Source organism: Pantoea conspicua (assembly GCF_002095315.1).
GTDB classification, from domain to species: Bacteria; Pseudomonadota; Gammaproteobacteria; order Enterobacterales; family Enterobacteriaceae; genus Pantoea; species Pantoea conspicua.
Genome location: NZ_MLFN01000005.1, coordinates 1 through 113,441, shown reverse-complemented (window position 1 = coordinate 113,441; position 113,441 = coordinate 1). Strand labels below are relative to the sequence as shown.

Annotated in this window: 113 protein-coding genes, 7 tRNA genes and 6 pseudogenes (1 of these 126 running past the window's edge); 65 read left to right on the top strand and 61 right to left on the bottom strand. The window is 55.6% G+C overall.

What is annotated here, in order from left to right; translation table 11 throughout:
- The 3 genes in view from sdhA to sdhC are tightly spaced (each overlapping or abutting the next) and all read right to left on the bottom strand, a layout consistent with a single transcriptional unit that may run on beyond the window.
- A protein-coding gene (gene sdhA / locus HA41_RS03880; protein WP_094119671.1) for a succinate dehydrogenase flavoprotein subunit crosses the window boundary here: on the bottom strand, positions 1 to 1,195 show its 5' portion. Its footprint begins 572 nt before the window's first position; 1,195 of the gene's 1,767 nt are visible here — the first part of the coding sequence; the start codon lies at positions 1,193 to 1,195; its stop codon lies off the left edge, out of view.
- A complete protein-coding gene (gene sdhD / locus HA41_RS03875) occupies positions 1,196 to 1,543 on the bottom strand; it encodes a succinate dehydrogenase membrane anchor subunit (protein WP_009091417.1) in 348 nt (115 codons plus the stop codon).
- A complete protein-coding gene (gene sdhC, locus HA41_RS03870; RefSeq protein ID WP_046288454.1) occupies positions 1,537 to 1,926 on the bottom strand; it encodes a succinate dehydrogenase cytochrome b556 subunit in 390 nt (129 codons plus the stop codon). Before sdhC ends, sdhD begins: the two co-directional genes overlap by 7 nt.
- A 632-nt stretch (positions 1,927 to 2,558) precedes the next feature.
- On the opposite strand from sdhC, the gene HA41_RS03865 reads away from it, so the two are divergent.
- Positions 2,559 to 3,842: a citrate synthase gene (locus HA41_RS03865; protein ID WP_031374820.1), complete on the top strand. Its 1,284-nt coding sequence runs from the start codon at positions 2,559 to 2,561 to the stop codon at positions 3,840 to 3,842.
- A 60-nt stretch (positions 3,843 to 3,902) separates the two neighbouring features.
- On the opposite strand, the gene nei is transcribed toward HA41_RS03865, so the two are convergent.
- The 11 genes from nei to HA41_RS03810 form a co-directional block, all read right to left on the bottom strand.
- Positions 3,903 to 4,691 (bottom strand): endonuclease VIII, encoded by a 789-nt coding sequence (gene nei, locus HA41_RS03860; RefSeq protein ID WP_094119670.1) that lies wholly within the window; start codon positions 4,689 to 4,691, stop codon positions 3,903 to 3,905.
- An 11-nt stretch (positions 4,692 to 4,702) separates the two neighbouring features.
- Positions 4,703 to 5,350, bottom strand: coding sequence for a pyroglutamyl-peptidase I (pcp, locus tag HA41_RS03855; protein ID WP_094119669.1), 648 nt, complete (start codon positions 5,348 to 5,350; stop codon positions 4,703 to 4,705).
- Positions 5,351 to 5,356: 6 nt separating this feature from the next.
- The gene (locus HA41_RS03850; protein ID WP_094119668.1) at positions 5,357 to 6,373 is read right to left on the bottom strand and encodes a DUF979 domain-containing protein; all 1,017 of its coding nucleotides are present in this window, start codon (positions 6,371 to 6,373) and stop codon (positions 5,357 to 5,359) included.
- Positions 6,373 to 7,101 carry a DUF969 domain-containing protein gene (locus HA41_RS03845; protein ID WP_094119667.1) on the bottom strand — a complete coding sequence of 243 codons (729 nt, stop codon included), beginning with the start codon at positions 7,099 to 7,101 and terminating at the stop codon, positions 6,373 to 6,375. Before HA41_RS03845 ends, HA41_RS03850 begins: the two co-directional genes overlap by 1 nt.
- Positions 7,102 to 7,153: 52 nt before the next feature.
- Positions 7,154 to 7,891 carry a 5-oxoprolinase subunit PxpA gene (pxpA, locus tag HA41_RS03840; protein WP_094119666.1) on the bottom strand — a complete coding sequence of 246 codons (738 nt, stop codon included), beginning with the start codon at positions 7,889 to 7,891 and terminating at the stop codon, positions 7,154 to 7,156.
- Positions 7,881 to 8,813, bottom strand: coding sequence for a 5-oxoprolinase subunit PxpC (gene pxpC / locus HA41_RS03835; protein WP_094119665.1), 933 nt, complete (start codon positions 8,811 to 8,813; stop codon positions 7,881 to 7,883). Before pxpC ends, pxpA begins: the two co-directional genes overlap by 11 nt.
- Entirely contained in the window at positions 8,807 to 9,463 is a 657-nt protein-coding gene (pxpB, locus tag HA41_RS03830) for a 5-oxoprolinase subunit PxpB (RefSeq protein ID WP_094119664.1), read from the bottom strand. The genes pxpC and pxpB overlap by 7 nt, the downstream gene beginning before the upstream one ends.
- 160 nt (positions 9,464 to 9,623) lie before the next feature.
- Positions 9,624 to 10,367 carry a type 2 GTP cyclohydrolase I gene (locus HA41_RS03825; protein ID WP_094119663.1) on the bottom strand — a complete coding sequence of 248 codons (744 nt, stop codon included), beginning with the start codon at positions 10,365 to 10,367 and terminating at the stop codon, positions 9,624 to 9,626.
- 18 nt (positions 10,368 to 10,385) lie between these two features.
- A complete protein-coding gene (gene phrB / locus HA41_RS03820; protein WP_094119662.1) occupies positions 10,386 to 11,810 on the bottom strand; it encodes a deoxyribodipyrimidine photo-lyase in 1,425 nt (474 codons plus the stop codon).
- A 12-nt stretch (positions 11,811 to 11,822) separates the two neighbouring features.
- On the bottom strand, positions 11,823 to 12,779 hold the full coding sequence (locus HA41_RS03815; RefSeq protein ID WP_094119661.1) for a YbgA family protein: 957 nt from the start codon (positions 12,777 to 12,779) through the stop codon (positions 11,823 to 11,825).
- A 152-nt stretch (positions 12,780 to 12,931) separates the two neighbouring features.
- A complete protein-coding gene (locus HA41_RS03810; RefSeq protein WP_094119660.1) occupies positions 12,932 to 13,132 on the bottom strand; it encodes a DUF2517 family protein in 201 nt (66 codons plus the stop codon).
- A gap of 257 nt (positions 13,133 to 13,389) precedes the next feature.
- On the opposite strand from HA41_RS03810, the gene kdpE reads away from it, so the two are divergent.
- Positions 13,390 to 14,064, top strand: a complete 675-nt coding sequence (gene kdpE, locus HA41_RS03805; RefSeq protein ID WP_094119659.1) for a two-component system response regulator KdpE — start codon at positions 13,390 to 13,392, stop codon at positions 14,062 to 14,064.
- A 39-nt stretch (positions 14,065 to 14,103) separates the two neighbouring features.
- Here the strand turns inward: kdpE and pgm are convergent, their stop codons facing one another.
- Entirely contained in the window at positions 14,104 to 15,744 is a 1,641-nt protein-coding gene (pgm, locus tag HA41_RS03800) for a phosphoglucomutase (alpha-D-glucose-1,6-bisphosphate-dependent) (protein WP_094119658.1), read from the bottom strand.
- 25 nt (positions 15,745 to 15,769) lie between these two features.
- Positions 15,770 to 16,318, bottom strand: a complete 549-nt coding sequence (gene seqA, locus HA41_RS03795; protein ID WP_094119657.1) for a replication initiation negative regulator SeqA — start codon at positions 16,316 to 16,318, stop codon at positions 15,770 to 15,772.
- Positions 16,319 to 16,568: 250 nt separating this feature from the next.
- On the opposite strand from seqA, the gene ybfF reads away from it, so the two are divergent.
- The 4 genes from ybfF to fur all read left to right on the top strand — a co-directional run bounded on the left by ybfF (position 16,569) and on the right by fur (position 19,233).
- Positions 16,569 to 17,333, top strand: a complete 765-nt coding sequence (gene ybfF / locus HA41_RS03790; protein WP_094119656.1) for an esterase — start codon at positions 16,569 to 16,571, stop codon at positions 17,331 to 17,333.
- A 166-nt stretch (positions 17,334 to 17,499) separates the two neighbouring features.
- Positions 17,500 to 17,775 (top strand): LexA regulated protein, encoded by a 276-nt coding sequence (ybfE, locus tag HA41_RS03785; protein WP_069728027.1) that lies wholly within the window; start codon positions 17,500 to 17,502, stop codon positions 17,773 to 17,775.
- A gap of 131 nt (positions 17,776 to 17,906) precedes the next feature.
- On the top strand, positions 17,907 to 18,437 hold the full coding sequence (gene fldA, locus HA41_RS03780; RefSeq protein ID WP_094119655.1) for a flavodoxin FldA: 531 nt from the start codon (positions 17,907 to 17,909) through the stop codon (positions 18,435 to 18,437).
- A 352-nt stretch (positions 18,438 to 18,789) separates the two neighbouring features.
- Positions 18,790 to 19,233: a ferric iron uptake transcriptional regulator gene (fur, locus tag HA41_RS03775; protein ID WP_094119654.1), complete on the top strand. Its 444-nt coding sequence runs from the start codon at positions 18,790 to 18,792 to the stop codon at positions 19,231 to 19,233.
- Positions 19,234 to 19,305: 72 nt separating this feature from the next.
- Here fur and HA41_RS03770 read toward each other — a convergent pair whose 3' ends face one another.
- From HA41_RS03770 to nagE, 3 genes are all read right to left on the bottom strand, one after another.
- A complete protein-coding gene (locus HA41_RS03770) occupies positions 19,306 to 19,701 on the bottom strand; it encodes a hypothetical protein (RefSeq protein ID WP_094119653.1) in 396 nt (131 codons plus the stop codon).
- Positions 19,702 to 19,933: 232 nt separating this feature from the next.
- Positions 19,934 to 21,601, bottom strand: coding sequence for a glutamine--tRNA ligase (gene glnS, locus HA41_RS03765; RefSeq protein ID WP_094119652.1), 1,668 nt, complete (start codon positions 21,599 to 21,601; stop codon positions 19,934 to 19,936).
- Positions 21,602 to 21,758: 157 nt separating this feature from the next.
- Positions 21,759 to 23,792, bottom strand: a complete 2,034-nt coding sequence (gene nagE / locus HA41_RS03760; protein WP_094119651.1) for an N-acetylglucosamine-specific PTS transporter subunit IIBC — start codon at positions 23,790 to 23,792, stop codon at positions 21,759 to 21,761.
- A gap of 329 nt (positions 23,793 to 24,121) precedes the next feature.
- On the opposite strand from nagE, the gene nagB reads away from it, so the two are divergent.
- From nagB to HA41_RS03695, 12 genes and pseudogenes are all read left to right on the top strand, one after another.
- Positions 24,122 to 24,922 (top strand): glucosamine-6-phosphate deaminase, encoded by an 801-nt coding sequence (gene nagB, locus HA41_RS03755; RefSeq protein ID WP_094119650.1) that lies wholly within the window; start codon positions 24,122 to 24,124, stop codon positions 24,920 to 24,922.
- 63 nt (positions 24,923 to 24,985) lie between these two features.
- Positions 24,986 to 26,134, top strand: a complete 1,149-nt coding sequence (gene nagA, locus HA41_RS03750) for an N-acetylglucosamine-6-phosphate deacetylase (protein ID WP_094119649.1) — start codon at positions 24,986 to 24,988, stop codon at positions 26,132 to 26,134.
- 7 nt (positions 26,135 to 26,141) lie between these two features.
- Positions 26,142 to 27,362: a DNA-binding transcriptional regulator NagC gene (nagC, locus tag HA41_RS03745; protein WP_094119648.1), complete on the top strand. Its 1,221-nt coding sequence runs from the start codon at positions 26,142 to 26,144 to the stop codon at positions 27,360 to 27,362.
- A gap of 40 nt (positions 27,363 to 27,402) precedes the next feature.
- A pseudogene (locus HA41_RS03740) lies at positions 27,403 to 28,155 on the top strand (HAD-IIA family hydrolase).
- A gap of 308 nt (positions 28,156 to 28,463) precedes the next feature.
- The gene (asnB, locus tag HA41_RS03730; RefSeq protein WP_094119646.1) at positions 28,464 to 30,131 is read left to right on the top strand and encodes an asparagine synthase B; all 1,668 of its coding nucleotides are present in this window, start codon (positions 28,464 to 28,466) and stop codon (positions 30,129 to 30,131) included.
- A gap of 217 nt (positions 30,132 to 30,348) precedes the next feature.
- Positions 30,349 to 30,425, top strand: a tRNA-Met gene (locus HA41_RS03725).
- Between the two features lie 9 nt (positions 30,426 to 30,434).
- Positions 30,435 to 30,519 (top strand) — tRNA-Leu (locus HA41_RS03720).
- 22 nt (positions 30,520 to 30,541) lie between these two features.
- Positions 30,542 to 30,616: transfer RNA gene (locus HA41_RS03715), tRNA-Gln, on the top strand.
- 34 nt (positions 30,617 to 30,650) lie between these two features.
- Positions 30,651 to 30,725, top strand: a tRNA-Gln gene (locus tag HA41_RS03710).
- A 22-nt stretch (positions 30,726 to 30,747) separates the two neighbouring features.
- A tRNA-Met gene (locus HA41_RS03705) sits at positions 30,748 to 30,824 on the top strand.
- Between the two features lie 6 nt (positions 30,825 to 30,830).
- Positions 30,831 to 30,905: transfer RNA gene (locus HA41_RS03700), tRNA-Gln, on the top strand.
- Between the two features lie 29 nt (positions 30,906 to 30,934).
- Positions 30,935 to 31,009, top strand: a tRNA-Gln gene (locus HA41_RS03695).
- A 115-nt stretch (positions 31,010 to 31,124) separates the two neighbouring features.
- On the opposite strand, the gene ubiF is transcribed toward HA41_RS03695, so the two are convergent.
- Positions 31,125 to 32,297, bottom strand: a complete 1,173-nt coding sequence (gene ubiF / locus HA41_RS03690; RefSeq protein WP_094119645.1) for a 3-demethoxyubiquinol 3-hydroxylase — start codon at positions 32,295 to 32,297, stop codon at positions 31,125 to 31,127.
- A gap of 172 nt (positions 32,298 to 32,469) precedes the next feature.
- Here ubiF and miaB point away from each other — a divergent pair, with 172 nt between their 5' ends.
- The 9 genes from miaB (at position 32,470) to HA41_RS03645 (ending at position 41,883) form a co-directional block, all read left to right on the top strand.
- On the top strand, positions 32,470 to 33,894 hold the full coding sequence (miaB, locus tag HA41_RS03685) for a tRNA (N6-isopentenyl adenosine(37)-C2)-methylthiotransferase MiaB (RefSeq protein WP_094119644.1): 1,425 nt from the start codon (positions 32,470 to 32,472) through the stop codon (positions 33,892 to 33,894).
- A gap of 208 nt (positions 33,895 to 34,102) precedes the next feature.
- Positions 34,103 to 35,164: a PhoH family protein gene (locus HA41_RS03680; protein WP_094119643.1), complete on the top strand. Its 1,062-nt coding sequence runs from the start codon at positions 34,103 to 34,105 to the stop codon at positions 35,162 to 35,164.
- Complete coding sequence (gene ybeY, locus HA41_RS03675; protein ID WP_094119642.1) at positions 35,161 to 35,634, top strand: rRNA maturation RNase YbeY; 474 nt, start codon at positions 35,161 to 35,163, stop codon at positions 35,632 to 35,634. The genes HA41_RS03680 and ybeY overlap by 4 nt, the downstream gene beginning before the upstream one ends.
- Before the next feature lie 80 nt (positions 35,635 to 35,714).
- Entirely contained in the window at positions 35,715 to 36,596 is an 882-nt protein-coding gene (corC, locus tag HA41_RS03670; protein ID WP_094119641.1) for a CNNM family magnesium/cobalt transport protein CorC, read from the top strand.
- 4 nt (positions 36,597 to 36,600) lie between these two features.
- Positions 36,601 to 38,124, top strand: coding sequence for an apolipoprotein N-acyltransferase (lnt, locus tag HA41_RS03665; RefSeq protein ID WP_094119640.1), 1,524 nt, complete (start codon positions 36,601 to 36,603; stop codon positions 38,122 to 38,124).
- A 438-nt stretch (positions 38,125 to 38,562) separates the two neighbouring features.
- A complete protein-coding gene (locus tag HA41_RS03660) occupies positions 38,563 to 39,459 on the top strand; it encodes an amino acid ABC transporter substrate-binding protein (RefSeq protein WP_094119639.1) in 897 nt (298 codons plus the stop codon).
- Positions 39,460 to 39,739: 280 nt separating this feature from the next.
- On the top strand, positions 39,740 to 40,480 hold the full coding sequence (locus HA41_RS03655) for an amino acid ABC transporter permease (protein ID WP_094119638.1): 741 nt from the start codon (positions 39,740 to 39,742) through the stop codon (positions 40,478 to 40,480).
- On the top strand, positions 40,480 to 41,157 hold the full coding sequence (gene gltK, locus HA41_RS03650; RefSeq protein ID WP_094119637.1) for a glutamate/aspartate ABC transporter permease GltK: 678 nt from the start codon (positions 40,480 to 40,482) through the stop codon (positions 41,155 to 41,157). The genes HA41_RS03655 and gltK overlap by 1 nt, the downstream gene beginning before the upstream one ends.
- Positions 41,158 to 41,883: an amino acid ABC transporter ATP-binding protein gene (locus tag HA41_RS03645; protein WP_094119636.1), complete on the top strand. Its 726-nt coding sequence runs from the start codon at positions 41,158 to 41,160 to the stop codon at positions 41,881 to 41,883. It begins immediately after the preceding gene.
- A gap of 44 nt (positions 41,884 to 41,927) precedes the next feature.
- Here the strand turns inward: HA41_RS03645 and HA41_RS03640 are convergent, their stop codons facing one another.
- Entirely contained in the window at positions 41,928 to 42,410 is a 483-nt protein-coding gene (locus tag HA41_RS03640; RefSeq protein ID WP_094119635.1) for a zinc ribbon-containing protein, read from the bottom strand.
- Positions 42,411 to 42,632: 222 nt separating this feature from the next.
- Between HA41_RS03640 and leuS the strand changes: the two genes are divergently transcribed.
- The 13 genes and pseudogenes from leuS (at position 42,633) to lipA (ending at position 56,099) form a co-directional block, all read left to right on the top strand.
- Positions 42,633 to 45,215, top strand: a complete 2,583-nt coding sequence (leuS, locus tag HA41_RS03635; protein ID WP_094119634.1) for a leucine--tRNA ligase — start codon at positions 42,633 to 42,635, stop codon at positions 45,213 to 45,215.
- A gap of 14 nt (positions 45,216 to 45,229) precedes the next feature.
- A complete protein-coding gene (gene lptE, locus HA41_RS03630; protein WP_094119633.1) occupies positions 45,230 to 45,829 on the top strand; it encodes an LPS assembly lipoprotein LptE in 600 nt (199 codons plus the stop codon).
- On the top strand, positions 45,826 to 46,857 hold the full coding sequence (gene holA / locus HA41_RS03625; protein WP_094119632.1) for a DNA polymerase III subunit delta: 1,032 nt from the start codon (positions 45,826 to 45,828) through the stop codon (positions 46,855 to 46,857). The genes lptE and holA overlap by 4 nt, the downstream gene beginning before the upstream one ends.
- Positions 46,850 to 47,494 carry a nicotinate-nucleotide adenylyltransferase gene (gene nadD / locus HA41_RS03620; protein WP_094119631.1) on the top strand — a complete coding sequence of 215 codons (645 nt, stop codon included), beginning with the start codon at positions 46,850 to 46,852 and terminating at the stop codon, positions 47,492 to 47,494. Before holA ends, nadD begins: the two co-directional genes overlap by 8 nt.
- 92 nt (positions 47,495 to 47,586) lie before the next feature.
- Positions 47,587 to 47,904, top strand: a complete 318-nt coding sequence (gene rsfS, locus HA41_RS03615; RefSeq protein WP_010258968.1) for a ribosome silencing factor — start codon at positions 47,587 to 47,589, stop codon at positions 47,902 to 47,904.
- A gap of 3 nt (positions 47,905 to 47,907) precedes the next feature.
- On the top strand, positions 47,908 to 48,378 hold the full coding sequence (gene rlmH / locus HA41_RS03610) for a 23S rRNA (pseudouridine(1915)-N(3))-methyltransferase RlmH (RefSeq protein WP_031377197.1): 471 nt from the start codon (positions 47,908 to 47,910) through the stop codon (positions 48,376 to 48,378).
- A gap of 34 nt (positions 48,379 to 48,412) precedes the next feature.
- Positions 48,413 to 50,317 (top strand): peptidoglycan DD-transpeptidase MrdA, encoded by a 1,905-nt coding sequence (gene mrdA / locus HA41_RS03605; protein WP_094119630.1) that lies wholly within the window; start codon positions 48,413 to 48,415, stop codon positions 50,315 to 50,317.
- A gap of 8 nt (positions 50,318 to 50,325) precedes the next feature.
- Positions 50,326 to 51,437: pseudogene (gene mrdB, locus HA41_RS03600) on the top strand (peptidoglycan glycosyltransferase MrdB).
- Positions 51,438 to 51,447: 10 nt separating this feature from the next.
- A pseudogene (rlpA, locus tag HA41_RS03595) lies at positions 51,448 to 52,525 on the top strand (endolytic peptidoglycan transglycosylase RlpA).
- A 123-nt stretch (positions 52,526 to 52,648) separates the two neighbouring features.
- Positions 52,649 to 53,860, top strand: a complete 1,212-nt coding sequence (gene dacA / locus HA41_RS03590) for a D-alanyl-D-alanine carboxypeptidase DacA (protein ID WP_031377759.1) — start codon at positions 52,649 to 52,651, stop codon at positions 53,858 to 53,860.
- Positions 53,861 to 53,959: 99 nt separating this feature from the next.
- A complete protein-coding gene (gene ybeD / locus HA41_RS03585; protein ID WP_094119629.1) occupies positions 53,960 to 54,223 on the top strand; it encodes a DUF493 family protein YbeD in 264 nt (87 codons plus the stop codon).
- An 81-nt stretch (positions 54,224 to 54,304) separates the two neighbouring features.
- Positions 54,305 to 54,964: a lipoyl(octanoyl) transferase LipB gene (gene lipB, locus HA41_RS03580; RefSeq protein WP_094119628.1), complete on the top strand. Its 660-nt coding sequence runs from the start codon at positions 54,305 to 54,307 to the stop codon at positions 54,962 to 54,964.
- Between the two features lie 169 nt (positions 54,965 to 55,133).
- Positions 55,134 to 56,099: a lipoyl synthase gene (lipA, locus tag HA41_RS03575; protein WP_094119627.1), complete on the top strand. Its 966-nt coding sequence runs from the start codon at positions 55,134 to 55,136 to the stop codon at positions 56,097 to 56,099.
- 107 nt (positions 56,100 to 56,206) lie between these two features.
- Here the strand turns inward: lipA and tatE are convergent, their stop codons facing one another.
- The 6 genes from tatE to HA41_RS03545 form a co-directional block, all read right to left on the bottom strand.
- Positions 56,207 to 56,410, bottom strand: coding sequence for a twin-arginine translocase subunit TatE (gene tatE / locus HA41_RS03570; RefSeq protein ID WP_094119626.1), 204 nt, complete (start codon positions 56,408 to 56,410; stop codon positions 56,207 to 56,209).
- A 107-nt stretch (positions 56,411 to 56,517) separates the two neighbouring features.
- Entirely contained in the window at positions 56,518 to 57,288 is a 771-nt protein-coding gene (locus tag HA41_RS03565; RefSeq protein ID WP_094119625.1) for an amino acid ABC transporter ATP-binding protein, read from the bottom strand.
- On the bottom strand, positions 57,285 to 58,241 hold the full coding sequence (locus HA41_RS03560; RefSeq protein ID WP_094119624.1) for an amino acid ABC transporter permease: 957 nt from the start codon (positions 58,239 to 58,241) through the stop codon (positions 57,285 to 57,287). The genes HA41_RS03565 and HA41_RS03560 overlap by 4 nt, the downstream gene beginning before the upstream one ends.
- Positions 58,238 to 59,125 (bottom strand): ABC transporter substrate-binding protein, encoded by an 888-nt coding sequence (locus tag HA41_RS03555; RefSeq protein WP_094119623.1) that lies wholly within the window; start codon positions 59,123 to 59,125, stop codon positions 58,238 to 58,240. Before HA41_RS03555 ends, HA41_RS03560 begins: the two co-directional genes overlap by 4 nt.
- A gap of 24 nt (positions 59,126 to 59,149) precedes the next feature.
- On the bottom strand, positions 59,150 to 59,938 hold the full coding sequence (locus HA41_RS03550) for a deaminated glutathione amidase (protein WP_094119622.1): 789 nt from the start codon (positions 59,936 to 59,938) through the stop codon (positions 59,150 to 59,152).
- Positions 59,938 to 60,903 carry an ABC transporter substrate-binding protein gene (locus HA41_RS03545; protein ID WP_094119621.1) on the bottom strand — a complete coding sequence of 322 codons (966 nt, stop codon included), beginning with the start codon at positions 60,901 to 60,903 and terminating at the stop codon, positions 59,938 to 59,940. Before HA41_RS03545 ends, HA41_RS03550 begins: the two co-directional genes overlap by 1 nt.
- Positions 60,904 to 61,032: 129 nt before the next feature.
- Between HA41_RS03545 and HA41_RS03540 the strand changes: the two genes are divergently transcribed.
- On the top strand, positions 61,033 to 62,388 hold the full coding sequence (locus tag HA41_RS03540) for an aminotransferase-like domain-containing protein (RefSeq protein WP_094119620.1): 1,356 nt from the start codon (positions 61,033 to 61,035) through the stop codon (positions 62,386 to 62,388).
- Here HA41_RS03540 and HA41_RS03535 read toward each other — a convergent pair.
- The 3 genes from HA41_RS03535 to HA41_RS21760 form a co-directional block, all read right to left on the bottom strand.
- Entirely contained in the window at positions 62,366 to 62,797 is a 432-nt protein-coding gene (locus HA41_RS03535; protein ID WP_094119619.1) for a GNAT family N-acetyltransferase, read from the bottom strand. The two genes, HA41_RS03540 and HA41_RS03535, sit on opposite strands and share 23 nt — an antisense overlap.
- A gap of 225 nt (positions 62,798 to 63,022) precedes the next feature.
- Positions 63,023 to 63,232, bottom strand: a complete 210-nt coding sequence (gene cspE / locus HA41_RS03530) for a transcription antiterminator/RNA stability regulator CspE (RefSeq protein ID WP_006118399.1) — start codon at positions 63,230 to 63,232, stop codon at positions 63,023 to 63,025.
- A 961-nt stretch (positions 63,233 to 64,193) separates the two neighbouring features.
- Positions 64,194 to 64,277 (bottom strand): small membrane protein YohP, encoded by an 84-nt coding sequence (locus HA41_RS21760; RefSeq protein ID WP_019105993.1) that lies wholly within the window; start codon positions 64,275 to 64,277, stop codon positions 64,194 to 64,196.
- Positions 64,278 to 64,533: 256 nt separating this feature from the next.
- Between HA41_RS21760 and HA41_RS03520 the strand changes: the two genes are divergently transcribed.
- Both HA41_RS03520 and HA41_RS03515 read left to right on the top strand, forming a co-directional pair.
- Entirely contained in the window at positions 64,534 to 64,779 is a 246-nt protein-coding gene (locus HA41_RS03520) for a hypothetical protein (protein ID WP_094119617.1), read from the top strand.
- A gap of 130 nt (positions 64,780 to 64,909) precedes the next feature.
- Positions 64,910 to 65,992, top strand: coding sequence for a malate/lactate/ureidoglycolate dehydrogenase (locus HA41_RS03515; protein ID WP_094119685.1), 1,083 nt, complete (start codon positions 64,910 to 64,912; stop codon positions 65,990 to 65,992).
- Positions 65,993 to 66,047: 55 nt separating this feature from the next.
- Here HA41_RS03515 and gntT read toward each other — a convergent pair whose 3' ends face one another.
- Positions 66,048 to 67,364 carry a gluconate transporter gene (gntT, locus tag HA41_RS03510; protein ID WP_094119616.1) on the bottom strand — a complete coding sequence of 439 codons (1,317 nt, stop codon included), beginning with the start codon at positions 67,362 to 67,364 and terminating at the stop codon, positions 66,048 to 66,050.
- A 291-nt stretch (positions 67,365 to 67,655) separates the two neighbouring features.
- On the opposite strand from gntT, the gene HA41_RS03505 reads away from it, so the two are divergent.
- Positions 67,656 to 68,804 carry an iron-containing alcohol dehydrogenase gene (locus HA41_RS03505; protein WP_094119615.1) on the top strand — a complete coding sequence of 383 codons (1,149 nt, stop codon included), beginning with the start codon at positions 67,656 to 67,658 and terminating at the stop codon, positions 68,802 to 68,804.
- A 56-nt stretch (positions 68,805 to 68,860) separates the two neighbouring features.
- Here HA41_RS03505 and HA41_RS03500 read toward each other — a convergent pair whose 3' ends face one another.
- The 3 genes from HA41_RS03500 to HA41_RS03490 form a co-directional block, all read right to left on the bottom strand.
- Positions 68,861 to 69,697, bottom strand: a complete 837-nt coding sequence (locus tag HA41_RS03500; RefSeq protein WP_094119614.1) for a Cof-type HAD-IIB family hydrolase — start codon at positions 69,695 to 69,697, stop codon at positions 68,861 to 68,863.
- 141 nt (positions 69,698 to 69,838) lie between these two features.
- Positions 69,839 to 70,291 carry an RcnB family protein gene (locus HA41_RS03495; RefSeq protein WP_094119613.1) on the bottom strand — a complete coding sequence of 151 codons (453 nt, stop codon included), beginning with the start codon at positions 70,289 to 70,291 and terminating at the stop codon, positions 69,839 to 69,841.
- A 606-nt stretch (positions 70,292 to 70,897) separates the two neighbouring features.
- On the bottom strand, positions 70,898 to 71,995 hold the full coding sequence (locus HA41_RS03490; protein ID WP_094119612.1) for an ABC transporter substrate-binding protein: 1,098 nt from the start codon (positions 71,993 to 71,995) through the stop codon (positions 70,898 to 70,900).
- Positions 71,996 to 72,107: 112 nt separating this feature from the next.
- Between HA41_RS03490 and HA41_RS03485 the strand changes: the two genes are divergently transcribed.
- The gene (locus HA41_RS03485; protein ID WP_094119684.1) at positions 72,108 to 72,620 is read left to right on the top strand and encodes a 2-thiouracil desulfurase family protein; all 513 of its coding nucleotides are present in this window, start codon (positions 72,108 to 72,110) and stop codon (positions 72,618 to 72,620) included.
- Between the two features lie 21 nt (positions 72,621 to 72,641).
- On the opposite strand, the gene HA41_RS03480 is transcribed toward HA41_RS03485, so the two are convergent.
- Complete coding sequence (locus tag HA41_RS03480; protein WP_094119611.1) at positions 72,642 to 73,931, bottom strand: HAAAP family serine/threonine permease; 1,290 nt, start codon at positions 73,929 to 73,931, stop codon at positions 72,642 to 72,644.
- 374 nt (positions 73,932 to 74,305) lie between these two features.
- Here HA41_RS03480 and HA41_RS03475 point away from each other — a divergent pair, with 374 nt between their 5' ends.
- Entirely contained in the window at positions 74,306 to 74,830 is a 525-nt protein-coding gene (locus HA41_RS03475) for a hypothetical protein (RefSeq protein WP_094119610.1), read from the top strand.
- Positions 74,831 to 75,032: 202 nt separating this feature from the next.
- Entirely contained in the window at positions 75,033 to 76,226 is a 1,194-nt protein-coding gene (locus HA41_RS03470; protein WP_094119609.1) for a zinc-dependent alcohol dehydrogenase, read from the top strand.
- Between the two features lie 51 nt (positions 76,227 to 76,277).
- Here HA41_RS03470 and HA41_RS03465 read toward each other — a convergent pair whose 3' ends face one another.
- Positions 76,278 to 76,490, bottom strand: a complete 213-nt coding sequence (locus HA41_RS03465; RefSeq protein ID WP_094119608.1) for a hypothetical protein — start codon at positions 76,488 to 76,490, stop codon at positions 76,278 to 76,280.
- Positions 76,491 to 76,694: 204 nt separating this feature from the next.
- Between HA41_RS03465 and HA41_RS03460 the strand changes: the two genes are divergently transcribed.
- Positions 76,695 to 77,426: a GNAT family N-acetyltransferase gene (locus HA41_RS03460; RefSeq protein ID WP_094119607.1), complete on the top strand. Its 732-nt coding sequence runs from the start codon at positions 76,695 to 76,697 to the stop codon at positions 77,424 to 77,426.
- Here the strand turns inward: HA41_RS03460 and HA41_RS03455 are convergent.
- Entirely contained in the window at positions 77,390 to 77,824 is a 435-nt protein-coding gene (locus tag HA41_RS03455) for a DUF2938 family protein (RefSeq protein ID WP_143807246.1), read from the bottom strand. The genes HA41_RS03460 and HA41_RS03455 overlap by 37 nt on opposite strands.
- A gap of 249 nt (positions 77,825 to 78,073) precedes the next feature.
- Between HA41_RS03455 and HA41_RS03450 the strand changes: the two genes are divergently transcribed.
- Entirely contained in the window at positions 78,074 to 78,364 is a 291-nt protein-coding gene (locus HA41_RS03450) for a MerR family DNA-binding protein (protein WP_425270637.1), read from the top strand.
- A gap of 24 nt (positions 78,365 to 78,388) precedes the next feature.
- Here HA41_RS03450 and HA41_RS03445 read toward each other — a convergent pair whose 3' ends face one another.
- Positions 78,389 to 79,081: a DUF421 domain-containing protein gene (locus HA41_RS03445; RefSeq protein WP_094119605.1), complete on the bottom strand. Its 693-nt coding sequence runs from the start codon at positions 79,079 to 79,081 to the stop codon at positions 78,389 to 78,391.
- A 613-nt stretch (positions 79,082 to 79,694) separates the two neighbouring features.
- On the opposite strand from HA41_RS03445, the gene HA41_RS03440 reads away from it, so the two are divergent.
- Positions 79,695 to 83,459, top strand: a complete 3,765-nt coding sequence (locus HA41_RS03440) for an NAD(P)-binding protein (RefSeq protein ID WP_094119604.1) — start codon at positions 79,695 to 79,697, stop codon at positions 83,457 to 83,459.
- 14 nt (positions 83,460 to 83,473) lie between these two features.
- On the opposite strand, the gene HA41_RS03435 is transcribed toward HA41_RS03440, so the two are convergent.
- Positions 83,474 to 83,800: a hypothetical protein gene (locus HA41_RS03435; RefSeq protein WP_094119603.1), complete on the bottom strand. Its 327-nt coding sequence runs from the start codon at positions 83,798 to 83,800 to the stop codon at positions 83,474 to 83,476.
- Between the two features lie 353 nt (positions 83,801 to 84,153).
- Here HA41_RS03435 and HA41_RS03430 point away from each other — a divergent pair, with 353 nt between their 5' ends.
- Positions 84,154 to 85,383, top strand: a complete 1,230-nt coding sequence (locus tag HA41_RS03430; protein WP_094119602.1) for an AI-2E family transporter — start codon at positions 84,154 to 84,156, stop codon at positions 85,381 to 85,383.
- Between the two features lie 392 nt (positions 85,384 to 85,775).
- Here the strand turns inward: HA41_RS03430 and HA41_RS03420 are convergent, their stop codons facing one another.
- The 3 genes from HA41_RS03420 to HA41_RS03410 all read right to left on the bottom strand — a co-directional run bounded on the left by HA41_RS03420 (position 85,776) and on the right by HA41_RS03410 (position 86,951).
- Complete coding sequence (locus HA41_RS03420) at positions 85,776 to 86,093, bottom strand: hypothetical protein (protein ID WP_094119601.1); 318 nt, start codon at positions 86,091 to 86,093, stop codon at positions 85,776 to 85,778.
- 140 nt (positions 86,094 to 86,233) lie between these two features.
- On the bottom strand, positions 86,234 to 86,659 hold the full coding sequence (locus HA41_RS03415) for a DUF4186 domain-containing protein (RefSeq protein ID WP_094119600.1): 426 nt from the start codon (positions 86,657 to 86,659) through the stop codon (positions 86,234 to 86,236).
- 19 nt (positions 86,660 to 86,678) lie between these two features.
- Entirely contained in the window at positions 86,679 to 86,951 is a 273-nt protein-coding gene (locus HA41_RS03410; protein WP_094119599.1) for a cupin domain-containing protein, read from the bottom strand.
- Between the two features lie 168 nt (positions 86,952 to 87,119).
- Between HA41_RS03410 and HA41_RS03405 the strand changes: the two genes are divergently transcribed.
- Entirely contained in the window at positions 87,120 to 88,016 is an 897-nt protein-coding gene (locus tag HA41_RS03405; protein WP_094119598.1) for a lipid kinase, read from the top strand.
- A gap of 35 nt (positions 88,017 to 88,051) precedes the next feature.
- On the opposite strand, the gene HA41_RS03400 is transcribed toward HA41_RS03405, so the two are convergent.
- From HA41_RS03400 to HA41_RS03370, 7 genes are all read right to left on the bottom strand, one after another.
- Positions 88,052 to 88,285, bottom strand: a complete 234-nt coding sequence (locus HA41_RS03400) for a hypothetical protein (RefSeq protein WP_094119597.1) — start codon at positions 88,283 to 88,285, stop codon at positions 88,052 to 88,054.
- A gap of 224 nt (positions 88,286 to 88,509) precedes the next feature.
- Complete coding sequence (locus HA41_RS03395; RefSeq protein ID WP_094119596.1) at positions 88,510 to 88,959, bottom strand: DUF421 domain-containing protein; 450 nt, start codon at positions 88,957 to 88,959, stop codon at positions 88,510 to 88,512.
- Between the two features lie 12 nt (positions 88,960 to 88,971).
- Positions 88,972 to 89,481, bottom strand: a complete 510-nt coding sequence (locus tag HA41_RS03390) for a hypothetical protein (RefSeq protein ID WP_208612738.1) — start codon at positions 89,479 to 89,481, stop codon at positions 88,972 to 88,974.
- 65 nt (positions 89,482 to 89,546) lie between these two features.
- On the bottom strand, positions 89,547 to 90,482 hold the full coding sequence (locus HA41_RS03385; RefSeq protein ID WP_094119594.1) for a cytochrome d ubiquinol oxidase subunit II: 936 nt from the start codon (positions 90,480 to 90,482) through the stop codon (positions 89,547 to 89,549).
- A gap of 32 nt (positions 90,483 to 90,514) precedes the next feature.
- Entirely contained in the window at positions 90,515 to 91,855 is a 1,341-nt protein-coding gene (locus tag HA41_RS03380; protein ID WP_143807242.1) for a cytochrome ubiquinol oxidase subunit I, read from the bottom strand.
- 393 nt (positions 91,856 to 92,248) lie between these two features.
- Positions 92,249 to 93,214 (bottom strand): magnesium and cobalt transport protein CorA, encoded by a 966-nt coding sequence (locus HA41_RS03375; RefSeq protein WP_094119683.1) that lies wholly within the window; start codon positions 93,212 to 93,214, stop codon positions 92,249 to 92,251.
- A 103-nt stretch (positions 93,215 to 93,317) separates the two neighbouring features.
- Positions 93,318 to 94,352: a DUF481 domain-containing protein gene (locus HA41_RS03370; RefSeq protein WP_094119593.1), complete on the bottom strand. Its 1,035-nt coding sequence runs from the start codon at positions 94,350 to 94,352 to the stop codon at positions 93,318 to 93,320.
- A 314-nt stretch (positions 94,353 to 94,666) separates the two neighbouring features.
- Between HA41_RS03370 and HA41_RS03365 the strand changes: the two genes are divergently transcribed.
- From HA41_RS03365 to HA41_RS03345, 5 genes and pseudogenes are all read left to right on the top strand, one after another.
- Entirely contained in the window at positions 94,667 to 94,999 is a 333-nt protein-coding gene (locus HA41_RS03365) for a type II toxin-antitoxin system RelE/ParE family toxin (protein ID WP_094119592.1), read from the top strand.
- A gap of 11 nt (positions 95,000 to 95,010) precedes the next feature.
- Positions 95,011 to 95,352, top strand: coding sequence for an addiction module antidote protein (locus HA41_RS03360; protein ID WP_094119591.1), 342 nt, complete (start codon positions 95,011 to 95,013; stop codon positions 95,350 to 95,352).
- 169 nt (positions 95,353 to 95,521) lie between these two features.
- Entirely contained in the window at positions 95,522 to 95,848 is a 327-nt protein-coding gene (locus HA41_RS03355; protein ID WP_094119590.1) for a four-helix bundle copper-binding protein, read from the top strand.
- Positions 95,849 to 96,021: 173 nt separating this feature from the next.
- On the top strand, positions 96,022 to 96,450 hold the full coding sequence (locus tag HA41_RS03350) for a MarR family winged helix-turn-helix transcriptional regulator (protein ID WP_208612737.1): 429 nt from the start codon (positions 96,022 to 96,024) through the stop codon (positions 96,448 to 96,450).
- Positions 96,451 to 96,477: 27 nt separating this feature from the next.
- Positions 96,478 to 97,212, top strand: a pseudogene (locus HA41_RS03345) (NADPH-dependent F420 reductase); the annotation flags it as partial.
- Between the two features lie 195 nt (positions 97,213 to 97,407).
- On the opposite strand, the gene HA41_RS03340 reads toward HA41_RS03345, so the two are convergent.
- On the bottom strand, positions 97,408 to 98,004 hold the full coding sequence (locus HA41_RS03340) for a DUF1349 domain-containing protein (protein ID WP_094119588.1): 597 nt from the start codon (positions 98,002 to 98,004) through the stop codon (positions 97,408 to 97,410).
- Between the two features lie 330 nt (positions 98,005 to 98,334).
- On the opposite strand from HA41_RS03340, the gene HA41_RS03335 reads away from it, so the two are divergent.
- The gene (locus HA41_RS03335) at positions 98,335 to 98,571 is read left to right on the top strand and encodes a DUF2171 domain-containing protein (protein WP_094119587.1); all 237 of its coding nucleotides are present in this window, start codon (positions 98,335 to 98,337) and stop codon (positions 98,569 to 98,571) included.
- A gap of 306 nt (positions 98,572 to 98,877) precedes the next feature.
- Here the strand turns inward: HA41_RS03335 and HA41_RS03330 are convergent, their stop codons facing one another.
- The 6 genes from HA41_RS03330 to HA41_RS03305 form a co-directional block, all read right to left on the bottom strand.
- Positions 98,878 to 99,138 carry a hypothetical protein gene (locus tag HA41_RS03330; RefSeq protein WP_143807240.1) on the bottom strand — a complete coding sequence of 87 codons (261 nt, stop codon included), beginning with the start codon at positions 99,136 to 99,138 and terminating at the stop codon, positions 98,878 to 98,880.
- A 137-nt stretch (positions 99,139 to 99,275) separates the two neighbouring features.
- The gene (gene norW, locus HA41_RS03325) at positions 99,276 to 100,421 is read right to left on the bottom strand and encodes an NADH:flavorubredoxin reductase NorW (protein WP_094119585.1); all 1,146 of its coding nucleotides are present in this window, start codon (positions 100,419 to 100,421) and stop codon (positions 99,276 to 99,278) included.
- Positions 100,422 to 100,425: 4 nt separating this feature from the next.
- Entirely contained in the window at positions 100,426 to 101,901 is a 1,476-nt protein-coding gene (gene norV, locus HA41_RS03320) for an anaerobic nitric oxide reductase flavorubredoxin (RefSeq protein WP_094119584.1), read from the bottom strand.
- Positions 101,902 to 102,101: 200 nt separating this feature from the next.
- Positions 102,102 to 102,467 (bottom strand): TehB family protein, encoded by a 366-nt coding sequence (locus HA41_RS03315; RefSeq protein WP_094119583.1) that lies wholly within the window; start codon positions 102,465 to 102,467, stop codon positions 102,102 to 102,104.
- A gap of 13 nt (positions 102,468 to 102,480) precedes the next feature.
- Positions 102,481 to 102,714 (bottom strand): DUF2526 family protein, encoded by a 234-nt coding sequence (locus HA41_RS03310; RefSeq protein ID WP_094119582.1) that lies wholly within the window; start codon positions 102,712 to 102,714, stop codon positions 102,481 to 102,483.
- Between the two features lie 4 nt (positions 102,715 to 102,718).
- The gene (locus HA41_RS03305; RefSeq protein WP_143807238.1) at positions 102,719 to 103,030 is read right to left on the bottom strand and encodes a hypothetical protein; all 312 of its coding nucleotides are present in this window, start codon (positions 103,028 to 103,030) and stop codon (positions 102,719 to 102,721) included.
- A gap of 98 nt (positions 103,031 to 103,128) precedes the next feature.
- Here HA41_RS03305 and norR point away from each other — a divergent pair, with 98 nt between their 5' ends.
- From norR to HA41_RS03290, 3 genes are all read left to right on the top strand, one after another.
- Positions 103,129 to 104,649 carry a nitric oxide reductase transcriptional regulator NorR gene (gene norR / locus HA41_RS03300; protein WP_094119580.1) on the top strand — a complete coding sequence of 507 codons (1,521 nt, stop codon included), beginning with the start codon at positions 103,129 to 103,131 and terminating at the stop codon, positions 104,647 to 104,649.
- Between the two features lie 147 nt (positions 104,650 to 104,796).
- The gene (locus HA41_RS03295) at positions 104,797 to 105,000 is read left to right on the top strand and encodes a hypothetical protein (protein WP_208612736.1); all 204 of its coding nucleotides are present in this window, start codon (positions 104,797 to 104,799) and stop codon (positions 104,998 to 105,000) included.
- 173 nt (positions 105,001 to 105,173) lie between these two features.
- On the top strand, positions 105,174 to 105,662 hold the full coding sequence (locus tag HA41_RS03290) for an isochorismatase family protein (protein ID WP_094119579.1): 489 nt from the start codon (positions 105,174 to 105,176) through the stop codon (positions 105,660 to 105,662).
- A 153-nt stretch (positions 105,663 to 105,815) separates the two neighbouring features.
- On the opposite strand, the gene HA41_RS03285 is transcribed toward HA41_RS03290, so the two are convergent.
- From HA41_RS03285 to HA41_RS03265, 5 genes and pseudogenes are all read right to left on the bottom strand, one after another.
- Positions 105,816 to 107,225, bottom strand: a complete 1,410-nt coding sequence (locus HA41_RS03285; RefSeq protein WP_341865061.1) for a heavy metal sensor histidine kinase — start codon at positions 107,223 to 107,225, stop codon at positions 105,816 to 105,818.
- On the bottom strand, positions 107,191 to 107,865 hold the full coding sequence (locus HA41_RS03280; protein WP_094119578.1) for a heavy metal response regulator transcription factor: 675 nt from the start codon (positions 107,863 to 107,865) through the stop codon (positions 107,191 to 107,193). Before HA41_RS03280 ends, HA41_RS03285 begins: the two co-directional genes overlap by 35 nt.
- Positions 107,846 to 108,649, bottom strand: coding sequence for an alpha/beta hydrolase (locus tag HA41_RS03275; RefSeq protein ID WP_094119577.1), 804 nt, complete (start codon positions 108,647 to 108,649; stop codon positions 107,846 to 107,848). The genes HA41_RS03280 and HA41_RS03275 overlap by 20 nt, the downstream gene beginning before the upstream one ends.
- A gap of 445 nt (positions 108,650 to 109,094) precedes the next feature.
- Positions 109,095 to 109,317: pseudogene (locus HA41_RS03270) on the bottom strand (hypothetical protein).
- 553 nt (positions 109,318 to 109,870) lie between these two features.
- Positions 109,871 to 110,785, bottom strand: coding sequence for a LysR family transcriptional regulator (locus HA41_RS03265; RefSeq protein WP_094119575.1), 915 nt, complete (start codon positions 110,783 to 110,785; stop codon positions 109,871 to 109,873).
- 128 nt (positions 110,786 to 110,913) lie between these two features.
- On the opposite strand from HA41_RS03265, the pseudogene HA41_RS21650 reads away from it, so the two are divergent.
- The 4 genes and pseudogenes from HA41_RS21650 to HA41_RS21295 all read left to right on the top strand — a co-directional run.
- Positions 110,914 to 111,743: pseudogene (locus tag HA41_RS21650) on the top strand (MFS transporter).
- Positions 111,692 to 112,222 carry an MFS transporter gene (locus HA41_RS21645; protein WP_425270638.1) on the top strand — a complete coding sequence of 177 codons (531 nt, stop codon included), beginning with the start codon at positions 111,692 to 111,694 and terminating at the stop codon, positions 112,220 to 112,222. Before HA41_RS21650 ends, HA41_RS21645 begins: the two are co-directional and overlap by 52 nt.
- An 18-nt stretch (positions 112,223 to 112,240) precedes the next feature.
- Positions 112,241 to 113,329 (top strand): tartrate dehydrogenase, encoded by a 1,089-nt coding sequence (locus HA41_RS03255; RefSeq protein ID WP_094119574.1) that lies wholly within the window; start codon positions 112,241 to 112,243, stop codon positions 113,327 to 113,329.
- A gap of 2 nt (positions 113,330 to 113,331) precedes the next feature.
- A partial coding sequence (locus HA41_RS21295; protein WP_244175085.1) for a hypothetical protein occupies positions 113,332 to 113,441 on the top strand: 110 nt, incomplete at its 3' end.

The following is a 113,441-nucleotide window of genomic DNA, read 5'->3' as shown; positions in this document are numbered from 1 at the left end:
GGTTGGCACCGTGAACCGATACGCAGGCGATTTCGCCCACCGCAAACAGCCCCGGAATGACCACGTCTTCGCCCTGCTCATTCACCCGCAGTGCCTGTCCGGTCACTTTGGTTGGAATGCCGCCCATCATATAGTGACAGGTCGGGATCACCGGGATCGGCTCTTTAATCGGGTCGGCATGCGCAAAGGTGCGCGACAGCTCAAGGATGCCTGGCAGACGTGACTCCAGCACCTCTTTACCCAGGTGATCGAGCTTCAGTTTAATGTGCGGGCCCCACGGACCGTCGCAGCCGCGACCTTCACGGATTTCGATCATCATCGAGCGCGCAACCACGTCACGGCCCGCCAGATCTTTGGCGTTCGGCGCATAACGTTCCATGAAGCGCTCGCCATGTTTATTCAGCAGATAACCGCCTTCACCACGGCAGCCTTCGGTCACCAGCACGCCAGCGCCGGCGATGCCGGTTGGGTGGAACTGCCACATCTCCATGTCCTGCACCGGTACACCGGCGCGCAGCGCCATACCTACACCGTCACCGGTGTTGATGTGCGCATTGGTAGTGGACTGGTAGATACGACCCGCGCCGCCAGTGGCCAGCACGGTGGCTTTGGCTTTGAAGTAGACGGTTTCACCGGTTTCAATACAAATCGCGGTACAGCCGACCACTGCGCCGTCGGCATTTTTCACCAGATCCAGCGCATACCACTCAGAAAAGATAGTGGTCTTATTTTTCAGGTTCTGCTGGTAAAGCGTGTGCAGCAGGGCGTGACCAGTACGGTCCGCTGCCGCCGCAGTACGTGCCGCCTGCTCGCCGCCGAAATTCTTCGACTGGCCGCCGAACGGACGCTGATAGACACGACCATCATCCAGACGCGAGAACGGCAGGCCCATGTGTTCCAGCTCAAGAATCGCTTCCGGGCCGGTTTTACACATATATTCAATCGCGTCCTGGTCACCGATATAGTCGGAGCCTTTGACGGTGTCGTACATGTGCCATTCCCAGTTATCTTCATGGGTATTACCCAGCGCGACGGTGATACCGCCCTGCGCAGATACGGTGTGGGAACGGGTCGGGAAAACTTTAGATAACAGGGCACAGCTCTGGCCGGCCTGGGAGATTTGCAGTGCGGCTCGCATTCCTGCGCCACCTGCGCCGATCACCACGGCATCAAACTCTCTGATTGGCAAACTCATTTACACACCCCACACCACAACAAATCCATAGATCGCATACCACAACAGCGCCACCACAATCACAAACTGCAACAACAAGCGGGTTGGCAGCGATTTGACGTAGTCTGTTAATACCTGCCACATGCCGATCCAGCCGTGGATCAGAATGGAAAACAGCGTCAGCAAGGTAAACACTTTGGTGAATGCGGAAGCGAAGAAGCCACGCCACAGGTCGTAGGTCAGCGTGTCAGTCATCACCACAAAACCGAGGATATAGACGATGTAGAGCGTAATCAGAATTGCGGTTGCCCGCAGCAGCAGCCAGTCCTGGATGCCGTTGCGACCCAACGCGGATGCATTGCTTACCATACGAGGACTCCCGCCAGAATTGCCAGCACGACAGTGATCACAAAAGTCATATAAGCTGAACGTTTACCCACCTGCAGGGTTTCAGCCAGATAACCAAAATCCATCAACATATGACGAATCCCGCTCACCGCGTGATAGGCCAGCGCTGTTAAGATGCCCCACATGATAAACTTCGCGAAGAAGCCATCCATGATGGTTGCAGCATGCTGGAAACCTTCCGGAGAGGAGAGAGAGAGACCGAGCAGCCACAGCAGGATGCCAAGAGCAACCAGAGTGATTACGCCGGAGACGCGGTGAAGAATGGACGATATTGCAGTAACGGGAAACCGGATCGTCGAGAGATCCAAGTTGACAGGTCTTTGTTTTTTCACGGTTTTGCCCACACAGCTCTTTTTTATTTTGCTTCCTCCGGACCTGAGGCGGAGTCTAATCACAACGCGTGGCAGACTTTAACCGTCACCAAAAAAGCAACATCCAGTGTTAATTGACGCGGTAGAAACGCTGGGTGGCTCCTGGTGTCAGGGTGTTCCGGAGACCTGGCAGGAGTATAGGAGGATCACATTCTGATTACAATTCCCCTACAAACTCTTTGGTAAATTTTAGGTGGAACAGTGATCCTACTCACGATTTTCACAAATGATACAATTTTAATTATCTGATTTGACAATAGTTCAACAATTCAGTTACAAACTAACGCTACAAATTCCTATGATGCACAAAAGTTATGGGGATACACTTTCCCCTAAGCGCAAGTTATGTAAGATTGCGAACGTAAGCATTAAAAAGCATCAGGTTATTGGTTACCAAGAAGTTATGTCCTGACCGGATCTTTAACAACCGCGATATGCAGCATGTCAATGGCTCTACGGTTCCTGCTGGGAACGCGCCTCTCACTCTGTACCCTGCACCAGTGATAAGACAGCAGAGTGATGCTGTGAAGTTTTGCCAACCGCAACATGAACGCGTTTCAGGTGTCTAAAGATCTTTACCTGCCTAAGGCGCTATGGAGACGAAAATGACAGATAAAAAAGTGACGCTAACCCTACAAGATGAAACGTCCGTTGAACTGGATGTGCTGCAAGGCACGCTGGGCCAGGATGTGGTTGATGTCCGCGCCCTCGGCTCCAGTGGACTGTTTACCTTCGATCCGGGTTTCACCTCTACCGCATCCTGTGAATCAAAAATCACCTTTATTGATGGTGATGAAGGTATCCTGTTGCATCGTGGCTTCCCAATCTCCCAGCTGGCGACCCACTCCAACTATCTGGAAGTGTGCTACATCCTGCTGAATGGCGAAGCACCAAATCAGAAGCAGTTTGAAGAATTCCGTACCACCGTTACCCGTCATACTATGATTCATGAGCAGATTACCCGTCTGTTCCACGGCTTCCGTCGTGATTCACACCCGATGGCGGTGATGTGTGGCGTGACCGGCGCGCTGGCGGCGTTTTACCACGATTCGCTGGACGTTAACAATGAGCGTCACCGCGAAATCGCCGCGTTCCGCCTGCTCTCTAAAATGCCGACCATGGCCGCGATGTGCTACAAATACTCCATCGGCCAGCCGTTCGTTTATCCGCGTAACGACCTCTCTTATGCCGGTAACTTCCTGCACATGATGTTCGCCACGCCGTGCGAAGAGTACAAGGTCAACCCGGTACTGGAACGCGCCATGGACCGTATCCTGATCCTGCATGCTGATCATGAGCAAAACGCCTCAACCTCAACCGTGCGTACCGCCGGCTCTTCGGGCGCGAACCCGTTTGCCTGTATCGCGGCTGGCATCGCCTCCCTGTGGGGACCGGCGCACGGCGGCGCGAACGAAGCGACCCTGCGTATGCTGGAAGAGATCAGCACCGTTGAGCACATTCCTGAATTTGTGAAGCGTGCTAAAGATAAAAATGACTCTTTCCGCCTGATGGGCTTTGGTCACCGGGTCTACAAAAACTACGATCCGCGCGCGACCGTGATGCGTGATACCTGCCATGAAGTGCTGAATGAGCTGGGTATGAAGGACGATCTGCTGGAAGTGGCGATGGAGCTGGAACACATTGCGCTGAACGACCCGTACTTTATCGAGCGTAAACTCTATCCAAACGTCGACTTCTACTCTGGCATTATTCTGAAAGCGATGGGTATCCCGTCATCGATGTTTACTGTTATCTTTGCGATGGCGCGTACCGTTGGCTGGATTGCACACTGGAAAGAGATGCACGACGAAGGGATGAAAATCGCCCGTCCACGTCAGCTCTACACCGGTTATACCGAGCGCGAATTTAACTCGCAGCTGGAAAAGTAAGTATCGCTCAGATGTAAAAACGGGGCCTTCTGGCCCCGTTTTTTTTACTGCTATCGCCAGTCAGCGCTGACAACCCGGACACCAGTAAAAAGGACGTGACGATAACGTCCCCTTTTCAACCACCGTGCCACAGCGCCGGCATTTTTTGCCCTGCCGGTGAAACACCTCAAACTGAAACGCCGCCTCATGATGATATTTCTTCATGGTGCCACGCATCCGGTAGGCATGACGCGGTACGGATAACAGCGCCTCGCTGAATGCAGTCAGCTGATCCTCGTTCAGCTCCTGCGCCCGGTGATGTGGCAGCAGCTGCGCCAGCCAGAGGATCTCAGCACGCAGATAGTTACCCAGTCCGGCCAGAAAAGCCTGATCGAGCAACAGCCCGCTGAACTGACGCCGTCGGAAACGCGGTGACAAAAGCCGCTGCTTCACCTCCTCACCCGTCAGCGCACTGCTGAGCACATCCGGCCCGATGCGGTTCAGAAACGGGTGCGCTGCCAGCGTATCGGCATTCAGCAGTTCAATATCTGACGCGCTATACAGCAGAATCGCCTGATCGACTGTGGCCAGCCGCACCCGCAACTGCCGGGTGGTCTGCAAAGCCGTTTCCGGCGTCACGATGCGCCAGACACCATACAGTTGATTGTGGCTGTATAGCGTCAGACCGTTGCTGAAATGTGTCAGCAACGCCTTGCCGCGCGTCTCAATCGCCTCTACCTGTTCACCAATCAGTGCCGGTTCGTAGGTTTTCAGTTCAGGAAAGGCAAACCATGCCTCGGTTAACGGCTGGCCGACAATCGCCGTTTCAAGCTGATCCGCCACCCGGCGAATCTCTGGTCCTTCAGGCATGGTGAAACCTCTTAATGGGTGGCGCCGCCGGCCAGTTTCAGATCCTCACCGGTTTCCAGCGTGACCCGGACCGCAATCTCCAGCGCCTGAATCACATTGGCCGCTGACATGCTCGGCGCCCCCGGATGCTGCGCCGCCTGTTCCGGCAGATAAGGAATGTGGATGAAACCGCCGCGCACTGGTGTTTCCTGCTGTGCCAGCCAGTGCAGCAGGCCATACATTACCCGGTTACAGGTAAAGGTGCCGGCAGTCTGGGAGACCGAGGCGGGAATCCCCGCCTCACGCAGTGCGGCGACAATCGCCTTAATCGGCAGACGCGAGAAATAGGCCGCCGGGCCACCCGCGACAATCGCCTCATCAACCGGCTGATGGCCGGCATTATCGGGGATACGAGCGTCATCAACGTTAATACCAATGCGTTCAACGGTGATGTCGCTGCGCCCGCCCGCTTGCCCGACCGACAGAATCGCATCCGGTTTCACCTCGTTCAGCGCCTGGTAAAGCACATCCAGCACGTCAGAAAAGACCACCGGCAGCTGACGGATAACGATCCGTGCGCCAGCAATCTCTTTGCCTTCCAGCGCGCTGACCGCTTCCCACGAGGGATTAATGCTTTCACCGCCAAAGGGTTCAAAGGCGGTCATCAGGACAGTTTTCATTCAGCCTCACAGGAACATCAGGAAATAGAGCAGGAAAATGTTAACGATTAACAGTAGCACACCGGTCGGGACCTGAGCTTTGATCACCGCGTTACGGTCCGGTAACTCCAGCAGCGCCGCCGGGACGATGTTGAAGTTAGCCGCCATTGGCGTCATCAGCGTGCCGCAGTAACCGGAGAACATCCCGATGGCGGCCATCACCGCCGGGTTGCCGCCGTGCTGCAGCACCAGAATCGGGATGCCCACGCCTGCGGTGATAATCGGAAATGCAGCAAAGGCGTTACCCATCACCATGGTCAGCAGCGCCATGCCGCCCGCATAAACCGCGACCGCGATAAAACGACTGTCTACCGCCAGATACGTTTCGGTCAGATGAGAAATCGCACTGCCGACGCCTGCCGTAGTAAACAGCAGGCCCAGCGTCGCGAGGATCTGCGGCAGAATAAATGCCCAACCGATCGCATCCAGCAAGCGACGCGTCTCCTGCATCGACTGCACCGGTTTCTCATGGGTCAGTTTCAGCGCCACCATCCAGCCGATCAGGCAACCAATCATCATTGAAAACAGCGTCACCAGCGTCGCGTGGTTACCGGGACCAAACACTCTCTCCTGTAAGCCCGGAATATGGTTGAACGCCAGCACACCCGCCACCGTCACCACCGGGATCGCCAGCGCCGGCAGGAATAATTTATTGCGCAACCGCAGCGCGCTGGCCTGTTTTTCTTCATCAGTGCGCTGATGATAGCGGCCCAGCTTCACGCCGCCTAAGCCGGCGATCAGTGCCATCACCACCACCGCGACGCCGACGCCAATGTTCAGCATGCGGGTGCCGGCTGCCGCCGAACCCAACCACTGGGTCATCAGTTGCGTGGTCCAGTCGCCGACCAGAAAAATCAGACCATACAGCGCCCAGAACAGACCGGTGGTGACGCGGCGCGGATTGGCGCGATCGCCCCAGGAGAGAATGGCGACCACCAGCAGGATCAGGCCAGCCAGCCACATCAGATATTGTTGCTGGAACATTACTGCCCTCCTTTGGCTTTCAGTGCCTGGCCGTTCAACGCCTGTAATTCACGCGCCAGGCGACGATCCAGCCGCACCAGACGGGCCGAGTGGATCAGAAAGGCTGCTACGGCGGTCGGGATGCCCCACAGGGCAATGTGCAGCGGTTCAGTCTGAATCCCGGCCGACTCCTGCATAAAATTGTGCATAAAGATGATGGCACCAAAGGCGACAAAAATATCCTCGCCAAAGAACAGGCCGACATTATCGGTGGCCGCTGACATGGCGCGCAGACGATGACGCACCTCGGGCGAGACATCACCGTAGCGGTTTTCGGTGGCCCCTTCCGCCATCGGTGCCAGCAGCGGGCGCACCATCTGCGGATGACCGCCCAGGCTGGTCAGCCCCAGCGCTGCGGTCAGTTCGCGTACCAGCAGATAGACGATCAACAGACGTCCGGCGGTGGCCGTTTTAATCTGGGCGATCCACGCCTGCGCACGCTCTTTCAGGCCGTGACGCTCCAGCAGACCGATCACCGCCAGCGGCAGCAACAGAATCAGTGGCAGGTTACGAGTGTTGAGAAAGCCCGAACCGAGCTTTTCCAGAATGTCGGCTACCGGCATCATGGCCGCTAAGCCGGTGACGAAACCGGCGACAATCACCACCAGTACCGGATTGAAACGTAATACGAAGCCGATAATGATGGCTGCAATGCCAAGCAGCGGCCAGAGATTTACCACGCTATCCATCTTTTCCCCTTAAAGTATGAAAAAGCCCGGACATAGCCGGGCTAAGAGTGATTCAGGCGCTGGTGACGCAGATTTGCTGTGCGGCAAAAGCATCACGCAACCGCCGGGCAAACTGCAGTGCATGCGCACCGTCGCCATGCAAGCAGACGGTCTGCGCCTTAACCGCGACCCATTCCCCGCTGATACTCTGTACTCTGCCCTGCTGTACCATATTCAGCGTCTGGTCGATCGCCTGCTGTTCATCCTCAACCAGCGCACCGGGCTGACTGCGCGGCACCAGCGCTCCGCTGCTGAGGTAACCACGGTCGGCAAACACCTCTTCACGGGTACGCAGACCGTAGTGCGCCGCCGCCCGAATCGATTCGCTGCCCGCCAGTCCGACCACAATCAGCTGGCTGTCCACCGTCTTTATTGCGCGGGCAATCGCGTCGGCCAGCACCGCGTCGGCCGCCGCCTGGTTATAGAGCATACCGTGCGGCTTAACATGTACCAGCCGCGCGCCTTCACTTTCTGCCAGGCTTTTCAGCGCCCCAATCTGATAGATCATCTGGGCGTAGACCGTTTCTGGCGGCAGCTGCATCGCGCTACGGCCAAAGTTTTCGCGATCGGGGAAAGCCGGATGTGCGCCAATCGCCACACCCGCCGCTTGCGCCCAGCGCACCGATTGCAGCATGGTCTGTGCATCACCGGCGTGAAAGCCACAGGCGATGTTAGCGGAGCTGACCAGTTGCAGCAGTGCGTGATCGCTGTCGCAGCCTTCGCCCAGATCGGCATTTAAATCAATCTTCATTAGCGAGTCCCCATACCATCTGATCCAGCGCACGTTGCTGATGCTGACGCGCCTGCATCGCCTCCGGCAAGGTGCAATGAATAAAGTGAATCGGTTCACCCAGGCGGATTTGCGCCAGGTGATAGAGATCGGCCTCAATGATGCAGGCGATACGCGGATAGCCGCCGGTGGTCTGGGCATCCGCCATCAGCACAATCGGCTGACCATTAGGCGGCACCTGCACCACACCGGGCACCAGACCGTGCGACAGCAGTTCGCGCGGGGTTTCCCGATTGAGCTGACGCCCCTCCAGCCGGTAACCCATCCGGTTGCTTTGCGGGCTGAGTTTCCACGCGGTGCGCCAGAATGCCTGCTGCGCCTCACGGCTGAATTCGTGATATTCCGGCCCTGGCAGCGCCCGAATGCGATTCCCCCACAGCAGTTGCCGGACGCCCGCCTTGCGCGCAAACTGGCGGGTCGGCTTCCCGAGCGGCAGGCAATCACCATCCTGCAGTTTACGTCCGTGGAAACCGCCAAATCCGGCTTTCAGATCGGTGCTGAACGAACCGAGCATCGCGGGCAGATCGAAGCCACCCTGCACTGCCAGATAACTCCGCATCCCGCGCACCGGCATCGCCAGTGACAGCACCTGCCCTTTTTTTACCGGGGTACGCCATCCGGTCCACACCGGCTTACCGTCCAGCTCGGCGTTACAGCCTGCGCCAGTCAGCGCAAACCAGCCCGCGCGGGTAAATTCCGCTTTAAACTGGCCGAGCACCATCTCCACCACCGCGCTGTCAGGGGAATTGCCCACCAGTAAGTTGGCGGTGGTCATCGCAGGCTGATCCAATACCCCGCCGAGGCTGATGCCATACTGTCGCCAGCCGTGACGGCCCGCATCCTGAATCGTCGCGGCCAGTCCGGCCCGCAGGATCCTCAACATACCCCCTCCTTTTGCGGTACAAAGCGCACCGTATCGCCGGGACGCAGTAACGTCGGCGGTTGTTGCAGCGGATCGAACAGCGCGATGGGTGTCTGTCCGATTAACTGCCAGCCGCCCGGTGACGCCAGCGGGTAAACGCCGGTCTGGCTGCCGCCGATACCCACCGAGCCAGCGGGCACTGAGACCCGTGGTTCTGCCCGCCGTGGCGTGTGCAGGCGGGGATCAAGCCCGCCCAGATAGGGGAAACCAGGCTGAAAACCGATGAAATAGACCACATATTCGCTGCTGCTATGCAGCTCAACCACCTGACTGACAGAGAGCGATGCCTGCTCCGCCACCACCGCCAGGTCCGGACCCGCTTCGCCGCCGTAGATCACCGGAATATCAACCTGACGCGACGCCGGCAGCTGCGCTTCACTCTCCTCCCACCAGCGCTGTAAACGCTCAATGGCGTCCAGCGCGCTCTGCTGCGGATCACGCAGTATCAGGGTGATGTTGTTCATGCCCGGGATCACCTCCAGCACGCTATCGAACGCCTGCAGGCGCTGATTCAGTCCCCAGATTCGTTGCTGGCTGGCCAGCGATATCGGGGGTTCAAGCTCCAGCACCACCGCGCGCTCACCCAGTAAATAACAACGTGCTCGTTGCAACAGCGACCTCCCGTTAAGCTGAAATCCGGCGCGCCAGAAACATTCAGGCGCACGGCTCAGCCGTTTGCTTATCTACTCAAAGCAAATAGTTATGCGAAAGTGACAGAGATGTGTCAACAGATTTAGGTCCTGCACAGGATGCAGGACCTGAGGAGTGGGATCAGGCAGGATTGGGAATATCGATAAAGGTGACATCCAGGCCGTGGTGCTGTGCCAGCCATTCGCCCAGTGCTTTAACGCCACCGCGCTCGGTCGCATGGTGACCTGCGGCGAAGAAGTGCAGTCCCTGTTCACGCGCACTGTGAATCGTCTGCTCCGACACTTCGCCGGTGATATAGGCATCGACGCCAAAGGCGGCGGCCTGATCGATAAATCCCTGCCCGCCGCCGCTGCACCAGGCGATGCGGCGAATCAGCGCGGGTGCGTTATCGCCGCAGTGCAGCGGCTCACGTCCCAGCTTATCGGCGATGCGCTGCGACAGCTGCTGGCCGGAGATCGGCTCAGCCAGTTCACCCCAGAACACCAGCGGCATCACTTCACCGCGCACCTCGATCTCCAGCAGCTTCGCCAGCTGGGCGTTATTGCCGAGCTGAGGATGGGCGTCGAGCGGCAGATGCCAGCCATACAGGTTGATATCATTGGCCAGTAGCGTGCGCAGGCGACGTCGCTTCATGCCTTTAATTGCGGCCGTTTCGTTTTTCCAGAAATAACCATGATGCACCACGATCGCATCCGCCTGGCGCGCTACCGCTTCATCCAGCAGCGCCTGACAGGCGGTGACGCCAGTGATCACTTTTTTTACTTCGCTGCGGCCTTCGACCTGTAAGCCATTCGGGGCGTAATCGCTGAAGTTCTGGCTATCCAGCTGCTGATTGATCAGCGTTTCAAGTTGGTAATGATTCATCGTGGCTCCTTGATCGCCTCAGGCCGCATTTTTAGCGCGCTCAAAGGCGTCTAATGTCTTTTTACGTGCGGCCTTATGTTCCACGATCGGTGCCGGATAATCGAGTTTCTTATGATTTTTCTCGGCCCACAGCAGCGGCTGATGAATGTCGCGGTCCGGCACCTCCGCCAGCTCTGGCAGATAGTGACGAATAAAGGCCCCCTGCGGATCAAAGCGTTGGCCCTGCGTGGTCGGATTAAAGATGCGGAAATAGGGTGCGGCATCGGTGCCAGTTGAGGCCGCCCACTGCCAGCCGCCATTATTCGCCGCCAGATCGCCATCAATCAGCTGCTGCATGAAGTAGCGTTCGCCTTCGCGCCAGTCAATCAGCAGGTCCTTGACCAGAAAGCTGGCGGTGATCATCCGCAACCGGTTATGCATCCATCCCAGCGTGTTCATCTGCCGCATTGCCGCATCGACAATCGGATAGCCGGTTTTCCCCGCTTTCCAGGCCTCGAAATGGGCGGTATTTCGCTGCCATTCAACATGCCGCGTCCAGCCAATAAATGGCTGGTGTTTGCACAGCGCCGGCCAGGCTACCAGCAGATGACGATAAAACTCCCGCCAGAACAGCTCATTCAGCCAGCTAAAGGCACGGCTGTTGTCCAGCGCGTCAGGGTGCTCATGCAGCACCCGATGCAGACACTGGCGTGGCGACAGTACACCGGTTGCCAGATAAACCGACAGCCGACTGGTGCTGTCCCGCGACGGCAGATCGCGCTCGGCGGGATAGTCGAGCACTGACTGAGTCGCAAACTGCCGCAGACGTTTCAGGGCCGCCGCTTCGCCGGGCGGAAACAGCGTCTCATCAATGCTGTCGGCGGGATAATCAAAGGGCGCTATCGGGGTGCTTTTCAGTGGCGCACCGTGACGCGCTTTGGGCGCCGGTACGCATTCCGGCAGGCCTTGCTGCAGTCTTCGGACAAAGGCCTTGCTGAACGGGGTAAAGACTTTGTACATCGAGCGATCACCGCTCTGCACGCTGCCGGGCGGCAGCAGCAGACTGTCATCAAATCCCTGGCAGATCACGCCCGCGTCGTCGAGACGCTTCTCAGCCTCGGCATCACGCTGGCGTTCGTTGACTTCATACTGATAGTTATAAAAAAGCTGGTCGACCTGCTGCTGCTTGCAGAAGGCCACCAGAGAATCGACCGCATCACCAAAGGTTTCACACGTCTGATAATGTAGCGCAATGCCGCGCCCGGCCAGCGATTCCGCCAGCAGTTGCAGGCTGGCATGAATGAAAGCCGCCTGTTTTGGAGACATGTCATGCTGCTGCCACTGTTTCGGCGTGGCGAGATAAAGCGCAATCACCGTAGCCTCGCTGTTGCGGCAGGCGGCATGCAACGCCAGATTATCGTTAAGGCGTAAATCATTACGCAGCCAGACCAGATGGGTGGTCATAACACTCCTGAATTATTGTCCGTAACGTAAACGCAGCGCTTCGGGATAGGGATCGAAGTAGCGTTGCTCAGCCAGCCATGGATGCGGAAACTCCGCCATGTAGTGTTTGAGAATGGTGATCGGCACCAGCAGCGGTTGCGTTCCCTGTCGGTAACGATCAATCAGCGTCGCCAGCTCCTGACGCTGCGGTGAACTTAACTGACGGCGGAAATAGCCCTGAACGTGCATCAGAACGTTAGTGTGGTTCCGGCGTGAAGCGGGCCGTGACATCAGCGCCATCATCCGGTTGCGGTATTCGAACGCGAACGCATCCAGCGACGCCCACTCACTCATTGAGGCCACAAACGGCCCCAGCTCGCGGTATTTCTCCTGCGAATGGGCCAGCATCAGTAACTTATAGCGGCTGTGGAAGGCAATCAGACGGTGACGGGTCAGACCGCTTTGCCACATCTGGTTAAACTCATGCAGCGCGCAGATACGGCCAATGAAATTTTCGCGTAGCGCTGGATCATGCAGGCGCCCGTCCTCCTCCAGCGGCAGCCACGGCATTTCACGCTGCAGAAATTCAGCAAAAATGCCGGTGCCGGCTTTGCGATTGTTATTGGTTTCTGGCTCGTAAACCCGCACCCGCTCCATGCCGCAGCTGGGAGATTTGGCGCACAGGATATAGCCTGACAAATGATGCAGCGATTTTACGCGTCCGGCTGACCAGTTACGCATCTGGTCAGTCACCTCTTCCCCGCCATCTTTACTGAAGCACAGATGCAGTTCGTCATCGCCCTGGTCAACCAGGCGTAAGGCGGGACGCGGCGTAGGCAGACCGATCGCCATTTCAGGGCAAATCGGCTCGAAACGCACAAAAGGGATGAGATCTTCGGTAGCAAAAGTAAGGCGCTTGTGTCCACCGTCAAATCTGACGCTTTCACCTAGCAAGCAGGCACTGATTCCCACCGGGATTTTTTCGCTCATACTTGTACAACCTCCGAAATCTTGTAGAGGTTTAAGTGTAGCGTAAAATGGTCAGGAAAACAGCGTGACCCGGTAGTTTTGTCGCGGGAACCTAAGAAAAAACGCAAAAAAAGCCTGGTCAGGTGACCAGGCCAATTAAGCGGATGTCTGTCTTACCAGAAAGCGCCGCCGGCAGCTTCTGACTGCGCCAGCCATACCGGCTTCGCACTGGTTTTGCACCACATCCGGTGCAGATAGCTGTAGAAGCGTGCGCGATCGTGACGGAACAGCATCACCGGTAACGCCACGAGGCCGAGAAGGACCACCAGCGTGCGACGCAAAATGATTTTGGAACGTGGATAAGCCTGATACATGGTTATCGCCTCCCGGTCAGTTAAAAGGTGTGAGTGTGATCTATGTCTAAGATTACGCCTGATTGTGTAATTTTACTACTCATCTGACCACTTATTTGCCCGGAATTTTGCCGTTTAAGAATTAACCTGTAATAAAGTTACATAGATGTTATTTCACGGTTACTCGCTGGTTTAAATCAGCCCGGCATAACCGGCACGGACGGCAGAAAAATTTATTGGTAAAGTAAGGCCTCACTGTTTACTCAAGGCAGGTTTGCGTGACCACGGTTTTAATCGTTGAAGATGAAAAAGAGATCCGCCGTTTTGTCCGGCTGGCGCTGGAAAATGAAGCACTGAAAGTCTTCGATGCCGATACGTTGCAACGCGGCTTGATTGAGGCCGCGACGCGTAAGCCCGATCTGGTCATCCTCGATTTAGGCCTGCCGGATGGCGATGGCACCGATTTTATCCGTGACCTGCGCCAGTGGAGCGCGATGCCGGTGATTGTACTGTCGGCACGCAGCGACGAGCAGGATAAAATCGCGGCGCTGGACGCCGGAGCCGATGACTATCTGACCAAGCCGTTCGGCATTGGTGAACTGCTGGCACGTGTCCGGGTGGCGCTGCGGCGTCACAGCAGCCAGCAGCCCGATGCCCGCATCAGTTTTGCGGATGTCAGTGTCGATTTTGCTGCGCGGCGGGTACAGCGTGACGGTGAGGAGATTCATCTCACCCCGATAGAGTTTCGCCTGTTAAGCATCCTGCTTAACAATGCCGGCAAGGTGCTGACCCAGCGCCAGTTGCTGAGCCAGGTGTGGGGACCGAATGCGGTAGAGCACAGCCACTATCTGCGCATCTATATGGGACATCTGCGACAGAAGCTGGAAGCGAACCCGACCCAGCCGGTACATCTGCTGACCGAAACCGGTATTGGCTACCGCTTTATGCCATAAAAAAAGGCGCCCGCGGCGCCTTTTTCATTGTCCGATAACTCAGGCGTTTTTCAGCACTTCGCTAACAATCTCAACCGCTTCTTTCTCAATCTGTGCGCGATGTTCCGCACCCAGGAAGCTTTCACAGTAGATTTTGTAGGCGTCTTCCGTGCCTGACGGACGGGCAGCGAACCAGCCGTTTTCCGTCATCACTTTCAGCCCACCAATCGACGCGCCATTACCTGGTGCGGCAGTCAGGCGCGCGGTGATCGGATCGCCTGCCAGCGTATCAGCGCTCACCATCTCAGGTGACAGCTTTGACAGCGCGGCTTTCTGCGCAGAAGTGGCCGAGGCCTGCAGACGGTTGTAGCTCGGCGCACCAAAGCGCTCGGCCAGTTCATCGTAGTGCTGCTGCGGGTTTTTACCGGTGACAGCGGTGATCTCTGCCGCCAGCAGGCACATAATGATGCCATCTTTGTCGGTTGACCATGGCGTACCATCGAAACGCAGGAATGAGGCACCGGCGCTCTCTTCGCCGCCGAAACCAAAGCTGCCGTCATACAGGCCATCAACGAACCATTTAAAGCCAACCGGGACTTCTACCAGCTTGCGGCCAATGTCGTTAACCACACGGTCGATCATCGCGCTGGAAACCAGCGTTTTGCCAACGGCAACCTCCTGGCCCCACTGTGGACGATGCTGGAACAGGTAGTTGATCGCCACCGCCAGGTAGTGGTTAGGATTCATCAGACCCGCCGGGGTCACAATGCCGTGACGGTCATAATCGGGATCGTTACCGAACGCCAGATCGAACTTGTCACGGTAAGCCAGCAGGCCCGCCATAGCGCACTCTGATGAGCAGTCCATACGGACTACGCCATCTTTATCCAGATGCATGAAGCGGAAAGTCTGATCGACCGCGTCATTCACCAGCGTCAGATCCAGCTTGTAGTGCTCGGCGATACGCTGCCAGTAAGCAATACCGGAGCCGCCCAGTGGATCAACGCCAATTTTCAGACCAGCTTTCTGGATCGCCGGGAAGTCGATGACCTGTGCCAGACCTTCAACGTAAGGCTGAATCAGATCTTTCTCGACCACATGACCACTGGCCAGGGCCTGATTGATCGGCAGACGTTTGACCTCTTTCAGGCCATCTTTGATCAGCTGATTGGCACGATCTTCAACCACTTTGGTGACGTTGGTATCAGCCGGTCCGCCGTTCGGTGGATTGTACTTGATGCCGCCATCTTCTGGTGGGTTGTGCGAAGGGGTAATCACGATGCCGTCGGCCAGTGCGCCACCCGCTTTGTTGTGCTCAAGAATGGCGTTAGAGATGGCAGGCGTTGGCGTATAGCCATTATCCTGCTGCACAATCACATCGACACCGTTCGCCGCCAGCACTTCCAGTACCGACAGAATCGCCGGTTCAGACAGCGCGTGCGTATCTTTACCCACGTAGCACGGACCGGTGATGCCGTTCTTTTTACGCTCTTCCGCAATCGCCTGAGCAATCGCCAGAATGTGCATCTCGTTGAAGCTTTGACGCCCTGCACTACCGCGATGGCCAGAGGTGCCAAACTTCACCGCATGTTCCGGGTTCGCCACGTCGGGCTGCAGGACATAATATTGTGACGTTAATTGTGCAACGTTAATCAAATCGCTCTGCTGGGCGGGTTGCCCGGCACGGGGGTGATTGGCCATTGGCGCTTCTCCCTGACGCTTCAGTTTAAATGGTGCCGCAAACTTTCTCTGTCAGTTCCTGCGGGAACTGCATTGAGAGCATGATGTGTTCGACCATGCTGCATTTGCGACCAGTATTGGTATTGGTGATCACCCAGTACGGCGTGCCGGGTACGTGCTTCGGCTTAGTATGGGTGCCATTTTGCAACAGCGTATGCTCATCACCCGCAAAATAAACGCGGGTACGACCCTGCAGTGATGCAGTCGCCTCAGCAAAGGCTGCGGTATCAAGACGATAGAGCGTTGACAAGATTAGCATAAAGCGATTAACCGCCCGCTTCTGCTCCGCATATTCATCAGACAGCATCAGCTCGCGCATGGCGCGTACCCGATCCTGTGGACGTGAACCGACCACCGCAGGCTGAGCCTCTTTCGCCGCACCGGATGCCGCGTTTTGCGCAGGCGCCGCGGGCGCAGTCTGACCGGCCGTGAACTTCAGCATACGACGCAGAATGTCGGATGCGCTTTCACCAATGTGTTGCGTGTGGCTGGCAATATAACGGTAGAGCTCTTCGTCAACTTCGATCGTTTTCATCTTATTCCGTACGGTTCTTTCTCATGACAGAACCACCTGTATCCTGAAAAGCCCTTAACACAGTTTGGCGATTCGAAAGGTGAGCGGGTTCTAACATGAGGATTATAAAGTTAAATTCAGGCGGGTTGTTAGCAATCAAACGGTTTACGGGCAAAAGTCAGAATATGTCCTAATGCCGCCGGAACCGGCGCGCCTGAAAAGGTGAATCCATGATAACCTAAGCTTAGGTCTCAAACTTAAGAACTTTGCCATGATTTTGAACGCCCGTCTGCAAACTGAACAATCCCCCACTGATTCCCTGCCCATCCTGCTGATCCACGGCCTGTTCGGGACGCTGGATAACCTTGGCGTGCTGGCACGCGGGCTGAAAGAGACCGCGCCGCTGCTGCAGGTCGATGTTCGCAATCATGGATTATCACCGCGATCCGATGAGATGAACTACGCTGTGATGGCACAGGATATGTTTGACACGCTGGATGCACACGGCATCGATCGGGTGGCGGTGATTGGTCATTCGATGGGTGGCAAAATTGCCATGACCATGAGTGCGCTGGCACCCACGCGTATTGCGCGTCTGGTGATGATCGATATCGCCCCGGTGGATTATCAGACCCGCCGCCATGACACCATTTTTGCGGCGATTCGCGCGGTCACGAAGGCGGGCGTCACGTCGCGCAGTGAGGCTGCGCAGATCATGCGCGGCGTCATTGATGAAGAAGGCGTAATCCAGTTCCTGCTGAAATCGTTCCAGCAGGGCGAATGGCGGTTCAACGTGCCGGTTCTGTGGGACAACTATGCCACGATATCTGGCTGGCAGCCGGTGCCCGCCTGGCCGCATCCGGCGCTGTTTATTCGCGGTGGTGACTCCAGCTATCTGGATAATCAGTACCGGGATGCGTTGATTGCGCAGTTCCCGGCGGCCCATGCGCATGTGATCAGCGGCGCGGGGCACTGGGTACATGCAGAGAAACCTGATGCCGTATTGCGCAGCGTTCGTCGCTTTTTTACGCTTTAAAAGCCAATAGCTGGCGGTAAATGTTTAGGATTGGCGTCGGAAGTTAGCCTGGAGTATGATGGCGCGCTAAAATTTTGCCGCCGGTCATTTTGCCGCGGTAACGGCCAATAATTTATAATCTGCGCGGCGAGCGTCTGGCGCCCGCACCATTCAGTTTCACTAAGCCATGGCAAAAGAACACACTGACCGCACGACGCTCGATCTGTTTGCTGATGAGCGTCGCCCTGGTCGCCCCAAAACCAGTCCGCTTTCGCGTGATGAACAGCTGCGCATCAATAAGCGCAATCAACTGAAACGTGACAAAGGACGCGGGCTTCGCCGTGTCGAACTGAAAATGAACAGTGAAGCCGTCGAAGCGCTCAATACGCTGGCAGAACAGCGTAATCTCAGCCGTAGCGAATTGATTGAACAAATGCTGCTGGCGCAACTCAAACTGGATTAATGCGGGCAAAACGCACGCAGAGGCAAATGTCGAGGCTTTAACCGTTCCGCGGGTTTGCCTCGTCTGCTATTATTCGCTGAATTGTGCTGCGGCACACATCTCATCATCAGGATTTAAGAGGTTTTTTACTCATGGCACTCGTAGGCATCTTCTTTGGCAGCGATACCGGCAACACCGAAAACATTGCAAAAATGATCCAGAAACAGCTGGGTAAAGACGTTGCAGAAGTCCACGACATCGCGAAAAGCACTAAAGAAGATCTGGAAGCGTTTGACATCCTGCTGCTGGGTATCCCGACCTGGTATTACGGTGAAGCGCAGTGTGACTGGGATGACTTTTTCCCGACGCTGGAAGAGATCGATTTCAACGGCAAGCTGGTTGCCCTGTTTGGCTGTGGCGATCAGGAAGATTATGCCGAGTATTTTTGTGATGCGATGGGCACCATCCGTGACATCATTGAGCCGCACGGCGCAGTGATCGTCGGACACTGGCCAACCGAAGGCTATCACTTTGAGGCCTCAAAAGGCCTGGCTGATGATACTCATTTCCTGGGTCTGGCGATCGACGAAGATCGTCAGCCTGAGCTGACCAATGCGCGCGTCGAACAGTGGGTTAAGCAGATCTTTGATGAACTGCAACTCAAAGAGATCCTCGAAGCCTGATGCACGCCGCCTCAATGTGAGCGCCAGCTCACATTGAGGCAACGGAAATTCCTATAGAAATAATAGCCACATTTTTTTAACTTTCTTCGTTTAATCTGTAGAATACCCGCATCGATCTTCCGCTTATTTTCTCCGACAGCAGATAGGGCTAAGCGAAATGTTAACAGACTCCTGCAGAAATCCTTCCCGGCTCGGTGACGTATCCCATACAGCCCATGGTGATTTAGGCACTCCCCTCGGTTTTCATTTCACGGCTTCAGTTCTATAATGAGACGCAAATGAGAATAGATGTAGATCGACATTCAAGGCCAAGCGCCACAAAAGTGAATATTAGTAACAGGACAAAACCCGCATGACTGACAACAATACCGCATTAAAGAAGGCTGGCCTGAAAGTCACGCTGCCCAGACTAAAAATTCTGGAAGTGCTTCAGGAACCTCAGTGCCATCACGTCAGCGCGGAAGATCTATACAAACGCCTGATCGATATCGGTGAAGAGATTGGTCTGGCCACCGTTTATCGTGTGCTGAACCAGTTTGATGATGCCGGTATTGTGACCCGTCACAATTTCGAAGGCGGCAAGTCGGTGTTTGAGCTGACTCAGCAACATCACCACGACCACCTGATCTGCCTGGACTGCGGTAAAGTGATCGAGTTCAGCGATGAGTCGATCGAAACCCGTCAGCGTGAAATCGCAACCCGCCACGGCATTAAGCTGACTAACCACAGCCTTTATCTCTATGGTCATTGCGCGCTGGGTGACTGCCGTGAAGATGAAACGCTGCACGATCAGTAATACTGATCTCGCCTGATATAACAAAAAACCGGTCACAGACCGGTTTTTTTTCGCCCTTTGTGCGCCGGGTCGTCAGGCGACCAGCGTCTCCTGCAGGTAGCGCCAGCGCGGAATCGAGGTGCTGCAGTCGAGAATCGCCAGCGCAATACGGCTCTGATTATCGCCATTCAGCATCTGCATTTCCCGATACTGTACCGTCACTTCCTGATCGTGATGAGAAATAATGACGTGCTCACAGGTGGCAATACGCATTCCTTCCCGCTTGCCGTGCAGCTGGCGGAAAAGTTCTTCCACTTCATTCAGGTTTAACTGATTTCCCCGTGGCGTAACCATGCGGAATTCAGGATGAAAATAGGACATCATCAGCTCAAAACTATCATCAGCTCCGGCAGGCTGATTGAAAATACGTTCAATAAGCTGATGTAAAACGACAACACTGTGTTTGGCTTCCTGGGCGAGAACGGTCATTTTTTTTCCTTATATCACTCGCTGAGCTCTGTCTGAGTGCGCATAGCCTACCTGAACGCGGATAATTCACATCTGGTAATTGATTAATTTTTTTAAACTCAGACTTCTCTCACAACTACAGCAAGTGACAAGGAAAGCAGTGGCAGCACAAACCTCGGCGATGGCAAAAATCCGGACAATAAAAAAGGGCGATAAGTCGCCCTTTTGTCATTTTATCAGTCAGCGCCGGTGATTATTCGCCGCTTTTAGTCCAGGTATCCCGCAGACCAACGGTGCGGTTAAACACCAGCTGCGACGGCTTCGAATAGACGCTGTCGGCACAGAAGTACCCTTCACGCTCAAACTGGTACGGTGTGGTTGCTTCCACATCGCGCAGACCCGGCTCTACAAAGCCCTGTTTGATAGTCAATGAGTCGGGGTTAATGACTGACAGGAAATCGTCTGCCGCAGCCGGGTTTGGCACGCTGAACAGGCGATCGTAGAGACGAAACTCCGCTGGCTGTGCATGATCTGCTGATACCCAATGGATCACGCCTTTCACCTTACGGCCATCGGCAGGATCTTTACTCAGGGTATCCACGTCGCTGGTGCAGTAGATGCAGGTGATGTTACCCGCGTCATCTTTAGCCACCCGCTCAGCACGAATCACATAGGCGTTGCGCAGGCGCACTTCTTTGCCCAGCACCAGACGCTTATATTGCTTGTTGGCCTCTTCGCGGAAATCCGCCCGATCGATCCAGATCTCACGGCTGAACGGCACCTCACGCGTCCCCATCTCCGGTTTAGACGGATGGTTAGGCATGGTGATGCTTTCATGATGACCCGCCGGCAGGTTTTCAATCACTACTTTCAGTGGATCAAGCACGGCCATCGCGCGTGGTGCATTCTCGTTGAGATCGTCACGAATGCACGATTCCAGCGACGCCATTTCCACAATATTGTCCTGCCTGGTGACACCAATACGGCGGCAGAACTCGCGGATTGAGGCGGCAGTATAACCGCGACGGCGTAAGCCAGAAACGGTCAGCATGCGCGGATCATCCCAGCCTTCAACGTGTTTCTCGGTCACCAGTTGAGTCAGTTTGCGTTTCGACATTACCGCATATTCAAGATTCAGGCGAGAGAACTCATACTGACGTGGATGCACCGGAATAGTGATGTTGTCCAGCACCCAGTCGTAGAGCCGACGGTTATCCTGGAACTCCAGCGTACAGAGTGAATGCGTGATGCCTTCCAGCGCATCGGAGATGCAGTGGGTAAAGTCATACATCGGATAGATGCACCACTTGTTACCGGTCTGGTGGTGTTCAGCGAACTTAATCCGGTACAGCACCGGATCGCGCATCACGATAAAATTAGAGGCCATATCGATTTTTGCGCGCAGACAGGCCGTGCCTTCGGCAAATTCCCCGTTACGCATTTTCTCGAACAGGGCCAGGTTCTCTTCCACGCTGCGATCGCGATAGGGACTGTTTTTGCCCGGTGCGGTCAGGGTGCCGCGATACTCGCGAATCGCTTCCGGGGTCAGCTCATCAACGTAAGCCAGCCCTTTATTGATCAGTTCAATCGCATAGTTGTAGAGCTGATCAAAATAGTTTGATGAGTAACAAACCTCACCGCTCCACTCAAAGCCCAGCCATTTGACGTCACGCTTGATGGATTCAACGAACTCCACATCCTCTTTCACCGGGTTAGTATCGTCGAAACGCAGGTTACATTGCCCCTGGTAATCCTGGGCGAGGCCAAAATTCAGACAGATAGATTTCGCATGACCAATGTGCAGATAGCCATTGGGCTCCGGCGGAAAACGGGTATGCACGCTGCTGTGCTTACCGCTCGCCAAATCTTCGTCGATGATCTGACGAATAAAGTTAGTTGGGCGGGCTTCAGCCTCACTCATCTCAAAAATCCTCAATACGAATAGCGGGTGATTGGTACCACGAAGTTACGGAGTATGATCCACAAAGCGTCAGAGGGAAACAACCGTTTGTTAAGCCTTTAAAACAAAAAAAGGCAGGAATCGCTTCCTGCCTTGTGGGTTCTGTTGCGGGGGATTATTAGCCTTTCACTTCATACAGTGGGGTTTCACCCGCCACTACCTGGCCGCTGGCCAATAATGTCAGACCGGCGAAATCATCGCTGTTGCTGACCACCACCGGACTGACCATCGACCGGGCATTGGCGTTCAGGAAATCAAGGTCCATCTCCAGTACTGGCTGACCGGCGACCACGCTGGCACCCTCTTCCACCAGACGGGTAAAGCCTTTCCCTTCCAGCGCCACGGTGTCCAGCCCCATGTGCACCACAATCTCGACGCCGTTGTCAGTTTCCAGACAAAAGGCGTGATTAGTATTAAAGATTTTCACCAGCGTACCGGCGATCGGTGCCACCACCCATTTATCGCTCGGCTTGATCGCCAGACCGTCGCCCACCGCTTTGCTGGCAAAGGCTTCATCCGGTACCGCCTCCAGTGCGACAACTTCACCGCTTACCGGTGCCAGTAGTGTAGCAATCACCCGCTTTTCACTGTTCAGCACCGCCTGCGGTTTCACTTCCGGGGCGGCGGCTGGCGTAGCGCTGTTGCTGGCCGTTGCGGCTACCGGGCCTTTAGTCAGCACTTTTTTCATCGCTGAAGCGATGCTTTCTGCCTGAGTACCGACAATGATCTGCACGCTCTGCTTGTTAAGACGAATCACCCCGGACGCGCCAAGACGTTTCGCCACACTTTCATTGACCTGGGCCGAATCATTGACGTTAAGGCGCAGACGGGTGATACAGGCATCAATGCTGGTTAAGTTATCAGAGCCGCCAATCGCCCCGATATAACGGCGCGCCAGCGTTTCTGTTGCACTTTCACCGTTGTCAGTTTTGTCGACGTTAACGTCATAGCCATCGCTTTCATCACCGGCTACCGCCAGTTCACGGCCTGGGGTCATCAGGTTGAATTTTTTGATGGTATAACGGAAGACCACATAGTAGATGGCGAAGAACACCAGACCCTGCGGGATCAGCATATACCAGTGGGTTGCCAGCGGGTTACGGGTCGACAGCACCATATCCACCAGCCCGGCGCTGAAGCCGAAACCGGCAATCCAGTGCATACTGGCTGCGATGAAGACCGAAATACCGGTCAGCACGGCGTGGATCAGATAGAGCACCGGGGCCACGAACATAAAGGAAAATTCCAGCGGTTCGGTAATACCGGTGAAGAAGGCCGCAAAGGCTGCCGCCAGCATAATACCGCCGACTTTGGCACGGTTTTCCGGCCGTGCGCAGTGGTAAATCGCCAGCGCAGCACCTGGCAGACCGAACATCATAATCGGGAAGAAGCCCGCCTGATAACGACCGGTGATGCCCACGGTTGCCGATCCGTCAGCCAGCGACTGGGCACCGCCGAGGAATTTAGGAATATCGTTAATGCCGGCCACGTCGAACCAGAAAACCGAGTTCAGGGCGTGATGTAAACCGACCGGAATCAGCAGACGGTTAAAGAAGGCGTAGATGCCCGCGCCAACGGAACCGAGTTTCTGAATATGTTCGCCAAAACCCACCAGACCGTTGAAGATCACCGGCCAGATATACATCAGGATAAAGGCAACCACGATCATCAGGAACGACACCAGAATCGGTACCAGCCTGCGTCCACTGAAGAACGAGAGCGCTTTAGGCAGCTCGACATGGCTGAAGCGGTTATAGACCTCCGCCGATAAAATACCGACCAGAATACCGACGAACTGGTTGTTGATTTTGCCAAAGGCAGCAGGCACCTGATCAACCGGCATTTTCTGAATCATGGCCACCGCAGCCGGTGAACAGAGCGTGGTGACCACCAGGAACCCGACGAATCCAGTCAGGGCAGCGGCACCGTCTTTATCTTTGGACATGCCGTAGGCGACGCCAATCGCAAACAGTACCGACATGTTTTCAATGATGGCAGCCCCGGATTTAATCAGCAGCGCGGCCAGCGCATTGCCTGCGCCCCAGCTGTCTGGATCAATCCAGTAACCGACCCCCATTAATATCGCTGCCGCTGGCAGGGTCGCCACCGGCACCATCAGCGCACGGCCAACCTTCTGTAAGTAACCTAACATTTACCCTTCCCCCTATGAGCCTTGCTTATCGCTCTGCGCCGCTTAATGTTGTTATGTCGGCAGCAAAGACCGTAATGACACTTCATATCATGCAGCGAAGTGTAATGATAAATTAATTCGCCTCGCAAATTAAAACCACTGCTATTGTGACTTTTATCACCAAAAAACATCCTTTGATGCGGCAACATCTGGCTATAGCCGCAAACTTATTTTATGATCCGAAATATTAAGGCGCACTCAGACCGTGGCGGGATGGCATAATCCGTTTAGGCTAATGAGTAATACAACCGATTCGCGCCCTCCTTTCCATTTCCTAATTGAGGTGAAACATGAGACTGATTCCTTTAGCCACACCGACCCAGGTCGGCAAGTGGGCAGCACGCCACATTGTGAACCGGATTAATGCCTTCAACCCAACGGCAGACAAACCCTTTGTACTTGGACTGCCGACCGGCGGTACGCCGCTCGAAGCCTACAAGCACCTGATTGAGATGCACAAAGCGGGCCAGGTTAGTTTTAAACATGTTATCACTTTCAATATGGACGAATATGTTGGCCTGCCGAAAGAGCACCCGGAAAGCTACCACAGCTTCATGTATCGCAACTTCTTTGATCATGTTGATATTCAACCAGAAAACATTAATCTTCTGAATGGTAATGCGCCCGATATTGACGCAGAATGTCGCCAGTACGAAGAGAAAATTCGCGCGCTGGGCAAAATTCACCTGTTTATGGGCGGCGTCGGTAACGATGGGCATATTGCCTTTAATGAACCGGCCTCTTCACTGGCTTCCCGTACCCGGATTAAAACCCTGACCCATGACACCCGCGTGGCAAACTCCCGCTTCTTTAATGGCGATGTTGATCAGGTGCCAAAATATGCGCTGACGGTGGGTGTCGGCACCTTGCTGGACGCGGAAGAAGTAATGATTCTGGTTACCGGTCACGTTAAAGCCCAGGCGCTGCAGGCGGCGGTTGAAGGAAACGTGAATCACATGTGGACCATCAGCTGTCTGCAACTGCACCCGAAATCGGTGGTGGTGTGTGACGAGCCGGCTACCATGGAACTGAAAGTGAAAACCGTGAAGTATTTCCGCGAGATGGAAGCGGAAAATATGAAAGGCGTGTAATACAAAACGTTGTCATAACTGCTGTTGCCACGAGCAGCAGCAGGTCAGGACGGGAGAGAAAAGATGTACGCATTAGTGAATGGCCGAATCTATAGCGGTCACCAGATTCTGGATAATCACGCCGTGGTGATTGCCAATGGCCGCATTGACCGCGTGATCCCACGTGAGTCGTTGCCCGCCGACGTGGAGCAGCGCGATATGTCTGGCGGCATGATTGCTCCCGGCTTTATCGATCTGCAGCTCAATGGCTGTGGCGGCGTCCAGTTTAATGATGACATTGACGCGCTCAGCGTAGAGACACTGGAAATCATGCAGCGCGCTAACCAGAAGTCAGGCTGCACCAGCTTTTTACCGACGCTGATCACCAGCAGCGACGAATTAATGCAGCGCGCAATTGAAACCATGCGCACTTATCTGCAGAAACATCAGCATCAGGCGCTGGGACTGCATCTGGAAGGCCCGTGGCTGAGCAAAGCGAAGAAAGGCACCCATAATCCGGCGCTGATTCGCCTGCCGGATGCTGCGCTGGTGCAATACCTGTGTGAAAACGCGGATGTGATCACAAAAGTGACGCTGGCCCCGGAAAATGCGGGCAGCGATGTGATTCGTCAGCTGACTGAAGCGGGTATCATCGTCTCCGCCGGGCATTCAAACGCTACCTACGAAGAAGCCAAAGCAGGTTTCTCCGCTGGCGTTAGCTTTGCCACGCACCTGTATAACGCCATGCCGACTTTTGCCGGTCGTGAACCGGGTCTTATCGGTGCGCTGTTTGATTCGCCTGATGTATACTGCGGCATCATTGCGGATGGTTTACATGTTCATTACGCCAATGTCCGCAATGCAAAACGCATCAAAGGCGATAAGCTGGTGCTGGTGACCGATGCCACAGCGCCCGCTGGCGCGGCGATCAGCGAATTTATTTTTGCTGGTAAAACAATCTATTATCGTGATGGTCTGTGCGTTGATGAAAACGGCACGCTGAGCGGCTCTGCCCTCACCATGATCGAAGCAGTACAAAACAGTGTTGAACATGCTGGCATTGCACTGGATGAAGCGTTGCGCATGGCGTCACTCTACCCGGCACGGGCGATGGGCGTGGAAAGGCAGTTGGGATCGATCGAAGCAGGAAAAATCGCGAACCTGACTGTGTTTACGCGCGACTTTAAAATCATTAAGACGTTTGTCAACGGAGACGACGTCCTGAGCGAGTAAGCACTGAATGACCACTGGCGGCCAGTCACAAATAGGAAATGTCGATCTTGTTAAGCAACTCAATAGCGCAGCCGTTTACCGGCTGATTGATCAACAGGGGCCGATATCGCGCATTCAGATCGCCGAACTCAGCCAGCTTGCGCCCGCCAGCGTCACTAAAATTACGCGTCAATTGATTGAGCGCGGCTTGATCAAAGAGGTCGATCAGCAAGCCTCTACCGGCGGTCGCCGCGCCATCTCTATCATCACTGAAACCCGCCATTTCCACACCATCGGCGTCCGGCTCGGGCGCAACGATGCGACCCTGACGTTGTTCGATCTGAGCGGTAAATCACTGGCGCAGGAAGATTATGCGCTGCCGGAACGCACGCAGGAGACGCTGCAGCATGCGCTGTTTAACGCCATCAGCGCCTTTATTGAGCAGCACCAGCGCAAAATACGCGAGCTGATCGCTATCTCGGTCATCCTGCCCGGACTGGTTGACCCGATCAACGGCGTCATCCGCTATATGCCACACATTGCGGTCAGTCACTGGCCGCTGGTTTCCAGTCTGAAAGCGCGCTTTAACGTGACCAGCTTTGTCGGTCACGATATTCGCAGCCTGGCGCTGGCTGAGCACTATTTTGGCGCAAGCCGCGACTGTGCCGACTCCATTCTGGTGCGCTTACATCGCGGCACCGGAGCCGGCATTATTGCCAACGGCCATATTTTTCTCGGCAGCAACGGTAACGTCGGGGAGATTGGTCACATTCAGGTCGATCCGCTGGGCGAACGCTGCCATTGCGGTAATTTTGGCTGCCTCGAAACCATCGCCGCCAACGGCGCGATTGAAAACCGGGTGCGTCACCTGCTGAATCAGGGCTACCCCAGTATGCTGACGCTCGACGCGTGCCAGATGCCACAAATCTGTAAAGCGGCTAATCAGGGCGATGCACTGGCTTGTGAAGTGATTGAATATGTTGGCCGCTACCTTGGCAAAGCCATTGCCATTGCCATCAATCTGTTTAATCCGCAAAAAGTGGTGCTGGCCGGTGAAATCACCGACGCGGAGAAAGTGTTACTGCCCGCAATTGAAGGCTGCATTAATACGCAGGCTCTCGTTGCTTTCCGCAAAAATCTGCCGGTGGTCCGCTCAACGCTGGATCATCGTTCGGCAATCGGCGCCTTTGCGCTGGCAAAACGTGCCATGCTTAACGGCATTCTGCTGCAACATCTTCTCGAAGAATAAGCTCAGCCTGCCGCTCTGGCGGGCCACATCGGATCTGACTATGACCATTAAAAGCGTAATTTGTGACATTGATGGCGTGCTGATGCACGACAATACGGCAGTTCCCGGCGCTCAGGAGTTTTTGCAGCGCATTCTGGCGAAAGAGATGCCGCTGGTGCTGCTGACCAACTACCCTTCGCAAACCGAGCAGGATCTGGCGAACCGTTTTGCCTCGGCGGGCGTTGAGGTGCCGGATTCGGTATTTTACACCTCGGCGATGGCCACGGCCGATTTCCTGCGCCGCCAGGAAGGTAAAAAAGCCTATGTGATTGGTTAAGGCGCGCTGATCCACGAACTTTACAAGGCGGGCTTTACCATCACCGATATCAACCCCGATTTTGTTATCGTCGGGGAAACGCGTTCGTTCAACTGGGATATGATGCACAAGGCCGCGTTTTTCGTCGCTAACGGCGCGCGCTTCATTGCCACTAACCCGGATACCCATGCGCGCGGCTTTGTTCCCGCCTGTGGCGCGCTGTGTGCCGGCATTGAGAAGATTTCCGGTCGCCGCCCTTTCTACGTGGGCAAACCGAGTCCCTACATTATGCGTGCGGCCCTGAACAAGATGCAGGCGCATTCGGAAGAGACGGTAATTGTTGGTGACAATCTGCGCACCGATATTCTGGCCGGTTTTCAGGCCGGGCTGGAGACGGTGCTGGTGCTGTCCGGCGTGTCAACCTTAAGCGATATTGATGCCTTGCCGTTCCGGCCAGACTGGATCTACCCTTCAGTCGCGGATATTGACCTGTTCTGATGCCTTTTTCTTATGACGCATCGGGCTAAAGCGTGATGTGTCCCCCTCTTTTCGACCGATTACCGCCCTTTCCTTCGGTTAAAATCCAGCCAGAAAATGCATTTCATTATCGATTCGACAATAAAATTGTCATTAATTTGACGTTTATTCAATTTTATCGCCACGACAACAATCTTTTTGTCAGTAAATCGTGATTCCTCTTGCATTGAATACACCAAATAGCGCATTTTCTTATACATCACGCAGCGTCAGGCTGCCGGACAAACGCAAAAGATAACATCGCCGTAAGGTGAGCTCAGGAGTCAGTTATGTGTTCAATTTTTGGTGTGCTGGATCTGAAAACCGATCCTGTTGAGCTGCGCAAAAAAGCGCTGGAATGTTCACGCTTAATGCGTCATCGCGGCCCGGACTGGTCTGGTGTCTATGCCGATGACCATGCCATCCTGGCGCATGAACGCCTCTCAATCGTTGACGTCAACAATGGTGCACAGCCGCTGTACAACGCCGACCACACTCACGTCCTGGCGGTTAACGGCGAGATCTATAACCATCGGGCACTGCGCGCAGAGCTGAGCGACCGCTATCAGTTCCAGACCGGATCTGACTGTGAAGTCATTCTGGCGCTGTATCAGGAAAAAGGCGTTGATTTTCTCGACGATCTGGAAGGCATGTTCGCCTTTATTCTGTATGACAGCGTTAAAAAAAGTTACCTGATTGGCCGTGATCACATCGGCATCATTCCGCTCTATATGGGTAACGATGAGCACGGCAACCTCTATGTCGCGTCAGAGATGAAAGCGCTGGTGCCGGCCTGTCGTTCAATCAAAGAGTTCCCGCCGGGCAGCTACCTCTCCAGCACCGATGGCGAAATCCGTCGCTACTGGCAGCGTGACTGGATGGAATACAAAAATGTCGAACACAACACCACCGACGCTGCGGGCCTGAAACATGCGCTGGAAGAGTCAGTGAAAAGCCACCTGATGTCTGATGTGCCTTACGGTGTACTGCTGTCGGGCGGTCTCGATTCCTCAATCATCTCGGCCGTCACCAAGCGCTTTGCCGCTAAGCGGGTAGAAGATCAGGATAAAAGCGATGCCTGGTGGCCGCAGCTGCACTCGTTCGCGGTGGGGCTGGAAGGATCGCCCGATCTGAAAGCGGCCAAATCGGTTGCAGAACATCTCGGTACTGTGCACCACGAAATTCATTTCACCGTGCAGGAAGGTCTGGATGCGATTCGCGATGTGATTTATCACATTGAAACTTACGACGTCACCACTATCCGCGCGTCCACGCCGATGTATTTGATGTCACGTAAGATTAAAGCGATGGGCATTAAGATGGTGCTGTCGGGTGAAGGCGCAGATGAAGTGTTCGGCGGCTACCTCTATTTCCATAAAGCGCCGAATGCCAAAGAGTTCCACGAAGAAAACGTGCGCAAACTGCAGGCGCTGCACATGTTCGACTGCGCCCGTGCCAACAAGGCGATGTCAGCCTGGGGCGTGGAAGCCCGCGTCCCCTTCCTGGATAAAAAATTCCTCGACGTGGCGATGCGCATCAACCCGGCGGACAAAATGTGTGGCAGCAACGGCAAAATGGAGAAACACATCCTGCGTGAATGTTTCTCTTCATACCTGCCGGAAAGCGTCGCATGGCGTCAGAAAGAGCAGTTCTCCGATGGCGTGGGTTACAGCTGGATCGACTCACTGAAAGAGGTTGCCGCGAAGCAAATCAGCGACCAGCAGCTGGCCACCGCGCACTTCCGTTTCCCGTTCAACACGCCGGGTTCTAAAGAAGCCTATCTGTACCGTGAAATCTTTGAAGAGCTGTTCCCGTTACCGAGCGCGGCAGAGTGTGTGCCTGGCGGCCCATCAGTGGCCTGCTCCTCAGCCAAGGCGATTGAGTGGGACGAAGCATTTAAAAACATGGACGATCCTTCTGGTCGCGCCGTGGGCGTCCATCAGTCAGCCTATAAATAAGGGCAATGAAACAGAAAAAAATGGGCCTCTGCGGGCCCTTTTTTTTATCATCAGCGTTGTATTCACTGTAAAATTGTTGAATAAACCAGCAGCCTGGTTATAAGCCGGTCAAACAGCGGTTATCCGTAAAAAAACGGCAAAAAACTTGTTGACGCTGTTAAGTCAACTCCGCATAATGCGCCCCGCAACGCCGATGAAGGTAACGCGAAAAAAAGATGGCTACGTAGCTCAGCTGGTTAGAGCACAGCACTCATAATGCTGGGGTCACAGGTTCGATTCCCGTCGTAGCCACCATCTTTTTTTGCGGGAGTGGCGAAATTGGTAGACGCACCAGATTTAGGTTCTGGCGCCGCAAGGTGTGCGAGTTCAAGTCTCGCCTCCCGCACCATTTCATTATTCGGCAGCATGGATGGGGTATCGCCAAGCGGTAAGGCACCGGTTTTTGATACCGGCATTCCCTGGTTCGAATCCAGGTACCCCAGCCAATTTCGATGAATCTCGTGGCTGCGAGTGGACGGATGGGATATCGCCAAGCGGTAAGGCACCGGTTTTTGATACCGGCATTCCCTGGTTCGAATCCAGGTATCCCAGCCATCATCGAAATGCAGTACAATTTGGCTACGTAGCTCAGCTGGTTAGAGCACAGCACTCATAATGCTGGGGTCACAGGTTCGATTCCCGTCGTAGCCACCATATTATTGGGGTGTCGCCAAGCGGTAAGGCACTGGTTTCTGATACCAGCATTCCGGGGTTCGAATCCCTGCACCCCAGCCACACAAAAGACAATTTGATATAACACCTATTGGGGTGTCGCCAAGCGGTAAGGCACTGGTTTCTGATACCAGCATTCCGGGGTTCGAATCCCTGCACCCCAGCCAAATTGCACAACAAAGCCCGCTTTTGCGGGCTTTGTTGTTTTTGTGTTTCCCTGACCAATGCCAGGCAATGTAGCGGCCCGCCTTATCACGAGCCGTATAACGCTTTCAGGCTGATTTATAACCCCAGCGCATAGCGCAGCACCTGCCGCTTTAATACCCCGGAATGCTCGGCCGCCATCAGCCCAAGATTACGCGCAAAACGCAGCGGCGCCAGTTGATTGCTGAAGGCGAAATAGAAGAGATCCATCCCGCCCTGCATCAGCATGTTGTCGGTACGTCGCTGGCGCTGATAGCGCTGCAATATCCGCTCCGCCGCCCAGTCTTCTGCTGCGCCGCGCGCGGTCACCAGCACATCGATCAACGCATCGATATCGCGATAGCCGAGGTTCACGCCCTGCCCCGCCAGCGGGTTGATGGTGTGTGCCGCATCGCCCACCAGCGCCAGTCCGGGCAGCACGTAACGTGCCGCATGACGACGTACCAGCGGGAAGCCAGCCGCCCCATGGGCTTTAAACCGCCCCAGACGGGCCGGAAAGTGGCTGGCTATCTCTTTCTCCAGCTGCGGCAATGCCATCGCCTGCAGCTGACGTATCCGCGCAGGGGCGTCATACCAGACCAGCGAAGCGCGGTTGTCATACAGCGGCAGAAAAGCGCGCGGCCCCTGGGGCGTGAAATGTTGCCAGGTGGCATCACCGGCCGGATGTTCACAGGTAACGCTGATCAGTAAACAGGACTGGGCATAGCTCCAGCCGTGGATACCAATCCCTGCCATTTGCCGTACCTGAGAGTTAGCGCCATCAGCGCCCACCACCAGCCGGCTATGCAGCGTCTCGTCGCCGCTCAGATCAACGCGCCAGCCGCCATTCTCCTGCTGCAGGTTCTCCAGCGTGGCCGGGCAACAGAGCGTGACGCCGAGCGCCTGCATCTCTTCCCACAGCGCCCGTTGCAGCACGCTATTTTCCACCATAAAACCGAGTTCAGGCAGCCCGAGTGAGGCGGCATCAAAGCTGACCTGAGCGGTTTGCCACTCCCAGGTTTCCAGCTTGCGATAGGGCGCACAGCGCATCGCTTCAACCCGTGACCAGACGTTAAGCTGCTTTAATAACGCCACCGAGGATGAGCCGATAGCCGAGATCCGCAGATCGGGATCGCTCTCCGCAGCAAAAGGGGCCGGCTCTGCGCGCTCAATCACCGCCACGCGAAATTTATGCTGCGTCAGTCCACACGCCAGCGCCGCACCCACCATGCCGCCGCCGACGATTACCACATCAAACTGGTTATCCTGCATTGCTTTTATCCTTCTTCTTTTCCCGCCAGCCTGCGCAACACGGGTCTGATTGAAGCAAAGTGTACCGGAAAATTCTGGCACGATCAGAAAAGCCCTTAGGCTGGTCACAACAGCATCAAAGCATTACAATACGCGCCCTGCACTTCACTGCACTGAATCAATGGCTAGTTCGATGACAAAAAAACTGCATATTAAAACCTGGGGATGTCAGATGAATGAGTATGATTCATCGAAGATGTCTGACCTGCTGAACAGTACGCACGGCTACACGCTGACCGAGGTCGCTGAAGAGGCGGATATTCTGCTGCTCAACACCTGTTCTATTCGCGAGAAAGCGCAGGAGAAGGTTTTCCACCAGTTGGGACGCTGGAAAAAGTTAAAAGAGCGTAACCCGGATTTGATCATCGGCGTCGGCGGCTGCGTGGCGTCGCAGGAAGGGGATCACATTCGCCAGCGTGCGCCTTGCGTGGATATCGTTTTTGGCCCGCAGACCCTGCACCGTCTGCCAGAAATGATCAATACCGTACGCGGCAGTAAAAGTCCGGTGGTTGACATCAGCTTCCCGGAAATCGAGAAATTTGACCGTCTGCCGGACCCGCGTGCAGAAGGTCCGACCGCCTTCGTCTCCATCATGGAAGGCTGCAACAAATACTGTACCTTCTGCGTGGTGCCCTATACCCGCGGTGAAGAAGTCAGCCGTCCGAGCGACGACATTCTGCTGGAGATCGCCCAGCTGGCGGCCCAGGGCGTGCGCGAAGTCAACCTGCTCGGCCAGAACGTTAACGCTTATCGCGGGGCCACCTTTGATGGCGGCGTCTGCACCTTCGCGGAACTGCTGCGACTGGTGGCGGCCATTGATGGTATCGACCGGATTCGCTTCACCACCAGTCACCCGATTGAGTTCACCGATGACATTATCGAGGTCTACCGCGATACGCCGGAGCTGGTGAGCTTCCTGCATCTGCCGGTACAGAGCGGTGCCGACCGGATTCTGACGCTGATGAAACGGGCACACACTGCGCTGGAGTATAAGGCGATTATCCGTAAGCTGCGCGCGGCCCGCCCGGATATTGAGATCAGTTCTGACTTCATCATCGGTTTCCCGGGTGAGACCCAGCAGGATTTCGAGCAGACGATGAAGCTGATCGCCGATATCAATTTCGACGTCAGCTTCAGCTTTATCTACTCGGCGCGTCCGGGCACCCCGGCGGCTGACCTGCCGGATGACGTCAGCGAAGAGGAGAAAAAGCAGCGCCTGTGGATCCTGCAGGATCGCATCAATCAGCAGGCGCAGGCGATCAGCCGCCGGATGCTCGGCACGGTGCAGCGTATCCTGGTGGAAGGCATCTCCCGCAAGAACGTGATGGAAGTTTCTGGCCGCACCGAAAATAATCGTGTGGTGAACTTTGAGGGTTCGCCTGAGATGATCGGCAAGTTCGTTGATGTCGAAATCGTCGATGTCTATACCAACTCACTGCGCGGTAAGCTGGTGCGTACCGAAGAAGAGATGGGGCTGCGCATGGCCGAAAGCCCGGCTTCCGTCATCGCCCGCACCCGTAAAGAGAACGAGATCGGCGTAGGTCTGTTCCAGCCTTGATGTCTGCCATACTTGCGGCAATGCGCACAGCATTGCCGCCAATTTCACTTTGTTGCACTTGGTTTCTGAAAGTGCCGCCCAAATATCTCTCCTTAAGCTTGCGCCCAGGCGTTACGGCATAAATAATTTCGTTATGGAGCATCCGGTTAAGCCCAACGGTGCGTCAGACAACCCTCATAACTGGCCCTGAGTGACCCAAAGGATTCGTTTGAATATCGAAACTCGTGAAATCGCCCTTGAACCGGCCGATAATCGTCGTCTGATGAGCCTGTGCGGTCCATTTGACGATAATGTGAAACAGCTTGAACGTCGTCTGGGTATTGAGATCAATCGTCGGGACAACGTCTTTAAGCTGGTGGGGCGCGCACTCTGCGTGAATGCGGCGGCTGACATTCTGAAAACACTCTATGTGGATACCGCGCCGGTACGCGGTGACATTCCGGATATTGAGCCGGACCAGATTCATCTGGCGATCAAAGAGAGCCGGGTGCTGGAGCAGACGGCCGAAAGCGTGCCGGAGTATGGCAAAGCGGTCAATATCAAGACCAAACGCGGCGTAATCAAGCCACGTACGCCAAACCAGGCGCAGTATATCGCTAACGTGCTTGACCATGACATCACCTTTGGCGTCGGTCCTGCCGGTACGGGTAAGACGTATCTGGCGGTGGCGGCGGCAGTGGATGCGCTGGAACGTCAGGAGATTCGCCGTATCCTGCTGACCCGTCCGGCGGTTGAAGCGGGTGAGAAGCTCGGCTTTCTGCCCGGCGATCTGAGCCAGAAGGTAGACCCTTATCTGCGTCCACTGTATGACGCGCTGTTCGAGATGCTTGGGTTTGAGCGGGTTGAGAAGCTGATGGAGCGCAACGTCATCGAAGTCGCGCCGCTGGCTTACATGCGTGGCCGTACGCTGAATGACGCCTTTATCATTCTCGATGAGAGCCAGAACACCACCATCGAACAGATGAAGATGTTCCTGACGCGTATCGGCTTCAACTCTAAAGCGGTGATCACCGGTGACGTGACCCAGATTGACCTGCCACGCCACGTTAAATCGGGCCTGCGCCATGCGATCGAAGTGCTGTCAGAAGTGGAAGAGATCAGCTTCAACTTCTTCCACAGTGAAGACGTGGTGCGGCATCCGGTGGTGGCCCGTATTGTCACCGCCTATGAAGCCTGGGAAGAGGCCGATCAGAAACGCCGCGATCAGCATGCTGAAGAGCGAAAACGCGAGGCGCTGGCCGCCCAGAGCGTGACGCAGGAGAGCAAATGAGCGAGGTGATTCTTGACCTGCAGATCGCCTGTGAAAACAGCACCGATCTGCCCGCTGAAAGCCAGTTTCACCGCTGGCTGTCAGCGGCGGTTACCCCTTTTCAGCCGGAAAGCGAAGTCACGGTGCGTCTGGTGGATGAAGCGGAAAGTCATGAACTGAATCTGACCTATCGCGGTAAAAATAAACCCACCAACGTGCTCTCTTTCCCGTTCGAGGCCCCGCCGGGCATCGAACTGCCGCTGCTTGGCGACCTGATTATTTGTCGTCAGGTGGTGGAGCAGGAAGCGGCTGAGCAAAACAAACCGGTGGAAGCCCACTGGGCGCACATGGTGGTCCACGGCACGCTTCACCTGCTGGGTTACGACCATATTGAAGACGACGAAGCCGAAGAGATGGAGTCACTGGAGACCGAGATAATGCTTGCTCTTGGGTATCCTGATCCGTACATTTCGGAGAAAGAAGACGCCTGAGCCCTGGGTTCCGGCTATCCTGCTGCCAGCGCTTTGCTGGCAGCGTTAATTCCTCACCAGAGAGATCTTTAAAAACCGCCATGAGCGACGACCATTCTCAAAACAGCGATGCACCCAGTAGTAAAAAGGGATTCTTTTCCCTGTTGATCAACCAACTTTTTCACGGTGAACCGAAAAACCGTGATGAGCTACTGGAGCTGATCCGCGACTCAAATCATAAAGACCTGATTGACCAGGATACCCGCGACATGCTTGAAGGGGTGCTGGATATTGCGGAGCAGCGCGTGCGTGACATTATGATCCCGCGCTCGCAAATGATCACCCTGAAACGCAATCAGAACCTCGAAGAGTGTCTGGATGTGATTATCGAGTCGGCCCATTCGCGCTTCCCGGTGATCAGCGAAGACAAAGATCACGTTGAAGGGATCCTGATGGCCAAAGATTTACTGCCGTTTATGAGCAGCGAATCTGAACCGTTCAGCATTGAGAAAGTGCTGCGTCCGGCAGTGGTGGTACCTGAAAGCAAGCGCGTAGACCGGATGCTGAAAGAGTTCCGTTCTCAGCGTTACCATATGGCGATTGTGATCGATGAGTTTGGTGGCGTCTCTGGACTGGTGACCATTGAAGACATTCTGGAACTGATTGTCGGTGAAATTGAGGATGAGTATGACGACGAAGAAGATCGTGATATCCGTCAGCTCAATCGCCACACCTTTACAGTGCGAGCGCTGACCGCGATTGAAGATTTCAATGAGGTGTTCGGCACGCAGTTCAGCGATGATGAGGTCGATACCATCGGTGGTCTGGTGATGCAGGGATTCGGCCATCTGCCGGCGCGCGGGGAGAGCATCGAAATTGAAGGTTACCAGTTCAAAATAGCGATGGCCGATAGCCGCCGTATCATCCAGGTTCATGTCACGATTCCGGAAAACTCGCCACAACCTCAACTGGATGACGAATAAGTCTATGGCTTTAGCCTCACTTTACCCGCGTCAGCGGGTTCGCCTGCTGCTGGCTTTATTAACGGGTGCGTCTGGCACCCTCGCCTTCTCTCCTTACGATTTCTGGCCCGCCGCGCTGTTATCTCTGTGCGGTTTACAGCTTCTGACCCTTAATCGCACCAGCCCGCAGGCCAGTGCAATTGGCTTTGTCTGGGGTTTTGGCCTGTTTGGCAGCGGCATCAACTGGGTCTACGTCAGCATTGCCACCTTTGGCGGTATGCCTGGCCCCATTAACGTCTTTTTAGTGGTGCTGCTGGCGGCTTATCTGGCGATCTATCCGGCGCTATTTGCCGGCCTGCTTAATCGCCTCTGGCCGCGCGCGACAGTATGGCGTCTGGCGCTGGCCGCACCGGCGTTATGGCAGATAACCGAGTTTCTGCGCGGCTGGATACTGACCGGCTTTCCGTGGCTGCAGTTTGGTTACAGCCAGATTGATGGCCCGCTGAAAGGCGTGGCGCCGCTGGGCGGCGTGGAAACCCTGACTTTCCTGCTGATGGTGGTTGCAGGCCTGCTGGTCTATGCCCTGCAACAGCGCGATATGAAAAGTCTGGTGGCAGCACTGCTGCTGCTGGCCCTGCCGTGGCCGTTGCGCTACGTTCAGTGGGTTCAGCCATTACCAGCACGCGCGGTTGATGTGGCACTGGTACAGGGGAATATTCCCCAGTCGATGAAGTGGGACCCGCAGCAGTTGCTGAACACGTTGCGCATCTATAGCGAGCTCAGCCAGCCGCTGATGGGCAAAACACCGATTATCATCTGGCCAGAATCAGCGATTACCGATCTGGAGAGCAATCAGCAGCCGTTCCTGCGTTCGCTGGATGACGAACTGCGCGCGCGCGGCAGTTCGCTGATCACCGGCATTGTCGACTCCCGGCTGGAGCAGAACCGTTATCACGATTACAACACGGTGATCGTGCTGGGCGGTAATGCGCCTTATAACTACTTCAGCGGTAACCGCTACCAGAAAAATCATCTGGTGCCCTTTGGTGAATTTGTTCCGCTGGCCGACCTGCTGCGCCCCCTGGCGCCGTTCTTCGATCTGCCGATGTCCGCGTTCAGCCGTGGCGCTTATCTTCAGCCGCAGCTTCGGGTCGCGGGCTACAACCTGACCAGCGCCATCTGCTACGAGATCGTGCTCGGTGAACAGGTGCGCGCCAACTTCCATCCCGATACCAATTTCCTGCTGACAGTTTCTAATGATGCGTGGTTTGGTCACTCTATAGGTCCGTGGCAGCATTTCCAGATGGCGCGGATGCGGGCGCTGGAGCTGGGCCGTCCTCTGTTGCGCAGCACCAATAATGGTGTAACGGCGGTGGTCAATGCTCATGGTGAAGTGGAAAAGATGTTGCCGCAGTTCACCCGTAGCGTATTAACCGACAAAGTCACACCGACTACCGGTGAAACGCCGTATGCGCATGCTGGGGTCTGGCCGGTCTGGATCCTCACCGCTCTGGCGGCGGCGGTTGCCCTGCTGCGTCGCCGACGCTGATTGCCATCATGCTGAAAGGCGAAGCGGTTGCTTCGCCTTTTTTTATCACTTTTACCCGCTATTTTACCCTTCCCTGACCGCAGTCTCTGCTGCGTTATCGTGCGTAAACACGTTTCTGGCACGATGATTGCTAAATATTCCAGTGTTTTTCGCAAACAGGCTCGTTGTACGCGCTGACGGGAGGTTGATTGCACCAAAATAGTCGCTTCGCCTGCACCTTTACCGCGCAGGCAATGAAAATTGCCTTTTTTTGGTGCGGATCACCTCGCAAAAAAGAAACTTTTTTGTTTCATCGCGTTAACAATCCGTTATGTTAGTGACTATTCTGCGCGCAGCAGCGTTGCAGGGTAACCAGAAGAAAAGCAGCAGGAAATACACACAACATCATAATCAGCACAGGTTATATCCTGTGCATTTTCCATACGAAGGAGTTGGAACATGCAACTACGCAAAGTGGCATTATCTCTTCTGCTGATCGGCGCAGCAGCGGGAGCGGCCCAGGCGGAAGATCTCAGCGGCACCCTGAAGAAGATCAATGACAATGGTGTCATTGTGGTCGGGCATCGCGAATCATCAGTTCCCTTTTCTTACTATGACAACCAGCAAAAAGTCGTCGGCTACTCACAGGCCTATTCCGCAGCCATTGTGGACGCCATTAAAGCGAAGCTGAACAAGCCTGATCTGCAGATCAAAATGATCCCAATCACCTCACAAAACCGTATTCCGCTGTTGCAAAATGGCACCTACGATTTTGAGTGTGGCTCCACCACCAACAACCTGGAGCGCCAGAAACAAGCGGCATTCTCGGACACCATTTTCGTTATTGGTACCCGTCTGCTGGTGAAAAAAGGCGGCCCGATTAAAGATTTCACCGATCTGAAAGGCAAAACTGTGGTGGTGACCTCTGGTACCACTTCTGAAGTGCTGCTGCACAAGCTGAACGACGAGAAGAAGATGGAAATGCGCATTATCAGCGCGAAGGATCATGGTGACTCGTTCCGTACGCTGGAAACCGGTCGTGCCGTGGCCTTTATGATGGATGATGCCCTGCTGGCCGGTGAACGTGCTAAAGCGAAAAAGCCAGACAACTGGGAGATCTTAGGGACGCCGCAGTCGAAAGAAGCCTACGGCTGCATGCTGCGTAAAGACGATCCGCAGTTTAAAACTTTAGTGGATGAAACCATCGCTAAAGCCCAGACCTCAGGTCAGGCTGAAAAATGGTTTGATACCTGGTTCAAACAGCCGATCCCACCGAAAAACCTGAACATGAACTTTGAACTGTCAGATGACATGAAAGCGCTGTTCAAAACGCCAAATGATAAAGCACTGAACTAACAACAAAATACCCAATGGATTTCAGATTGCATTGAGGCGGCAAGAGAATGAATCCCGATGAGCTTACTCAGATAAGTGATTCGGGTGAGTGAACGTAGCCAACAAAAATGCAGCCTGAAAGACGACGGGTATAACAAGGGCGGCCTGGCTGCCCTCTCGATTGCTGAAACCGCGGCGCGGACAGACAGACTGAACCGGGTCGTTCCCCTGGTCCAGGAGAGAAAACGCCGTTCATCAATCTTCAGGGTAGCTTAGCTACCCTTTTTTACCGGAGCTCGTTATGGGTATCGATTGGAACTGGGGCATTTTCCTCGAACAGGCCCCGTTCGGTAACACGACCTACCTCGGCTGGCTGTGGTCCGGTTTTCAGGTGACAATTGCCGTCTCCTGCTGTGCCTGGATTATCGCTTTCTGCGTGGGTTCATTCTTCGGCATTCTGCGCACCGTGCCTAATCGACTGCTGTCGACCATTGGCACCTGCTATGTCGAACTGTTTCGCAACATTCCGCTGATTGTGCAATTCTTCTTCTGGTATCTGGTGGCACCAGAACTGGTGGGTGAAAACCTCGGCATGTGGTTTAAGGCTGAGCTGGACCCCAATATTCAGTTCTTCGTCTCATCGATGATCTGTCTTGGTCTGTTTACCGCCGCCCGCGTCTGCGAGCAGGTGCGTGCCGCCATTCAGTCACTGCCACGTGGTCAAAAGAATGCCGGTCTGGCGATGGGCTTAACGCTGCCGCAGACCTACCGCTATGTTCTGCTGCCGAACGCCTATCGGGTGATCGTGCCGCCGATGACTTCAGAAATGCTCAACCTGGTCAAGAACTCCGCCATCGCGTCAACCATCGGTCTGGTTGATATGGCGGCGCAGGCGGGCAAACTGCTCGACTATTCTGCTCACGCCTACGAATCGTTTACCGCCATTACGCTGGCCTATATCGCCATCAACCTGGTGATCATGTTTTTAATGAGCCTGGTTGAACGCAAAGTGCGTCTGCCTGGCAATGGGGGAGGCAAGTAATGTACGAGTTTGACTGGAGTTCAATTACCCCCAGCCTGCCCTATCTGCTTAACGGCCTGGTAATCACCTTCAAGATCACCATCACCGCCGTGGTATTCGGTATTCTCTGGGGTACGCTGCTGGCGGTAATGCGTCTGTCGTCCATCAAGCCGGTCAGCTGGTTCGCCAGACTGTACGTCAACCTGTTCCGCTCGGTGCCGCTGGTCATGGTGCTGCTGTGGTTCTATCTGGTGGTGCCGAGTTTCCTGCAACAGGTACTGGGACTGTCGCCGAAAACGGATATCCGCCTGATTTCCGCGATGGTCGCCTTCTCACTTTTTGAAGCTGCCTATTACTCGGAAATTATCCGCGCCGGGATTATCAGTATCTCACGCGGTCAGGGCAATGCCGCGCTGGCGCTGGGCATGACGCAGTGGCAATCGATGAAACTTATCATCCTGCCGCAGGCGTTTCGCGCCATGGTGCCGCTGCTGCTGACTCAGGGTATCGTGCTGTTTCAGGATACCTCGCTGGTCTATGTGTTAAGCCTGGCGGACTTCTTCCGTACGGCGTCCACCATTGGTGAGCGCGACGGCACTCAGGTTGAAATGATTCTGTTTGCCGGTCTGGTCTACTTCGTTATCAGCCTGAGCGCGTCACTGCTGGTCAGTTATCTAAAAAGAAAAAGGACGGTTTAAATGATTAGCCTGAAAAATGTTTCTAAGTGGTATGGTCACTTTCAGGTGCTGACCGACTGCTCTACCGAAGTTAAAAAAGGTGAAGTGGTGGTGGTATGCGGACCGTCCGGATCCGGTAAATCGACCCTGATTAAGACAGTGAATGGCCTTGAGCCGATTCAGCAAGGCGTGATCGCGGTGAACGGCACCGAAGTGAACAACAAGAAAACCAATCTCGCCAGGCTGCGTAGTCAGGTCGGGATGGTATTCCAGCACTTCGAACTGTTTCCGCACCTCAGCATCATCAACAACCTGGTGCTGGCGCAGGTGAAAGTGCTGAAACGCGATAAAGCGGCGGCGCGTGATAAGGGGCTGAAACTGCTCAATCGGGTGGGGTTATCGGCGCACGCCGAGAAGTTTCCGGGTCAGCTCTCAGGCGGCCAGCAGCAGCGTGTGGCGATTGCCCGCGCGCTTTGTATGGACCCGATTGCGATGCTGTTTGACGAGCCCACCTCCGCGCTTGATCCCGAGATGATTAACGAAGTGCTGGATGTGATGGTTGAACTGGCGCAGGAAGGGATGACGATGATGGTGGTGACACATGAGATGGGCTTTGCCCGGAAAGTGGCCAATCGCGTGATCTTCATGGATGAGGGTAAAATTATCGAAGACACCAATAAAGATGACTTCTTTAATAACCCGCAGTCTGACCGCGCCAAAGATTTCCTCGCGAAAATTTTGCACTGAATCTTTTGCACGAAAGAAAGGCGGGCCAGGTGCCCGCCATTTTTTCAGGGTTCGAATGGCTGACGCTGAAACTGATCGTGACCGCACTCCGGACAGCGGGACAGGGTTTCAGGCGTGTAGATTGCGCGGGTGAACTGGCACTTTTCACACACCAGATTGCCCAGCCCCACCACTTCTCCGCTCTGATAAACGCCATGGTGATGCAGATCCTGAAACACTTCACGCCACTCAAGCTGGCTTTTATCGGTGATATCCGCCAGCTCTTTCCAGACGCTTTCGCGAATAATCCGCATAAACAGTGAATCGGCCAGCGGTTCTTCTACATCGGTATAGCTGCGTGCAAACTCTTCTAAATCGCGGCGCACCGAGTTGAGTGCCTGATCGACCTCATCGGTGGTCAGATCCGGACGCGCCATCAGCTGGCTGCGCCGTTCGCTAATCAGACTATCAATATTCCGATCGCCCTGACGAAGACGTTCGGTCAGCACCGCTAACGACTCGCGATATTCCTGAGCCACTTTATTCATTTTGTTCTCCTTTATGTAGATCATCGCTGCAGTAAGTTTAGTCGCTTTGCGCTGTTTGCCGTGTCGTCTGTACAGGGAATTACAAAAGGGTGAAGGCATTGACGCTTTCCGCAGAAATCGCGCCAGCAAAAGTGGGAAGTGTTGTTGATGCGCGGCCTTATGGGTATGCTATGCGGATCTTAACATCAGCAAAGTGTTATTCATTAAGGACCACAGGCAGCCATGCAAGAGCAATACCGCCCGGAAGAGATTGAATCCCGCGTGCAGCAGCACTGGGATGAAAACGAAACGTTTAAAGTGACTGAGCAGGAAGGCAAAGAAAAATACTATTGCCTATCCATGTTGCCCTATCCTTCTGGTCGCCTGCATATGGGCCACGTTCGTAACTACACCATCGGCGACGTAATCGCGCGTTATCAGCGTATGCTCGGCAAAAACGTGCTACAGCCGATTGGCTGGGATGCTTTCGGTCTGCCTGCAGAAGGCGCTGCAGTAAAAAACAATACTGCACCCGCTCCCTGGACCTACGACAACATCGCCTACATGAAAAACCAGCTTAAACTGCTGGGTTTTGGTTATGACTGGAGCCGTGAACTGGCGACCTGTCAGCCGGAATATTATCGCTGGGAACAGTGGTTTTTCACTAAGCTGTATGAAAAAGGCCTGGTGTATAAAAAAACCTCTGCGGTGAACTGGTGCCCGAATGACCAGACCGTGCTGGCTAACGAGCAGGTAATTGATGGCTGCTGCTGGCGCTGTGATACCAAAGTTGAACGTAAAGAGATCCCGCAGTGGTTTATTAAAATCACCGATTACGCAGAAGAACTGCTGAACGATCTTGATACGCTGGAAGAGTGGCCTGAGCAGGTCAAGACCATGCAGCGTAACTGGATTGGCCGCTCTGAAGGGGTAGAGATCACCTTTGACGTGGCGAACAGCGAAGAGAAAGTCACCGTCTACACCACCCGTCCGGATACCTTTATCGGCGCGACCTATGTCGCCGTGGCGGCCGGTCACCCGCTGGCTACCCAGGCTTCGGTGAATAATCCGGTGCTGGCTGACTTTATCGCCGAATGCCGCAACACCAAAGTGGCTGAAGCGGAAATGGCGACCATGGAGAAGAAAGGCATGGCCACTGGCCTGTCTGCTATCCATCCGCTGACCGGCGAGCCCATCCCGGTCTGGGTGGCTAACTTTGTGCTGATGGAATATGGCACCGGCGCGGTAATGGCGGTTCCGGCCCACGATCAACGCGACTGGGAATTTGCCACCAAATACGATCTGCCGATTAAGCCCGTCGTCCTGAACCTTGACGGCAGTGTACCAGACGTCAGCACCGCAGCGATGACCGATAAAGGTGCGCTGTTTAACTCAGGCGAATTTAACGGTCTGGATCATGCCGCCGGCTTCAACGCCATTGCCGAAGCGCTGGCCGCAAAAGGCGTGGGCGTGCGTAAAGTGAACTACCGCCTGCGCGACTGGGGTGTCTCACGTCAGCGTTACTGGGGTGCGCCAATCCCGATGGTCACGCTGGAAGATGGAACGGTCATGCCTGCGCCAGAAGACCAGCTGCCGGTGATCCTGCCAGAAGATGTGGTGATGGACGGCATTACCAGCCCGATTAAAGCCGATCCGGAGTGGGCAAAAACCACGGTGAACGGTCAGCCAGCGCTGCGTGAAACCGACACCTTCGATACCTTTATGGAATCGTCCTGGTACTACGCGCGTTACACCTGCGCGGACTACAAGGATGGCATGCTGGACCCGGCGGCGGCGAACTACTGGCTGCCGGTCGATCAGTATGTGGGGGGAATTGAACACGCCATCATGCACCTGATGTATTTCCGCTTCTTCCACAAACTGCTGCGTGACGCTGGCCTGGTTAACTCCAATGAACCGGCTAAGCGCCTGCTGTGTCAGGGTATGGTACTGGCCGATGCCTTCTATTACCTGGGTGCCAACGGCGAGCGTAACTGGGTTTCTCCGGTCGACGTTAATGTGGAACGCGATGAGAAAGGCCGCATCATCAAGGCGGTTGATACTCAGGGCCGCGACGTGATCTACGCGGGCATGAGCAAGATGTCGAAGTCGAAGAACAACGGCATTGATCCTCAGCTGATGGTCGAGCGTTACGGCGCCGATACCGTGCGTCTGTTTATGATGTTTGCTTCTCCGGCTGATATGACGCTGGAGTGGCAGGAATCAGGTGTAGAAGGGGCTAACCGCTTCCTGAAACGCGTCTGGAAGCTGGTGTTCGACCATACTCAGAAAGGCACTACCGTGGCGCTCGACGTCGCCAGCCTCAATGATGAGCAGAAATCACTGCGTCGCGATCTGCACAAAACCATCGCCAAAGTGGCAGATGACATTGGCCGTCGTCAGACGTTCAACACCGCCATTGCCGCCATTATGGAGCTGATGAACAAACTGGCACGCGCGCCTCAGGAGAGCGAGCAGGATCGTGCGCTGATGCAGGAAGCGCTGCTGGCAATCGTCCGTCTGCTCTATCCGTTCACGCCGCATGCCAGCTATGTGCTGTGGCAGACGCTGGGTGGCGAAGGCACGATTGATGAAGCCTCATGGCCGGTTGCTGATGAAGCCGCAATGGTGGAAGATTCACTGCTGGTGGTGGTGCAGGTTAACGGTAAAGTGCGCGGTAAAATTACTGTGCCAGCCGATGCCACACAGGAACAGGTTCAGGCACGCGCTGCCCAGGAGCATCTGGTGGCGAAATACCTGGACGGCGTGACGATTCGTAAAGTCATTTATGTACCGGGCAAACTGCTTAACCTGGTCGTGGGTTAAGTTCAGGAGGAACTGTGCGACATCCGATTATCAGGTTGTTTGTCATGCTGGCGGTGGTGATCACCGCCGGCTGTGGTTTTCATCCACGCGGCACCACCCAGGTGCCGAGTGAACTGAAAACCCTGATTGTTGCTACCGGCGATCCTTACGGGCCACTGGCGCGTACCGTTCGTCAGCAGCTGCGTGTCAACAATGTGCGCATTGTTGAGGACAGCAAGCAGAACCGCACCGATATCCCGACGCTGCGTCTGGGTAGCGAAGTGCAGGGCCGCGATACCGCGTCGGTCTTTATCACTGGTACCGCCGCCGAGTATCAGCTGGTGATGACCATTACCGCGCAGGTGCTGTTGCCGGGCAAAGGTATCTATCCGATCAGTACCACGGTCTATCGTTCGTTCTTCGATAACCCGAATGCGGCGCTGGCGAAAGATGCTGAGCAGGACATGATTACGCAGGAGATGCGTCAGCGTGCTGCCGAGCAGCTGGTACGTAAGCTGCTGACGGTTCATGCGGCCCAGCTCAACGGTAAAGATACCCTGCGCCAGACGACAATTCCGGTGCCGGGTCAGGACTCAGAGGAAGCCCCTTCTTCCTCTGCCACCAGTCTGCAATGATCAGGATTTATCCTGAGCAACTCAGCGCGCAGCTCCGTGAGGGGCTGCGCGCCTGTTATTTATTAGCCGGTAACGAACCCTTGCTGTTGCAGGAGAGCGCAGACGCGATCCGGGCAGCCGCCACCACGCAGGGCTTCGAAGAACACTTCAGCGTCAGCCTTGATGCCCAGACCGACTGGGAGAGCCTGTTCGTCAGCTGTCAGTCGCTGAGTCTGTTTGCCCAGCGGCAGACGCTCACGCTGCAATTCCCCGACAATGGACCGAATGCGGCGATGGCTGAGCAGCTGGTTAAGCTGTCACAACTGCTGCATGCCGATATTCTGCTGATATGCCGGATGCCGAAGCTGACCAAAGCGCAGGAAAACGGCGCCTGGTTTAAAGCCCTTTCCGCTTCCGCCGTGTTAGTCCCCTGTCAGACACCGGAACAGGCACAACTGCCGCGCTGGGTAGTTAACCGCGCCAAAGCGCTGAAGCTGGCGGTGGATGACGCGGCGGTTCAGCTGCTGTGTTACTGCTATGAGGGCAATCTGCTGGCGCTGGCTCAGGCGCTGGAGCGGCTGTCGCTACAATGGCCGGACGGCAAACTGACGCTGCCACGGGTTGAGGAAGCGGTCAGCGATGCGGCGCACTTTACCCCTTTCCACTGGGTGGATGCCGTGCTGGCGGGTAAAAGTCGCCGCGCGTTGCACATCCTGCACCAGCTGGAGCGGGAAGAGAGCGAAGTGGTGATCCTGCTGCGTACCCTGCAGCGCGATTTACTGACGCTGCTGCATCTGCAACGCCATCAGTCACAGCAGCCGCTGCGTACGCTAATGGATCAACAGCGCATCTGGCAGAATCGCCGTACCCTGTTCACGGAGGCGCTGCAACGGCTGGATGCGGTGCGTCTGCAACGCGCTATCCATCTGCTGAGTCAGATAGAGATCACCTTAAAGCAGGATTACGGTCAGCCGGTCTGGCCGCAGCTGCAAACCCTGACGCTGCTGCTCAGCAGTCGCGCGTTTCCCGCGAGCTTCGCCCATGTCTGAGTTACACGCGCTGTTTGGTGGCACCTTCGATCCGATTCATTTCGGCCACCTGCGTCCGGTTGAAGCACTGGCGCAGCAGACCGGGCTGCAAAAAGTCACGCTGTTGCCCAACAACGTCCCGCCGCATCGTCCGCAGCCGGAAGCCAGCGCGGATCAGCGAGTGGATATGCTGCGTTGCGCCATTGCCGACTTGCCGCTGTTTGACATTGATACCCGCGAACTGAAGCGCGATACGCCTTCCTGGACCGTGGCCACGCTGGAAAGCCTGCGTGCCGAGCGTGGCGCTCAGCAGCCGCTGGGCTTTATCATCGGTCAGGATTCGCTGCTCAGCTTATCAAAGTGGCATCGCTGGCAGGATCTGCTGTCGCTCTGCCACCTGCTGGTGTGCCAGCGGCCAGGCTACCCGACGCAGATGGCGTCGCCAGAGATGCAGCGCTGGCTCGATCAGCATGTGACGCACGACGTACAACGGCTCCATCTTCAGCCCGCTGGCCATATCTGGCTGGCAGAAACGCCGCTGGTTGACATTTCCGCCACGGAGATCCGTCGCCGTCGCCATCATCATCAATCCTGCGACGACCTGCTGCCCGCTGCGGTTATCGATTATATCGACCGCGCAGGCTTATATCGCGACTAATCCGGGCATGCTATACTGCGCCGCTTAATTTTTTGGCTGCATAATCCGGGCTTACAGCCGGCTCGTCACCACCAGTTTTAGAGGGGAACCTTTTGCAAGGTAAAGCACTCCAAGAGTTCGTTATTGATAAGATTGATGATCTCAAAGGCCAGGACATTGTCACCATCGACGTTCAGGGCAAATCCAGCATCACCGATTTCATGATCATCTGCACCGGCACCTCCACGCGTCACGTCACCTCGATCGCTGAGCACGTTGAGCAGGAGTCGCGTTTAGCAGGCCTGATGCCATTAGGCATTGAAGGCAAAAGCGCAGCAGATTGGGTTGTGGTTGATCTCGGTGATGTCATCGTGCATGTGATGCAGGAAGAGAGTCGCCAGCTGTATGAGCTGGAAAAACTCTGGGGCTAACCGGTGAAACTGCAACTTGTTGCCGTCGGCACCAAAATGCCTGACTGGGTGCAGACCGGTTTTATGGAGTATCTGCGCCGCTTCCCGAAAGATATGCCGCTGGAGCTGACCGAAGTGACCGCGGGTAAACGCGGCAAAAATGCTGATATTAAGCGCATCCTTGAAAAAGAGGGTGAAGCGATGTTAGCGGCGGTCGGCAAAGGCAATCGCATCGTGACGCTGGATATTCCCGGACATCCGTGGGAGACCCCGCAGCTGGCACAGCAGCTCGAACGCTGGAAGCTGGATGGTCGCGATGTCAGCCTGTTGATTGGCGGTCCTGAAGGTCTGGCCCCGGCGTGCAAAGCGGCGGCCGAACAGAGCTGGTCACTGTCAGCATTGACGCTGCCCCATCCGCTGGTGCGCGTGCTGGTGGCCGAAAGCCTGTATCGTGCATGGAGCATAACGACAAATCATCCTTATCATCGTGAATGACCGATCAGCCCACATCAGACATGACAAGTAGCGGATGAAATTACAAAGCAACGCCTTTCGCGATTACAGTGCCGAACAGAAACTCTTTGTCCGCCGGGCGTTTATCGCTTTCGTCGGGATCTTACTGCTCTCCTCCGTGCTGGTGGTTAACCTTTACCACCTGCAAATTTTACGCTTCGACGATTACAGCACCCGTTCAAACGAAAACCGCATCAAGCTGGTGCCGGTCGCGCCCAGCCGCGGCATTATCTATGACCGTACCGGCACGCCGCTGGCGCTGAACCGCACCATTTATCAGGCCGAACTGGTCCCGGAAAAAGTCGATAATCTGCAGCAGACGCTGGATAAACTGCGCCCGATTCTCGAACTCACCGACGACGACCTCGAAAACTTTCAAAAAGAGCGTAAACGCTCGCGTCGTTTTACCTCTATCCCGGTGAAGACCGGCCTGAATGAAGTGCAGGTTGCGCGCTTTGCCGTCAATCAGTACCGCTTTCCCGGCGTTGAAGTCAAAGGCTATCAGCGCCGCTACTACCCGTTTGGTCAGACCCTGACGCACGTGGTCGGTTATGTATCAAAAATTAACGATCGTGACGTTGCCCGCCTCGATAAAGAGGGCAAATGGCCAAACTACGCGGCCACGCACGACATCGGTAAGCTGGGCATTGAAGCCTATTACGAAGATCTGCTGCATGGCAAAACCGGTTTTGAAGAGGTTGAGGTCAACAACCGTGGCCGGGTGATCCGTCAGCTGCACGAAGAGTCGCCGCAGGCGGGCCGCGATATCTACCTGACCATCGACCTGAAGCTGCAGCAGTATATCGAAACGCTGCTGACCGGCAGTCGCGCCGCAGTGGTGGTCAGCGATCCGCGTACCGGCGAGATTCTTGCCATGGTTTCTACCCCCAGCTACGACCCGAATCTGTTTGTCGACGGCATCTCCAGCAAGGATTATCGCGGCCTGCTCAGCGATGAAAACCGGCCACTGTATAACCGTGCCATTCAGGCTGCTTATCCCCCCGCCTCAACGGTAAAACCTTATGTCGCGGTCTCTGCACTGAGTGCTGGGGTGATTAACCGCAATACCAGCCTGTTCGATCCGGGCTGGTGGCAACTGCCCGGCTCTGAGAAGCGTTTTCGCGACTGGAAAAAATGGGGCCACGGTCGTCTGAACGTGACCAAAGCGCTGGAAGAGTCCGCCGATACCTTTTTCTATCAGGTCGCCTATGACATGGGCATCGATCGGCTATCGGAATGGATGAATAAGTTTGGTTACGGCAGCCGTACCGGCATCGATTTGCCGCAGGAGAGCGCCGGTAACATGCCAACCCGCGACTGGAAACTCAGGCGCTTTAAAAAACCGTGGTATCAGGGTGACACCATCCCGGTGGGGATCGGCCAGGGTTACTGGACGGCGACGCCGCTGCAGATGAACAAAGCGATGATGATTCTGATTAACGATGGCGAGATCAGGGTGCCGCACATGTTGCGCGCGACCCGCGAAGGACGCACCCTGGTGCCCTATCGCCAGCCACCTTCCACGCCGATTGGCGACATCCATTCCGGCTACTGGGAAATTGCCAAAGATGGTATGTATGGCGTGGCCAATCGCCCTAACGGCACTGCCCACAAGAGCTTTGCTGATGCACCCTATAAAATCGCCGCCAAATCAGGAACGGCGCAGGTGTTTGGCCTGAAAGAGAATGAAACCTATAACGCGCATAAAATTGCCGAACGATTACGCGACCATAAGCTGATGACCGCGTTTGCTCCCTATGACAAACCTCGGGTCGCAGTGACCATTATCCTGGAAAACGGCGGTGCCGGACCGGCTGTCGGCACCGTTATGCGACAGATTCTGGATCACATCATGTTAGGTGATAACAATACAGTCCTGCCGGACGCCGCCCCCACGCCGCCTGGCTATGAAGGTGAATAAACATGTCGATGAACGATAGTCCGCAGAAACGCTCGATCTGGACGCGCATCCATATTGATCCGCTGTTTATGCTGGTGATTCTCGGCCTGCTGATTTACAGCGCGTGGTGATCTGGAGCGCCAGTGGTCAGGACCCGGGCATGATGGAACGTAAAATCGGCCAGATCGCGATGGGGCTGGTGATCATGATTGTGCTGGCGCAGGTGCCGCCGCGCGTCTACGAAGGCTGGGCGCCCTACCTCTACATCATCTGCGTCATTCTGCTGATTGCGGTGGATGCGTTTGGGCAGATCAGTAAAGGGGCACAGCGCTGGCTCGACCTCGGTATCGTCCGTTTTCAGCCATCGGAGATCGCGAAGATTGCCGTGCCGCTGATGGTGGCGCGCTTTATTAACCGTGACGTCTGCCCACCCACCCTGAAGAATACCGGTATCGCGCTGATCCTGATTTTTGTGCCTACTCTGCTGGTAGCGGCGCAGCCCGATCTCGGTACTTCGATCCTGATTGCCGCTTCGGGACTGTTTGTGCTGTTCCTGTCTGGTATGAGCTGGAAACTGATTGGCGTCGCGGTGCTGCTGGTGGCGGCATTTATCCCGATTCTGTGGTTCTTCCTGATGCACGACTATCAACGTGACCGCGTGATGATGCTGCTCGACCCGGAAAGCGATCCGCTGGGTGCCGGTTACCACATTATTCAGTCAAAAATTGCGATTGGTTCCGGCGGGCTGCGTGGCAAAGGCTGGCTGCAGGGCACCCAGTCACAGCTGGAGTTTTTGCCGGAGCGTCACACTGACTTTATTTTCGCCGTGCTGGCCGAAGAGTTAGGGCTGGTTGGCGTGCTGGTCCTGCTGGCGCTTTACCTGCTGCTGATCATGCGCGGTTTGATTGTGGCAGCCCGGGCGCAAACCACTTTTGGTCGGGTAATGGCTGGCGGTTTAATGCTGATTTTATTCGTTTATGTTTTCGTTAACATTGGCATGGTTAGTGGTATCTTACCGGTAGTTGGCGTGCCGTTGCCGCTGGTCAGTTATGGCGGCTCCGCGCTTATCGTGCTCATGGCGGGATTTGGCATTGTGATGTCGATCCATACTCACCGAAAAATGTTATCTAAAAGTGTTTAAGAGGCAGCAGATGCGTAAGGAATGGCTTGGCGTTGCACTGGCATCACTGGTTCTGGCAGCCTGTACCACGCCGGAACCCCAAAATACCGCGCCGCCACAACCGGCTTATAATGGCCCGGTGGTGGAAATTCCAGGCGTTGAGCCACGCTATGAGCCGATTAATCCTGGCACCAGCCAGGATTACAGCGTCAACGGCAAAAACTACCGCATCATCAAAGATCCGTCGAATTACAGTGAAGTTGGCCTCGCCACCTGGTACGGCGAAGAAGCGCAGGGCAATCGCACCGCCACCGGCGAAGCCTATGATCCGGATGCACTCACCGCCGCGCACCCTACGCTGCCGTTGCCGAGCTATGTGCGCGTCACCAACATCGCTAATGGTCGCCAGATTGTGGTGCGGGTCAATGATCGCGGCCCTTATACGCCAGGCCGTATCATCGATCTGTCGCGCGCCGCAGGCGATCGCCTCAATATCTCCAACAATTCACGGGTCCGCGTTGATTACATCAAGGTCGCGCCGGATGGTTCGCTCTCCGGCCCCGGCACCATCGGAACGGTGGTCGCGAAACAGAGCTATTCTCTGCCGGCCCGTCCTGATCTCAGCGGGGGTGCCGTGATGAACGGCGGCAGCGCCGCCGTCCCCCCGCCCAGCCCCGCAAAATGTTGAGGCGATCAGCAACAGCACGTTGCAGAGCAGTGACAATATGGGCGCACCGGTACAGAGCAGTGGTTTCCTCGGCGCACCTCAGCCGTTAGCCACCGGCGTGCTGGAAGGCAATGAACCGGTGGCCGCGCCAGCGGTCACGGCAGCACCGGCAACAGCAGCGGCCAGCGCCGCACCCGCCGCCAGTACAGCTGCCGGTGGCTATGTGGTGCAGGTCGGCGCACTGAACGATCCGGCGCGGGCACAGCAACTGATGAAAAGCCTGAGCCAGCGTTATGGCGTACCCGGCACGGTGGAGACCGCCGGAAATGTCTATCGCGTCCAGCTCGGCGGTTATCCGACCCGTGCAGAAGCGGCCGCGTTGCAACAGCGCCTGAGCAGTGATGGCCAGACGGCCTCATTTATTACCAACACGCGTCGCTGACAGAACGGTTTACCGTTACGTCTGCTAACAACCCAATCATCATGCCCGATGCGGTCCAGACAGCCATTGGGTATGATGAATGACTTACTTAACCTCAAAACCATGGATGTTGTAGTCCTACACATGAACACGCTGAAATCATCTCGTTTGCTGAAACGCCTGACAGTGGGATCACTGATCGCCTTCTCCCTCAGCCATGCCGCTATTGCTGATGACGTCAATCTTAAGACCATGATTCCGGGCGTACCGGATATTGATGCCGAAGCGTATGTCCTTATCGACTACAACTCGGGCAAAGTGCTGGCGGAGAAGAATGCCGATGCCCGTCGCGATCCGGCCAGTCTGACCAAAATGATGACCAGCTATGTGATTGGCCAGGCGGTCAAAGCAGGCAAAATCCATCAGGACGATCTGGTCACCGTGGGTCCGGATGCCTGGGCCACCGGTAACCCGGTGTTCAAAGGTTCATCGCTGATGTTCCTCAAGCCAGGCGATCGGGTTCCGGTTTCGCAGCTGACGCGTGGAATTGTACTGCAGTCGGGTAACGACGCCTGTGTCGCTATGGCAGATTATGTCGCCGGCAGTCAGGATGCGTTCGTGAATCTGATGAACAACTACGTCAAAGCGATTGGCCTGCAGAATACCCATTTCCAGACGGTACACGGTCTGGATGCCGAAGGTCAGTACAGCTCGGCGCGCGATATGGCGCTGATTGGTCAGGCTCTGATCCGCGACGTGCCGGAAGAGTACGCTGTCTATAAAGAGAAAGAGTTCACCTTCAACAATATCCGCCAGATGAACCGTAACGGCTTGCTGTGGGATACCAACCTGAACGTGGATGGCATTAAAACCGGTCACACCAATGCGGCCGGTTACAACCTGGTGGCTTCGGCTACCGAAGGCCAGATGCGTCTGATCTCTGCAGTCATGGGCGGTCACACTTACAAAGGCCGCGAAACCGAAAGCAAAAAACTGCTGACCTGGGGCTTCCGTTTCTTTGAAACTGTCGCACCGCTGAAAGCGGGCAAAGAGTTTGCCTCTGAGCCGGTGTGGTTTGGCGACAACGATCGCGTCCAGCTCGGCGTTGAGAAAGATGCCTACCTGACGATTCCGCGCGGCCGGATGAAAGATCTGAAAGCCAGCTATGTGCTGAATAACACCGAACTGCACGCGCCGCTGAAGAAAAATCAGGTCGTCGGCAGCATTAACTTCCAGCTGGATGGCAAAACCATCGAACAGCGTCCGCTGGTGGTGTTAAATGAGATTCAGGAAGGCGGGTTCTTCAGCCGCATCGTGGACTACATCAAACTGATGTTCCATCACTGGTTCGGCTAAGCGTGGCGGGTGGTTGAAAAGTCACCCCATCGCCCCCAATACAGGTTATTATGATGCTCCCGCTCAGGCGGGAGTCTTTTTTTATGCACCGGAGTCAATATGAAAACCAAACTGAATGAACTGCTCGAATTTCCTACCCCGTTTACCTACAAAGTAATGGGTCTGGCGCAACCGGAGCTGGTTGATCAAGTGGTTGAAGTGGTGCAGCGCCATGCGCCCGGCGATTACAGTCCTGAAGTCAAGCCGAGCAGCAAGGGCAACTATCACTCCGTAAACATCACCATTACCGCTACCCATATCGAGCAGGTAGAACGCCTGTACGAAGAGCTGGGCCAGATCGAAATCGTACGCATGGTGCTCTGATTTGCCGGGTCGGCGAAGCGTCTTTACCCGACGGTTCGCCGACGTTATTCTCAGCTTATTCTTTTAAAGCGGGCCATCGTTTTGTCAGTTGAAACCCTTCTCGTCCGCCGGTCAGGTTTACGCGACTGGCAATCCGTCTCAGACGCCATGCATCACTATACTGACCAGCGCGACAGCCTGAGTCGCGATGAGATCTGGCTGGTGGAACATCCTCCGGTATTTACCCAGGGTCAGGCAGGAAAAGCGGAGCATCTGCTGATGCCCGGTGACATTCCGGTGGTGCAGAGCGATCGTGGCGGCCAGGTCACCTATCATGGACCGGGCCAGCAGGTGATGTACGTGCTGATTGATATCAAGCGTCGCAAGCTAGGCGTACGCCAGCTGGTGACCGCGCTGGAAGAGACGGTCATTGACACCCTGGCCGGATTTGGCGTCAGCGCCCGCGCGCGCCCCGACGCGCCAGGCGTCTATGTCGGTGAGCAAAAAATCTGTTCGCTCGGGTTGCGGATCCGCAAAGGCTGCTCGTTTCACGGTCTGGCGCTGAATGTCGCCATGGACCTGGCACCCTTTTCGCGAATCAATCCTTGTGGCTATGCGGGCATGAGCATGACTCAGCTGCAGCAGTTTCAGCCGGATGTGCGACTGGATCAGGTACAGGCCCCGCTGATTAGCGCATTTGCCCGTCTGACCGGTTATGAAAATGTTGAATGGTCAGCTGAAGATTTGCCGCTCCAGCCTTAACGCTGAATGCGAATTTACAAATATGTAACTTATCCGCGCTGACGGTGGCTGCTTCCGGGGCGATGAGATGATATAATTTTTGCACTTTTTTCAAATAAAGTTGAAAGCACCCTTCTCGGGTTGAGTGAGAACGCTTTCAAATCGCAATCCGACCGGAACCTGCTGATTTATGAGTAAACCAATTCAGATGGAACGCGGCGTCAAATATCGTGACGCAGACAAAATGGCGCTGATCCCGGTGAAAACCGTGGCCGTTGAACGGCAAGAGATGTTGCGTAAGCCGGAATGGATGAAAATCAAGCTGCCTGCTGACTCCAGTCGTATTCAGGGCATTAAAGCCGCGATGCGAAAAAATGGGCTGCACTCGGTCTGTGAAGAGGCCTCCTGCCCTAACCTTGCCGAATGCTTCAACCACGGCACCGCCACCTTCATGATCCTTGGCGCGATCTGTACCCGCCGTTGCCCATTCTGCGACGTGGCGCATGGCCGCCCTAACGCACCCGATGCGAATGAGCCGGGCAAACTGGCGCAGACTATCGCTGATATGGGTCTGCGTTACGTGGTGATCACCTCGGTTGACCGTGACGATCTGCGGGATGGTGGTGCTCAGCACTTTGCCGACTGCATCAGTGCGATTCGTGAAAAGAATCCGACAATCAAAATTGAAACCCTGGTTCCTGACTTCCGTGGCCGGATGGATCGCGCTCTGGAAATTCTGACCGCTACGCCACCGGATGTGTTTAACCACAATCTGGAAAACGTGCCGCGCGTCTACCGTCAGGTTCGTCCGGGCGCCAACTATGAATGGTCACTGAAACTGCTGGAACGCTTTAAAGAAGCCCATCCTGACATTCCGACCAAATCTGGTCTGATGGTGGGTCTGGGTGAGACCAATGCGGAAATCGTCGAAGTGATGCGCGATCTGCGTCGTCACGGCGTCACCATGCTGACGCTCGGCCAGTATCTGCAGCCCAGCCGTCATCACCTGCCGGTTCAGCGCTACGTCAGCCCGGCGGAATTTGATGAGATGAAAGAAGAAGCGATGGCGATGGGCTTTACCCATGCAGCATGCGGCCCGTTTGTCCGCTCTTCTTATCACGCGGATATGCAGGCGAAAGGGCTGGAAGTTAAATAAGCTCGCGATGCTGATCGGCAAAGATAAAAAAACCAGACTGGCAACAGTCTGGTTTTTTAATATCTATCCGACATAAAAAGTAACAGTTATTTTCAGCCAATAACCGATTAATCTTTATGGACGACGCGATCGGCCGGTACATCTTCAGCCGTGGTCCGGGTTGCGCTGGTGTCTTCATCTTTCATGGCTTTTTTGAAGCCCTTAATTGCGGAGCCCAGATCGCCGCCCAGAGAACGTAACTTATTGGTACCAAAAAGCAGTACGATAAGCGCACCGATGATCAGCAGCTTGGCAATACTGATACCTTCCATATTTAACCTTTCAACTTCAGCGAATAACGGTGACCGTTATTTACGCGCAGTTTGCCTGACGCGACAACTGCAATCTGTAACAGAGTAAGATCGCGCTGGCGTCAGCATCAGATAAAACGGCTGAGAAAAGCCTGAGTACGGGGATGCTGAGGATTGGCAATCACCTCTGCTGGCGTGCCCTGCTCCACCACGACGCCACCATCCATAAACACTACCCGGTCAGCCGCCTCGCGTGCGAAGCTGATCTCATGGGTCACCACTATCATCGTCAGTCCCTGATCGGCCAGCGTACGCATCGTCGCCAGCACTTCCCCCACCAGTTCCGGGTCCAGCGCCGACGTCGGTTCATCAAACAACATCAGCTGCGGCTTAATGGCTAACGCGCGCGCAATCGCCACACGCTGCTGCTGACCGCCCGACAGATGGCGCGGCCAGGCATCCGCCTTGTCACTTAACCCCACCGTTGCCAGTAACGATCGGGCATGTGCCAGCGCCTGCTGACGCGGAAATTTATGGACACCGATGGGCGCTTCAATAATGTTTTGCAGCACCGTCATGTGCGGATAGAGGTTGAACTGCTGAAATACCATGCCAATCTTCTGCCGCTGATGGGCGATCTGACGCGGTGACAGACGGTGCAACAGATTGCGTTTCAGCACGTAGCCAATCTGCTCATCACCTACCCGAATCGAGCCCCCATTCATCTCTTCGAGATGGTTGATGCAGCGCAGAAAGGTCGATTTACCCGATCCCGATGGCCCCAGGATCACTACCACCTCACCGGGCCAGACATCGAGATCAATCCCCTTCAGCACCTGGTTGTCGCCATAACGTTTCTGCACGTTACGGGCGCAGACTAACGGCTCAGTCTGGCTCATAGCTCCTCCTTCTGTCGCGGTACGGTGTTCATCCGTGACGATGGGCGCTTCGCCACGCTGGCCACCCGGCGGGTACCCCGCGCGTAATAGCGCTCAATGGCGGATTGCCCGAGGTTAAGGATCGAAGTGATCAGCAGGTACCAGATGACCGCCACCATCAGCATCGGAATAATTTCAAAGGTCCGGTTGTAGATTGCCTGTACCGAGTAGAGCAGATCGCCCATCGCAATCACGCTTACCAGCGACGTCGCCTTGATCATACTGATCAGCTGGTTGCCGGTAGGCGGGATGATTGACCGCATCGCCTGAGGAATAATAATTCGCCGCAGCGCCCGCGCCCGGCTCATACCAAATGCCTGGGTGGTTTCTACCTGACCGTTATCCACCGACAGCAGTCCGGCGCGGATGATTTCAGCCATGTAAGCCGCTTCGTTCAGCGCCAAACCGGCGATAGCCGCCGTCAGCGGGGTGATCAGATCGTTGGTATTCCAGCTGGCCAGTGTGATGTCGGTCCACGGCAGCGTCAGCGACAGCGCAGGAAACAGCGTGGAAAGGTTGTACCAGAAGATCAGCTGCACCAGCAGCGGCGTCCCACGGAAAAACCAGATATAGAGTCCGGCGATGCCGCGCAATAGCCGGTTGTCGGACAGCCGCCAGACGCCTAACAGCAGCCCCAGCAGCGTACCCAGTACCATTGAGATCACCGTCAGTCCCAGCGTGACCTGTAACCCTTGCAGCACCGAGCCTTCGGTGAACCATTTCAGTACCACCTGCCATTCAAAATTGGGATTGGTGATTACCAGCCACAGCAGGTTGGAGCCGACCACCAGCACCACAATCCAGCTGATCCAGCGTCCATAGGCGGGTGCGCTGCGGGCGAAAGCGACGTCGCGCAGTTGCGCCTCATCGCGCTGCTCTTCACTGATCGGCGAATCGTGGCGGATCAGACTCATTTCGCCTCCTGTCTGGCCAGGTTCAGCCCGGGTGCCGCAGTCATGTTGCCCTCCAGCTGCCATTTTTTCATGATGGCGGCATAGGTACCGTTCTGATAGAGCACCTTATAGGCATCAAGAACCACGCCACCTAACGGTGATCCCTTTGGCACCACGGTCCCCTGGAAAATGTCACCAAAACCGTTTTTCTGTCCTTTCCCCGACAGTTCAAGCTGGCCTTTGGCCTGATTAACAAACCAGGTCAGCGGCGCCTGTGAGGAGAAAAAAGCATCCGAACGCTTCGAGCGCACCGCAAGAATCGACGACGGCTGATCGGTAAAGGCCTGCACCGTGACCGCCGGTTTTCCGGCAGCAGTACAACGGGCGGAGTGCTGACGGATCACCTGTTCCGCAGAGCCGGCCGCCATCACCGCAATGCGTTTGCCACAGGTATCATCAAGCTGATTGATCTGCGCCGGATTGCCCTTCTGTACGCCAAACACCACAAATTCCTGCACAAAATCGATGAAATCGACCTTCTGCTGACGATCCGGATAATCGCCTATCGGGCCGATGGCCAGCTGATAGCGGCCCGCGTTAATCCCGGTCAGCACGCCCGACAAGCCACTCACCGTGGCATGATCGATTTTTACCCCGAGTAACTGTGCCAGTGCAGTCGTGAGATCCGCAGAGGCGCCCTCCATTGAGTGCGGACCATTGACGATTTCATAAGGCGGAAACGAACCGTTATTGACGGAAATCATCCGTCCCGCTTGTTTGATCTGTTCCGGCAAACGGTCGTGTAAAGCCTGATCGACGTTCTGGGTCGGAAGGGTGTCGGCAGCCTGCGCCAGGCCAGCGGTCAGACCCAGCGCCAGCATTAAGGCGGTCACTCTGTTAGACATGGTGCGTTCTCCAGGATCAGGGTGTCAGTTCAGTTCGGGACGGGCGAAACGACGATTCTCCAGCACCGGCAGCACGCGGCGGGCATAGGCTACGCGTTCAGGATCAAGCTCAGCAAACATCAGCGTCGGCGATTCAGCCGCATTGGCGATAACGACACCGAGCGGATCGACCACCAGACTGTTACCGATATTGCGCGGGCCACATTCGCCTACCGCCACCATGTAGCAGGTATTCTCCAGCGCACGGGCGCGGGTCAGCAGCTCCCAGTGCATCTCTTTCAGCGGGCCTTTTACCCACGCAGCAGGCAGCACCAGCAGGTCCGCGCCATCCAGCACCAGCCGGCGCGCCAGCTCCGGGAAACGCACGTCATAGCAGGTCATCAGTCCGACTTTCATCCCCGCCACGTCAACCAGTGGCGGGATCACATGCCCCGGATTGACCCGCTGTGACTCCTGCATCGCAAAGGCATCGTAGAGATGCAATTTTTCATAAGCGGCAATGATTTTTCCGTTGCGGATAGCGATCAGCACGTTGAGCGCCTTCTGCTGTTCAGTAGGAACATGCACGCTCATCATGGTGGTCAGATCGGTATTCTCACTGGCTGCCAGCAGCTGAGTGAGAAACGGCCCATCCAGCGGTTGTGCGGCTTTCAGCACTAAGTCGGGATCGGTAATATCCCGCGCCAGCACCCCTTCCGGCAGCACCAGCAGATCGGCACCGCCAGCGACGGCACGCTGCATTAAGTCCAGACAGTGTGTGGCGTTCTCCTGCCATTCACGGCTGACCGCAAATTGTCCCATCGCAACTTTCATTATTTCTCTCCTCCTGCCATCGGAAACATCGCTTCCGGCGTCAGCAATCTGTGGGTGAGTTCCTGCTGGAACAGTTCACGGGCAAAATCCGCAATCATCTTTCTATTAGCGGTAAAACCATTCTGATTCCAGCCGGCCGGTAATTCCTGCGCGGTCCGTCGCAGATCGTCCAGCAGCCACGGCGTGGTGTCGGCATATTTCTCTCGTTTTTGCATCCATAGCGCGTAAGAACGATCGATGACTTCACTCAGTGCGACAGGCAGCCACGGATGCTGCGCCGCCAGCACCGGTTTCACCGCCAGAATATGAATGCCGGGCACATAGCCGACACGGTTGAAATAGGCCCGCTCGGCCTGATAGAAGTCAGGCTGGAGCTGACGCAGACCGGACGCCGGCAGGAAAAAACCTTCCGGCATAAACGGGGTAAAGACCGCATCCAGCTCACCCGCTTTCAGCAGCTCAATCAATGGACGCTCGTCGGGTGCCGGCTCTATCCGGCCTGGCCGGCCAAATCCTGCCAGCCGATCGACAATCGGGTGATCGGCGGTCAGCCGCCCGGCAAACCAGCAAACATCGTCAATTTCTACCCCCGCTTCGCGCAGTACCGTGCGCGTCCAGGTATTGCCCGAATCCTGCCAGCCAGTAACACCGATGCTTTTGCCCTTCAGCTCTGCAGGCGTGGTGATGGGACTGTCAGCGGTGGTGATAATGCAGCGCTGGCGGAAACCGCGCATCAGGAAGTGAGGAATACCGAGCAGAGAATCATCGTCTCTGGCCCGCGCCTGGGCGTAACGGCTAAACGACACTTCTCCCGCATCATAATCGGGGCTGGTGGCGAGATCGTTCACCAGCGTGCCGACGCGATCGATCTGCAGATCAAAATTGTCCGGTTTGATATCGCCCAGCGCCAGTGGGGTGAAATAGTCCCAGTCGCGCACTGCCAGTCTGATACTCAGCCTTGCCATGATCTCTCCGTTTACGTCGTGCCGTGAAGCCGGGCGGGTTGATAGCTCAAATAACGCTTGAATTTGATACTAGATCCGGAATACTGACCTGAACAATCATTAATTTGTTACTGAACAAAGTATTTTCTTATGACGCAAATGGTCGATCCAGAGTGGTTCTGTAATCAGATAACAACCCCGTCGGTAAAAGGCATCGCTCAGGCTGCATCCCGCCTGATCCGCGACGGTGAAATTGCCGTCGGCATGCAGATGCCGGCGGTAAGGGAGATCGCGGAGCGGCTGGGCGTCAGTCCGGCAACCGTTTCCGCTGCCTGGTCGCGGTTAAGGCAGCATAAAGTGCTCGCGGGAAAAGGCCGCAGTGGCGTCTGGGTCAGCGGCAATACGGTGATGCCACGGCCGATCCGCTTTGAAAAGATCGGCAACTATGGTGAACACATTCGCGCCGATCTGGCAATGGCCTCTCCCGATCCCGCGTTGTTACCTGACCTGCACAATGCGCTGCAGGCGGCATTGCGCTCGCCGCAGCTTAACAGCTACGTCCGTGAGCCCATTTCCGCCCGGCTGCTGGAAGCGATAACGCCGCGCTGGCCCTATGCTGCGGAAGCGTTTCTGGCAACCGATGGGGGTTTCGATGCGATGAATTTGCTGGTACAGACGCTGGTTTCACCCGGCGATCGGGTGATCATTGAGGACCCGACCGCCACCCGCCTGCTCGATATGCTGGATAACGTGGGCGCTGAAATTATGCCGCTGGCGTGTGATGACCAGGGGCCGTTACCTGAGGCGTTAAGTCACCTGCTCACCCGTTCGCCGGTCATGATGATCTATCAGCCGCGTACCCATTCGGCGACCGGGCGCACGATTAGTCTCGGGCGACGTCAGGCACTGGCCCGGATACTGGCAAACAGCACCACGCTGATTGTGGAAGACGATGGGATTGGGGACCTATCCGCTGCAGCGGGCTGGAGTCTGGGATCGCAGTTTCCCGAGCGTACCCTGCATGTCCGTTCGTTTTCTAAAGCCTACGGCCCCGATTTGCGTCTGGCTGTGTTGTCGGCCACCGCAGAGATGGTAAAACGCATCCAGGCGTGGCGAAATTTTGGTGTCAGCTGGACCAGCCGGATATTGCAGGATGCGGTGGCGTGGTTGCTGGAGGATGAGGCGACGCAGCATCAGGTCGCCAGGGCACGCGACGTTTATCAGCAGCGACGCGAGCGGCTGCGGCAAGCACTGGCGCAGCGCGGACTTATGTTGCCGCCACAGGATGGGCTCAGTCTCTCTATCCCGGTCGCCTCAGAACAGTTTGCCATGATCACCCTGGCGGCACGCGGTATCGCCGTGTTACCGGGTAAGCGCTGCAGCCTGGGCGCGACGCAATTTATCCGCGTCAGCATTGCCAGCCTCAGAGATGAACAACAGGAGATGATTGCCGAGGCACTGGTTATCGCGTGCGGCCGTGAAGCTAACGCGCGGGCAGATCTTTAACATGATAGCGTGGCGATTCAACATAGCCTTCACGGGCATAAAACTGATTCGCCTTGAGACGGGACTGATGACAATGTACCTCCATCCGATCGCAACCGCGCTGTGCCGCCAGTGATTCCGCATGCTGTAACAGCTGCTGGCCGACACCTTTACTGCGTTCGCCTTCGGCGATACAGAAATAGCTGATGCGGGCGAAATCGCCAGCCAGTGCCAGCTGTGGAATAAAGTGCATTGATAAAAAACCGAGCACCTGATTACCGAACTCTGCCACCAGTAACGCTTCGCTGGGATCGTTGCTTAACTGCGCCAGGCGCTGCTCAATGAAATTTTCCGTGCCGCCGTAGCCTAGCTCACTCAGTAAGGCACTCAACGCAAAACTGTCTTTTAAATCCGCCTGACGTATGTTCATCCTGTATCCTCAATAGCCTGGTCCTGTCGCTCTGTTATATAGCGTTAGACAAGAAAAAGCTGCAAGTAAGGTTGTTATGATTATGTTACGAGAATTTATTGTGAAGCGTCGCGCAGTTTGTGCGGCGTAGCGAAAGGCACAGCGGGCAGTGAAGGGGTTGTTCAGGTGATTTTTTCCATAAAAAAACCCGCCATCAGGCGGGTTTTTAGAATTCTGACTGTTAACTTACAGACTGATAACGTTAGCAGCAGATGGGCCTTTTGCGCCGTCGGTGATTTCAAACTCAACGCGCTGACCTTCAGCCAGAGTTTTGAAGCCGTTGCTCTGGATTGCAGAGAAGTGTACGAATACATCTTTGCTGCCATCTTCAGGAGTAATGAAACCGAATCCTTTAGATTCATTAAACCACTTAACGTTACCTTTGATCTTAGACATCTATATTACCTTTACATGAAAAATGGACACTAAACTGTGTCGCCATCTAGTACAGCAATTGCGGAGAGATTTGTCCAGTGAGATTTGATGAAAAAGTGATAAATTTCGACTTTCTGGTTACGCATCACACTTTCTCACTTTTGGTCTTGCGAAAAAACCGCTTCCTGGCCCGGTGATTTTAACGGGTAAAATCCGTTAACCCACTGTAATGTGATTGCTTTTTTCATCATGCGCCATTCTGGCGCTCATGCTAACCCGGAAATCCCTGCCGTCCTGAGATTAACTTTTTGACGGCAAAAACGTCCGCATCGTGCCCTTTTTGGCGGTCCGTGAAAAACTCCGCTAACGCATTTCCGGGCTTTTTTTCACCCCAATGGGGCATCTGATCACGAAATGTTGTCGGGAGCTAGCCCCGGTGCGTGATCTTCAGATAATTAAATCCGCTTTTTTACTGAGCCAGATCAATCAGTCGTACCCTGTAACTCTGCTTTAGCCGCCTGCCTGACTGCATTTCAGGCAAATGATAATAAACGTTGATTCAAATCAAAGAAGTGCTTTTTTGTCATTCAATTCGCATTTGGCAACAAACAACCATTGCCATAAGACACTATTTTTTTCTGCGAACGGCGGGATAATATTGCGAGGAAATAAATAAGGAATGTTTACCTGTGATATTGATCACGCAAAAAATCAACTTTTGATTACTACAGGGAGAGGAAAGTCAGGATGGTGATGAAAATTCGCTGCAGCCAATGCGGGAGTGCCCGGTTTATTTACACTGAACGCGATGGAGAACCGCTTACGTTTCACGGGGCCTGCTGTGCACACTGTAAAAAGCGGTTGGAGGTAAAGGATTTATTGCCTGAAACGCATATGGACCCGATCACACATTGCCTGATTGACCAGCACAAGAATGTTCCGGACACCTGAGTAAGGTGTCCGCTGAAGCCGAAAAGCGCCATCAGAAAATCAGTTTAAATACCCCTGTCAGGGTTAACAGTCCCACGATAAAAATGATGGCAATAATCCACAGAATAATTTTCATTTCCTTCTTCCTCACCAGTAAAAAAACCTTTCCAATAAGCAGTATAGCCAAAATAAAACCCTTTGCCGTTTCCCCTGATGGCCCCGCAGTCCCTTGCTGGCTTAAAACTCTTTTTATCGAAATTCTGAGAGAGAGATCGCAACTGCGAATTTTAGGGGCGGCCACCCTTCGTTTTGCAGAAAAATCCTGGCTAAAATTTAACCGGCAAGGCGGGCCTCATTGGTTAAGACCTGAATATGCTTAGCAAGGAGATCTTATGAGCACAATTAATACCAGCATGGGCCGCTATAGCCTCAAGGCAAAAAATAGCGGCGATCACATCAAAGGTTCTTTCGCCATTAACGATGAAGGCGGCACTCAGCTCACGATGCAGGAGTTCGAAGAGCATTACCTTGACGATGTGGTGAATAACGTGATTTATCCGGTCACTGGCGGCAACCGCGAGATTGCGCGTGCGCTGCGGGAACAGATGATTAAAGCGGGTTTTGAACAGCCGCATTAAGGCGTTCAGCCTCATTTTTTTTACTGAGACAGCGGGCCGCATTTTGCGGCCTTTTTCCTGCCTGGAATCTGACTTGCCGTGCTGCCTTTTTCGACCCAGGATGAACTATCCCACTAAAAAGGAGAACATCGTGAGTACCCAACACACTATCAATGCCGCCCGGCTGCATCAGTTCACCGAAGCTATCTGGCTCGCTGCCGGTAGCCAGCCGGAAGAGGCACGTCTGGTCGCCGATCACCTGGTGGCCGCCAATCTGGCCGGGCACGATTCGCACGGCGTCGGCATGATCCCCAGTTACATGGCGTCGCTGAAACAGGGGCATCTGCAACTGAATCAGCGCCCCACGCTCGAAAAAGACAGCGGTGCCGTGCTGACGCTGAACGCTCATCAGGGCTTCGGTCAGGTCGCGGCCTGGGAAGCGATGAAGCTCGGCATTGAACGGGCGCAGAGGCTAGGCATCTCCGCGGTCGGCCTTCATCATTCACATCACATTGGTCGTATTGGTCACTGGGCGGAGCAGTGTGCAGCAGCCGGCTTCGTCTCTTTTCATTTCGTTAATGTGATGGGCGACCCGATGGTTGCGCCGTTTGGCGGCAGCGATCGGCGCTTCGGCACCAATCCATTCTGTGCAATCTTTCCGCGTCCGTCTGGCCGCCCGCTGCTGCTTGATTTCGCTACCAGTGGCATCGCCTATGGTAAAACCCGGGTCGCGTGGAACAAAGGCACAGAGGTCGCACCAGGTTACCTGATCGATGCGCAGGGCCAGCCCACCACCGATCCTGGCGTGATGCACCAGTCACCTCATGGCTCCCTGCTCCCCTTTGGACTGCATAAGGGCTACGCGCTGGCGACACTGTGTGAAATATTTGGCGGCGCCTTGTCGGGCGGACGGACAACCCATCAGGCCACCTTGCAGAGCGGTAATGACGCCATTTTTAACTGTATGACCACCATCATTCTCAATCCCGACGCGTTCGATGCGCCAGCGATGCAGGATGAGGCGGAAGCGTTTATTGAATGGGTGAAAGCGTCGCCACGCAGCGGCGAGGCGCCGATTCAGGTCCCGGGTGAGTGGGAAGACGCCAATCGTATCGCACGCGATCGTGAAGGGATTCCGCTGGATAGTACCAGCTGGCAGCAGATCTGTCAGGCCGCACGTGAGGCGGGGATGTCAGAGGCGGAACTGGCGGCTTTCCGCGCACTGGCGGTATGACCGGGGCCGGTTAAAACAGCCAGCCGCTGGCAGAGACTCTGCCAGCGGCTGCGGGTCAGATAACCATCGAAAGCAGTAAGCACCCGATCAGACCGCAGACAGAAATGATGGTTTCCAGTACTGACCACGAACGAATGGTTTCCCCGATCGTCAGGTTGAAGTACTCCTTGAACAACCAGAAGCCCGGATCGTTGACGTGAGAGAAAATGACACTGCCCGAACCGACCGCAATTACCATCAGTTCCGGGCTGGCGCCGCTGGTGACAATCAGCGGTGCAACGATGCCGCCAGCGGTAATCGCCGCGACGGTTGCCGACCCCAGCGCAATACGCAGTACCGCCGCAATCGACCACGCCATAAAGATCGGTGACAGCTGGGTAGAGTGCATCATGTTAGCGATATATTTATCCACCCCGCTGTCGACCAGCACCTGCTTAAAGGCCCCGCCGCCGCCGATGATTAACAGCATCATGGCGATGATTTTGATCGAATCGCTCAGGGTCTCCATGACCTGATCCATACTACGGCCACGGTTCAGACCGAAGGTGAAAATCGCAATCAGTACCGCAATCAGCGTCGCCATCACCGGATCGCCGAAGAACTCGGCGTAAGGCAGCAGTGCATGGCCTTTTGGCAGCAGCATCTCAGCAACCGCGCGCAGCGCCATCAGCACCACCGGCACCAGCGAGGTCCAGACGCTGACGCCAAAGCCCGGCATCTCTGCTTCAGTAAAGGTTTTCGGGTTGTAGAGGCCCTCAGGGATCGGTTTATCAATGCCTTTCAGGAAGCGGGCATAGACCGGACCTGCCAGAATCACGGTAGGAATGCCAAGCAGCGTACCGAAAAGCAGTGTTTTGCCCATATCCGCATTGAACAGCGTGGCGATAGCGGTCGGACCGGGATGCGGCGGCAAAAAACCGTGCGTCACTGACAGCGCAGCGGCCATCGGTACACCGACATAGAGCAGCGGCACGCGCGCTGAGGCTGCCACGCTGAACACCAGTGGCAGCATCAGTACAAAACCGACTTCATAAAACAGCGCGAAGCCGACGATAAAGCCGGTCAGCACCAGCGCCCACTGAATATGCTTTGTGCCGAATTTTTCAATTAAGGTGGTGGCAATACGCTGCGCGCCCCCGCAATCGGCCAGCATCTTGCCTAGCATGGCGCCAAAGCCCATGATCAGCGCCAGGCTGCCGAGCGTGCCGCCGACACCTGCTTTAATAGAGGTAATGACTTTGTTGACCGGCATGCCCTGCATCACACCGACCGCCAGCGCCACCAGAATCAGCGCGATAAATCCATTAAGCTTAAAGCGAATCATCAGCAGCAGCAGTAACGCGACGCCGATCGCCACATAGAGTAATGGCATAGGTTTTCTCCACCTTGCGCACTGAACGGCGTTCAGTGCCGGTTTGTTATCATCATCCCCAGAGGCTACAAAACAGTGCGCCTGCAAGAACTTTTAACATTCCGACAACCGCTGTTACCGATAACATGTTAAGGGTAACATGCGCCGGAAAGCACCACCCCGCAGCCAGTGAATTTCTGTTTTGCGAAGGTGATCAACTTTTTGCAGATGCGTTATCAGAAAGTTTGCCAGCGCGGGCGGCGCGCTTTTCGTTACACTCAGATTTTAGCGAAAATGTAAAAGGATGCGCTGGTGAGTGAGAATCTGAGTGAGCTGTACAGTAATCAACGAACCCTGTTCGGACGCGGCAGTCTGGATAAACTGGTGCCGCTGCTGGCGGCGCAGTCTCAGCCAACCCTGCTGTTTTGTGGACAATCGTTTTTGCACGGGCCGGCCTATGACCGCCTGAAAGCAGAACTTAATCAGCATATTATTGGCTACGAAATTGTCAGCCATGAAGCCTCGCCTGCGGAGATTGATGGTTGGGTCGCGCGCTGGCGTGGGCATGTTGATCGGGTAGTGGCGATTGGCGGCGGCAGCGTGCTGGATGCCGCCAAAGCTTTCAGTGCAATGATGCAGCATCCGCTGCCAACCGCACGCTATCTGGAGAAAGTGGGCGATACGCCAGTGCAGCCAGTCACTCTGCCGCTGATTGCGGTGCCGACCACCGCCGGTACCGGCAGCGAAGTGACGCAAAATGCGGTCGTCACCGACCAGCATGATATCCAGGTCAAAGCCTCACTGCGCCATCCGGTCTTTGTGCCACAGGTGGCGATTCTTGATCCCGATCTGCTGAAAGGCGCCCCCGATCACGTACTGGCGACCTGCGGCATTGATGCCTTTACCCACCTGTTCGAAGCCTGGCTTTCAGGCAAAGGCAATCTGTTTACCCGCCAGCTGGCGCTGACCGGCCTGCGCCAGTTTGTTCAGGCCTGGCCAGATCTCAACCGGCATGACGCCGAAGGCGATCGGGCGCGCGAGTCGATGATGATGGCCTCCTGGCTGGGCGGCGTCAGTCTGAGCAGCGCCGGGCTGGGCGTCATTCACGGGATTGCCGGTGAACTGGGGGCGATCAAACCGTTTCACCACGGTGAAGTCTGCGGACGCCTGCTGTTTCCGTTCCTCGACCTGCTGGCCGACAGCAGCGATCCGCAGCAGCGTGCCTTAATGGATGAACTTCACCCACAGCTGTTCAGCGAGCCGAGCGAATCACCGGCACGCTTCCTGAAGCAGTGGCTGCAACAGCGGGCGATTACGCCGTTCTGGCGCGATGGCCCTACCCTGACCACGGCGGAAGCCGAATGGGTACTGGCGCGCGCCAACAGCAAAAATTCGCTGGTGAATTACCGTCGCGACCAGATGCACGCCATGCTTGCCCAGGCGTGGACGCTCACCGACTGATCCACGCAAAGGGATTAGCTGCTCCGCAGCCGCAGCCAGGTGCCTCCGGCTGCGCGTTAGCCCGCCGGAGAAGCGAACGGCCCCTCGCCTGCCAGCATCTGCTCAATCACCTGTAACACCCCTTGCTGATTGTTGGCAGGCGCAAGATAACGGGCCGCCTGTTTAACCCGATCCGGCGCGTTGGCCATGGCAAAGCTGAAGCCCGATTGTTTCAGCATCTCCAGATCGTTGCCGCCATCGCCAAACGCCAGCACCTGATCGTGGCTGATCCCCCAGCGCTGCGCCAGCAGATTCAGGCCGTTGGCTTTGTGATGACCCGGCACAATCAGGTCAACGGAGCCGTGTCCGCTGGACGTCGCCGCCACCTTGCCCTGATGCAGATGTTCGATATCCGCCATCAGCGGTTCGATGTAGTCATCCGACAGATTCAGAGCGAATTTGAACAGCCGATCGTCGCCCGTCTCATCCAGCTGATGAATCGGCCTGAGGCGGTGGCAGTAATGCCGCATCTTAACCAGCCAGCTCTCCTCCATGCCATCGAAGTAATAGGCGCTGTTACGCCCACACAGCAGATAACGCAGGCCGGGATAGTGGCCGTTTTGCAGGGTATCAATCACCGCCTCAACGTCGCTGCGGGCGAAAGCGCCGCAGAACAGCTCTTCATCACGATCGATAATCCACGCGCCGTTCTCTGCCACAAAGGCGATGTCGCTGGCGATCTCCGGGAAGAACGATTTGAGCTGGTAATACTGATTGCCACTGGCTACGACAAATTTAATGTCACGGGCGGTGAGCTGCTGATAGCAGGCGAGAAAGCGGGATCGATTGTACTGCTTCTGGTCATCCAGAAAGGTGCCGTCCATATCTACCGCAACCATCTTAACCGTCGTCATCATGACTCCTTACACGGGAAGGTTCTCTGAGTGGACTGTCAGGATAGCTGCTGGCACGGCAAAACGGAAAGAGTGACGGATGGCGATTTCCATCCGTCACACCGTGGTCGGGAGTTGAGTTCGGATGCTGAATTTGGTGACTTAGTGCAGCGCGCTACTCAGGATCAGCGAGGTAATGACACCGGTAGCCGCCGCAATCAGCACATAGTTGCCGTCAATGTAGGCCCAGTGTTCGCCACGTGGCGGTTCACGTAAGCCACGGTCGTGCCAGTCGTTGACGCGATAGCGATCGCCGCGATATTCCGCTGGGATCGCATGACCGCGACGGAAATCATGACCGTTCCAGGCAAAATGATCGCGGTCATCGCGCCGGCCATCATTATGCCGGTCATTATCGGCCCGATTGTGCCCTTTGCCGTTGTCGTGACCGTTGCCCCGACCTTGCCCCTGACCATGATTGTCCGCGTGCGATTGACCGCCCTGCTGCCAGCGCTGGCCATGATCGTCGCCCGGGCCGTCCGCCAGCGCGGTGTGAGAAAACAGGGTGCTGCATGCAAAAAGTGAAGCGATAAGTGTTAACGTTGTTTTTTTCATGGTACTGCCTCCGAAGAAACGGTTATTCAGGCACCGTTGAGCATCATAGTGGCAATAATATGACGAGCCAGCATCAGTAAAACTCTTAAAAACCGGCAACTTACACACTATTACGCTTACTTAGCGCTTTCTTAACAGTAACCCGGTTTTGCTTCATTTTCTGACAGATGCTTTATTAACCCGAACACCGTAACGAGCAGGCCGAAACCGACGGGTCGTTATGTTCTGTCGGGATATGACACTGAAAGTTATTCGCATTGCGGCGTGACGCTGAGAAAGCAATCTCGTGAAGAAAGGCGGGCCAGCATCACATCCGGAATGAACAGGCTGCGCCTGTGGGAAGGTCATAAACACAACATATTCAGGGGTTAAACATCCCCATATCATTCAGGCTGCCCGCTGACCTGACTTGATCGGCCGTTTATCTGCATCGAATAAAACTGGCCTGACCGAATCTTTCGGCGTTTAGCCGGGATAGATCCCTGCTCGTTTCGGCCAGCTTCAGTGACAGGATGATGGCCAGCGGCTAAACCCGATCGCCGCTGACCGCTTCAGGCCCGGCAATAACCAGGGCATTGGCCGCTGTCCTCGCTCTACCCCACCGGATCAGGGCGTACTGAGGATAACTGGCGAATCCGGTAACCGGGTAAAGTGGCTGACCAGATAATGGTAATCAGCGGTCGGATCAACATCGCTGAAGGTCTGCGGATAGAGATCTTTTGCCAGAATTTCCATGCCGATGATGTTATACGGATGGTTATAGAAATGGTGATAGAGGCCGTAGACCCGCTGTTGCTTCACCGAGGCGATCTGCGCCAGGCCGGTACGGGTCAGCAGGCGATTAAAAGTCGCGGTAATTTCAGACTGAGTCGCCCCATAACCAAACGGCAGTACGTTGCTGTTGGGCCGTTTTGAGCCGGTCATGATGTAGACATCCGGCTTCATGGCGATGATTTTTTCCAGTGAGACAAAGCCTGAACTGCCTGGCAGCAGCGCAGAACCGATATTTTTGCCCCCTACCGCTTCCACCAGCGCGCCCCAGCCGTTATGGCCGTGAGTAAAGCAACAGTTATCGCTGTTACCGGCTATCGGCTCGATAAATACTGTCGGCTTGTGCTGCACCTGCGCCACGCCCTGCTGAATCCGCTGCCAGCGCTGCTGATAAAAATCGGTATAGGCTTTAGCCTCGGCTTCGCGGTTCAGCACTTTACCGAGCAGAGTGATACCCGGCACCGTATTCTGCTTTGGCTTCAGCTCATCGTCGAGAAACAGCACCGGAATATGCAGGTTTTTTAAGGTTGCCAGCACACCCGACTGGGTCAGTGCCGGTTTGGCACGCAACTGAGCAATCATCAGATCGGGCTGCTTCGCCAGCACGCTCTCCAGATCGACCTGCCCCTGGTCATTAAAGCCCATATCAACGATTGAGGTCGCTTCTGGCCAGCGCTGCTTCAGCAGCTCCCAGGTCTGGGTATCCTGTTTCTTCGGCAGATTATTCCACGCTACCACCCGCTTAAACGGATTTTGCCGGTCGAGTAACGCCAGCGCCAGAATGTCGCGACCATCCTGCAAAATCACATGCTGCGGCTCTTTTTGCAGCGTGATGGTTTGCCCATCCAGATCGGTTACCGTAACCGGATAGGTGGTGGCCGCACAGGCGGCTGACAGCAACAAGGTGGTGGCGGCGAGCAGCCTGGTTTTCATTTTTCGATACCTGGTTAAGGAATAATCATTATTCGCGTTAACTCTAACATGCTAATAAGTAACAAAAGTAAACCATTGCTGAATAGATGCGTCAGTCGGGAGGCCAATGAACATGCAGGATCGTCGCGCGAAGATATTGATTAGCGCTTGTCTGATGGGGTTTCGGGTGCGCTACAACGGCAGTGACAAAAAACAGGTGCTGTCCGCGCTGGCACAGTGGCAGCGTGAACAGCGGCTGGTAGTTCACTGTCCTGAACTGGCCGCCGGTTTGCCGACCCCACGCCTGCCGGCGGAGATTGTCGGCGGCAACGGTGCCGATGTGCTGGCGGGACGAGCCCGTGTGGTGGAGTCTGACGGGCGTGATGTGACCCGGATTTATCTGCTCGCCGCGAGGCTGGCACTCGAAACTGCACAGCAGGCCGGATGCCGCTACGCCCTGCTCAGCGATGGCAGCCCGACCTGCGGCAGTCAGAGCATTTATGATGGTCGCTTTAGCGGTCAACGTCGGCGCGGCGCGGGCGTCGCCGCCGCCCTGTTACGTCAGCATGGCATTGCGGTTTTTGCCGAACAGCAGGCGGACGAACTGCTGGCCCATATCAGTCGTATGGAAGCAGCATATCGATAACTGACGCCATACGGGTGCAGATCAGTGCGCCAGTGAGTAGAAGATGGCAGAGATGGCAATCAGCCCGGTCAGCACCACAAACAGGTTACTGATGTTGCCACTGTACTGACGCATCGCCGGGACTTTCTGAATCGCGTACATCGGCATCAGGAACAGGATTATCGCAATCACCGGGCCGCCGAGCGTCTCAATCATCCCAAGAATATTGGGATCAAGCGTGGCCACCAGCCAGGTGGTCAGCAGCATAAACATGGAGGTCAGGCGGTTCAGCCGGGCAGGCGCCATCTGTTTACCGCGGCTGCGCAGCGCTTTATTCACCATGCCGTTAAAGCCTTCCCGCGCGCCAAGATAGTGGCCGAGAAACGATTTGGTGATCGCCACAATCGCAATGATCGGCCCCAGCCAGGCGATGACCGGCACCTGAAAATGGTTCGCCAGATAGGAGAGAATCGTGATGTTTTGCGCCTTCGCCGCGTGCAGATCGGCGGGCGACAGGCTCAGCACACAGCTGAAGACAAAAAACATCACCGTTACCACCATCAGCAGGTGGGCGCAGGCCAGAATACGTGAACACTTCTTCTCTGCCGCCTCGCCATACTCTTCACGTTTCGCCAGCGCAAACGACGAGATGATCGGCGAGTGGTTAAAAGAGAACACCATCACCGGAATCGCCAGCCACAGCGTCATCCATAAACCGTTGCCGCTGGGCGTTGCGCTGCTCAGCGTCGTTAGCGCGGCCCCGTGCCAGTGCGGGATCAGATAGCAGGCCATCAGCATCAGGACCGCGACAAACGGATAGACCAGCACGCTCATCGCTTTGACGATCATCTGCTCACCGAAACGCACAATGGTCATCAGGCCAACAATCAGCAGCAGCGACAACAGTACGCGTGGCGGTGGCACCAGCCCGAGCTGATTGACCATCAGACTCTCCACCGTGTTGGTAATCGCCACGCTGTACATCAGCAGAATCGGGTAGATGGCGAAGAAATAGAGCAGCGTAATCAGCTTACCGGCGCCAGTGCCAAAGTGCTCTTCCACCACGTCGGTGATGTCACCAGCCGGATTTTTACCGGAAAGCACAAAGCGCGTCAGGGCGCGGTGGGCAAAAAAGGTCAGCGGAAAGGCGAGAATCGCCATAATGATCAGCGGAATCAGCCCCCCGACGCCAGCATTGATCGGCAGAAACAGCACGCCGGCGCCAATCGCGGTGCCGTATAAGCCCAGCATCCACATCGTATCGGTTTTACGCCATGCCCTATCAGCGTCACGTTCAAGCGCGCCCAGCGTGCTCGTTTGCGTGGTTTTCATCTGCTATTCCCTGTTAAAAGCCGCCGGTTATCTGACAGCCAGAACGGAAAGTGTTGCGGCGTCCGCTCCGGGCCAGACATCACTGCGTCAGCCGCATCGGCAGGTGTTACCCCGATCCGCTGGCGCAAAGGTAATCGATTGCGTGCGCCTCTTTTTACACTACCTGACGATAAAAGTTCAAGTTATGGAGCTTACTGCGCATACATCGCTGAAAAAATCGTCAGATTGTGCGCGGCGACAGTAGCCGATGATGCCATTTTTCAGCCTGATTCGCCGCGCTAACGTCAGGTCATCGGCGCGATGAACACGTCAGGCAAGCTACGCTTTAGCTATGCTTCAGGCGTTGCGCTGACACCATGACACAGGAGAAGAGAATGAAAATTGCCTGCCTTGGATGGGGATCGCTGATCTGGAAATCAGGGGCGCTGCCGGTTGCCAGTCCCTGGCATTGCGATGGTCCACCGGTGCCGATTGAGTTTGTTCGCATCAGCGAAGGTGGTGAACTGGCGACGGCCATCAGCCTTAATGCCACACCGGTACCGGTGCTGTGGGCCTGGCTGAATACCGCCTCACTGGAGACCGCCTGCCGTGCGCTGCGTGAACGGGAAGGCATTCCGGAGAGCCGCAACGATGGGCTGGGTATACTGACGGTGACGGAGACGGCAGTGGGACCGCTGGCGGAATGGGCGCGTGCCAGAGGGATTGAAGGGCTGATCTGGACCGCCTTGCCCGCCTGCATCGACGGAACAGAAGGTCGCATTCCCACCCTGGATGAGGCGCTGGATTATCTGCAGCGGCTGGAAGGTGAAACGCGTAAGCATGCGCGTCGCTACATCGAACAGGTTCCGCCACAAATCGATACCGCTTACCGGCGCGCCTTCAGCACCCTGCCTGACTGAGTGTGGTTTTCCTGCTGGCGGCAGGCGTGCCCTGACCTGACAAACGGTTAAACGCCGCCCGCCGGCCCCACCGCTCTGCTTACTGTCCGGATGCTGGCTACACTTCAGGCAGGTTTCGATTTCAGGTTCCCTGAGTCTGCCCCCGCTTTGTCGCGGCAAGTCTTTTTCATGCCGCATACACTCATCAGCAGGAGTTGAACAGATGAAAGCATTAACCTATCACGGTCCGCATAAAGTCAGCGTTGATAACGTCCCCGATCCGGGTCTGGAAGCTGACGATGACATCATTTTGCGCGTCACCGCCACCGCGATTTGCGGCTCAGACCTGCACCTCTACCGTGGCAAGATCCCCGGTACCGGTCATGGCGATATCTTCGGTCATGAATTTATGGGTGAAGTGGTGGAAGCCGGCAGCGCCGTTACGGCCGTCGCCAAAGGCGATCGGGTGGTCATTCCGTTTGTTATCGCCTGTGGCGACTGTTTCTTCTGCCATCTGCATCAGTATGCCGCCTGTGAAACCACCAACAGCGGTCGCGGTGCCATCCTTAATCGTAAAAACATAACGCCGCCCGCCGCGCTGTTTGGCTACAGCAAACTCTATGGCGGCGTGCCGGGCGGACAGGCGGAATATGTCCGGGTGCCGAAAGCCAATACCGGCCCGTTCAAAGTGCCGTCGCTGTTATCCGATGAGAAAGTGCTGTTCCTCTCCGATATCCTGCCAACCGCCTGGCAGGCGGTGAAAAATGCTGAAGTGAAACCGGGCTCCAGCGTCGCCATTTTTGGTGCCGGACCGGTGGGTTTACTCAGCGCCGCCTGTGCCCGCCTGGAGGGCGCGGAACAGATTTACATGATCGATCATAACGAGTATCGCCTGAACTTTGCCCGCGATCGCTACGGCGTGATTCCGATCAACTTTGATCAGATCAACGACCCGGCGGGCTGGATTATCGAACACAGCGCAGGTCATCGAGGGGTGGATGCGGTGATCGATGCGGTGGGATTCGAAGCCAAAGGCAGCCTGACGGAAACTGTGCTCAGTAACCTCAAGCTGGAAGGCAGCAGCGGCAAGGCGCTGCGTCAGTGTATTGCCGCGGTGCGGCGTGGCGGCATCGTCAGCGTGCCGGGCGTCTACGCCGGATTTATCCACGGCTTCCTGTTCGGCGATGCGTTTGATAAAGGGCTGACCTTTAAGATGGGCCAGACCCACGTTCACGCCTACCTGCCGGACCTGCTTAAACTGATCGAACAGGGTCACCTGAAACCGGAAGAGATTGTTACTCATCACCTGCCGCTGGAAGATGCGGCGCGCGGCTATGAAATCTTTGAGAAGCGCCAGGAAGATTGCCGCAAAGTGATTCTGGTACCTGGCATGACCGCCACTCAGGCCACGCTGTAACCCATCTGCCCGGTGTCACCGGCTCCCTTTTCAGCCGGCAGCACCGGGCGACTATAACAGCCACGGCTTGCGCTGCAGGCTGACGCGCGACGACCGTGGCTCCTGCAGATGTTCATCCGGCGTATCGGCGGTATCCGTCAGATTTCCCTGCTCCAGTAACCTTGCGCTGCGTGAATGGAGATGACTTTCACTGATTACCTGCTGTGAAAAAGCGCCGAACGATAACAATAAAAACAGCAACGCGCTGGCCAGCCTGGTTTTCATCGGTGACTCCTCTGGGTGACAATGGTCGCTATGCTGCGCGAATCTGTTTGATTTTCTGTCAGTGGCAGGCAAAGTTATGTGGTAAGCGGGAACAAGCCGCTACCGGTTTAACTGCCGTTAATAAATTGCAGAACCCATCCGTATCGAATCAGGTTCGGTTCAGCAGCCCCGTTTCTGAAGCCCTTTTGCCGCAGGAGAACGCCGTTGAACCCCTATCACGATAATCAGCCGGTCGGTAACGCGCTGCCCGACTGGCAGCCGGTCATCATCCCGCCTCGCCAGCCGCTGCCGGGCCAGCATGGCAGCCTGCTTCCACTAAGTTCTGACCATGCGGAATGCCTGTTGCAGGCTTTTATGCTGGCCCCGGACGATCGGGACTGGACCTGGCTGGGCGCTGAGCGTCCGGCTTCGCTGGCGCAGATGCAGCAATGGATTGCAGAAAAGGTAGCCGATACCGGTCTGGTGCCCTATGCGGTCTGCAACCGCCAGCAACAGCCGCTGGGCGTGGTCTGCTTTGCCAGTATTGAAACCGGAAACGGTGCGATAGAAATCGGACACGTTACCTGGTCGCCCCTGATGCAGCGCAGCGCACTGGGCAGTGAAGCGATTTTTTTGCTGCTGCAACAGGCCTTTTCGCTCGGCTATCGTCGGGTCGCCTGGCGCTGTGACTCAACCAACCTCGCCTCGCGACGGGCGGCCGAACGGCTGGGTTTTCGCTTTGAGGGCCGCTTTCGTCAGGCCATGACGCGTAAACACCGCAACCGGGATACCGACTGGCTCTCGGTCATTGACAGTGAATGGTCTGACATCCAGCATGCCCTGAGCGACTGGCTGGCCGCCGACAACTTCACCCCCGAAGGCCAGCAAATTCGTTCGCTCAGCGCCTGTTTCGCCGCGACTCAGGCCAGCGCCTGTAGCGCGACAGCAGATAAATAGAGTCCCAGCCCGTAAATCAGATGTGTCATAGCACTGTTCAGCCGGGCTTTGCCTGGCGCGGGCGTCTTAGATGCGGCGATGCCCCACCCCAGAGCGGGCTGCATAATGAAAAAGGGTGCCACCAGGCTAAGGAGACCGCTCATTAATGCACTCAACAGATCGGGGTGTTCCGACCATTGCCGACCTTGTAATAGCAGCGGAATAAAGGCAAAAGCCATTCCTGTAAGGTAGTGGACGGCCCATCCTGTAACGGTTTCGCCTTTGACTGCTGGCGTATCGTAAATGGTGTGGTGAAAGTAACGTCCTTTACTCATCCACACTATCCAGCGTCCAACCAGCGCGTAGTTAAGGGAAGGCGATGCTAACAGGTAGCGCCGGGCCAGGCTCCATCCATCCATAATAAGGGTTGCAAGCAGGCCAGTAAGCAATATCTTAGTCACGTGAATTCTCCTGTGGTCATCATCAGATGTTAAGCTGATTCAGAGGATGCAACGTGAAGTCAGGTTTAAGTCAATGATGAAAGAACTCGATATTGCTGAAATCGCCGATCGCAGCGGGCTTGCGCCCTCAGCACTGCGTTTTTATGAAAAAAGGGACTGATAAAATCGATAGGTCGCAAGGGATTACGTCGGCAATATTGCGCCAGCGTGCTTGAAAAACTGGCGCTGATCACTTTAGGCCGCAGCGCCGGTTTTACTCTGGATGAGATTGTCAGCCTGTTTAATGCACAGGGAAAACTTTCGCTGGATCGTTCCTTGCTGATGGGCAAAGCAAATGAGATCGATAACACGATTCGTCAGTTAAAAAAGGTTCGTGATGGTTTGCGACATGTCGCAAATTGTCCCGCCAGCGATCACCTTCAATGCCCGGAATTTCAGAAAATTGTGCAGCGCGTACAATCGCGATCACGTCGCACAACCCAACAAAACAGTAGCTAGCCAGCTCTGACGTAATGCCCGTCGTCAGTGCAGGCGGCGGGTTTTCAGCGCTGCGGACCAGCGCTGACGCTGGCAACGCGGACAGACGGCCTGCTGCTGAGCCGCAATCTGTTGCGTCTGGCCGCAGTGGGTACAGGCGTAAAGCCCGCTGTGCGGCACGGTGTCGAAATCCTGACGGTGTTCGGGCGGTAACACACTTAAACCGGCGCGCATCTCATCATCGTCATAGAAGTAAATACTCAGCTGACCATCCACCTCCACCAGCGCCAGCCGGATCTGCCCCAGATGCTCTACCCCACTCTGTCGCAGCTCCATATAGAACTCATCCTCCGAAATGTTCAGATGATCGAGGCTCTCCAGCACGTATAAACCCTGTTTGATCAGCGTAATCACATCTCCCTGGATCAGGCGCGAAAAGCGCGGGCTGCGCGCTGTCAGCATAGTGGTCAGCCGGTAGAGCGTCAGCAACACCACAAACACCATGATCACCGGCAGGACCGGTACGTCATCATAGAAGGTCACATCGCCCGAAGCGGAGCCCAGCGTCAGAATCACCACCAGTTCAAACAGCGACAGCTGACGCACACCGCGCCGGCCTGAGACTTTCAAAAAGGTGAAGACCACCAGATAGGCGATCATCACCCGTGCCACCACCTCAAACAGAAAAGTGGCCGGTTGGTCGTTGAGTAAAAAGCGGTGCCAGTCGAAAGAGAACATATCCTGTGAAACGTCCTGTCAGTAAAAAAGAGCCGCGGCACGGTGGCCGGTCAATTAACTGCCTGCTGATCGAGGCCAGTGATTAATTAATCTTGCTGGCGCAGGATGAAAAGGCAAGCGAAGCAGCAACCCGCAGGTTTCGGAGTCTGCCCTGTTTGCATCTCATGGAAAAGGTTCACAAAGCTGAAAAGTCAGCGGTTCTGGTTACGTTTCGCTTTTAACCGGGCGCGAAACGATTATGCTTAAATTTTCCTGATTTATAACGGCTATATTCTGCCGCTGTGCTTTTTCTTTTTACTTCAATATATTGCGAAGAGTCGCACCTTACCTATACTTTCCAGTAAGGCTTCCACAATGTTCAGTAACTCTACGAGAAGCCAGAACTTTTTCTCCTGCCGATAGCGCTGCGTGTTTCCACCCGCTATCTCTCACTCGTCGTCAATGCGACAGGACTCTGCGCCTGCGGCTCAGTGCCGGTTGCTTTTGGCAAGGATTGCCCGCCCGTTCAGAGTGGCATCATCGGCCAGTCTGCTTTGCATACCTGTACCCCAACCTGACCCGTCTGCGGACGGCCTGTCAGCGGGCAAACTGTTGCTGTTTTACGGGAGATGCCATGACCCCCTTTACCAGTTTCTGGCAGGCCGGCTATGAAGGTGCCGATCACGTTAATCCCGCCGGTGTTGCGCTGTCGATGAATGCGCTCAATCAACACCAGGCGCGTGCGGCAGAGGACTACGCCGCGCTGACGCCCTTTGCTATCCGAACCGTACGCGAAAGTGCGGGCTGGCGTTTGTGCGAACGGAATGGCCGCTATGACTTTTCAGACGTGGCTGCCCGGATGCAGGCGGCGCAGCAACAGGGTATCCAGATCAGCTGGACCTTCTGCCACTACGGCTGGCCCGACGGCGTCAGCCTGTTTGATCGCGACTTTGTCAGCCGTTTCGCCGCCTTCTGCGGTGCGCTGGCACAATTTCTGGCCCCCTGGTATCGCACCGCGCCGGTCTATTCGCCGATGAATGAAATCTCTTTTCTCAGCTGGGGCATTGCGGTTGGCCTATTTACCGCTGGCGACTGTGCGGAAGCGGATCGGGCCGATGCAGCCAAACGGCAGCTGGTGCGCGCCACGCTGGCGGCCTGCGAAGCCATCTGGCAGGTCGATCCGCGGGCGCGCCTGTTGCATTGCGATCCGCTGATCCACATCGTTGCCGATCCTGCCGATCCCGACAGCGTTGAGACCGCCGCGCAGATGCGCGAAACCCAGTATCAGGCGTGGGACATGCTGAGCGGCAGGCTGCATCCCGAACTCGGCGGGGCTGCGCGCTATCTCGACCTGATCGGCGTGAATTACTACCACGACAACCAGTGGGAACAAGGCTCGAATCAGCGCCTCTGCTGGCATCTGGGCGATCCCCGTCGTGTGCCGCTGCATCAGCTGTTGCAGCAGGTTTATCAGCGCTATCAGCGCCCGCTGCTGCTGGCTGAAACCAGCCACGTCGGCAGCGGACGCGGTGCCTGGATCAGCCAGGTCGCCGCCGAAGTGGCGCAGGCGCAGCTGGCGGGTATCGACCTGCTCGGCATCTGTCTCTATCCGATCCTCGATCGCCCGCTGTGGGAGGAGCCCGTCTTCTGGACCCGCAGCGGCTTATGGGATCTCGATCGGCTCGGCCCCGATCCTTACGCCCGTCAGTTACAGCAACCTTATGCCCACGCATTACACCAGGCGCAGCAAACCCTGCAACACATCCAGCAATCACAACGGCATCGTCAGGAGCCCACTATGAACCCACCAGTACTCATTGTTTTCAGTCATTTACGTTGGGGATTTGTTTTTCAGCGCCCGCAACAGTTGCTGACACGTCTGGCGCAGCACTATCGGGTGCTGTTTGTCGAGGAGCCGGTCTGGCAAGCCGGGCCGCCAGGGCTGCATCAGAGCCAGCCGGCCGCCAATATTACGGTGATCCAGCCGCATACGGATATTCAGGCTGCGGGCTTTCACGACAGCCAGATTGCGCCGCTGCAACTGCTGCTGGCGCCACTGATGGAGGAAGATGAACAGCCACTGGTCTGGTTTTACACCCCGATGGCGCTGCCGTTGCTGACGCCGTTTAATCCGGCGCTGGTGATTTATGACTGCATGGATGAGCTTTCCGCCTTTCACAATGCGCCGCGCCAGCTGCAGCAGCGTGAATCCGCGTTGATGACCCGCGCCGATCTGGTGTTTACCGGGGGGTCCAGCCTGTATGAAGCCAAGCGCGACAAACATCCACAGGTTTACTGCTTCCCGAGCAGTGTGGATGCGGTCCATTTTGAACAGGCGCGCGATCGCAGCAACCGTCACCCGTTACAGGATGCGATTCCTGCTCAGCGCCTGGGTTATTACGGCGTGCTGGATGAGCGCATCGATCTGCCATTGATCGCCGCGCTGGCTGACACTCATCCCGACTGGCAAATAATTATGGTCGGCCCGGTGGTGAAAATCGATCCGGCCAGCCTGCCGCAGCGCGACAATATTCACTGGCTCGGCCAGCAGCCCTATCAGGCGCTGCCACAGTTTCTCGCCGGCTGGGATGTCTGTCTGATGCCCTTCGCCCTCAACGCTTCGACCCGCTACATTTCACCGACCAAAGTGCTGGAGTACATGGCCGCACAGCTGCCGATTGTCAGTACCGCCATCACCGATGTCGCCCGCCATTATGCCGATGAGGTGGCGGTCGCCGGTGATCATCAGCAGTTCATCGCTGCCTGTGAACGGGCCATCGCGCTCAGTGCTGCTGACCGGCTGACGCTGGCGGGCAAAATGCAGGCAAAAGTCGATGCCACCTCGTGGGACCGCACGGCAGAGCAGGTACACCAGCTGATCCAGCAGGCGTTAACCCGTAACCAGCCACTCACCACAGCCGCCACACCGCTGGCAGAGCCGCAGACCAACGTCAGCGCATTAACCCCGGCGATGCTGGAGAGCGAGGCGGTAGCGTGCCTGATTATCGGGGCCGGTCCGACCGGTCTGAGCGCCGGTTATCACTATGGCGAAGGCGCGGTGCTGCTGGAAAAAAATGCCACGCCCGGCGGCTGGTGCCGATCGGTTGAGGATCAGGGATTCACCTTCGATTACGCCGGTCACATTATGTTTTCGCAGGACCCGTATGTGCTGCAACTGTATGAGATGCTGCTGGGCGACAACCTGCACTGGCAGGCGCGTGAAGCCTGGGTCTATACCGACGGCGTTTTTACCCGCTATCCGTTCCAGTCAGCACTGCATGGCCTGCCGATTGAAGTGGTGAAGGAGTGCGTGCTGGGGGCAATCGAAGCCCGTTACGGCGAAAGCGCGCCCGTCGCCGTGCCGCTGGAGCGGGCGCGTCAGCGGCGTGACTGCTGCGCCGACGGTGCGCTGCCTGATGAGGGCAACAGCGTTGGCGAGGTGCAGGACGAGGAGGATTTCCAGCACTTCATCCTGCGCACCTGGGGCAAAGGTATCGCACGTCACTTCGCCCTGCCCTATAACCAGAAGCTGTGGAAAGTGCCGCTGACAGAGATGGAAACCTCCTGGCTCGGCGGCCGGGTGCCGCTGCCGGATCTGGCACAGATTATTGATGGTGCGCTGCAGCCGCTGGCGAAACCGGTTGGTCCCAATGCCCGCTTTGGCTATCCGCTGCGTGGCGGCTTTCAGGCACTGATGTCCGGGTTTCTGCCGCATCTCAAATGCCAGCTTGAGACCGGAGCACGCTTAATTCGTCTTCATCCGCAGGCGCACGTTGCCCTGCTGGCCGACGGACGCTACTACCGTTATCAGCAGCTGATTAGCACGATGCCGCTGCCGGAACTGATTAAACTGATGGGCGATGAGGTGCCGGAAAATGTGCAGCAGGCAGCACAGCAGCTGCAGTTTGTTTCGGTACGCTGCGTCAATCTGGGGATTGGCCGCGCTGACCTGACCGAAAAACACTGGATCTATTATCCCGGCGATACGCTGTTTCATCGCATTTTCGTCCAGGGCAATGCCAGTCCGCACTGCAACCCGCCAGGCGGTTTCGGCTTAACCTGCGAGATCACCTACAATGCCGCCAACCCGCTGCCGGTGGAGGGCGAGGCGCTGATTGAGCGCTGCCGTCAGGACTGCATCCGGGTCGGGATGATCCGCGCTGACGATCCGCTGCTCTGCGCGTCGCAGGTTGATATGCCCTACGCCTATGTCGTGTATGACCATGCGCGCAGCCGCAACGTGGCACTGATCCGGCAGTGGCTGCTGACCCAGGATGTGCATCTTTCCGGCCGTTACAGCGAGTGGGAATATTACAATTCTGACCACGCCTTCCTCGCCGGTAAACGTGCGGCGGAAAATGTCAGGATGCAGCACGTCAGCCAGCGTACGCGAGTCTGACCGGCGTCAGCCAGCTACGCCAGACGCTGGCTGCACTTTGCGGCTTTTAGCGACTGCAACTGTTGCAGTCGCGTATCCGCCTTATGGCTGGCGCTGAGCCTGGCGATGCCATTACCGAGCCCGAAATCCCCGACGAACCCCAACACGGTCAGCGCATCGAAACGGCCGGTGTGATCAATCTCGCCCTGCATCCCCTGAGCTTTCACGATCTCCTGACCCAGCATTTTGCAATCCAGCATCGCCTTCTCTTCCGGCGTTACCGCTGCTGCCTGCGGATACTGTTTGGTGGCGCAGCCGCTTAACAGCATCACCAGCATGCCTGACATCACTACTCTGTTCATATATTGACCGCCCTCTTTTCATCGCGCCTGGAGGTATATCGGCAGCGCAACCTGCGATCGTGAATCTGTTTGCTACCAATAATGGGCGAAACCGCTACGCTAAGGTAGGATTTAGCGCGTCGGAATAAAGCGAAGCGCTTTCGCCAGGAAAGTCAGGTTGCGAGCGGGATCGCTCCGTTTATTATTTCCACCTTATTTTTCAATTTATTAGCCAGAATAGTGCTGTCGCTGGCATCCGTAACAGAGTAAAAACCTGACGCAAAATCCGCCCGGCAGCCCTCGTGTGAACGAGGCTACACGCAGAACCAGCGGCATTCAGGTTTATCAGGGGACGTTTACCATGAGGTTTTTCCATGCGTTTTAAAGGATTGAATATCGGATTTTTCATTCTGATTCTGGCGATTGCGACTCTCGCCTTTTTTGAGGTGCTTTCACCCTATTTCTCGCCGATTCTCTGGGCGGCGATTCTGGCGGTCATTTTCCATCCGCTAAAAACCTACCTGCGCACCCGGCTGGGCGAACGCAACGGGCTGGCCGCCTTGCTGACCCTGCTCTGTATCTGTCTGATTGTTTTCACGCCACTGGCGATTATCGCCTCGTCGCTGGTGGTTGAAACCAATGCGGTCTATCACAAACTCCAGACTAACTCGGCGCAGTTCCCGGTGGTGTTTGCCGACCTGTTGCAGCATTTGCCGCGCTGGGCGAAGCATTACCTGGCTGAAAATAATCTGGATAACGCCGCGCAGATCCAGGAGAGGCTCTCATCGTTTGCGCTCAAAGGCGGCCAGTACGTAGCGGGTAGCGCTTTCATCATCGGGAAAGGCACCTTCAGCTTTACCGTCGGCTTTGGCGTGATGCTTTACCTGCTGTTTTTCCTGCTGAAAGATGGTTCCTACCTGGTGCATCTGATTCTGGAAGCATTACCGCTGTCGACCTACGTTAAGCATCACCTGATGGTGAAATTCGCTGCGGTCGCGCGCGCCACGGTGAAAGGAACAGTGGTGGTCGGTATCGTTCAGGGGATACTCGGTGGCCTGGCGTTCTGGTTTACCGGTATTGACGGCAGCCTGCTGTGGGGCGCGCTAATGGCGTTCCTGTCACTGATCCCGGCGGTGGGTTCCGCCATCATCTGGGTACCGGCGGCGATCTTCTTCTTTGCCACCGGCGCGCTGTGGAAAGGTCTGTTCCTGGTCGGCTTCTTTGTGGTGATTGTTGGGCTGGTGGATAACATCCTGCGTCCGCTGCTGGTGGGTAAAGATACCAAAATGCCGGACTACCTGATCCTGATCGCCACGCTGGGCGGCATGGAAATCTACGGCATTAATGGCTTTGTGATCGGTCCGGTGATCGCCGCACTGTTTATCGCCTGCTGGAATCTGCTGTCGGGCCGCGATAACCGCGAAAATATCGAAGAGATTGATGAAGAGGTGATCGAGGAAGGCAAGAAGCAGTCCGATACCGCCGCCGAAGCCGCTGCTGAAGCCGCCGCAGCAGCAGCCGATGCCGCCGCCGAAGCGGAGATCAAAGTCTCGGCACTGGCCGCCGCCGAAGCGGAAAAAAACGCCAGCGCGAGTAAGAAATAAAAAACACCCACCTTAAGGTGGGTAATGCTGGTCAGTTAAGCGACCGGTGATAACGCAGTCTGGTGCCGCTCAGGGGCTGGCGGTCCTCGCGCCGCTGCGCGGTGCCTTCACTTCATTCGCCTGCCTGACGGACCGCCGGGGATAGCACATCCTGTGCCGCCCCGCCTTTCGCCCGCGTCCTGCGGGCTCTCCTGGCAGACTCATTCTGTTCAGCGCTGCGGATGGCCTGCCCCTGAGCGGCCTCAGCCTGCTCTGAAGCTTCAGGCCCGCACTCCGGCACGCCTGCCAAACAAAAAAGCTGCCACGTTTGACCGTGACAGCCTTTGCAAATTTAACCTTAACCGGCAGGCATTACCTTAGGGTGGGTTTCCTTTTCCTGCAAACCAGCCGACTTAGTTAGTCGCTTTGTTTTTCAGGTCTTCAGCACCCTGTTTGGTTTTGTCCCAGCCTTTCTCGGTGCCTTCTTTGGTCTTATTCCAGCCTTTCTGCGCGCCTTCGGTCACTTTGCTGCTGGTGGCATCACTTTTGCCCTCAGCCGCATGCTCGGACTTGAGTTTCATCTCTTCGCCCTGATGCTGCGTCTGATGCAGTTTTTCTTTAGCAGTATCCGCACCTTTGTGCGCTTCCGCAACGGTGTTGTCTGTGGTGGTCGCGGCAAAGAGTGGCGAAGCCAGTAAAATAGCAGACAGTGCAATAATTGTTTTCTTCATAATTCCCTCTGTATTGAATAGTTGCCGTGTCAGGTTTTAATCCTGGCATAGCGCTGCCCGTAAAGATTTAAGAATAAACCAGGAATGAAAAAGGGCCAGTTTACGCCATAAAAAGCACGATTCGCCCGATATTCACCCCCTCACCATAACGCCAGTTGCGGATCGTCATCCGGTCCTGGCTGCGCTTTTTGCGGTCGGGCAGCCGGTGCCGGCTGCTGCATCTGAGCAGCAATCCACTGCAGTAACACCGTCACCACATACGTCTGCTGCTCCGCACTCAGCGGCTGGTCCGGTGCAATGTGGTGCCATTTACTGAGACAGCCACGGCAACAGGTGGCGGTCGCATGCTGGGCGATAAACACCGGATGGCCGCGCATCGGCGTCTGCTTACCGTCGTTAGCGGGTCGGGCCGGCGCCAGCCGCCGGGCGATAAAATCTGCCGCATGCTGGCGAAGCGTCGCCTCGTCTCTGCTGCGAACGTAGTCATATTCTGCGCGCCCGAGCCGGAAGCGCTGGCGAAACGGTGACTGCGCCAGGCGGGTAAAAAGATCGTCAAAAGAGGTCATAGCATTCCGGTGTGCGGTTTTAATCGTATTTCCGTCCCGCCAGATAACGCACACCCTGCGGGCCAAACGCCTCACGATGCAGTTCATTCGGCTGAAGATGGAAGGTGTCGCCGGGATGATAGGTGGTATCACTCTGTTCGGTGCTGATGGTGATATCACCACTGAGAATCAGGGCCAGCGCCTCAAAGGGATGGACATGATTATCGAGCTGAGTGGCGGGTGCGCGCTCAACCAATACCGGCTCATCAAAACCCTGTTCGGCTAACAACGTTCTGAATTCGTGTTCCGTCATTGTTCCTCCTGTGTGTGGACCTGAACATTAGCAGTGTAGACGATCTTTATTCTCTGTCGGTACGCCTGTCGCGCTTCGTAAAGTAGCGCAAGGCGGGTTGTTCCCCGGCAGTCCAGGTGCTGTACTTGCCGGCTTGTGATTTGTATGCCATCAGGATAGGCCACAGCGATGTCTCAACAGGTTAAAACCGCCCTGCTATTGATTAATCAGCGCTCACGTAAAGGGCAAACCGACGCCAGCCGCGCCAAAGCGCTGCTCGCCGACCGCGGCATCAGGTTGCTGCAACCGGATAAACAGGATAAACGCAGCTACAGCGAACTGATCGGCGCTTATGCTGAACGCGTTGATGCGGTGATTGTCGGCGGGGGTGACGGCACCCTCAATGCTGCTGCGCCCGGTCTGATGCGAACCGGTCTGCCGCTCGGCATTTTACCGCTCGGCACCGCCAATGATTTTGCCCGAACCCTGGGCATCAGTCCGCGTCTGGAACAGGCGGTGAAGATCATCGCCGACGGACAACTGCGCCCGGTTGATCTCGGAGAAGTGAATCAACATCTGTTTCTTAACGTCTCCAGCATCGGTTTTTCAGCACAACTGGCGCATCATCTGACGGCAGAATCGAAAAAACGCTGGGGTGTTTTCGGTTATGCACTGGCCGCTTTCCGGCTGCTTCGCCAGAGCCGCCCCTTCAGCGCCACGCTGATCCATCAGGGCGAACGGACACCGATTAAAACCGTACAGATTTCAGTGGGCAACGGACGCTTTTATGGCGGCGGCATGACGGTTGAACAGCGTGCGGCTCCTGACGATGGCCTGCTGGATGTTTACAGTCTGGAATTGCAACAGAGCTGGCAGATGATCGCGCTGCTGCCCTACCTGCGGCGTGGCACGCAGGGGCGCTGGCGTAACGTGCGGGCATTTTCGGCGACCGAACTCACCATTGAGACGCGTCGCCCGCATGACATTAATGCGGACGGCGAAATTATCGGGCAGACGCCAGCGCATTTTCACCTGATTGCAAATGCGCTAAACGTGTATGCACCCTCAGATAAGGCAGTGAGATAGCGGTTTACGCTTATCAGCCGGTGACAACAGCCGAATCAGGGCTCTTCTACATGTGCTTCTGCGTAATCAATGTGTTCTGACAGGTTAATCACCAGCTTCTTTGCCATCTCAATCGTCATGCCGAAAAAGAGCGACTCCTGCTGACGTTTAGTGAAGGGTGCCTGAGGATCGTGGTAACCAAATTGCAGCACCAGTGCCTGATGACCGGGTAACGGCCCGACATGCCAGCCGGTGACCGGATAGAAGGTAAAACGACTGAAATTATTCACTTTGAACCTGACCGTGAAAGCATAACGCTGATTGGGAGTCAGGCCAGCTCTGGTTATAAAAACGTGAGTGGAAAGATCAGTCTGAACTAAATCCACAGAATCACAAGGGCAACGGCAGGAATAAGCGAAACGTGAAGCGAAAAGCCGTCAGCGGCTAAGCTTTTGATACCACATAAAAAAGCCGTGCCGGTATAGGTAACTGCGGCGGCACGGCCAGAAAGTGATTATTTTTGCGGCTGCGGGATGACAGAAATGTGACCATTCACCTCCAGCACCGCATATTTAATCTGATCAAAACGTTCCAGCCCCTGACTGGATCGTGCGGCTTCCAGCACATCATCGGGGCTGATGCCGGTCATTTTCATTCGTTCAGTCAGTAAATTGCCATGCTCCACCAGAATCACCGGGCCGCCATCAATCGCCTGCTCAACCACCGGAAAACGGTTTTTCAGTTTCCCCAGCAGAATATCGATCGTCACCAGCGTGATAATAGTCAGGGCAGCACCGGTAACCGAAAAATCGTCTCCCAGCAGCGCCTGCTGGGTCGCTTCACTGATAATTAACAGCAGGATTAAATCGAATGAGGTCATCTGCAGCAGGGTACGTCTGCCCGCAATTTTGATCACCACCATCAGCACCAGGTAGATACCCGCCGCACGTAATACCGTTTCCATAACACACTCCTGTCAGGGATAAATCCATTGGGTAAAACGGGCTGGCGGACGATCGCCGCTGCTGACACTGACGTGAATACGGCCAGGACTGCGCGGTTGCAAACCGAGCCAGATAGCGTGATCCGGACCGGTATCCCGCGATGAAAAGGTCAGCCGCAGATCACTACCGTGGGTTATCGCCTCCAGCGGCTGCGGCTGCAGTGTCTGGATCTGCAAATTATCCAGCGCCCCGTTACCCAGGGTGACGCTGAACCGATCGGCCTGCGGCGACCGGAGCCGGATTGTCATATCCATATTGCTCTGGACCCGGCCAAAACGTTCATATTCCACCCGTATTGCGCCATCCGGCGACTGGGTGGTGCCGTTACTCAGTACCCCTTTTGAAAACAGTCCGCAGGCACCCAGAATCACCAGAACGATCAGGAGATACTCGCCGACGCGCTGGATCAGCCATTCGCGACGTATCCAGCGGACATTTTCTTTGATCGGGTAATCCCGGCTGCTGATGTGATCTTTTTTCACTGTGGCATCGTCTCCTGTCTGCACAAACCAAACTGAATGCTGCCTAAAGCATAGCGGGAGAATGATTATTTACCGCGACGTTCAATCCAGAACGACCAGCTATGGTAAAGCAGCGTCAGCGGCATGGCGATTGCCGCCCCCACCAGCACAAAACCTTGCGTGACCGGGGACGATGCACTGTCACTGATGGCGAAATGGTGCGGCACTAACCAGGGATAGAGACCGCACAGCAAGCCGATAAATACCGCACCTATCAGCATCAGCGTCACAATCAGTTGCACCAGCGGCCGGGCGCGCCACAGCGCCAGCGGCAGGGCAATCCACAGAATGATGATCGCCACGCCAGCCACTTTACCCAGCGGTCGCTGCCAGCTTTGCTGCCAGATATCGGCGTTAAGGTAGAGCTCAACCAGAAACAGCATTAGCGCCAGCAGCCACCACAGCCAGCTCTGCGCTTCGGCCAGCGGCTGTACCCTGTCACCGATCCGCCAGCCAATCCAGCAGCAGGCCAGCAGCGAATTGATCGCCATTAAGCCCACGCCGCTGACCAGCGGAACCAGGCTGAGCCCATCAGGCAGGCCGGTATGCGGCTGGGCGCTGATGATCATCCCGGCGCACCAGCCCTGAATAAAGGTCGCCAGTGCCGAACTGCTGGCCATGATACGGTCGAGCCAGTGGCGCAGTCGGGTGCTGCTCTGGGCGCGATACTCCAGCGCCATCGCCCGCACCACCAGCGCCAGTAACATGACAAACAGCGGCGCGCTCAACTCACTGAGCAGCAGGCTGTAGACCGGTGGAAACAGCGCCAGCAATCCGCCTGCGGCCAGCACCAGCCAGGTTTCATTGGCATCCCAGACCGGCAGAATGCTGTGGGTCATCAGTTCACGCTGTTGAGTGTCGTGAAACCAGAAGAACAGCATACCGACGCCGAGGTCGGTCCCGTCCAGCAGCAGATAGAGCAGCAAAGAGAGGCAGATGATCAGCGCAGAGAGATCGGCCATGACGAACTCCTAATTGGGCGTTTTCAGCTGAATCACCACCGGGTTTCCCGACGGCAGTTCACCTTTAATCCGGCGCAGCAGATAGTGTAAGCGAGGGCAAATACCAGTACGTAGATCAGCACTACTGCCAGGAAAATGCCCAGCGTGGTGCTCAGCGCCAGCGGTGAAACGCTCTGGGCGGTGCGCACCATGCCGTAGACCGTCCACGGCTGACGCCCGACCTCAGTCACTACCCAGCCCGCCAGCAGCGCGACAAAGCCCGCTGGCGTGAGCCATGTCAGCCAGCGTAATAAGCGCCACGAGACCGGCAGCCGTCCACGCCAGCGCTGCAGGTTAGCCACCAGCGTGGTCAGTAAGATCGCCACGCCCAGCCCCACCATCAGGCGAAAGGCGAAAAAGACCGGCAGCACCGGCGGGATCGCATCGGCGGGAAATTCACTCAGGCTTTTGATGTGGCCGGAAAGATTGTGTCGCAGATAAAGCGATCCAAGATTGGGCAGGCTGATCTCCAGATGGTTGCGCTGCGCCTGTTGATCCGGCACGGCAAACAGCCGCAGCGGCTCGCCCTCACCGGGCGCAGGCGGATGCCAGCCGCCTTCGATGGCGGCCAGTTTGGCGGGCTGATAGTCGCGGGTATTTTCACCGTGCAGATCGCCGAGTACGATTTGTACCGGAACGGCAAACAGCAGAAAGGTCAGCGCGCTGTTGAGCATCAGTCGCGACGCGGCCTCCGCCTTAAAATGGCGCAGCCGCCAGGCCGCCACGCCCATGATCAGCACCGCCACGGCAATCAATGACGCCATCACCATATGGCTGAAGCGCCACGGAAAAGAGGGTGACAGCAAAATGGATTGCCAGCTATCGGCGAGAAAAACCCCGTTCTCATCGCGCGTGAAGCCGACCGGCGTATGCATCCATGAGTTGGCCGCCAGAATCCAGAACGCGCTGAGCAGCGCTCCGAACGCCACCAGACAGGTGACGGCGAAATGCACGCCGGGACGGATGCGGTTAAAGCCAAACAGCATCACGCCGGTCAGCGCCGATTCGAGAAAAAAGGCAACCAGCACTTCGTAAAACATTAGCGGACCCATGACGCCACCGACCTGATGAGAGAAACGTGCCCAGTGCGTACCGAACTGAAACTCCATCACCACGCCCGAAACCGCACCAATCGCGACCGTCAGGGAAAAAATCGCCAGCCAGAAGTGCAGCGCATCACGGGCAGCCTGCTGTTTCCCCCATAGCCAGCGCGCTTCAAACCACACCAGAAACGGAGCCAGCCCCAGCGTCAATGCTGCCAGGGTAATATGCATCCCCATGGTCAGTGCAAATTGCGCCCGGGCAATAATTAACACCCAGTCGTTGTCATTCATGATCGGACTTACCCTTAGCGCTTTGCGCAGGCGCAAGCGGGTTATCGCCAGAGAGGAATAAGCGCAGAGGATAAATCCGATCTGTCATCTGAATGTCTCCGGTTATAAGCACGTTCCACCGGCCACTGCTGGATCATCAGCAATGCACAATGTCTTTCGCCGGGGCGACGTATTTTAGAAGGTGCTATCAGCGTAGCGAAGAAATATAAAGGCAGCTAGTTAACGATCGGGGGAATAAAGAAACAGGGCCACCTCAGGATTATTCTGAATTGATGATAACGTCGCTGAACGGATGAAAACGGTTATTCCCTGCGCTATTTATCGCTGCGCTTAAATAAGATTAAGCGCAGCGCGTTAATAAGCTGCCGCGTAATCCCTCCCCGACCTTCGTCGCTACAGCCAGCCAGAACGGCGGAGTTTTGCCCACAGTCCGCCGCACGCCAGCAGCGTGATGCCAACTGCCAGCGGATAACCATAAAGCGACTTCAGTTCTGGCATGTGTTCAAAGTTCATGCCGTACATGCTGAACACCACGGTCGGGATCACCAGAATCGCGCCCCAGCCCGCCAGTTTTTTGACCACCTCGTTCTGCTGCACCGTCACCAGCGCCAGGTTGACCTGCATGGCGCTGGTCAGCATCTCGCGCATATCCTCAGCGTCGGTCACCACATGACGCGCGTGATCCTGCACATCGCGAATATAGGCCCGCAACGGACGGGGAATCAGATCTTCATGCAGGTGAATAAGCTGGTTACAGATTTCCTCCAGCGGCAGTGCAGCATTACGCAGCGTCAGCAGATGACGGCGCAAGGTGTAGACCGCCTGCACCGACTGACGATCAAACTCGCTTTTGAACAGATCGTTCTCCATCTGCCCGACCCGCTCATTCAGCGAGGTCGAGAGTTCAGCATAACGATCAACAATAAAGTCGAGCAGGCAATAGAGCGGATAACCGGGTCCGAGTTTAAGCAAAGCCGGATTTTCCGCAGCCCGCTGACGCACCGGGGAGTAGCTCTCAGAGGCGCCGTGACGGATGCTAATCAGAAAGTTTTTTCCGACAAAGAAATGGGTTTCGCCCAGTTCGCAGCTGTCATCTCTGGCACGTACCGTCTTGACCACGATAAACAGCGATTCGCCATAATGCTCAATTTTGGGCCGCTGATGCGCGTAAAGCGCATCTTCAACCGCCAGTTCGTGTAGCCCAAACTCCTCTTTAATTTTCGCCATAAAGGCTGGATCAGGCTGCCACAGGCCAAGCCAGATAAAGGCATCCGGCTGTTTAATCACCTCGCTGATCTGCTCAACATCCACCTCTTCGCCTGCGCATCCCGGACGATAGACCCTGCTACTTACGATCATCTTCTGCATTCTCCCTTTATCGGTATCAGCAGCTTAGTCAAAGCGGGGTCGGGACCCTAAGAAAAACGGTAAAGATTTGCTGCAACCCTCAGCGCCCTCTGCCTTACCACTTCACCCCTAAGCCGGTTGAGAAGGTGCCTTCGTTCAGGGTGTCCGGCGTGCCGCTGACCAGGTTGCGGTGATAGCCCAGATGCAGGGTTGACCATGATGTCAGGGTATAACGCAGGCCCACTTCCGCATCCAGCGTAAATACCCCATCATCATCCAGCGAATGGCCGACGTCGCCGTTACTGTAGAGCATGACCGATTTACCCAGCAGGTAACGCTGGTAGCTCCAGCGCACCGACGCGCCAAAATGATCCTCCTCCCGGCCATCGCTGTAGCCATAACCAAAGGCGCCGCCCAGTATCGACACCGAGAAAGCACCGAGTTCGTTATCCCACAGCTGGTAGCCGGGACCGGTGCCGATCAGGGCCTGACGCGAAAGATCTTCTACCCAGTCGCGTTTGTAGGTGGCGCGGGTTTGCCAGAAGAACTGCTCTCTGAACAGATAATCAAAGGCGTAACGCAGGCTGTAGTTGTCGGTATTGACGTCTTCATTCTCCTGCTCGCGGTTGTAGGTCGCACCGATGTCGTGACGCCATTTGCCCTGCGCCAGTTTGGTATTGAGGGAAAAACTGTAGTCGTCGGTTTTGGTCGAGGCTTTTTTGACCTTCATGCCAGCGTCGATGTTGCCGGTCCACGACAGCTGATCGGTGCGCACTTTGGCTTTCATAAACTCATCGATACGCTTTACCGAGACTTTCTCTTCGCGCTCATTGCGTTCCACCCAGACATAACCCGGATCGGATGAGGAGAGCCGCACCTGATAATGCTCGCCGGTCTTTTTGTTTTCGACATTAACCGGATTATTGCTGGCGAGGGTGCTGACTACGTTCCAGTCAAGGGTGACCGTGCCGGCATAGGCGGTCTCGATCGCCAGTTTACCGTCGCTCAGATAGCGCACCGTGCCGGTCAGCCGGTCGCCGTTATTCAGCCAGACGGTATCCGCTGCGGCCTGCTCCGCCCATCCGGCACAGAGGCCCACCACCAGTAGCGGACTGATCAGGTGTTGTTTCGGGCCAGTGATGCGATGCATAGCGTTCCCTGTTAAGGCGTCTGTCGTCTTTCACGGGCAATGAGGCACCGCTGATTCAGGCTTAATAATTAAGACTATATCGCGCCGATATGCAATGCCGGTCAGAGGGTCCCCTTTCCTGCGCTTTTTCCGTGCCTGAACTGGGTAACAACAGGGCATCTGAAGATTGTGCGAAGAGGGCTGCTTTCAGCTTTTTGTTCAGTGTGTTGAACAGCTTCCGCCACGCTCTGTAAACATTACGCCCTCTTCATCCATTGCTTATCGTAGCCCGAAGGCTACAATGCCTTGTTTATCGTTAACTATGGGCTACAATAATGGCTAAGGTTAAGCATTACCTTACAGCCGATGGCCGCGATCCTTTTGATGCATTTTTGCGTGGATTAAAAGACCCTGTGGCAAAGGCAAAGATAGCGACGCGTATTGCCAGAATGGCCATAGGTCATTATGGGGATTGTAAACCCTGCAGGGAAGGCGTATCAGAGCTGAGAATCGATCAAGGACCAGGTTATCGCGTCTATTTCAGTGCCGTCACCGATCCGACTGATGGCGCCGTGAGCCTTGTTTTACTGGGCGGTAATAAGAAAAAGCAGGATGCCGATATTGACCAGGCCGTTGCCTGGCTCAACGACTATAAGAGCAGGAAATAAAGATAAATATCATGGCTAAATCCGTTCTGCACGATGATGCAATGGTTCAACTTATTAAAGATGATCCGTCGTTCGCGCCGGTTTATCTCCATCAGGCCTTTCTGGAAATTGATGAAGAAGGAGGTTATCAGGCATTCATGCTGGCGCTTCGCCATGTTATTGAGGCAAATGGCGGTATGACGGCGGTGGCAAAAAGAGCAGGTTTGTCACGTGAGTCACTCTATAAGTCCCTTTCCCCGGAAGGAAATCCTTCCTTTAAACGCATCGCGGCAGTGGCATCCGCTACAGGGTATCCGATTTCACGTATTGTCTCTGTTAGTGCGCATCCCTCTGCTCAGGCTAAACGCAGCTAAAAATGACTTAATGTGCCCGTAAACCTATTTTTCGCCTCTGTTAACTTTTTCCCTGCGCAGCAAAATAAGCGAAGTGCGGAAAAGGTTATTAACTTATTCGTTATTTGCATAATTCGCGATCTTTTCCAGGCTTAAGGAGGCAACCCAAAACAGACATTAAGGAGGCAACATGAACGACGACGTTAAGAAGTGCATTGAGGCCTGTTATCTCTGCGCGGCGGCCTGCGATAACTGCGCGGCATCCTGCCTGCAGGAAGAGAATCTTGAGATGATGCGGAATTGTATCCGGCTGGATATGCAGTGCGCCAATATCTGCCGTCTGGCGGCACAATTTATGACCCTGCAGAGTGAGTCGGCTCGCCAGCTCTGCCAGCTGTGTGCTGAAGTCTGCCAGCAGTGCGGCGATGAGTGCGGTCAGCATCAGCACGACCATTGCCAGCACTGCGCCAAAGCCTGTCATCACTGCGCTGAAGCGTGCCGTAATATGGCCGCCTGAGTGACCTGATGCTGGCATCGCCCCTGTGCTTACCTGCCGGGGGCGGAATGATCTCACCCGGCGGTGCTGGTCAGAAAACCGCACAAATTACCTGCCCCGCCGCCTTTCATCCCTGTATCACTTACACTACACTTTTATCTGTTGCACTAGATAATCATACGCAAGGTAAAAAGATGAGCAGCGAGTCTCGTGCCGACATCGGCAAACAACTGTCGTTCGCCCTGTATGGCGCGGCCAGCCGGATGAACCGGATGCATAAGCCCTTTTTAGATCCGCTGGGCCTGACCTTTCCGCAATATCTGGTGATGCTGGAGCTGTTCAGTGAGACGCCGCGCACCGTGGGCGATCTCGGTTCGCGACTGGGCATGGATACCGGCACCATCACGCCGGTTCTCAAGCGTCTTGAATCAGCGGGTCGGATCGTGCGTACCCGCGATCGTCAGGATGAGCGGCGTGTCCTGATTACGCTGACTGAAGAGGGGGCCGCTCTGCAGCAGACGCTGTGGTCAATCACCGACAGCATCAAATCCGCCTGCAACATGACGGATCAACAACTGGCTGCACTGCGCGACACCCTGCTCAACTTCGCCCATCCGGCGTAGCAATCACTCTCAACCACAACGAGGCAGACGATGAATATCAGCATTATTGGCGCAGGCAATATCGGCGCAACCCTGGCACGTAAACTGGCCGCCGCCGGTCACCGCATCCGGCTGGCAAATTCTCGTGGCCCTGACTCTATTCAGGCGCTGGCAAGTGAAGTGGGTGCCACAGCAGTGACGCGCGAGGCCGCGGTTCAGGATGCAGACGTGATTATCCTGGCGATCCCTTTCGATAAACATCCAATGATGACCAGCCTGGTAAACGCCGCGCCTGCACAAGCCATCATTATCGATACCAGCAACTACTATCCGTTCCGTGACGGTGATATTGCAGCACTCCGGAACGGCCAGACGGAAAGTGCATGGGCCAGCGAGCAGCTGCATCGTCCGGTGATCAAAGCGTGGAATGCGGTGCTGGCGGCAACGCTGGCCGAAAAAGGCCAGCCGGCAGGTCAGCCCGGGCGTCTGGCTATTCCGGTAGCTGGTGACGATCCGCAGGCCAGAGCGGTGGCAATGTCGCTGGTCGAGGCGACGGGTTTCGATGCGGTTGATGCCGGATTGCTGAATGACTCATGGCGTCAACAGCCGGGCACGCCCGCCTACTGTACCGAACTGACAAAGCCCGCGCTGATCGCTGCCCTGCAGGCCGCCGATCGCCAACGCGCGCCGCTCAACCGCGATGCGTTGATCAAAGAGTTTATGTCTGCCGGAGAGCTGACGCATGAGGCGATCGTGGCGCGCAACCGTGCCGTGACGGCCTGAAAAGTATTAAGGAGCAAAGCACGACCCGATTAAACGCAACAGCGTCCGAAGCCGCTGAGCAGAGCTTCAGACAGACGGTACCAGAAGACGCTGCGATCGGTGCTGGAAGATGCGCAGCGCGCACCGTAAAACTGCAATACTCAGCCGTGGGAGTGGATCTCAGCGAATCGGTGACCTTTCACGGGTAAGCGCCGTTTATGACAGGTCGTGCAGCGCTTTGCCGGACGGTGGGCTGATGATGAAGTGACTAAAGCCGATCGCCAGCCCCTGGCGTTCGGGTGAGCAGCCCATCACCCCGACAAAGCGCCGCGCACGGCCTGGCCACGGAGAGAGGCGTAACAGCGGCCAGTGCTCTCCGTCGGTCGAGTACTGAATGCGCAGCGCCTCGTTGACCAGCGTCGCCCTCAGCCAGAAAAGACGCGGATCGCCGGGAAACAGGCCGGTTGACCAGTCTGATCTCTCGCGCGTCACCACACAGCCTATCGCCGGCTGGTCATCATTAAATTCAATTCCCGCCTTGACCCAGTGCGTCTCATCATCCTGAATAAACAGCCCGGCCTGATCGTAGAGCTGGCTGAAATCCGCCCTGACCTGCACCTGTACGGTAAAATCCTCGTCGATCCAGAATCCATAAGCGTGCCCGCTGTGCCGCTCAAAACCGTACCAGGTGCGCTGCCAGAAATCGCTGTTAAGCGCAGTTTCAAACTGCAGTTGATCATTTTCAAGGCGGTGGCGCGGTGGCGGGTTAATCCAGACGCCGCCGTGGTGGCTAATAGCATCGATGACTGTCATTACGTCTCCTGTTGAGGTGGACTGGCCGAGCAGAACTGTCGTCTATCTTAGCGGCCTTCAACTGATGCGTCGCTGAAGCGCTGATGTTAGTGACGATGGAAAGCGATTCAGAAAGTCTGTTTCGCGTTCGCTATTGGCCTATGACAACGCAGCGGCATCATTACTTTCATTATTGCGTGGTCTTATATTCCCGTAACATAATCCTTTATTATGCAGGTTATTACGCTAAAAACATTTCATTTTGTTAATATACTGGCGTAATTCAGGTTCAGCAACCAGGCTTAATTCGTCTGAGGCAATGACCTCACAAACGAATAAGGAGAAATCACCATGGTAGATAAATCACAAATTTTAGACCACGCTCAGGTCGTTGATATTAATGGTGAACACGTCGGGGTTGTTGACCATTTTGAAGGCGAAGATAAAATCAAGCTGGCAAAAAGCGATCCTGAAGCGGGTGGACAGCACCATATTATTCCTTTTAGCTGGGTTAAAGAGGTGGATGATAATAAAGTCATTCTCTCCAAAGCGAAGGCCGATGTTGAAAGCGAGTGGCAGTCTGCCTGATTTGCTGGCCGTGGCTTAGGCCACGGCACTGCTTACCAATCGCTCCCCACGACTTTTCCCCATAGGGATTCGCCGCCCTTGCCTGCCCGTTCAGAAATAGCTCAAATGCAGAAACCGCTTAAATTTAGCATCTGAAATATAAGAGGACATCACAGCGCACGGCCGCCCTCATTTTTTAATTAAAAATTTAAATAAACAGGAAAATAATATCAACCACTCCATTTTACTGCCCTGAAAAAAACCACTAAACCTGACTCAACTTAGCGGAAAAATATAGCCATCGAAACCCATATGGCAATAGTTATTTTAATTCTGATGCATTACTTTTATTCCTTCCGCAGGCTGCCAGGCTGCCCACATCTCCCAGAAAAAGTCATTAACCGTCTCTTTGAGATTCTCCGGATGAAACGCTGTTTCACGGTAAACCGAGCCGATTCTGGCTTCAACATGCGTTTCACCGTCATCCTGCCCCATCTTCATCGCAAAAAAATCACAGTGCATGGATAACCAGATAATGCGACCACAGGTACAGGAGGAGGGATTGTGAAGCGTGACGGGAGTAAGCATTGCGCTCTCAGTCATATTCATAATGTGACCTATTCATAATTTAAGGGGCTGTCAGAGGCCAGCTGATCTGCATCTGACTCCCCGTTCTAAAGTGTAAAACGTTCCCTGATACGAGAATGCCGGCGTCACGGGCGCGGTTAAGCCGCTGCAGGCATGTTTAACGCCTTCAGCAGGCTGAACGCCATCTTCATGTGATCTTCACTGACCACAAAGGCGCGCAGAAGCCCGTCCGGGTCATAACCTTTCGCGATCATGCCAGCTGAAGAAAAGATCATCTGCCAGTTATAGGTCGGATTAGCTGGATCGCCCGCCAGCTGAAGTGGCATATCCGGTGTTTTGACCTTGATCAGCATCGGGGGCAGCGTCAGGTTAGCGGCCTGTCCGGTCAGATTTTTGGCCAGAGCGATCGCCGCCAGTGTGGCCGGCTGCAGGTAAGGCATCAGTTTTCCTTCGACCTCTGCGCAGTCGCCCAGCGCATAAATATCGGGAACTGAGGTGGCGAGCTGGCGATCAACGACAATGCCACCACGCACCGCGATACCCGCCCTTTTTGCCAGCCCTGTATCAGGACGTAAGCCGATGGCGCACACCACCGCATCAAAACGCTTTCTCTCTCCGTTGCTGAAGGCGGCTTCAACAGCATCAGACTGACGGGCAAGTTCCGTCACTTCAGTCCGGAACATCATCTGCACGCCGCTGTGGGTTAATCGGTGTTGCAGACGACCACTGATTTCAGGTGGTAACAGCGCGGCGAGCAAACCTGCACTGCGATCAATAATCGTCACCTGTTTACCGGCACGATTCAGATCCATCGCCAGTTCGGTGCCAATCAGCCCGGCCCCGATGATCAACACCCGTGCCGCATTCATCAGCCCGGCGGCGCACTGGCGATATTCCTGCTGGCTGTTAAGCGTGCAGAGCAGATCTCCGCCCTTCAGATCCGGAATAATCGGTCTGGCACCGGTCGCCAGCACCAGCTTTCCGTAAGAAAAATCGCCAGCGCTGCTTTTCACCCTGCGCGCCAGTGTGTCGATGTCACTGACCGCGGTGAAAGGATGCAACATGATGTTCTGGCTTTCGACCCAGTCCGCTGCCGTCTGGCGGGTTAAGTCATCAGCCGCACAGCGCATGCTGATGACATGGCTGAGTTCAGGCTTGTTATACTCATCGCCGCTGTCGGCCGCGATAACCCGAATCGGTACCGTTTTATCCTGCTGACGAAGCTGTTTAACCAGCTGCCGGGCGGCGAACCCGGCGCCGATAATCACAATATCTTCAGACATCGGCTTAGCCCTCGAAAGGATCAAACACAGATTTACCCAATGCGCATCCCGGACATAAGAAATCGTCGGGTACGTCTTCCCATGCGGTGCCAGGTTCAACGCCCTGGTTCGGTTCACCGTCTGCCGGGTTGTACACCCACTGGCAGACGGTGCAGATCATTTTCTGTCCGGTGCCTTCACCCGCTTCTGCTATCGCCACGCCATCACGATTTACCGCTGCGGCAGCAACAATCGCGGCAGACAATATTTCATCAGCGGGCTTAGGGGTTGAGTCAGGCAGCGGAGAGAGCGCCCATTCACGGGCGATTTTGCGGCCGTGTTCGCGACACGATTCCAGCACGGAGAGATCGGGACGCCATTTGGCTTTCAGCGCGATGGTCATATCGAAACCAGCATCCTGCAGTCGGGTGGCGACCCGATCCACGGCGCCGCCGGTCCAGCCATAAGAACCGAACGCTGACGCGCGTTTATTGCGAAATTTTAAGCCGGTGATCTCCTCCAGCATGCCAGCGATTTTCGGCATCATCACGTTATTCATGGTGGAAGAACCGACCAGAATACCTTTTGAGCGGAAGCAGGAGGTGATGATTTCATTCTTGTCGTGGGTAGAGACGTTATAAACCTTAACCGCCACCCGCGGATCGGTCTCGCGGATGCCTTCGGCAATCGCATCGGCCATCATGCGGGTATTACTGGACATCGCGTCGTAGAACAGCGTGATGCGATCTTCCTGATAATCGGCAGCCCATTTCAGATAGAGCTCAACGATCTGAACCGGGTTGTCGCGCCACACCACGCCGTGCGAGGTCGCAATCATGCTGACCGGCAGACCAAAGCCTAAAATTTCAGTGATTTTCGCGGTGACCAGCCGGGCAAACGGCGTCAGGATATTAGAGAAGTAGCGCTGGCACTGGTCGAATAATTCGTTCTGGTCAACTTCATCGTTGAACAGATGTTCATCGCAGTAATGCTGACCAAAGGCATCGTTACTGAATAATACCGCATCTTCCGTCATGTAGGTCATCATGCTGTCTGGCCAGTGCAGCATCGGGGTTTCAATGAAGATCAACTTCTTGCCGTTGCCGATATCCAGTGAGTCACCGGTTTTAACAACGTTGAAATTCCATTCAGGATGGTGATGATGCCCGTTGATGGAATCGACGCCGTTTGCCGTACAGTAGATCGGGGTGCCGGGGATCAACGCCAGTAGTTCGGCCAGCGCACCGGCATGATCTTCTTCAGCGTGGTTAATCACGATGGCATCGATTTTTTTCAGATCGATCTCTTCTGCCAGGTTCCTGACAAAATCGGAGCGGAATCGGAGATCGACCGTATCGATCAGAACCGTTTTTTCTTCACGAATCAGGTAGCTGTTATAACTGGTACCACGCTGCATTTTGTACTCTTTACCGTGAAAATGCTCGACTTCCCAGTCACGTTTACCCACCCAGGAAATGTTATTTTTAACAGGGATATTCATCAGAAATTCTCGCAGTGTCAGTAATATTCCCCTATTCCTTTGCATCTGCCATGCCAACTTTTTAACTTATTGTTTTTTTATTAGCTTACATCCAATATATTGTAATAAAGACACGCTTAAAAATTGTCTAATTCACAACCAATTGTTGTAATGACAATACAGCGGCCAATAAAAACCCGCCGCAGCGGGTCAGGAGAGGATTAATTTTTTGCCCGGGGCGGGATATGCACCTCACGCTCAAATCCGTTGCCGGTTAAGGCCACATCCGGATCGGCAAAAAAATCGATATTGAAGCAGGTGTCGTCGGTTAAAAGCTCAATCCGATGCCAGTATTGCGGCGGGCTGATACCAAACTGCCCGGCGTTAATGGTGACGTCCATTTCGTGGGTTGTCTCATTTTCACTGGCAAATCCAAAATATTTTACCGCTCCGCACATCACCGATAGCCGGCCGTAGACGCCTGCCCGGGTGTTGTGATGAGTTAACAGTGCTGCTGGTACGCTTTCCCGGTTCCAGAAAGGCGTAGAACGGGTATGAACAAAATGTTGCGGGATGATCCGGGTCATGACACGTCTCCGGTTAGCGAATGATTCCGCCGCGAGTGAGCCAGTTACGGCGCTGTTCAGCGAGTTCCTGTTTTTCGGTGCTGTGTTTAAATACCGCCATTCGCAGGCGCTGTTGCTGGGTATAACGCTCTTCCCGGCTCAGTTCGGGATCTTCACTCAGCTCACACAGCAGCATATTCATCTCGCGAATGACATTGTTCGCCAGGGCGGCCTCTACCGCCCTGTTCACCTCTTCTCTATGGTTCATAGCGTTACCCCATATAAGGATTAAGCTGTTGTAACAGCAGAGCGCCTGCAACGATAAGTGATACCGGCGTGTAGGGAATATCTAAATCAACCCAGGCTTTATGTCCCTGGTAAACCGTTTCGAAATGCAGCCGGTTCGGCTCTCTCTGTTGGTAAATAAAGCCGGGCCCCCGATGACCGCCGAACGCCGCCCAGCGCAGCGCATTTGCGGCGGTTTCGAGCTGTTCTGTTGTCAGCGCTGGCATCGTTTTATGATCGGACATATACATTCTCCTCAGCAAAAATAGCTGCTGAAGCAGGAGCATATTACGTGCCACTTTTTAACCTGCTGAAATCACTGGCAGAGATAACGTGTTATTGTATTTATAACAACGCAATTCATTGTTATTAAGACAATCCTTGTACAGGTGACAATATGGCCTTATCCGTTGAGACGCTGGCAGCACTGGCAGTGGATATTCAGAAGGGTGTTAGCGGCCGCGATCGCTTTAGCCAGATGATTAAGAGTATCCACACCGCGCTGCACTGTGACGCGACCGCACTATTACGCTATGAAAAACAGCAGTTCAGACCGCTTGCTACGGCCGGTCTGGCCCCTGACGTAATGGGACGCCGGTTTAAACTTGATGCCCATCCCCGGCTTGAAGCGATCGCACGCGCCGGTGATGTGGTGCGTTTCCCGGCCGACAGTACCCTGCCCGATCCCTATGACGGCCTGATCCCCGAGCAGGGTGAATTACATGTTCATGCCTGCGTCGGGATGCCGCTCTTTTCAGGACAGCGGCTGATTGGGGCGCTGACCCTCGATGGCATCAACGCCACCCAGTTTGATAATTTTAGCGATGAAGAGCTGCGCGTGCTGGCAAGCCTGACCGCCGGTGCGTTGAATAATGCTTTACTGATGGAACAGTTAGAAAAGCCAGCCTCCTCTTTTACCCCGTTGCCCTTCCGGCCTGAAGAGGATCAGGAGATGCAGATCATCGGTGAATCTGACTCACTGCTTCACCTGAAAAAAGAGATCAGCGTTGTCGCCCCCTCTGACCTCAGCGTATTGATCATGGGCGAAACCGGGACCGGCAAGGAACTCATCGCACAGGCGATTCACCGCCATTCTCATCGCGCGGCCCGGCCGCTGATCTATCTCAATTGCGCTGCGCTTCCGGAAACCGTGGCGGAGAGTGAGCTTTTTGGTCATGTAAAAGGGGCGTTTACCGGCGCGATCCATGATCGCCCGGGTAAGTTTGAGCTGGCGGATAAAGGGACCTTATTTCTGGATGAGATTGGCGAACTGTCGCTTTCGCTGCAGGCCAAACTGCTACGCGTACTTCAGTACGGCGACCTGCAGCGGGTTGGAGAGGACAAAGCGCTGACCGTTGATGTGCGGATTATTGCTGCGACCAATGTGGATATGCGTAAGGCGGTCACCGAGGGCCGATTCCGGGCGGACCTGTTCCACCGCTTAAGCGTTTTCCCGCTGTTTGTGCCGTCGCTGAATGAGCGCCGCGACGATATCGTGATGCTTGCCGGTTACTTCTGTGAGCAGTGCCGGATGAAGTTCGGGCTGCTGAGTGTGGCCCTGAGTCCGGCAGCCAGCAGCCTGCTTGAGACGGCAAACTGGCCTGGCAACGTTCGCGAACTGGAGCATGCTATCTATCGGGCGGTAGTTATCGCCCAGGCCGAATCCCCGACCGGCGAAGTGATCCTGTTTCCCCAGCATTTTAGTTTCGGGGATCAACAGCACCCTGCGTCACGATTAACCGAATCGGTTAATACGCTGCCAGTGATGAGTCTCAACGACGCCACCCGTAAATTTCAGTATGACTACATCCGCCACGTCTATGAAAGCAGCGGGAAAGTCTGGGCCAGAGTGGCGCGTCAGCTGGAACTTGATCCCGGTAACCTTCACCGGCTGGCCCGCAAGCTGGGCCTGAAATAGCGATAACGGCGGGTTAATTCCCGTGGTTGTCCCTGCCGGGGTGCCTGCCAGCGCATCCTGCCGTGACGGCGCGGTGGCACAGCCATTTTAGTTGTTGCGGCACAGTACCCGCTGCTCGCCACCACGTATACCGCCAGTGAAAAAGGCGTGGCGCAGGCGGTCAACGACATGAGCGTGTTTATCTTTACGCTGATTTGCTCACTGAGTGCCGGACCGCTGCTCAGTCTGTATGGCTGGCAAACCATGAACCTGCTTTTGCTGCCCTGGATAGTGCTGCTTGCTCTGCCGCTGCTGTGGCTGGCCTGGCATCTGAAACGGGAGACGGCTTCAGCCACAACACAGTCGCCGTGATCCGGCGATGACCGGTGTGGAGGCGGGCCTGATTCCCTCAACATCAGCCCTGCTTGTTCACCGGGCAGGTAATGTGATTCGATCGCCGAAGAGGATATTCATCATCGGCCCCATCGTGACAGGACTGACCGACAAAAAAGATTTCTGCCCTCCCTACTAATAAAGGATCCACCATGAAAAATGCCCTAATCGTGATTGATATTCAGAATGACTATTTCCCCGGCGGAGCCTTTCCGCTTGAAGCCGCCGAAGAAGCGTGCAAGGCGGCCGTAAGTGCGATCAACGACGCGCAGCAAAAAGGATGGTTGATTGTCGGCGTTCAGCATATCGCCACGGCTGAAGCGCCGTTTTTCCGTCCGGACAGCGAAGGCGCAGCATTTCATCCGGATATCGCTGCGGCACTGGAGAATGCACCGGTGGTGGTTAAGGCGGAAGCGGACAGCTTTTTTAACACTAATCTTGAATCGTTACTCAGCGAGCACGGTATTACCGATATCTATCTCACCGGCATGATGACCCAGCACTGCGTGACGCATACGGCGCTTTCTCCCCAAAGCCAGCCAATGAAAGTCCACATAATTTCAGCAGGCTGCGCAGCACCTACCCGTGCGCTGAGCGATCTCGCCCTCTCTGGCCTCCGTGTCCGTTGTAGCGTGGTGTAGCGGGCATTGAACTGAACCGCAACGCGTGTCGTTTCACCGTCGTGGTTCACCGGGATTGCCCGATCGGACCGCCGGTAAGCCTTCCACCGGCGGTCTCAATGGCAGCGCGCGGCGCGCTCAGGCCGGTTGATACTGAAGCGGCCGTGCGCTTACTCAATGCTGTGGAAAGCGCAGCGTGAATCGGGTGATGCCATGCTCGCTCTGCACCTCACAGCGTCCCTGATGTACCTGCATAATGCTGCGCACAATCGCGAGCCCTAACCCGCTGCTGCCCTGATGACGTGACGCCTCGGCGCGCCAGAACCGATCAAAAACGCGGGCCTGCTGTTCAGCGCTCAGCGTCGGGCCGTGGTTTTCCACCACCAGTTCGACCGCCGACGGCTGCACCTTGCTAAAGACCTTCACCGGCGTACCCGCATCGCCATAGCGCAGCGCATTGGCGATCAGGTTGGCCAGCGCCCGCTGCAGCAACTGCGGATCGGCCTGCAGTTCACCGCTTAAATCCATCTCCAGCTGCATCGCTTTTTCCTCCGCCATGTCATTGAAATAGCTCTGCAGTTTCTCGCCCAGCTGTGCCAGATCGATACGCTGTTCATCCACGGCCTGACTGGCATCTTCCGCTCTGGCGAGAAACAGCATGTTGTCGATCATCTTCGCCAGCCGTTCCAGCTCTTCGTAGTTGGAACCGAGCAACGCCTGATAATCGCTGACGCTGCGGGTCTGACTCAGCGCCACTTCGGTCTGCCCCAGCAACGTGCCGACGGGCGTGCGCAGCTCATGTGCCATATCCGCCGAGACCTGACTTAGCTGCTGATAGCCGGATTCGAGGCGACTCAGCATCTGATTAAACGCGTCAACCAGCGGCTGTAATTCTGCCTGCGCCTGCTCTGGCATCCGTCGTGATAAATGACGCACATCGATCGCCTCCGCCTCTGCCGCCAGGCTGCGCAGCGGCGACAGCGCGCGTCGCACCAGCCAGACGCTGATAGCGGCCACCAGTAAGGCCGCCAGCGTGGTCGCCAGCACAATCTGGTCACGATAATGCTGCAGAGTCTGGGTGCGGTCGCGCATCAGGCGGCCGGTCACGATCTCAATCTGGCCGTTACCATCGCGGGTCGGTGCCAGCGCCGCCGCCGAGATAAACGGTGTGCCGCCTGGGCTGACAAGGTGATGCACCGACGACAGCGTCAGCGGCTGGTCAGCCGCAATCGGTGTAATGGCAGGCAGAGGACGCTGTCCCGGATTCACCACAATCAGCGGCGGCTGGCCGGGAAACCGCAGCACCAGTAACGACTCGGTATTCCCGAGCATGTTGGCGAACAGGCGTGGTTTTTGCTGGATCAGCGTGATGGCGTCTTCATCGCGCAGCAGCGTACGAATCTGATCGATGCGCGTCAGCAGTGCGGCATCGTCCCGCACGCCAATCTGTGTAGCCAGTGAGTGATAAAGCGCATAACCACAGAGTGAAAAATGACTATCACCGTGACGCTGAGCATCAGCGACAGACGCAGCGTCAGAGAATGGCTCTTCACGCTTCGGCTTCGCAACGATAACCCACGCCATGCACGGTGTGAATCAGTGGTTGAGCAAACGGGCCATCGATTTTCTGGCGCAGACGCTTCACCGCCACATCGACCACGTTGGTGTCGCTATCAAAATTCATGTCCCAGACGCGTGAAGCAATCAGCGTCCGGGTCAGCACTTCGCCCGGATGCAGCAGGAACAGGTGCAGCAGGTTGAACTCTTTGTTGGTGAGATCGATGCGCTGTCCGCCGCGCTCGACGCGGCGTTTAAATACGTCGAGCTGCAAATCGGCCAGCGAGAGAATGTCCGGCAGCTTCTGCTGACTGCCGCGCCGCAGTTGAGTACGGACGCGCGCCAGCAGTTCGGCAAATGAAAAGGGTTTGACCAGGTAATCATCCGCGCCCAGCTCCAGTCCTTTGATGCGATCTTCCAGCGTGCCTTTGGCGGTCAGGAAGATCACCGGGGTGTGGATCTGTTTATCCATCGCCGCCATCACCTGCCAGCCATCAATGCCGGGCAGCATCACGTCGAGCAGAATCAGATCGTAGTGATGTTCACGGGCATAGAACAGACCATCCACGCCATTTTCCGCCACGTCGACGATGAAGCCCGCTTCTGTCAATCCTTTGCGCATGTAATCACGCGCTTTGGCCTCATCTTCAATCACCAGAATTTTCATGTGCCTCTTTCCGCGGGTTGTTTTCAGGCTTCGCCTGTTGTGCGGCTTGCTCGATCAATTTTACAACATCATCAGGATGTGACTGATAGACCGAATGGCTGGCTCCGGCAATTTCTACCGTGTGGCTGTGCGCACGCCGGGCGTACAGCCGCTCCAGATCGGGACTGATAATTTTGTCAGCTTTCGCCACCATGTACCAGCTGGGCCGGGTTTTCCACGCCGGATCGGCAATGTTGGCGGTGAACACCGCGGCGTTGGTTGGCATCTGCGCATGGGCTTCAAAGTCAGCCTGCGCGGCAGGCAGGTCGGCCGCAAAATCGCTGTGATAATAGCGTGGCGCAATCATCAGATAACCATCGGCCGAGCGGTTAAACGGATGTGCGCTATTGGGGAATTTTTTCCCGTTGCTGGCCTCGGTTTCGCCGTTGTCCAGCGCATGAGCGGCAATATAGACCAGCCCCGCCACTTTACTGTCGTTACCCGCTTCACTGATGATCGCCCCGCCGTAGCTGTGGCCCACCAGAATCACCGGCCCATTCTGCTGATCGATAATTCGTCGTGTTGCCGTCACATCCTCTGCAAAGCTGGTCAGCGGCTCCTGTACCAGCGTCACCTGATAGCCGTCATGCGTCAGCCGGTCATAGACCGGCCGCCAGCCCGCACCGCCGACAAACGCCCCGTGTACCAGCACAATATTTTTAACCGGCTGCGACTGCGCTTGCGCCTCACCGCCGGCGACAGCCAGCAGCATACCCAGGGCCAGGGTGATGGTATTCAGTTTCATTGTTGTGCTCCTGATTGTGAAAGTTCACCTTCAGGATAAGCAACCGGCCCTGACATCAGGGTGAGTGAGTAATGACAAAAGAATGACAGCGGCGAACGGGCGATTGTCGCGGCCCTACCACGGATTAGATATCTGGTTCTGCTGCAGAAGAAAAAGGGCTTAGCGGTTTCAGGGAGGGTTCACGGGGGAGCGCGAGTAGTATGGTCAGATCATCTAAAAGGACTCGATAAATGTCTGAATAAACGTCCGCTTCGGGCTGTGAGTTGTCCTGTCCCGGCCGCGCCTCACTTTATCCCCTATTTTTTCGGCTGTTATCTCTTCAGCGCTGATTGATACCATGCCGCGGCTTTCAACCCTGGCCAGCCAGCGACTGAAGTCTGGCTGCTATCAGTCGCTACTGAACCAGGGTTAATTCAGACAAGTTGGTGGCATACGTTGAAGGGTATTATTTCTGGCTTTGCTGTTGATTGTCCGCTTCTTTTTTCTTTTTTCTTAGCCATGTGATGGCCTACCGCGCAGCCAGCAGCGGCACCTGCAACACCGTGATGGGCAACATGGCCAGCGACGCCGCCTACCGCAGCCCCCTTCAGACATCCTTTCGCCTCAGCCTGCATGCTCATGCCGAAAAGGAGGCCGGCAACCATGATGCCAAACGTTAACTTCTGCATATTTTTTTCCTGTAATAACTGGCGTGTTCCAGTCAGGTACAAGCATAGCCAGTGAAAACCTGACTTCTTGCAGGAATGGTTGCAGGAATGGGTAAAACTCAAACTTGTTTACCAGTGGTTACGTTTATCACCGACCCGGCGGGCTTTTCAGGCGTTTAGCGGGTGATCCTCTCTGGCTGGCGCGCTGACAGGCAACGCCCTTATCTGGCTGAAAGCATCACCACGCTATCGGGAAGTCTGATCTGGCGGCCGTTTCCGCCCCGACCAACGCCTCTGGTATTGATGCAGGCGCTGATGCGTGCGGCGGAACCTGTTTCATTACGGGCACTAACCCGTCGTCAGGCCAATGACAACATTGACGAACCCTGAAGCCAGCAGAACAAAACCCGGTATCAGATAGTTTTTATTTCGCGGCCGGAGAGCAAGATAAAACAGCGTTGCTGCTACGCATAACACAGGAATGGCGATCCATAAAACAGAGGCATCATTTTTCCTTATTCATTCGTCTGTTCCTGCTCGCTAATTTAACGCCAGGCGCAAATGTCGAAGGTCACTACAGCTCTTTCGTCAATATCTCACTGTTGTCTGCCAGGATATTAAGCATGGCGTTAACATATCTATCTCTGTTTCCCTGGTGCCACATCACACAGAGCGGCAGCCCTTCAATTTCAATATCATTGACCGGTGTCAGCGGCAGGTACTTTACGCCATCCGCGTTCATATTGCGGTAAGAGGAAGGGACGAGCGCCACGCCCAGCCCGGCGGCGACAAAGCTCAGGATGGTCTGTTTTTCCTCGGCATACTGCGCAATCACCGGATATCGGCCCGCCGCTCTGAACAGGTTCATCGTCAGGTCATGGCTGTGAGGCCGGGTGCGTCTCTCCGGCACGATGACAGGCTCATTGCAGAAATCCTCGATGCTCACCCGATCGTAATCCACCAGCCGGTGATGCGCCGGAACCGCCAGCACACAGGTTTCATAGGCAATAAAGCGCGTGGTCAGGGTGACGTCTGTCTGTTCTGGCGGCCGGACAAATACCAGATCCAGCCAGCCGGAGGTCAGTCGTGGTATCAGACTGTGCGATTTATCTTCGCTGATATGGATATCCGCATCGGGAAAGGCGCTGACGAACAGGTTGAGCAGTTTCGGCAGTAATCCTCTCGCCGCGCTGTCAATGGCACCGATCCGCAATGTTTTTTTCTGCGAAGCGATGTTTTTATGGAACCTCCGCCGTAACGCATCAAAATCGGCAACAACAGACTTAGCCTCACTCAAAAATTCTGCGCCTTCCCGGGTCAGGGTTACATTCCGGGTCGAACGATTCAGCAGGCGTATACCCAGATCCTCTTCCAGTAAGCGGATAAAACGGCTGAGTGACGCAGGCATCATTTCAAGCTTCCGGGCTGCCCTGCCGAAGTGAAGTTCATCACCTACTACCACGAAGCATCTCAGCTGATTTATATCCATTTTTCGCCCGCCTTCAGATTATACAACTTATTTATATAAACCCTTGCCGATGATAACGCCAGTCAAAACAGCATACTGAGTTCACAACAAAACGATAACAACCCTACCTGACTGTGGAGCATCCTGATATGCACAATGACCTCGAAAAAAAGGTGATGCGCAAAGTAACGCTGCGGATTATTCCTTTTATCATGCTGTTGTATTTCATCGCATTTCTAGACCGGGTTAACATTGGCTTTGCCGCCCTGACCATGAATCAGGACCTGGGTTTTTCGCCGATGGTCTTCGGGATGGGAGCCGGGATTTTCTTTCTTGGCTACTTTCTGTTTGAAGTCCCGTCTAATTTGATTCTGCATAAAGTCGGTGCCCGGATCTGGATCGCCCGCGTCATGATTACCTGGGGACTGGTCTCCGGTTGTATGGCATTTGTGCAGGGCACCACCAGTTTCTATATTCTGCGTTTTCTGCTCGGCGTAGCGAGGCCGGTTTCTTTCCTGGCATCATTCTTTATCTCAGCTACTGGTTCCCGGCGGTAAAACGTGCGCAGGTTACCGCCATTTTTATGGCCGCAGCACCGCTCTCTACCGCGCTTGGCTCCCCCATCTCCGCTGCACTGCTGGAGATGCACGGGCTGATGGGCTTTGCCGGCTGGCAGTGGATGTTTGTGCTGGAGGCGATCCCTGCGTTACTGCTGGGCATCGTGGTTCTGTTCTGGCTCACCGACCGTCCGGCCAAAGCGAAATGGCTGACCGAAGAAGAGCGGACCTGGCTGCAAAATACCATGCAGGCCGAAGAGCAGGCGCGTGCGGTGGGACAGAGCCACAGCAGCGCATGGCGCGGTCTGGCGGATAAGCGGGTGCTGGCACTGGCGCTGGTCTATTTTGGCACCTCGCCGGCCTTTATACCCTGGGTATCTGGGCACCGCAGATTATTCACAGCTTCGGCGCCTCATCGTTAGAAATCGGCTTCCTCAATGCCTTCCCGGCAGTGATCGGCGTTCTTGGCATGATCCTCTGGGCGCGCCACTCCGACCGGACCAACGAGCGCAGCTGGCACGTTATTGCTGCCTGTCTGCTGGCCGCGGCCGGACTGATTTATGCCGGCAGCGTCAGCACCCTTTTCTCAGTGATTATCGCCCTGACGCTGGTCACCGTCGGGATCAGCGCGTCTAAGCCGCCGCTCTGGAGCATGCCGACCCTGTTCCTGAGCGGGCCGGCGGCCGCTGCCGGCATCGCTGCCATCAACTCGATTGGCAACCTCGGCGGCTTTGTCGGCCCGATGATGATTGGCATCATCCGCCAGCAAACCGGCAGTTATACCTGGGGACTCTATTTCGTGGCCGGACTGCTGCTGATTTCAGCCCTGACGGTACTGATTCTGTCCGGAAAAGCGAAAAAGCCACAGACCACTGAACTTCATCAACCTCACACTCATTAATCGATACGGAGAAACATCATGCGTAACTACTCTATTGCCGCTATTCCTGCTGACGGTATCGGCCCTGAGGTCATCTCAGCCGGCATTGAGGTTCTGAAGGCGCTGTCACAGCGCGATCCGCAGCTTAAATTTGATATTCAGACCTTCGACTGGGGTTCCGACTACTACAAACGCTACGGCGTGATGATGCCGGAAGATGGCCTGCAGACGCTGAAAAAATTCGATGCGATCTATTTCGGCGCGGTCGGTGCGCCAGATGTGCCTGACCACATCACCCTCTGGGGGCTGCGCTTGCCGATTTGTCAGGGATTCGATCAGTACGCCAATGTGCGGCCAACCAAAATTCTGCCTGGCGTCACCTCGCCGCTGCGCAACCGCGGGCCGGGCGATCTCGACTGGGTGATCGTGCGCGAAAACTCCGAAGGGGAATACTCCGGTAACGGTGGTCGCACCCATAAGGGTCTGCCGGAAGAAGTCGGTACCGAAGTGGCGATTTTCACCCGCGTAGGGGTCACGCGCATCATGCGTTATGCCTTTAAACTGGCACAATCCCGACCGCGTAAGCTGCTGACGGTGGTCACCAAATCCAATGCGCAGCGTCATGGCATGGTGATGTGGGATGAAATTGCCGCTGAGGTGGCGCAGGAGTTTCCGGATGTGCAGTGGGACAAAATGCTGGTGGATGCCATGACGCACCGCATGACGCTGCACCCGCAGAGCCTGGACACGATAGTCGCTACTAATCTGCATGCCGATATTTTATCTGACCTGGCGGGCGCGCTGGCGGGCAGCCTCGGCGTAGCGCCGACGGCGAACATCGATCCTGAACGGCGCTTTCCATCGATGTTCGAGCCGATCCACGGCTCAGCCTTTGATATTACCGGTAAGGGCATCGCCAACCCGATCGCCACCTTCTGGACGGCGGTACAGATGCTGGAGCATCTGGGCGAGCATGAAGCCGCCGCGCTGATCATGGAAGGCATTGAACATGTCTGCACCCACGGCATCCTGACGCCCGATGTGGGCGGCACGGCAAGCACCGCCGATGTTACGCGTGCCATGGTGCAGTTCATCGAATCCCGTTCAACCGTTGCCGAGAGTGCATAACGATGAAAAACGATCAGGCCGCAGCGATACTGGAGGATATCTTTAAGCAGGCGGTTGACAGTGCCCGTCCCGGGCCTGTCGTGCCGGCCGCGCTGCCGCAGAAGCCCACCGG

Excerpts from the sequence above, each read along its gene's own strand:
- sdhD (WP_009091417.1), bottom strand. The coding sequence starts at position 1,543 with ATGGTAAGCAATGCATCCGCGTTGGGTCGCAACGGCATCCAGGACTGG.
- HA41_RS03865 (WP_031374820.1), top strand. The coding sequence starts at position 2,559 with ATGACAGATAAAAAAGTGACGCTAACCCTACAAGATGAAACGTCCGTT.
- nei (WP_094119670.1), bottom strand. The coding sequence starts at position 4,691 with ATGCCTGAAGGACCAGAGATTCGCCGGGTGGCGGATCAGCTTGAAACG.
- pcp (WP_094119669.1), bottom strand. The coding sequence starts at position 5,350 with ATGAAAACTGTCCTGATGACCGCCTTTGAACCCTTTGGCGGTGAAAGC.
- HA41_RS03850 (WP_094119668.1), bottom strand. The coding sequence starts at position 6,373 with ATGTTCCAGCAACAATATCTGATGTGGCTGGCTGGCCTGATCCTGCTG.
- HA41_RS03845 (WP_094119667.1), bottom strand. The coding sequence starts at position 7,101 with ATGGATAGCGTGGTAAATCTCTGGCCGCTGCTTGGCATTGCAGCCATC.
- pxpA (WP_094119666.1), bottom strand. The coding sequence starts at position 7,891 with ATGAAGATTGATTTAAATGCCGATCTGGGCGAAGGCTGCGACAGCGAT.
- pxpC (WP_094119665.1), bottom strand. The coding sequence starts at position 8,813 with ATGTTGAGGATCCTGCGGGCCGGACTGGCCGCGACGATTCAGGATGCG.
- HA41_RS03825 (WP_094119663.1), bottom strand. The coding sequence starts at position 10,367 with ATGAATCATTACCAACTTGAAACGCTGATCAATCAGCAGCTGGATAGC.
- phrB (WP_094119662.1), bottom strand. The coding sequence starts at position 11,810 with ATGACCACCCATCTGGTCTGGCTGCGTAATGATTTACGCCTTAACGAT.
- HA41_RS03815 (WP_094119661.1), bottom strand. The coding sequence starts at position 12,779 with ATGAGCGAAAAAATCCCGGTGGGAATCAGTGCCTGCTTGCTAGGTGAA.
- HA41_RS03810 (WP_094119660.1), bottom strand. The coding sequence starts at position 13,132 with ATGTATCAGGCTTATCCACGTTCCAAAATCATTTTGCGTCGCACGCTG.
- pgm (WP_094119658.1), bottom strand. The coding sequence starts at position 15,744 with ATGGCCAATCACCCCCGTGCCGGGCAACCCGCCCAGCAGAGCGATTTG.
- seqA (WP_094119657.1), bottom strand. The coding sequence starts at position 16,318 with ATGAAAACGATCGAAGTTGACGAAGAGCTCTACCGTTATATTGCCAGC.
- ybfF (WP_094119656.1), top strand. The coding sequence starts at position 16,569 with ATGATTTTGAACGCCCGTCTGCAAACTGAACAATCCCCCACTGATTCC.
- ybfE (WP_069728027.1), top strand. The coding sequence starts at position 17,500 with ATGGCAAAAGAACACACTGACCGCACGACGCTCGATCTGTTTGCTGAT.
- fldA (WP_094119655.1), top strand. The coding sequence starts at position 17,907 with ATGGCACTCGTAGGCATCTTCTTTGGCAGCGATACCGGCAACACCGAA.
- fur (WP_094119654.1), top strand. The coding sequence starts at position 18,790 with ATGACTGACAACAATACCGCATTAAAGAAGGCTGGCCTGAAAGTCACG.
- HA41_RS03770 (WP_094119653.1), bottom strand. The coding sequence starts at position 19,701 with ATGACCGTTCTCGCCCAGGAAGCCAAACACAGTGTTGTCGTTTTACAT.
- glnS (WP_094119652.1), bottom strand. The coding sequence starts at position 21,601 with ATGAGTGAGGCTGAAGCCCGCCCAACTAACTTTATTCGTCAGATCATC.
- nagE (WP_094119651.1), bottom strand. The coding sequence starts at position 23,792 with ATGTTAGGTTACTTACAGAAGGTTGGCCGTGCGCTGATGGTGCCGGTG.
- nagB (WP_094119650.1), top strand. The coding sequence starts at position 24,122 with ATGAGACTGATTCCTTTAGCCACACCGACCCAGGTCGGCAAGTGGGCA.
- nagA (WP_094119649.1), top strand. The coding sequence starts at position 24,986 with ATGTACGCATTAGTGAATGGCCGAATCTATAGCGGTCACCAGATTCTG.
- nagC (WP_094119648.1), top strand. The coding sequence starts at position 26,142 with ATGACCACTGGCGGCCAGTCACAAATAGGAAATGTCGATCTTGTTAAG.
- asnB (WP_094119646.1), top strand. The coding sequence starts at position 28,464 with ATGTGTTCAATTTTTGGTGTGCTGGATCTGAAAACCGATCCTGTTGAG.
- ubiF (WP_094119645.1), bottom strand. The coding sequence starts at position 32,297 with ATGCAGGATAACCAGTTTGATGTGGTAATCGTCGGCGGCGGCATGGTG.
- miaB (WP_094119644.1), top strand. The coding sequence starts at position 32,470 with ATGACAAAAAAACTGCATATTAAAACCTGGGGATGTCAGATGAATGAG.
- ybeY (WP_094119642.1), top strand. The coding sequence starts at position 35,161 with ATGAGCGAGGTGATTCTTGACCTGCAGATCGCCTGTGAAAACAGCACC.
- corC (WP_094119641.1), top strand. The coding sequence starts at position 35,715 with ATGAGCGACGACCATTCTCAAAACAGCGATGCACCCAGTAGTAAAAAG.
- lnt (WP_094119640.1), top strand. The coding sequence starts at position 36,601 with ATGGCTTTAGCCTCACTTTACCCGCGTCAGCGGGTTCGCCTGCTGCTG.
- HA41_RS03660 (WP_094119639.1), top strand. The coding sequence starts at position 38,563 with ATGCAACTACGCAAAGTGGCATTATCTCTTCTGCTGATCGGCGCAGCA.
- HA41_RS03655 (WP_094119638.1), top strand. The coding sequence starts at position 39,740 with ATGGGTATCGATTGGAACTGGGGCATTTTCCTCGAACAGGCCCCGTTC.
- gltK (WP_094119637.1), top strand. The coding sequence starts at position 40,480 with ATGTACGAGTTTGACTGGAGTTCAATTACCCCCAGCCTGCCCTATCTG.
- HA41_RS03645 (WP_094119636.1), top strand. The coding sequence starts at position 41,158 with ATGATTAGCCTGAAAAATGTTTCTAAGTGGTATGGTCACTTTCAGGTG.
- HA41_RS03640 (WP_094119635.1), bottom strand. The coding sequence starts at position 42,410 with ATGAATAAAGTGGCTCAGGAATATCGCGAGTCGTTAGCGGTGCTGACC.
- leuS (WP_094119634.1), top strand. The coding sequence starts at position 42,633 with ATGCAAGAGCAATACCGCCCGGAAGAGATTGAATCCCGCGTGCAGCAG.
- holA (WP_094119632.1), top strand. The coding sequence starts at position 45,826 with ATGATCAGGATTTATCCTGAGCAACTCAGCGCGCAGCTCCGTGAGGGG.
- nadD (WP_094119631.1), top strand. The coding sequence starts at position 46,850 with ATGTCTGAGTTACACGCGCTGTTTGGTGGCACCTTCGATCCGATTCAT.
- mrdA (WP_094119630.1), top strand. The coding sequence starts at position 48,413 with ATGAAATTACAAAGCAACGCCTTTCGCGATTACAGTGCCGAACAGAAA.
- dacA (WP_031377759.1), top strand. The coding sequence starts at position 52,649 with ATGAACACGCTGAAATCATCTCGTTTGCTGAAACGCCTGACAGTGGGA.
- ybeD (WP_094119629.1), top strand. The coding sequence starts at position 53,960 with ATGAAAACCAAACTGAATGAACTGCTCGAATTTCCTACCCCGTTTACC.
- lipA (WP_094119627.1), top strand. The coding sequence starts at position 55,134 with ATGAGTAAACCAATTCAGATGGAACGCGGCGTCAAATATCGTGACGCA.
- tatE (WP_094119626.1), bottom strand. The coding sequence starts at position 56,410 with ATGGAAGGTATCAGTATTGCCAAGCTGCTGATCATCGGTGCGCTTATC.
- HA41_RS03565 (WP_094119625.1), bottom strand. The coding sequence starts at position 57,288 with ATGAGCCAGACTGAGCCGTTAGTCTGCGCCCGTAACGTGCAGAAACGT.
- HA41_RS03560 (WP_094119624.1), bottom strand. The coding sequence starts at position 58,241 with ATGAGTCTGATCCGCCACGATTCGCCGATCAGTGAAGAGCAGCGCGAT.
- HA41_RS03555 (WP_094119623.1), bottom strand. The coding sequence starts at position 59,125 with ATGTCTAACAGAGTGACCGCCTTAATGCTGGCGCTGGGTCTGACCGCT.
- HA41_RS03550 (WP_094119622.1), bottom strand. The coding sequence starts at position 59,938 with ATGAAAGTTGCGATGGGACAATTTGCGGTCAGCCGTGAATGGCAGGAG.
- HA41_RS03545 (WP_094119621.1), bottom strand. The coding sequence starts at position 60,903 with ATGGCAAGGCTGAGTATCAGACTGGCAGTGCGCGACTGGGACTATTTC.
- HA41_RS03540 (WP_094119620.1), top strand. The coding sequence starts at position 61,033 with ATGACGCAAATGGTCGATCCAGAGTGGTTCTGTAATCAGATAACAACC.
- HA41_RS03535 (WP_094119619.1), bottom strand. The coding sequence starts at position 62,797 with ATGAACATACGTCAGGCGGATTTAAAAGACAGTTTTGCGTTGAGTGCC.
- cspE (WP_006118399.1), bottom strand. The coding sequence starts at position 63,232 with ATGTCTAAGATCAAAGGTAACGTTAAGTGGTTTAATGAATCTAAAGGA.
- HA41_RS21760 (WP_019105993.1), bottom strand. The coding sequence starts at position 64,277 with ATGAAAATTATTCTGTGGATTATTGCCATCATTTTTATCGTGGGACTG.
- HA41_RS03520 (WP_094119617.1), top strand. The coding sequence starts at position 64,534 with ATGAGCACAATTAATACCAGCATGGGCCGCTATAGCCTCAAGGCAAAA.
- gntT (WP_094119616.1), bottom strand. The coding sequence starts at position 67,364 with ATGCCATTACTCTATGTGGCGATCGGCGTCGCGTTACTGCTGCTGCTG.
- HA41_RS03500 (WP_094119614.1), bottom strand. The coding sequence starts at position 69,697 with ATGACGACGGTTAAGATGGTTGCGGTAGATATGGACGGCACCTTTCTG.
- HA41_RS03495 (WP_094119613.1), bottom strand. The coding sequence starts at position 70,291 with ATGAAAAAAACAACGTTAACACTTATCGCTTCACTTTTTGCATGCAGC.
- HA41_RS03490 (WP_094119612.1), bottom strand. The coding sequence starts at position 71,995 with ATGAAAACCAGGCTGCTCGCCGCCACCACCTTGTTGCTGTCAGCCGCC.
- HA41_RS03485 (WP_094119684.1), top strand. The coding sequence starts at position 72,108 with ATGCAGGATCGTCGCGCGAAGATATTGATTAGCGCTTGTCTGATGGGG.
- HA41_RS03480 (WP_094119611.1), bottom strand. The coding sequence starts at position 73,931 with ATGAAAACCACGCAAACGAGCACGCTGGGCGCGCTTGAACGTGACGCT.
- HA41_RS03475 (WP_094119610.1), top strand. The coding sequence starts at position 74,306 with ATGAAAATTGCCTGCCTTGGATGGGGATCGCTGATCTGGAAATCAGGG.
- HA41_RS03470 (WP_094119609.1), top strand. The coding sequence starts at position 75,033 with ATGAAAGCATTAACCTATCACGGTCCGCATAAAGTCAGCGTTGATAAC.
- HA41_RS03465 (WP_094119608.1), bottom strand. The coding sequence starts at position 76,490 with ATGAAAACCAGGCTGGCCAGCGCGTTGCTGTTTTTATTGTTATCGTTC.
- HA41_RS03455 (WP_143807246.1), bottom strand. The coding sequence starts at position 77,824 with ATGGATGGATGGAGCCTGGCCCGGCGCTACCTGTTAGCATCGCCTTCC.
- HA41_RS03445 (WP_094119605.1), bottom strand. The coding sequence starts at position 79,081 with ATGTTCTCTTTCGACTGGCACCGCTTTTTACTCAACGACCAACCGGCC.
- HA41_RS03440 (WP_094119604.1), top strand. The coding sequence starts at position 79,695 with ATGACCCCCTTTACCAGTTTCTGGCAGGCCGGCTATGAAGGTGCCGAT.
- HA41_RS03435 (WP_094119603.1), bottom strand. The coding sequence starts at position 83,800 with ATGAACAGAGTAGTGATGTCAGGCATGCTGGTGATGCTGTTAAGCGGC.
- HA41_RS03430 (WP_094119602.1), top strand. The coding sequence starts at position 84,154 with ATGCGTTTTAAAGGATTGAATATCGGATTTTTCATTCTGATTCTGGCG.
- HA41_RS03420 (WP_094119601.1), bottom strand. The coding sequence starts at position 86,093 with ATGAAGAAAACAATTATTGCACTGTCTGCTATTTTACTGGCTTCGCCA.
- HA41_RS03415 (WP_094119600.1), bottom strand. The coding sequence starts at position 86,659 with ATGACCTCTTTTGACGATCTTTTTACCCGCCTGGCGCAGTCACCGTTT.
- HA41_RS03410 (WP_094119599.1), bottom strand. The coding sequence starts at position 86,951 with ATGACGGAACACGAATTCAGAACGTTGTTAGCCGAACAGGGTTTTGAT.
- HA41_RS03405 (WP_094119598.1), top strand. The coding sequence starts at position 87,120 with ATGTCTCAACAGGTTAAAACCGCCCTGCTATTGATTAATCAGCGCTCA.
- HA41_RS03395 (WP_094119596.1), bottom strand. The coding sequence starts at position 88,959 with ATGGAAACGGTATTACGTGCGGCGGGTATCTACCTGGTGCTGATGGTG.
- HA41_RS03385 (WP_094119594.1), bottom strand. The coding sequence starts at position 90,482 with ATGGCCGATCTCTCTGCGCTGATCATCTGCCTCTCTTTGCTGCTCTAT.
- HA41_RS03380 (WP_143807242.1), bottom strand. The coding sequence starts at position 91,855 with ATGAATGACAACGACTGGGTGTTAATTATTGCCCGGGCGCAATTTGCA.
- HA41_RS03375 (WP_094119683.1), bottom strand. The coding sequence starts at position 93,214 with ATGATCGTAAGTAGCAGGGTCTATCGTCCGGGATGCGCAGGCGAAGAG.
- HA41_RS03370 (WP_094119593.1), bottom strand. The coding sequence starts at position 94,352 with ATGCATCGCATCACTGGCCCGAAACAACACCTGATCAGTCCGCTACTG.
- HA41_RS03365 (WP_094119592.1), top strand. The coding sequence starts at position 94,667 with ATGGCTAAGGTTAAGCATTACCTTACAGCCGATGGCCGCGATCCTTTT.
- HA41_RS03360 (WP_094119591.1), top strand. The coding sequence starts at position 95,011 with ATGGCTAAATCCGTTCTGCACGATGATGCAATGGTTCAACTTATTAAA.
- HA41_RS03355 (WP_094119590.1), top strand. The coding sequence starts at position 95,522 with ATGAACGACGACGTTAAGAAGTGCATTGAGGCCTGTTATCTCTGCGCG.
- HA41_RS03350 (WP_208612737.1), top strand. The coding sequence starts at position 96,022 with ATGAGCAGCGAGTCTCGTGCCGACATCGGCAAACAACTGTCGTTCGCC.
- HA41_RS03340 (WP_094119588.1), bottom strand. The coding sequence starts at position 98,004 with ATGACAGTCATCGATGCTATTAGCCACCACGGCGGCGTCTGGATTAAC.
- HA41_RS03335 (WP_094119587.1), top strand. The coding sequence starts at position 98,335 with ATGGTAGATAAATCACAAATTTTAGACCACGCTCAGGTCGTTGATATT.
- HA41_RS03330 (WP_143807240.1), bottom strand. The coding sequence starts at position 99,138 with ATGCTTACTCCCGTCACGCTTCACAATCCCTCCTCCTGTACCTGTGGT.
- norW (WP_094119585.1), bottom strand. The coding sequence starts at position 100,421 with ATGTCTGAAGATATTGTGATTATCGGCGCCGGGTTCGCCGCCCGGCAG.
- norV (WP_094119584.1), bottom strand. The coding sequence starts at position 101,901 with ATGAATATCCCTGTTAAAAATAACATTTCCTGGGTGGGTAAACGTGAC.
- HA41_RS03315 (WP_094119583.1), bottom strand. The coding sequence starts at position 102,467 with ATGACCCGGATCATCCCGCAACATTTTGTTCATACCCGTTCTACGCCT.
- HA41_RS03310 (WP_094119582.1), bottom strand. The coding sequence starts at position 102,714 with ATGAACCATAGAGAAGAGGTGAACAGGGCGGTAGAGGCCGCCCTGGCG.
- norR (WP_094119580.1), top strand. The coding sequence starts at position 103,129 with ATGGCCTTATCCGTTGAGACGCTGGCAGCACTGGCAGTGGATATTCAG.
- HA41_RS03290 (WP_094119579.1), top strand. The coding sequence starts at position 105,174 with ATGAAAAATGCCCTAATCGTGATTGATATTCAGAATGACTATTTCCCC.
- HA41_RS03285 (WP_341865061.1), bottom strand. The coding sequence starts at position 107,225 with ATGGCGTGGGTTATCGTTGCGAAGCCGAAGCGTGAAGAGCCATTCTCT.
- HA41_RS03280 (WP_094119578.1), bottom strand. The coding sequence starts at position 107,865 with ATGAAAATTCTGGTGATTGAAGATGAGGCCAAAGCGCGTGATTACATG.
- HA41_RS03275 (WP_094119577.1), bottom strand. The coding sequence starts at position 108,649 with ATGAAACTGAATACCATCACCCTGGCCCTGGGTATGCTGCTGGCTGTC.
- HA41_RS03265 (WP_094119575.1), bottom strand. The coding sequence starts at position 110,785 with ATGGATATAAATCAGCTGAGATGCTTCGTGGTAGTAGGTGATGAACTT.
- HA41_RS03255 (WP_094119574.1), top strand. The coding sequence starts at position 112,241 with ATGCGTAACTACTCTATTGCCGCTATTCCTGCTGACGGTATCGGCCCT.